This is a genomic window from Chryseobacterium sp. W4I1 (genome assembly GCF_030816115.1).
In the GTDB taxonomy this organism is placed as follows: Bacteria; Bacteroidota; Bacteroidia; order Flavobacteriales; family Weeksellaceae; genus Chryseobacterium.
Genome location: NZ_JAUSXQ010000001.1, coordinates 1 through 115,343, shown reverse-complemented (window position 1 = coordinate 115,343; position 115,343 = coordinate 1). Strand labels below are relative to the sequence as shown.

General features: G+C 37.4%; 97 protein-coding genes, 5 tRNA genes, 6 rRNA genes and 3 pseudogenes (1 of these 111 running past the window's edge). 57 read left to right on the top strand and 54 right to left on the bottom strand.

Annotated elements, in window-relative coordinates; translation table 11 throughout:
* A protein-coding gene (gene map / locus QF044_RS00555) for a type I methionyl aminopeptidase (protein WP_307262432.1) crosses the window boundary here: on the bottom strand, positions 1-412 show its 5' portion. Its footprint begins 353 nt before the window's first position; 412 of the gene's 765 nt are visible here — the first part of the coding sequence; it begins with the start codon at positions 410-412; the stop codon falls past the left edge of the window.
* A gap of 338 nt (positions 413-750) precedes the next feature.
* Between map and QF044_RS00550 the strand changes: the two genes are divergently transcribed.
* Positions 751-2,328 carry a Na+/H+ antiporter gene (locus QF044_RS00550; RefSeq protein WP_307262429.1) on the top strand — a complete coding sequence of 526 codons (1,578 nt, stop codon included), beginning with the start codon at positions 751-753 and terminating at the stop codon, positions 2,326-2,328.
* 376 nt (positions 2,329-2,704) lie between these two features.
* Here the strand turns inward: QF044_RS00550 and QF044_RS00545 are convergent, their stop codons facing one another.
* From QF044_RS00545 to mce, 8 genes and pseudogenes are all read right to left on the bottom strand, one after another.
* Positions 2,705-4,396, bottom strand: a complete 1,692-nt coding sequence (locus QF044_RS00545) for an RHS repeat domain-containing protein (protein ID WP_307262427.1) — start codon at positions 4,394-4,396, stop codon at positions 2,705-2,707.
* Positions 4,397-4,671: 275 nt separating this feature from the next.
* Positions 4,672-5,496 (bottom strand): annotated as a pseudogene (locus QF044_RS00540) (hypothetical protein); the annotation flags it as partial.
* A 12-nt stretch (positions 5,497-5,508) separates the two neighbouring features.
* Positions 5,509-5,949, bottom strand: a complete 441-nt coding sequence (locus tag QF044_RS00535; protein WP_307262426.1) for a hypothetical protein — start codon at positions 5,947-5,949, stop codon at positions 5,509-5,511.
* On the bottom strand, positions 5,949-9,440 hold the full coding sequence (locus QF044_RS00530; protein ID WP_307262423.1) for a DUF6443 domain-containing protein: 3,492 nt from the start codon (positions 9,438-9,440) through the stop codon (positions 5,949-5,951). Before QF044_RS00530 ends, QF044_RS00535 begins: the two co-directional genes overlap by 1 nt.
* 8 nt (positions 9,441-9,448) lie before the next feature.
* Positions 9,449-12,943: a hypothetical protein gene (locus QF044_RS00525; protein ID WP_307262420.1), complete on the bottom strand. Its 3,495-nt coding sequence runs from the start codon at positions 12,941-12,943 to the stop codon at positions 9,449-9,451.
* Between the two features lie 6 nt (positions 12,944-12,949).
* Positions 12,950-14,503 carry a T9SS type A sorting domain-containing protein gene (locus tag QF044_RS00520; RefSeq protein ID WP_307262417.1) on the bottom strand — a complete coding sequence of 518 codons (1,554 nt, stop codon included), beginning with the start codon at positions 14,501-14,503 and terminating at the stop codon, positions 12,950-12,952.
* A 291-nt stretch (positions 14,504-14,794) separates the two neighbouring features.
* Positions 14,795-14,868, bottom strand: a tRNA-Ile gene (locus tag QF044_RS00515).
* A gap of 62 nt (positions 14,869-14,930) precedes the next feature.
* A complete protein-coding gene (gene mce, locus QF044_RS00510; protein ID WP_307262413.1) occupies positions 14,931-15,329 on the bottom strand; it encodes a methylmalonyl-CoA epimerase in 399 nt (132 codons plus the stop codon).
* Positions 15,330-15,423: 94 nt separating this feature from the next.
* Between mce and rbfA the strand changes: the two genes are divergently transcribed.
* From rbfA to QF044_RS00470, 8 genes are all read left to right on the top strand, one after another.
* Positions 15,424-15,783, top strand: coding sequence for a 30S ribosome-binding factor RbfA (rbfA, locus tag QF044_RS00505; RefSeq protein ID WP_307262409.1), 360 nt, complete (start codon positions 15,424-15,426; stop codon positions 15,781-15,783).
* 3 nt (positions 15,784-15,786) lie between these two features.
* On the top strand, positions 15,787-16,992 hold the full coding sequence (locus QF044_RS00500; RefSeq protein WP_307262407.1) for an ABC transporter permease: 1,206 nt from the start codon (positions 15,787-15,789) through the stop codon (positions 16,990-16,992).
* 69 nt (positions 16,993-17,061) lie between these two features.
* Entirely contained in the window at positions 17,062-18,846 is a 1,785-nt protein-coding gene (locus tag QF044_RS00495; RefSeq protein WP_307262405.1) for an endonuclease, read from the top strand.
* Between the two features lie 62 nt (positions 18,847-18,908).
* Complete coding sequence (locus QF044_RS00490) at positions 18,909-19,646, top strand: shikimate dehydrogenase (protein ID WP_307262403.1); 738 nt, start codon at positions 18,909-18,911, stop codon at positions 19,644-19,646.
* 75 nt (positions 19,647-19,721) lie between these two features.
* Positions 19,722-21,527, top strand: a complete 1,806-nt coding sequence (locus tag QF044_RS00485; protein WP_307262400.1) for a DUF349 domain-containing protein — start codon at positions 19,722-19,724, stop codon at positions 21,525-21,527.
* A gap of 62 nt (positions 21,528-21,589) precedes the next feature.
* Positions 21,590-22,615, top strand: coding sequence for a bifunctional diaminohydroxyphosphoribosylaminopyrimidine deaminase/5-amino-6-(5-phosphoribosylamino)uracil reductase RibD (ribD, locus tag QF044_RS00480; RefSeq protein WP_307262398.1), 1,026 nt, complete (start codon positions 21,590-21,592; stop codon positions 22,613-22,615).
* A gap of 209 nt (positions 22,616-22,824) precedes the next feature.
* A complete protein-coding gene (locus tag QF044_RS00475; RefSeq protein ID WP_307262396.1) occupies positions 22,825-23,007 on the top strand; it encodes a hypothetical protein in 183 nt (60 codons plus the stop codon).
* A gap of 91 nt (positions 23,008-23,098) precedes the next feature.
* Complete coding sequence (locus tag QF044_RS00470) at positions 23,099-23,701, top strand: YigZ family protein (protein WP_307262393.1); 603 nt, start codon at positions 23,099-23,101, stop codon at positions 23,699-23,701.
* Here QF044_RS00470 and QF044_RS00465 read toward each other — a convergent pair.
* A complete protein-coding gene (locus QF044_RS00465) occupies positions 23,698-24,405 on the bottom strand; it encodes a zinc metallopeptidase (protein WP_373462672.1) in 708 nt (235 codons plus the stop codon). The genes QF044_RS00470 and QF044_RS00465 overlap by 4 nt on opposite strands.
* A 106-nt stretch (positions 24,406-24,511) precedes the next feature.
* Here QF044_RS00465 and QF044_RS00460 point away from each other — a divergent pair, with 106 nt between their 5' ends.
* The 20 genes and pseudogenes from QF044_RS00460 (at position 24,512) to QF044_RS00365 (ending at position 43,446) form a co-directional block, all read left to right on the top strand.
* Complete coding sequence (locus tag QF044_RS00460) at positions 24,512-25,645, top strand: GNAT family N-acetyltransferase (protein ID WP_307262388.1); 1,134 nt, start codon at positions 24,512-24,514, stop codon at positions 25,643-25,645.
* A gap of 112 nt (positions 25,646-25,757) precedes the next feature.
* Positions 25,758-25,934, top strand: coding sequence for a hypothetical protein (locus QF044_RS00455; protein ID WP_307262385.1), 177 nt, complete (start codon positions 25,758-25,760; stop codon positions 25,932-25,934).
* Between the two features lie 121 nt (positions 25,935-26,055).
* The gene (locus QF044_RS00450) at positions 26,056-26,427 is read left to right on the top strand and encodes an NADH-quinone oxidoreductase subunit A (RefSeq protein WP_307262383.1); all 372 of its coding nucleotides are present in this window, start codon (positions 26,056-26,058) and stop codon (positions 26,425-26,427) included.
* A gap of 100 nt (positions 26,428-26,527) precedes the next feature.
* Positions 26,528-27,088 (top strand): NADH-quinone oxidoreductase subunit B, encoded by a 561-nt coding sequence (locus QF044_RS00445; protein ID WP_259828315.1) that lies wholly within the window; start codon positions 26,528-26,530, stop codon positions 27,086-27,088.
* Between the two features lie 5 nt (positions 27,089-27,093).
* Positions 27,094-27,588, top strand: coding sequence for an NADH-quinone oxidoreductase subunit C (locus QF044_RS00440; RefSeq protein ID WP_307262378.1), 495 nt, complete (start codon positions 27,094-27,096; stop codon positions 27,586-27,588).
* A gap of 70 nt (positions 27,589-27,658) precedes the next feature.
* A complete protein-coding gene (gene nuoD, locus QF044_RS00435; protein WP_307262376.1) occupies positions 27,659-28,882 on the top strand; it encodes an NADH dehydrogenase (quinone) subunit D in 1,224 nt (407 codons plus the stop codon).
* A 137-nt stretch (positions 28,883-29,019) separates the two neighbouring features.
* Positions 29,020-29,529: an NAD(P)H-dependent oxidoreductase subunit E gene (gene nuoE / locus QF044_RS00430; protein WP_307262374.1), complete on the top strand. Its 510-nt coding sequence runs from the start codon at positions 29,020-29,022 to the stop codon at positions 29,527-29,529.
* 95 nt (positions 29,530-29,624) lie between these two features.
* Positions 29,625-30,983: an NADH-quinone oxidoreductase subunit NuoF gene (nuoF, locus tag QF044_RS00425; RefSeq protein ID WP_307262371.1), complete on the top strand. Its 1,359-nt coding sequence runs from the start codon at positions 29,625-29,627 to the stop codon at positions 30,981-30,983.
* Positions 30,984-30,994: 11 nt separating this feature from the next.
* On the top strand, positions 30,995-31,879 hold the full coding sequence (locus QF044_RS00420) for a hypothetical protein (RefSeq protein WP_307262369.1): 885 nt from the start codon (positions 30,995-30,997) through the stop codon (positions 31,877-31,879).
* Positions 31,880-31,922: 43 nt separating this feature from the next.
* Entirely contained in the window at positions 31,923-32,924 is a 1,002-nt protein-coding gene (locus QF044_RS00415) for a 2Fe-2S iron-sulfur cluster-binding protein (protein WP_307262366.1), read from the top strand.
* Between the two features lie 73 nt (positions 32,925-32,997).
* Positions 32,998-34,062 (top strand): NADH-quinone oxidoreductase subunit NuoH, encoded by a 1,065-nt coding sequence (nuoH, locus tag QF044_RS00410; protein ID WP_307262364.1) that lies wholly within the window; start codon positions 32,998-33,000, stop codon positions 34,060-34,062.
* A 74-nt stretch (positions 34,063-34,136) separates the two neighbouring features.
* Positions 34,137-34,694 (top strand): NADH-quinone oxidoreductase subunit I, encoded by a 558-nt coding sequence (locus QF044_RS00405; RefSeq protein ID WP_040996950.1) that lies wholly within the window; start codon positions 34,137-34,139, stop codon positions 34,692-34,694.
* Positions 34,694-35,191 carry an NADH-quinone oxidoreductase subunit J gene (locus QF044_RS00400; protein ID WP_307262321.1) on the top strand — a complete coding sequence of 166 codons (498 nt, stop codon included), beginning with the start codon at positions 34,694-34,696 and terminating at the stop codon, positions 35,189-35,191. Before QF044_RS00405 ends, QF044_RS00400 begins: the two co-directional genes overlap by 1 nt.
* Positions 35,192-35,195: 4 nt before the next feature.
* Positions 35,196-35,525: an NADH-quinone oxidoreductase subunit NuoK gene (gene nuoK / locus QF044_RS00395; RefSeq protein WP_034703571.1), complete on the top strand. Its 330-nt coding sequence runs from the start codon at positions 35,196-35,198 to the stop codon at positions 35,523-35,525.
* A 3-nt stretch (positions 35,526-35,528) separates the two neighbouring features.
* Positions 35,529-37,443 (top strand): annotated as a pseudogene (gene nuoL / locus QF044_RS00390) (NADH-quinone oxidoreductase subunit L).
* Positions 37,443-38,936, top strand: coding sequence for a NuoM family protein (locus QF044_RS00385; RefSeq protein WP_307262311.1), 1,494 nt, complete (start codon positions 37,443-37,445; stop codon positions 38,934-38,936). Before nuoL ends, QF044_RS00385 begins: the two are co-directional and overlap by 1 nt.
* Positions 38,937-39,039: 103 nt before the next feature.
* Positions 39,040-40,426, top strand: a pseudogene (locus QF044_RS00380) (NADH-quinone oxidoreductase subunit N).
* A 340-nt stretch (positions 40,427-40,766) separates the two neighbouring features.
* A complete protein-coding gene (locus tag QF044_RS00375; protein WP_307262309.1) occupies positions 40,767-41,018 on the top strand; it encodes a hypothetical protein in 252 nt (83 codons plus the stop codon).
* 126 nt (positions 41,019-41,144) lie between these two features.
* Entirely contained in the window at positions 41,145-42,851 is a 1,707-nt protein-coding gene (locus QF044_RS00370; RefSeq protein WP_307262306.1) for a GAF domain-containing protein, read from the top strand.
* The gene (locus QF044_RS00365; protein WP_307262305.1) at positions 42,826-43,446 is read left to right on the top strand and encodes a hypothetical protein; all 621 of its coding nucleotides are present in this window, start codon (positions 42,826-42,828) and stop codon (positions 43,444-43,446) included. Before QF044_RS00370 ends, QF044_RS00365 begins: the two co-directional genes overlap by 26 nt.
* A 194-nt stretch (positions 43,447-43,640) precedes the next feature.
* Here the strand turns inward: QF044_RS00365 and QF044_RS00360 are convergent, their stop codons facing one another.
* The 5 genes from QF044_RS00360 to QF044_RS00340 form a co-directional block, all read right to left on the bottom strand.
* The gene (locus QF044_RS00360; protein WP_307262302.1) at positions 43,641-44,075 is read right to left on the bottom strand and encodes a hypothetical protein; all 435 of its coding nucleotides are present in this window, start codon (positions 44,073-44,075) and stop codon (positions 43,641-43,643) included.
* Complete coding sequence (locus QF044_RS00355) at positions 44,027-44,338, bottom strand: hypothetical protein (protein ID WP_307262299.1); 312 nt, start codon at positions 44,336-44,338, stop codon at positions 44,027-44,029. The genes QF044_RS00360 and QF044_RS00355 overlap by 49 nt, the downstream gene beginning before the upstream one ends.
* A gap of 44 nt (positions 44,339-44,382) precedes the next feature.
* Positions 44,383-44,661, bottom strand: coding sequence for a hypothetical protein (locus tag QF044_RS00350; RefSeq protein WP_307262296.1), 279 nt, complete (start codon positions 44,659-44,661; stop codon positions 44,383-44,385).
* 236 nt (positions 44,662-44,897) lie between these two features.
* Positions 44,898-45,473, bottom strand: a complete 576-nt coding sequence (locus QF044_RS00345; RefSeq protein ID WP_307262293.1) for a DUF6705 family protein — start codon at positions 45,471-45,473, stop codon at positions 44,898-44,900.
* A gap of 14 nt (positions 45,474-45,487) precedes the next feature.
* Positions 45,488-46,831, bottom strand: coding sequence for a hypothetical protein (locus tag QF044_RS00340; RefSeq protein ID WP_307262290.1), 1,344 nt, complete (start codon positions 46,829-46,831; stop codon positions 45,488-45,490).
* Positions 46,832-46,947: 116 nt separating this feature from the next.
* Here QF044_RS00340 and QF044_RS00335 point away from each other — a divergent pair, with 116 nt between their 5' ends.
* Entirely contained in the window at positions 46,948-47,175 is a 228-nt protein-coding gene (locus QF044_RS00335; RefSeq protein WP_307262288.1) for a helix-turn-helix domain-containing protein, read from the top strand.
* Positions 47,176-47,178: 3 nt separating this feature from the next.
* Here the strand turns inward: QF044_RS00335 and QF044_RS00330 are convergent, their stop codons facing one another.
* Positions 47,179-48,102 (bottom strand): bestrophin family protein, encoded by a 924-nt coding sequence (locus QF044_RS00330; RefSeq protein WP_307262285.1) that lies wholly within the window; start codon positions 48,100-48,102, stop codon positions 47,179-47,181.
* 15 nt (positions 48,103-48,117) lie between these two features.
* Positions 48,118-49,287 carry a Pycsar system effector family protein gene (locus QF044_RS00325; protein ID WP_307262282.1) on the bottom strand — a complete coding sequence of 390 codons (1,170 nt, stop codon included), beginning with the start codon at positions 49,285-49,287 and terminating at the stop codon, positions 48,118-48,120.
* Positions 49,288-49,313: 26 nt separating this feature from the next.
* Between QF044_RS00325 and QF044_RS00320 the strand changes: the two genes are divergently transcribed.
* The gene (locus QF044_RS00320; protein WP_307262279.1) at positions 49,314-53,027 is read left to right on the top strand and encodes a metallophosphoesterase; all 3,714 of its coding nucleotides are present in this window, start codon (positions 49,314-49,316) and stop codon (positions 53,025-53,027) included.
* Positions 53,028-53,131: 104 nt separating this feature from the next.
* On the opposite strand, the gene QF044_RS00315 is transcribed toward QF044_RS00320, so the two are convergent.
* The 7 genes from QF044_RS00315 to ruvX form a co-directional block, all read right to left on the bottom strand.
* Positions 53,132-54,016: a hypothetical protein gene (locus QF044_RS00315; protein WP_307262276.1), complete on the bottom strand. Its 885-nt coding sequence runs from the start codon at positions 54,014-54,016 to the stop codon at positions 53,132-53,134.
* Between the two features lie 2 nt (positions 54,017-54,018).
* Positions 54,019-54,888 (bottom strand): FUSC family protein, encoded by an 870-nt coding sequence (locus QF044_RS00310; RefSeq protein WP_307262274.1) that lies wholly within the window; start codon positions 54,886-54,888, stop codon positions 54,019-54,021.
* Positions 54,885-55,100 carry a hypothetical protein gene (locus tag QF044_RS00305; protein ID WP_307262272.1) on the bottom strand — a complete coding sequence of 72 codons (216 nt, stop codon included), beginning with the start codon at positions 55,098-55,100 and terminating at the stop codon, positions 54,885-54,887. Before QF044_RS00305 ends, QF044_RS00310 begins: the two co-directional genes overlap by 4 nt.
* Before the next feature lies 1 nt (position 55,101).
* Entirely contained in the window at positions 55,102-55,869 is a 768-nt protein-coding gene (gene mazG, locus QF044_RS00300; protein WP_307262270.1) for a nucleoside triphosphate pyrophosphohydrolase, read from the bottom strand.
* 322 nt (positions 55,870-56,191) lie between these two features.
* Positions 56,192-56,743 carry a DUF5606 domain-containing protein gene (locus QF044_RS00295; RefSeq protein ID WP_307262268.1) on the bottom strand — a complete coding sequence of 184 codons (552 nt, stop codon included), beginning with the start codon at positions 56,741-56,743 and terminating at the stop codon, positions 56,192-56,194.
* A 74-nt stretch (positions 56,744-56,817) separates the two neighbouring features.
* Positions 56,818-57,390: a peptide deformylase gene (gene def, locus QF044_RS00290; protein ID WP_307262265.1), complete on the bottom strand. Its 573-nt coding sequence runs from the start codon at positions 57,388-57,390 to the stop codon at positions 56,818-56,820.
* The gene (ruvX, locus tag QF044_RS00285) at positions 57,387-57,803 is read right to left on the bottom strand and encodes a Holliday junction resolvase RuvX (protein ID WP_307262262.1); all 417 of its coding nucleotides are present in this window, start codon (positions 57,801-57,803) and stop codon (positions 57,387-57,389) included. Before ruvX ends, def begins: the two co-directional genes overlap by 4 nt.
* 115 nt (positions 57,804-57,918) lie before the next feature.
* Between ruvX and QF044_RS00280 the strand changes: the two genes are divergently transcribed.
* On the top strand, positions 57,919-58,395 hold the full coding sequence (locus QF044_RS00280) for a histidine phosphatase family protein (RefSeq protein ID WP_307262260.1): 477 nt from the start codon (positions 57,919-57,921) through the stop codon (positions 58,393-58,395).
* Positions 58,396-58,569: 174 nt separating this feature from the next.
* Here the strand turns inward: QF044_RS00280 and QF044_RS00275 are convergent, their stop codons facing one another.
* Positions 58,570-60,117 carry a serine hydrolase gene (locus QF044_RS00275; protein ID WP_307262258.1) on the bottom strand — a complete coding sequence of 516 codons (1,548 nt, stop codon included), beginning with the start codon at positions 60,115-60,117 and terminating at the stop codon, positions 58,570-58,572.
* A gap of 131 nt (positions 60,118-60,248) precedes the next feature.
* Between QF044_RS00275 and QF044_RS00270 the strand changes: the two genes are divergently transcribed.
* The 4 genes from QF044_RS00270 to QF044_RS00255 all read left to right on the top strand — a co-directional run bounded on the left by QF044_RS00270 (position 60,249) and on the right by QF044_RS00255 (position 62,646).
* A complete protein-coding gene (locus QF044_RS00270) occupies positions 60,249-60,746 on the top strand; it encodes a metallophosphoesterase (protein ID WP_307262255.1) in 498 nt (165 codons plus the stop codon).
* A gap of 87 nt (positions 60,747-60,833) precedes the next feature.
* Positions 60,834-61,256 carry a Smr/MutS family protein gene (locus QF044_RS00265; protein WP_307262252.1) on the top strand — a complete coding sequence of 141 codons (423 nt, stop codon included), beginning with the start codon at positions 60,834-60,836 and terminating at the stop codon, positions 61,254-61,256.
* 18 nt (positions 61,257-61,274) lie between these two features.
* Positions 61,275-61,991: a DUF3822 family protein gene (locus QF044_RS00260; RefSeq protein ID WP_307262250.1), complete on the top strand. Its 717-nt coding sequence runs from the start codon at positions 61,275-61,277 to the stop codon at positions 61,989-61,991.
* 82 nt (positions 61,992-62,073) lie between these two features.
* Positions 62,074-62,646 (top strand): RsmD family RNA methyltransferase, encoded by a 573-nt coding sequence (locus QF044_RS00255; protein WP_307262247.1) that lies wholly within the window; start codon positions 62,074-62,076, stop codon positions 62,644-62,646.
* Here QF044_RS00255 and QF044_RS00250 read toward each other — a convergent pair.
* Entirely contained in the window at positions 62,643-62,993 is a 351-nt protein-coding gene (locus tag QF044_RS00250; RefSeq protein ID WP_307262245.1) for a helix-turn-helix domain-containing protein, read from the bottom strand. The genes QF044_RS00255 and QF044_RS00250 overlap by 4 nt on opposite strands.
* 84 nt (positions 62,994-63,077) lie before the next feature.
* Between QF044_RS00250 and QF044_RS00245 the strand changes: the two genes are divergently transcribed.
* A complete protein-coding gene (locus tag QF044_RS00245; RefSeq protein ID WP_307262242.1) occupies positions 63,078-63,677 on the top strand; it encodes an NAD(P)H-dependent oxidoreductase in 600 nt (199 codons plus the stop codon).
* 57 nt (positions 63,678-63,734) lie between these two features.
* Here QF044_RS00245 and murI read toward each other — a convergent pair whose 3' ends face one another.
* From murI to QF044_RS00220, 5 genes are all read right to left on the bottom strand, one after another.
* Positions 63,735-64,565 (bottom strand): glutamate racemase, encoded by an 831-nt coding sequence (murI, locus tag QF044_RS00240; protein ID WP_307262240.1) that lies wholly within the window; start codon positions 64,563-64,565, stop codon positions 63,735-63,737.
* Between the two features lie 218 nt (positions 64,566-64,783).
* Positions 64,784-65,908 (bottom strand): radical SAM family heme chaperone HemW, encoded by a 1,125-nt coding sequence (gene hemW / locus QF044_RS00235; RefSeq protein ID WP_307262238.1) that lies wholly within the window; start codon positions 65,906-65,908, stop codon positions 64,784-64,786.
* Positions 65,909-65,959: 51 nt separating this feature from the next.
* The gene (locus tag QF044_RS00230; protein WP_307262234.1) at positions 65,960-66,910 is read right to left on the bottom strand and encodes a PorP/SprF family type IX secretion system membrane protein; all 951 of its coding nucleotides are present in this window, start codon (positions 66,908-66,910) and stop codon (positions 65,960-65,962) included.
* A 51-nt stretch (positions 66,911-66,961) separates the two neighbouring features.
* Positions 66,962-68,035 (bottom strand): RluA family pseudouridine synthase, encoded by a 1,074-nt coding sequence (locus tag QF044_RS00225; RefSeq protein ID WP_307262232.1) that lies wholly within the window; start codon positions 68,033-68,035, stop codon positions 66,962-66,964.
* A 73-nt stretch (positions 68,036-68,108) separates the two neighbouring features.
* Complete coding sequence (locus QF044_RS00220) at positions 68,109-69,191, bottom strand: PASTA domain-containing protein (RefSeq protein WP_307262230.1); 1,083 nt, start codon at positions 69,189-69,191, stop codon at positions 68,109-68,111.
* A gap of 154 nt (positions 69,192-69,345) precedes the next feature.
* Between QF044_RS00220 and QF044_RS00215 the strand changes: the two genes are divergently transcribed.
* The 5 genes from QF044_RS00215 (at position 69,346) to QF044_RS00195 (ending at position 72,330) form a co-directional block, all read left to right on the top strand.
* The gene (locus QF044_RS00215) at positions 69,346-70,329 is read left to right on the top strand and encodes a D-alanine--D-alanine ligase (protein ID WP_307262227.1); all 984 of its coding nucleotides are present in this window, start codon (positions 69,346-69,348) and stop codon (positions 70,327-70,329) included.
* A gap of 80 nt (positions 70,330-70,409) precedes the next feature.
* Complete coding sequence (locus QF044_RS00210) at positions 70,410-70,790, top strand: hypothetical protein (protein ID WP_307262225.1); 381 nt, start codon at positions 70,410-70,412, stop codon at positions 70,788-70,790.
* A 3-nt stretch (positions 70,791-70,793) separates the two neighbouring features.
* Positions 70,794-71,258: a pantetheine-phosphate adenylyltransferase gene (coaD, locus tag QF044_RS00205; RefSeq protein WP_307262223.1), complete on the top strand. Its 465-nt coding sequence runs from the start codon at positions 70,794-70,796 to the stop codon at positions 71,256-71,258.
* 166 nt (positions 71,259-71,424) lie between these two features.
* Entirely contained in the window at positions 71,425-71,646 is a 222-nt protein-coding gene (locus QF044_RS00200; RefSeq protein ID WP_307262221.1) for a four helix bundle protein, read from the top strand.
* Between the two features lie 51 nt (positions 71,647-71,697).
* Complete coding sequence (locus QF044_RS00195) at positions 71,698-72,330, top strand: trimeric intracellular cation channel family protein (RefSeq protein WP_307262218.1); 633 nt, start codon at positions 71,698-71,700, stop codon at positions 72,328-72,330.
* A gap of 65 nt (positions 72,331-72,395) precedes the next feature.
* Here the strand turns inward: QF044_RS00195 and QF044_RS00190 are convergent, their stop codons facing one another.
* Together QF044_RS00190 and QF044_RS00185 are read right to left on the bottom strand one after the other, a co-directional pair.
* Positions 72,396-72,965 (bottom strand): DUF2892 domain-containing protein, encoded by a 570-nt coding sequence (locus QF044_RS00190; protein ID WP_307262214.1) that lies wholly within the window; start codon positions 72,963-72,965, stop codon positions 72,396-72,398.
* 86 nt (positions 72,966-73,051) lie between these two features.
* Positions 73,052-73,534, bottom strand: coding sequence for a dihydrofolate reductase (locus tag QF044_RS00185; RefSeq protein WP_307262211.1), 483 nt, complete (start codon positions 73,532-73,534; stop codon positions 73,052-73,054).
* Between the two features lie 73 nt (positions 73,535-73,607).
* Between QF044_RS00185 and QF044_RS00180 the strand changes: the two genes are divergently transcribed.
* The 5 genes from QF044_RS00180 (at position 73,608) to QF044_RS00160 (ending at position 78,029) form a co-directional block, all read left to right on the top strand.
* On the top strand, positions 73,608-74,213 hold the full coding sequence (locus QF044_RS00180; protein WP_307262208.1) for a LemA family protein: 606 nt from the start codon (positions 73,608-73,610) through the stop codon (positions 74,211-74,213).
* The gene (locus QF044_RS00175) at positions 74,213-74,641 is read left to right on the top strand and encodes a TPM domain-containing protein (RefSeq protein WP_307262206.1); all 429 of its coding nucleotides are present in this window, start codon (positions 74,213-74,215) and stop codon (positions 74,639-74,641) included. Before QF044_RS00180 ends, QF044_RS00175 begins: the two co-directional genes overlap by 1 nt.
* Positions 74,622-75,431 (top strand): YgcG family protein, encoded by an 810-nt coding sequence (locus QF044_RS00170; protein WP_307262203.1) that lies wholly within the window; start codon positions 74,622-74,624, stop codon positions 75,429-75,431. Before QF044_RS00175 ends, QF044_RS00170 begins: the two co-directional genes overlap by 20 nt.
* Before the next feature lie 189 nt (positions 75,432-75,620).
* Positions 75,621-76,142, top strand: coding sequence for an NAD(P)H-dependent oxidoreductase (locus QF044_RS00165; protein WP_307262201.1), 522 nt, complete (start codon positions 75,621-75,623; stop codon positions 76,140-76,142).
* 3 nt (positions 76,143-76,145) lie between these two features.
* Entirely contained in the window at positions 76,146-78,029 is a 1,884-nt protein-coding gene (locus QF044_RS00160; protein WP_307262199.1) for a monovalent cation:proton antiporter-2 (CPA2) family protein, read from the top strand.
* A 1-nt stretch (position 78,030) separates the two neighbouring features.
* Here the strand turns inward: QF044_RS00160 and QF044_RS00155 are convergent, their stop codons facing one another.
* Entirely contained in the window at positions 78,031-78,840 is an 810-nt protein-coding gene (locus tag QF044_RS00155) for a head GIN domain-containing protein (protein ID WP_307262196.1), read from the bottom strand.
* A 68-nt stretch (positions 78,841-78,908) separates the two neighbouring features.
* On the opposite strand from QF044_RS00155, the gene QF044_RS00150 reads away from it, so the two are divergent.
* Together QF044_RS00150 and QF044_RS00145 are read left to right on the top strand one after the other, a co-directional pair.
* Positions 78,909-81,050: a M3 family metallopeptidase gene (locus QF044_RS00150; protein WP_307262194.1), complete on the top strand. Its 2,142-nt coding sequence runs from the start codon at positions 78,909-78,911 to the stop codon at positions 81,048-81,050.
* Positions 81,051-81,253: 203 nt separating this feature from the next.
* On the top strand, positions 81,254-81,631 hold the full coding sequence (locus tag QF044_RS00145) for a YchJ family protein (RefSeq protein ID WP_307262192.1): 378 nt from the start codon (positions 81,254-81,256) through the stop codon (positions 81,629-81,631).
* Between the two features lie 40 nt (positions 81,632-81,671).
* On the opposite strand, the gene QF044_RS00140 is transcribed toward QF044_RS00145, so the two are convergent.
* On the bottom strand, positions 81,672-82,172 hold the full coding sequence (locus tag QF044_RS00140) for a peptidylprolyl isomerase (RefSeq protein WP_307262188.1): 501 nt from the start codon (positions 82,170-82,172) through the stop codon (positions 81,672-81,674).
* Positions 82,173-82,285: 113 nt separating this feature from the next.
* A complete protein-coding gene (locus QF044_RS00135; protein ID WP_307262185.1) occupies positions 82,286-82,537 on the bottom strand; it encodes a VF530 family protein in 252 nt (83 codons plus the stop codon).
* Between the two features lie 119 nt (positions 82,538-82,656).
* Between QF044_RS00135 and QF044_RS00130 the strand changes: the two genes are divergently transcribed.
* A complete protein-coding gene (locus QF044_RS00130; RefSeq protein ID WP_307262183.1) occupies positions 82,657-82,815 on the top strand; it encodes a hypothetical protein in 159 nt (52 codons plus the stop codon).
* A gap of 53 nt (positions 82,816-82,868) precedes the next feature.
* Here the strand turns inward: QF044_RS00130 and QF044_RS00125 are convergent, their stop codons facing one another.
* Positions 82,869-83,894, bottom strand: coding sequence for an LLM class flavin-dependent oxidoreductase (locus QF044_RS00125; RefSeq protein ID WP_307262180.1), 1,026 nt, complete (start codon positions 83,892-83,894; stop codon positions 82,869-82,871).
* A gap of 107 nt (positions 83,895-84,001) precedes the next feature.
* On the opposite strand from QF044_RS00125, the gene QF044_RS00120 reads away from it, so the two are divergent.
* A complete protein-coding gene (locus QF044_RS00120; RefSeq protein ID WP_307262179.1) occupies positions 84,002-84,808 on the top strand; it encodes a hypothetical protein in 807 nt (268 codons plus the stop codon).
* A gap of 61 nt (positions 84,809-84,869) precedes the next feature.
* On the opposite strand, the gene QF044_RS00115 is transcribed toward QF044_RS00120, so the two are convergent.
* Positions 84,870-87,011, bottom strand: coding sequence for a S9 family peptidase (locus tag QF044_RS00115; RefSeq protein WP_307262177.1), 2,142 nt, complete (start codon positions 87,009-87,011; stop codon positions 84,870-84,872).
* A 410-nt stretch (positions 87,012-87,421) separates the two neighbouring features.
* Between QF044_RS00115 and QF044_RS00110 the strand changes: the two genes are divergently transcribed.
* Positions 87,422-87,934 carry a YceI family protein gene (locus tag QF044_RS00110; protein ID WP_307262175.1) on the top strand — a complete coding sequence of 171 codons (513 nt, stop codon included), beginning with the start codon at positions 87,422-87,424 and terminating at the stop codon, positions 87,932-87,934.
* A gap of 87 nt (positions 87,935-88,021) precedes the next feature.
* On the top strand, positions 88,022-88,849 hold the full coding sequence (gene ygiD / locus QF044_RS00105; RefSeq protein WP_307262172.1) for a 4,5-DOPA dioxygenase extradiol: 828 nt from the start codon (positions 88,022-88,024) through the stop codon (positions 88,847-88,849).
* A gap of 186 nt (positions 88,850-89,035) precedes the next feature.
* On the opposite strand, the gene QF044_RS00100 is transcribed toward ygiD, so the two are convergent.
* The 3 genes from QF044_RS00100 to hutH form a co-directional block, all read right to left on the bottom strand.
* Positions 89,036-90,529, bottom strand: coding sequence for a S8 family serine peptidase (locus tag QF044_RS00100; RefSeq protein WP_307262169.1), 1,494 nt, complete (start codon positions 90,527-90,529; stop codon positions 89,036-89,038).
* Positions 90,530-90,646: 117 nt separating this feature from the next.
* On the bottom strand, positions 90,647-91,093 hold the full coding sequence (locus tag QF044_RS00095) for a GNAT family N-acetyltransferase (protein WP_307262167.1): 447 nt from the start codon (positions 91,091-91,093) through the stop codon (positions 90,647-90,649).
* A gap of 145 nt (positions 91,094-91,238) precedes the next feature.
* A complete protein-coding gene (gene hutH / locus QF044_RS00090) occupies positions 91,239-92,729 on the bottom strand; it encodes a histidine ammonia-lyase (RefSeq protein WP_307262164.1) in 1,491 nt (496 codons plus the stop codon).
* Positions 92,730-92,865: 136 nt separating this feature from the next.
* On the opposite strand from hutH, the gene QF044_RS00085 reads away from it, so the two are divergent.
* Positions 92,866-93,627 carry a hypothetical protein gene (locus QF044_RS00085; protein ID WP_307262162.1) on the top strand — a complete coding sequence of 254 codons (762 nt, stop codon included), beginning with the start codon at positions 92,866-92,868 and terminating at the stop codon, positions 93,625-93,627.
* Between the two features lie 283 nt (positions 93,628-93,910).
* On the top strand, positions 93,911-95,704 hold the full coding sequence (uvrC, locus tag QF044_RS00080) for an excinuclease ABC subunit UvrC (RefSeq protein WP_307262160.1): 1,794 nt from the start codon (positions 93,911-93,913) through the stop codon (positions 95,702-95,704).
* 52 nt (positions 95,705-95,756) lie between these two features.
* Here the strand turns inward: uvrC and QF044_RS00075 are convergent, their stop codons facing one another.
* Genes QF044_RS00075 through QF044_RS00065 form a run of 3 tightly spaced genes read right to left on the bottom strand, consistent with a single transcriptional unit; the run spans position 95,757 to position 98,522 of the window.
* Positions 95,757-96,515, bottom strand: coding sequence for a hypothetical protein (locus QF044_RS00075; protein WP_307262158.1), 759 nt, complete (start codon positions 96,513-96,515; stop codon positions 95,757-95,759).
* Between the two features lie 23 nt (positions 96,516-96,538).
* Positions 96,539-97,621 carry a PorV/PorQ family protein gene (locus QF044_RS00070; RefSeq protein WP_307262156.1) on the bottom strand — a complete coding sequence of 361 codons (1,083 nt, stop codon included), beginning with the start codon at positions 97,619-97,621 and terminating at the stop codon, positions 96,539-96,541.
* A gap of 13 nt (positions 97,622-97,634) precedes the next feature.
* Positions 97,635-98,522 carry a DMT family transporter gene (locus tag QF044_RS00065; protein WP_307262154.1) on the bottom strand — a complete coding sequence of 296 codons (888 nt, stop codon included), beginning with the start codon at positions 98,520-98,522 and terminating at the stop codon, positions 97,635-97,637.
* A 163-nt stretch (positions 98,523-98,685) separates the two neighbouring features.
* On the opposite strand from QF044_RS00065, the gene QF044_RS00060 reads away from it, so the two are divergent.
* Both QF044_RS00060 and QF044_RS00055 read left to right on the top strand, forming a co-directional pair.
* Complete coding sequence (locus tag QF044_RS00060) at positions 98,686-99,210, top strand: GNAT family N-acetyltransferase (protein WP_307262151.1); 525 nt, start codon at positions 98,686-98,688, stop codon at positions 99,208-99,210.
* 299 nt (positions 99,211-99,509) lie between these two features.
* A complete protein-coding gene (locus QF044_RS00055; protein WP_307262148.1) occupies positions 99,510-101,138 on the top strand; it encodes an acyl-CoA carboxylase subunit beta in 1,629 nt (542 codons plus the stop codon).
* Between the two features lie 1,204 nt (positions 101,139-102,342).
* Here QF044_RS00055 and rrf (QF044_RS00050) read toward each other — a convergent pair.
* The 10 genes from rrf (QF044_RS00050) to QF044_RS00005 all read right to left on the bottom strand — a co-directional run bounded on the left by rrf (QF044_RS00050) (position 102,343) and on the right by QF044_RS00005 (position 114,916).
* Positions 102,343-102,450, bottom strand: a 5S ribosomal RNA gene (gene rrf / locus QF044_RS00050).
* A gap of 147 nt (positions 102,451-102,597) precedes the next feature.
* Positions 102,598-105,357 (bottom strand): 23S ribosomal RNA (locus QF044_RS00045).
* 204 nt (positions 105,358-105,561) lie between these two features.
* Positions 105,562-105,635: transfer RNA gene (locus QF044_RS00040), tRNA-Ala, on the bottom strand.
* Positions 105,636-105,721: 86 nt separating this feature from the next.
* Positions 105,722-105,795: transfer RNA gene (locus tag QF044_RS00035), tRNA-Ile, on the bottom strand.
* A gap of 223 nt (positions 105,796-106,018) precedes the next feature.
* Positions 106,019-107,536 (bottom strand): 16S ribosomal RNA (locus tag QF044_RS00030).
* The 16S, 23S and 5S rRNA genes sit together here with 2 tRNA genes alongside, the layout of an rRNA operon.
* A 2,185-nt stretch (positions 107,537-109,721) precedes the next feature.
* Positions 109,722-109,829: ribosomal RNA gene (gene rrf, locus QF044_RS00025) — 5S ribosomal RNA — on the bottom strand.
* Between the two features lie 147 nt (positions 109,830-109,976).
* Positions 109,977-112,736, bottom strand: a 23S ribosomal RNA gene (locus tag QF044_RS00020).
* A 204-nt stretch (positions 112,737-112,940) separates the two neighbouring features.
* Positions 112,941-113,014, bottom strand: a tRNA-Ala gene (locus tag QF044_RS00015).
* An 86-nt stretch (positions 113,015-113,100) separates the two neighbouring features.
* Positions 113,101-113,174, bottom strand: a tRNA-Ile gene (locus QF044_RS00010).
* Between the two features lie 224 nt (positions 113,175-113,398).
* Positions 113,399-114,916, bottom strand: a 16S ribosomal RNA gene (locus tag QF044_RS00005).
* Positions 114,917-115,343 lie beyond the last annotated feature (427 nt).

The following is a 115,343-nucleotide window of genomic DNA, read 5'->3' as shown; positions in this document are numbered from 1 at the left end:
TTATATTGTTGATGGCTTTTTGTAAAATATCTTTGGAAGCATCTACCAATTTCTGATGCTGGTTGATATCTTTTCCGATAATAAAGGAACCTCCGTTATCTGCCCAGAATCCATTAAGCTCTGCAGAAACATCGATATTGATAAGATCGCCTTCTTTTAAAATCCTTTTTTCTGTAGGAATACCGTGACAGAATTCATTATCCACACTTATACAGGTCCACCCCGGAAAACCATAGGTAAGATGAGGCGCAGATTTGGCCCCGAAGTCTGATAATATTTTAGCCCCATATTCATCAAGATCTTTTGTTGTCATGCCGGCCTGAGCATAATTAATCATCTCCTTTAAGGTATACGCAACAGCTTCACTTGCTTTTTGCATTCCTGCTAATTCCTGTTCATTTGTTATTGACATCTTATTTTTGTTTGATGGTAATCGTAAAACATTTTCAGTGATAATCACCCTGAGAGCTACAAAGTTAATAATTTTAATTACTTGTATCTGAGTTTATTTTATAGTAGTAATATTACCATTATCCCTAATTCCTGGGCCTTAACATAAATTTATATGGCTGCCGTCGACATCTCCACCGGATAAATCTATTTTTGATTTACGTTTTTTCAAAATAGAAACAATCCAAATTTATTGTCCCATTTTATATAAGCTTTATAACAACATTTAGAGTCTGCTTAAGTTTAAATTCGCTCAATATATTTCTAAAAATTTACTATATATTTATGTAAAATTTACACATGTTAGAAAATTTCGAATTCTATCTTTTTTTGGTTCTGCTCATCACCCTACTTATTATGCTGGCTAAGAAAATTCAGGTTGCCTATCCTGTTTTGCTTGTGTTGGCGGGTCTTTTAATAAGTTTTATTCCAGGCGTACCACCCATAAAAATAGAACCAGAATTAATATTTATCATTTTTCTACCACCCTTATTGTATGAAGCAGCCTGGTCAACCTCATGGAAAGAACTTTGGCGGTGGCGCAGGATAATCTTCAGTTTTGCTTTCGTCGTTGTATTTTTCACCGCATTATCGGTTGCCGTTTTCGCTAATTATTTTATCCCGGGGTTTTCTTTAGCGCTAGGTTTTTTATTGGGTGGAATTGTTTCTCCACCCGATGCGGTAAGTGCCGGAGCGATTCTGAAATTTGTAAAAGTACCCAAAAGACTGGCTTCCATTCTTGAAGGCGAAAGTTTGCTGAATGATGCTTCTTCCTTAATTATTTTCCGGTTTGCGATGATTGCTGCAGCAACCGGACAGTTTGTATGGCACGAAGCAGCCGGAAGTTTTGTATGGATGTGCATTGGTGGCGTAGGAATCGGACTTCTAATCGCGTATATTTTTCTGAAAATGCACAAGATTTTACCTACCGATTCAAACACAGACATTTTACTCACTTTTATTGCGCCCTTTTCGATGTATCTGGCAGCAGAGCAGCTTCATGCTTCCGGAGTTTTGGCAGTGGTAAGTGGCGGCTTATTTCTTTCTTATCGTAGCCACGATTTTTTGAGCAGCGCCTCCAGAATACGTACGGTAACAGTTTGGGAGAGTTTTTGTTTTTTACTCAATGGGATTGTTTTCATGCTCATTGGCTTAGATCTTCCCGAGATTGTTTCCGGTTTAGGTGACACCGATATTTATACAGCAATAGGTTATGGAGTTGCAGTTACTGCAGTTTTAGTGATTGTAAGAATTTTCGCAGGCTATGCAGCGGTGGTTACGACCTTAATTATGAGAAATTTCATCACCGTTGCAGATGCACAATCTCCTGGATGGAAAACGCCCATGATTATTGGCTGGACCGGAATGAGAGGTGTAGTCTCCTTAGCTGCAGCACTTTCTATTCCCCTGACTTTAGACGACGGAACTCCTTTCCCACAAAGAAATCTGGTTCTTTTTATCACATTTATCGTGATTCTTTTAACATTGCTTGTCCAAGGGCTTACGCTTCCTTTTTTATTAAAAAAATTCCCACCCATAGACCGTGATTTTGTGAGAAGCGAAAAGGAAATTGATTATGACATTCAGAACAGTCTTGCTCAAGTGGCAGTTGATAAAATTCGTAGCGATTATGCTCACAAAATAGAAAGCTTTCCTGCATTGAAAGATCAATTAGAGAAATACGAGAAACAATTGAGCAGTTCAGAGATCATTATTAATTACACGGAATACCGGAATATTTATATTGACATTCTCGAAACTCAAAGAATATGGCTTATTAATAAAAACCGCGAAGAACTTTTACTAGATGAAGAGATCATCAGAAAACACCTTCGTTTACTTGATCTTCAGGAGGAAAGACTGAATATGAAAAGTTAAAATATTACTTGATAGAAAATAAAAAACCGCAATACTTTATTGGAGTATTACGGTTTTTTGTGGTCCCACCTGGGCTCGAACCAGGGACCACCTGATTATGAGTAAGGGGTCTTCTTAAATCTGTCATATAAAGCTTGCTTCATAATTTCTCAAATGATCTTTGTGAATTGTAAATACAGTACCTGCCAACCTTTTTGAAGCATCTTGTATAACTGTCAATATTTTGAATTACCTATTTTCAATTTCTTTTATTCAACTTCCAAGATATCATTTTAAAACTTTAAATTCCATTTTGAATATTAAAATATAGCGTTGATTTTCAACGCTATATTTTATTGGTAACATGGTTGGTAGATAGCCAACATTGGAAAGTAAATTAATTATACAAAGCAAGAACTTTTTTAAGATACTCCTCAACAATATTCTTATTGTCTACAAATGTATAGGGTATATTTGAGCTACTTGATGGATCGTAAAGCGATATATTTGAAGACTCAACCGTAAACAAACACATCGGTTTTTTAACAATTAATTTCTGTTTTAAAAATAAAGACATCATCTGTGTGTTCTTATCAATATACAATGAATCTACCTGTACTGAATCTTGATCCATAAAAAATGCATTTTGTATTTCATAGTTATAGCGGATCGAATAATTGCCTATATGAGTAGGATGGTATTTGCCTTTCTCTTTTTTGAACCAACGTAAAAATATATTAAGATCACGCTCCCCAACAACATAGGTCATTAGTATGGTATCATTTTTCATTGCAGTCATCCCAAATGGCCAACTTGGGGCAATAGTAGCTTCTTCTTTAAGCCTTCCCTTTGTGTCAAAAAGCTGAATTGAAGGAGCTCCTTCATCAGTAGTAAATCTAAGACGTACTATATCTGTTTTACCAGCACTTATTTGATAAGAAAAACCAGTGCCTTCAAATTTATCGAAATCAGGATGTCCACATGCTATAATAGATAGCAATAATGGTAAAAGCAGACAGATATTTTTTATTTTTTTGTCTCCCCATATTATTTTGCTTTTTTTAATTATTCCTTGAGCTGTCGTTACATTTTCATAACCTAAACGCTGAAATAGATTGGAGTTAAAATGTTCTCCATATGCTGGAAAGCCTGCTTTTTGGGCTTCACTTTTCCAGTGTGAATTGTTAAATATAAGCCCTAGTTTACTATTCCCCGATATATTAAACCCTCCTGCATTCAGCATGAAATCCATTTTATCTTGTCCTGTTATTGCAGCTGCCCTACCTGCTGCAAAATTTCCAACATCTCTGGCTGAAACGTATACTCCTTCTGCTATTTGTGAACCAGCGTATAAACCGCCTCCATTTTGCGTCTTATAATCATATTTATCGCCTCCGCCACCATTAACAGCATAATTCATCCTTGCTACAAACCCTCCATTGGCTTCAGTATCTTTAGAGATTGCATCACTAAAATTATTAAGCCAATCTCTTGCTTGGAAAGACCCAAAATTTATTTTACCTGCTGGTTGAGTTTCTCCCTTTTTATCAAACTTTGTAAATGAGTTCCAAACAAGTGTTCTTCCCATTCTTTCTCCACCTCCCGAAGTATTTTCTTTAGAATAATTTTGATTAAGCTCCTGTTGGGTTTCTTTAGCATTACCATCATGACGGTAAACACCTAAATCACCATCATTATAAACCGCAACAACATTTCCAAATTTATCTGTATGCGTGCTTTCTGTACCACGACCATCAGGATCAATAAAATTAATTGGATTGTTCATTACATAATTATATGGTGACCATCTACGATATTGTTCTGCTAGAGGATCGATAACACCCCATCTCCCAATATCCGACATATACATCCTCGCTCCATAATCATACATTCCTGTTTCCTGCAATTCTTTTCCATTATACTTGTAGTTTTTATAAGTTCCCTGCCCAAAATAAGCATTCCCAGTTTTCAGATGATTCATTCCAAATGGATAGTAATCATTGTTATCAACTAATTCAAGAACTCCTGCGCTATTTTTGGTAAAAGTTAACCTTGTATTTCCTAAATGGTATTTTGAATTGTAAACCACCGAAGATTGCAGTGGTTTATTTTTTTAGCTCAAATTTTCATAGATTTTGCTTAGCGAGGACATTAGCCACATATTTAGCTTGATGTATCTGTTAGCATATAAAGTAGAATCATTGTAATTATCATTAATAGTGAAAATAAGATTGCAGTAATAAAAAAAAGATATTTAAAGACTTGGACTTAAATAATTTAAACTTAGATTTTATTATCAAAATCATTGATACTAAATTTAATACTATACAAATTGAGAATATCGTTTTCACTGCCATATTATATTCATAAGTAATAAAGAAAACAGCAGTTACCACAAGCGACAATATTTGTGAAAAATAAACTAACTTTTTGGGAAATAACTTTTTGGACATCTTTTATTATTTGATCGTTAACATTTTTATTATTGTCAATTGTTGTATGTGTAGTATTAGGAACCAGAGTGTTGTTAATCAGTGTATCATTATTTCCTTTTACCTTTTCTATTTTTGTACCACCAACTGAAAATATATTGTCTTGATAATAATTATCAGCTGAATTAACATTTTTAGATAGTTGATTATCAGCTTTTCCAAGAGGTTCTGAGATATCTATTGTTATAGTTTTATCTACTTTTATATTTTGATTATCATTGACAACGTTAACAATGTTATCAGCTCCTAAACTATGCCCTGCCAAAATCAACTTTCCATCAGGACTTGTTTCTCTAAAATCTTTAATAGATGTTGAAATATCATTAGGTGTTCTAGAATTCATTGATCCATCAAAAACTGCAACTTGAGTATCACTACGGCTACCAAATGCTTTTTGTAACGCTCCAACAAAACTAGTTTTATCATAATATTTTGTTTGTGTTTTTCCAGGATCTGGATTTCCTCCTTGCCATCCTTTAACTGTAATTATCAGATTTTTTGTTCCATCATTTATTTTTACAGCTTCAAGTCCCTCCAATTCTTTTGCATCAATAACTCTGTTTTCAGAGAAATTATAATGCGATTGGTAAGCATATTTTTCTGATAGAGGATCTATATTGAAGAACCTTCCAACATCTGGCATATAGTTTCTCCATTTGAAGCTATAAAATCCAATTTCTTGTAATTCCTGTCCTTGATACTTGTAATTTTATAAGCATTCCATAGTTGGAAAAAATTCTGAAAATGTAACACTCCATTTATTATCAAAATTTCCATTTATAATAATATAATCAATTCCCTTTTTCAGCTTAAAATCCATCTCATCTTTTTTCTTAGATGTAATTTTAATCTTTCCATCTCTTTTAGGAACTCTGATTTGTGTATATCCACAGGTATAGTTTTCAAAATTATAACTTTTACCATTGATAGTAATAACATCATCAATAAAAGCCGCATTATTAAAAGATAATAAGACTTCGTCATCTTTTCTAAGAAACTCTTTTGGAATATTCTCCAAATAAGATTTATAAGCGGCACTATCTGTTACTGTTGCTTTCGTTTTATCTTGATAATAAAAATCAATATTATTTTGTGCGGAGCAACTATTGTTGGTCAGTAAAACCATTATTAAAAAAAATACTGTTTTCATTATTTTTTATTTTGAGGTAATCTAAATGAGTTAGCTTTAACAGTTTCTTCCATTTTCTGTATCTGATTTTTATTAAATTCTGTACCTAATCCTTTCATTGAAGAAGTCGGGTTTTCATATGAATTCATCCTATTGTTAATATTGGCAGGAGTATTTTCAACCCCTGAGTTTGGCTCCCATATGTGATCTGAACCAAACGTATGACCAATTTCGTGTGTAATTGTATCCGTATTTCCATCCTTTGCCTTCACAGTTGCAGTAATAGGATCTCCAAGGGGTGCGTCTCCGAGAACAGTTCCTGTCCTAGTAGTACCATTATCATTTACTATTGTTACAGATTCTCCTGGATATGTCATATCAATTTTATATGTAGCACTATTGTCTTGAATAATTGTAAGATTAATTCCATCTTTTTTAAAATTATTTTCTACAGTTGAAAGTTTTTGTTCTACTTGTTCATTGGTAAAAGATCCTTGTACAACATTTGCAGTTAATTGAATTTTTGCAGGGGTGTTTACAGGATAACCAGATACATCATTAGACACAGGTGTATTCCTTGTCGATTTATTAATTACCTCAGCTTCTAATCCTTCAAGTTCTCTTGCATCAATAACTCTATTTTCAGAAAAAGCATAAGTACTATTATGAGTATATTTTTCAGCCAAAGGGTCTATGTTAAAAAACCTCCCAACATCCGGCATATAGTTTCGCCACTTAAATGAATAGAAACCAGTCTCTTGCAACTCTTGTTCCTGAAACTTGTAATTTCTATAACTACCTGCCCCAAAATAAGCATTCCCTGTCTTCAGGTGATTCATTCCAAATGGATAGTAGTCATTGGCATCTGTTATTTCAACACCTCCAGTAGTGTTATTCCTTGTATAACTTACCCTTACATTTCCTAAGTGATCTTTATATTGGTAAATATATTGATTTTTCTGATAATCATAAAATCCTTCAGAAGTTGAGAAAAATTGTAAATCAGAGCTTTTAAGAATGATTCCTCCGCCTCCAATTGGAGGATCAATAGTTGGGTCGATAGGCTGTATCAAGGAAAATGCCTGAGGTTCCATGGCTCTTGCTGTCATCATTTCAATTTCTCCACCAGGATCTCCACCTGAGGTAATAATTTCTTTTTTGTAATACTGAAAACCATCCAGATAATCCGTCTTTTCTGTAGTGGTCGTAACGGTATTATATCCTGCAACACTGTTTACAGCGGTTTTTTCCAGCTTTGTACCATCTGCACTATACATATTACTTATAACTTTACCAGCAGTACCAAAATCTATAGTCATTTCATGAGGAAGATTTAAATGGTTGTATCTAATCTCTGAGATCTGCTTATCCTGCATGGAGGTCATATTTCCATTGGCATCATATTCAATAGGATAACCTGCGGTGCCTTCATAGCCCGTTTTGTTATTACTGTTATCCTTGATCTTTATCGCTTGATTTCCCACATAGGTATAAGCCAGTTTGTCAATTACAGTAGCAGTAGTATTATTATTTTCAATGACAGAAGTTCTGTAAAGATTGGTAATGTTCCCATTTACATCATAATCCAATGATTCTGTATTTTCTTTGCTTCCTGGATTACTCGGGTTCTGATAATATCCTGCCGTCAATCTGTTTAGATTATCATAGGCATAACCATACCTTTTGGGATCTATGGGTGGGTTGGCTCCCAGAGATTCAACAGCTCTCCAATCTACTTCTGCAATATTTCCATTGTATTTTGGTTTTACGTCTTTTCCTGCAAATAAAATAGGATCAGGATTCGTGAGACCATTCTTTTGATTGTACTTGATTTTATATGAAAATAATTTCCCTCCCAAATTGGGAACAGTCATCTGATCTTTATTAACATCTGTCATCCAACCTCTGATGTTGTAAGCATAATCAATACTTTGAAGATTGTTTCCTACCTCCTTATTGACCAGTTGAGAGAGTTCATTATAGCTGTTTTTAGTCAGTAGTATTTCTGGATTGCTGTCTACCTGATGGTAATGCTCCTTCAGCCTGTTTCCATTATCATATACGAAACGTTCTTTTACCGTAATTCCTGTTTCACCTGCTTTTCGTAAATGTGAGGTTATGTTTTGTAAAGAAAGGCCTGCAAAGTCCAATTGGGTTTCTGACCTGGTGTATCCTCCCAAATGATTAATGGAATGAGTACCAATCACCCTTCCTTTTTTGTCATAATAGGTATAATTCCTTGTCCAGTTGTCATTTTCAATGTTTTTAACCAAACTCATTACAGGAAGGCTTTTTGTGCTTCTTCCATCAGTGGAGGGGTTATCACTCAAAGGAACTTCACCCCCTATGAGTGTGGTGGGAAAAGAAGGATTGAAGCTGTAATTTGGATAAGTGTCGTAATAATTGACACTCAACATAGATTGGATATCTGAAGGGAAGTAATTATTGGTATAATAAATCGCCATTCCACTTTTAGCGAAACCCGTTGCATGCCTAGATTCGGTAATGACCAGGTCTTTAATTAAATCTTGTAAATCTGCTCTTTCACCTCCTGTAATAGTTCCCGTAAGAATTACTCTTCCGAACTGATCATACTTAGTCAAGAGCCATTTATTCTGTGGATCCATTACAGCATCCTGGGTAAGGATCAGCCTGTCGGCTTTGTCATACACCATATATTCCCAGCCTTTGCCTGGAAGCTTCTTTTCTACTAAACGGCCTCTGCCATCATAGCGGTACTGGTAACATAAGTCGTTCAATACTGTGTCTGTAATAGGCCCCTGTAATGCTTTGGGAGGAATAACAAATGCGAGCTGGTTATACTCATTATAGACATAATAAGTATCTATATTCCCTCCATCATTAATCTTTCTTATCAGAATAACCTGCCCTTGCCCATTTTTGAATTCTATAGTGATATTACCATCTTCATCAGTTACTGTATTCTTGTATAATTGGTTTGGCGGAAAATATTCCAGAACTAAAGCAGATGATGTGGCATTATTTACCCAGGAGGTATTGGTTGTAAATTTATAGACTTCATATTGGGCATTGGTATCGTACTGAAAGGTTACGGGCTTATTTGCCCAGGCTGTTCCAACTTGAATCTGCTGCTGGATCCTGTCCAATGGAGAGTTTTCCAAAACCTTTTCCGCATAGATTTTTTCTCCCCCATAAATAGCTGGTGCATTACCTAGTGGTGTAGGAAAAATAGCTCCATTTTGTGTTGAAGATTGTGGGATAGGTAAAAAATCTTTAGTTTGTCTTCCGAATCCGTCATATTCGATATGATTTACAACATCTCTTCCTAATGGTGATGCTTTTACACCTACAATTTGTTTAGGTCTTCCTAAGCCATCAAAATACTGAACGGTTTCTGAGATCTTGGTAGGTGTTGTCCCATTGTAGTCCAAATAGGTTTTAGACTGGATATAGTTTTCTTCCTGGGTAAGCTGGGCATATGCTGAATGGGTGATCAGCAGAAGACCAATAGGAATGATTATTTTTTTCATGTTTGTGTTTAGTTTTTATAGTTGTATTTATATTCTTTAACTATTTTGTATACAGGATTTCCTGCAGCATCTTTACTCAGCTGTTTCACTTCCTTTAATCGATTAGCTGTGTCATAAACATACATTTCCCTGATGCCGGAAGGCGGGGTAATGCTTCTAACTCCGATTAATGGGTCGTAAGTATAGGTACTGATCTGATAGTTTGATAATGCAGAGTTATTTCTGAAAATATCCAAAGCTGAAATTAAAGACTGCTCTGAGGTATCAGTACCCAGCTGGGCATCATTAGTAGATGCGTTAACGATACTGTCTATCAACGTTTGTGAGATATCTGATAATTTTGCTCCTTCTATTTTAGCAATAGGCTGGGACTGATTGTAACCCCAAATAACTGTTGTTGAAATACCATCTTTTGTGGTGTATTGCTGAAGGTTACCTTTGGAATCATATTTGTCGTAAGTAACTTCGGTAGAAAGCATATTATTTTGAATATCATAGGAAAGTACAGACAATGGAAGGACCAGAGAGGAACTGTTGTTGGTAATTTCCGCAACCGTTTTTGGATAAATAGTCTCAGTTCTTGACAGTGTTTTTGTACTGGTTCCAAGTGTTTGGGTTGTAGAGGTTTCTAAAGGAATTTCTACCAAATTTTTACTGATCATCAATTGATTACTTTTTTCAGATGCATACGCGTAACTTATCTCGCTTAAAGAGTTATCTGGAAAAGTTGTTTTTTTATTGGATAGCTGGTAATGAGGGTTAGAATAAATATTATCTACAGATGTAATAAGTGTCTTATTTTCAAATAACTCCGTTACCTTTTTTTTGCTTTCAAAACTAAAGTCAGAGAATAATGGATAATACTCAAATTTATAATCAGTCTTGTAAATATAGTCATCTGGATTTGTAGCTCCAAATGTTGACAATAAAACTCTGTCTCTAGGCTCAATCCTTACTCCAAAATTTTCATTTAAGAACAAATTCCTTCGGTCATAAATAATAGTATCCTTTTGAATTAATATATAACTGCCATTATCATTTTGTTTGTAAGATAAAGCCTTTTTAAGATTTCCAAGTTTCCATCCCATATATGGTGTTCTTGTTCTATGTTCTATAGTAGCAATATCAATAGCTTCCAAAGGAACATTATTCTCAAAAAAATACTCTTTCTTTATTTTTTTATTGTTCTGCTGATCAACAGATGTCTCGGTAACCTGTCCATAAATTATATTACTGCTAGATGAGTTCCTAAACGGATAATCAATTACTCCATAAAACTTATTTATTCCTTCATAGAAGTTTTCTGTAACTAATAATGGATAGCCATATAATATCCCTGTAGAATACACTTTTTCACCAACCGTTTCATTGTAAGAATATTCAGTTTGTAAAAGTTCTACATTATTTTCTTTCTGGACAATAGATTTTATTCTTAATCCTCCTGCGTTTTGTATATTTTCAGGATTAGTGTTTGGTTGTTGATCATTCCTTATTGGACCTAGAAAAGACATCATTAACGTAAAGCCCCCTGCGCTATCAAACAGACCTCCTTCATTTACAGTAAGTACATCTCGATGAGCAGTCAAAAGATATTCTCCTTTAGGAAAAACAGCTGTTTTATCAATGGTATGGCTCATTAAAGTAAAGATTTGCCAATTTCCATTTACTTTTCTATATATGATAATATTATAAGAATTATTGGTTCCATGATTTTCATCAAAAACCTGCTCAATCTGCGTATTTAAATCGACAGAGGTGTCTTCTTCAAACTCCCAGTTCATCTCATAATTCATTTCTGGAGGAAGCTGTTCTCCTGTATTAGGATCTGCTGCTTGTTCGCTGGCGAAAAACACATATTTCGTCTCCATTGAAAATAAATTTCCGATCACAACTTCATTAATATCGTTAATTGCCTGGTAGGTGTGATTTTCATAATCAAATTCTGTAGAGCCCCCTGTAGGGTAGATAATTTTCTTCAGCATACCAATTTTTGAATAGTCCTCTCTTACGGCTCTGTTTGCTGTACCTGCCAATTTTACACTATTCGCATACTTAAAATTGATATTAGGAATAAGTTCAGTATTTTCAGTGTGACCATTGTAATAACCAAAGAAATCCTGTGCAAAACTAAGGCGACTTGGCAATTGTCCTGGAAAATATTCAAAATTATGTTTACTGATTAACTGGTTGTTTTTATCATATTCAGATACCCCGTTTAATTTTAATCTCGGAATAGCTCTATCAAAGTTGGGTGTGAAAATATAATTATTACTTCTTGAAAAATCATTCAGGGGAGTTGGGAATTCCGCATTGAAATATCCCTGATTAAGTTGATAAGTCTTTACTAAATTATTATTATCTTTAATTTTAATTTTATCTAATGAATAAGAATTAAAATCTTTTCTAGCTATTGTAGATTTAATAAATTCTATCTCTGTATTTTCATATACAATTCTTTTTATAATCTTATCTAATGTTGCTGGTGCACTGTAAACGTTATATACTTTTCCATCTTTAGTTTTAGCAATTTCGGATGATATTGGATATTTATTACCTATTACAACAGGATTTCCACTTGACCAGGAAACCACATCATATTTTCCATTAAAAAAATCAAAATTATTGACAAAATATTTATATTGAGAAGTTAGGTAAACATCCTGTTTCGTTAAATCTGGAGCTGAAATAGAATTGTCATCATAATAAAATCTCACTGTCTTATTATCATTTGTAGTAATTTTCACCAATAACCATGTATTAAATTGTGGATCTGTACCACTTGAAAATGCACTATCATTACTAATACTTGTACTTGAAACCTCTTCAATAACCTCAAATCTACTGTCATTATCATCTGATTTTCCAAAAAAATAAGTATTTCCAGACCCATCAATAATTTTGAAGTCAACTATATTCCCATAATTGTTCAGAGTTGGAATGATCTTAATATTATTTAAAGGTGTTGACACAAACTTATTTGATGAGAAATCATAGAAGAATTTAAAATTCATATTGAATAATGAAACATTAAATTCATCTGGTTCCAAATCAACATTTTCAGCATTTTGGTCTAGCCAAACATCAGTATTTACACCCGTTGAATTGTTCATTAAACTATTTTTGGCGGACGCAATAGACTGAAGGTAAAATGGTGAATCATTATAATTATCTCTTTTGCCTCTAGTGCTTCTGGTGACCGTTCCTATTGGTGACAAATTCCATCCTTGTCCCACGGAACTAGCTACTTCGCTTACTTTTATTCCTTGTGTATTATACTGTAAGTTAATAGGAATTGATATATTACTATTAATAGGTAAAGTATAAATAGGGACTGAAACATTTACCGAACCACTAGATAATGATATTGGTTTATCAATATATTTTCCTAGCGAACTTATATCAGGCGTTTTTGGTGTAAATCCTAAATAAGAATCTTTCATTTGATTTTGCGAGTATAGCCAATTACATAATAGCAAAAGACATATGATAATATTTTTTTTCATTTCAGATTATTTTTTAATCAACTTTGCGCTTGCTGTTTTGTTTATATCCGTTTTTATCGTAATTAGATAAGCTCCCTGAATCAAATTCTGGGTATTAATTTTCGTCACTTTATTCTTAGTCTTGAGACTCTGAAGCTGTCTTCCTCCCATATCATAAAGGATAATGTCTGCTTCTTTAAAATCAAACCCTATTTCTACATAAGCATAATCTGAGACCGGATTCGGATAGATTTTAATGTTTTGTTTCTCAATCAGCTGATCAAGCTGTTTATCTCCCAGCTTTACAATCTTCCAGTTCTCTTTGCCAAGTTCTTCGGCACTGGTTCCTGCCAGAATAATAGAACCATCCCTGTTCAGCTTGATATCTGAAAGCCTTTCCTCTCTCTTTCTGGATTCTCCTTTTACGTGTTTTCTCCATTGCTCATTGCCATTCTGATCCAGATACAGCATCCAGAAAGTTTCATCGTCTGTTTCTATACGACCTTCTGCTTGAGTATAACCACCTAACAAAATTCCTTTGGTCACGTCTTGGTTCTTGGATCTTGAATCCTGGCTCTGAATAACACTCGCTCCCATCAGAATGTCACGGTTTCCAAAATTGTAAGACTTCTGCCAGATTTCATCACCTCTTTCGTTCAATGAAATGAGCCACAAATCGGTTCCTTCTTCAATACCAACGGTTTTATTTCCTGATCTTTCTGAACGGCTTTCACCACCAATAACATAGCCAGTCGAAGTCAGTACTAATGTTCTCAAATGATCATCTTGTTTACCACCAAAATTCTTTTCCCATTCAACTTTTCCATCTTTGTTAAGTTTAATGATCCAGTAATCCCCTTCGCCAAAGTTTTCAGTTTTCTTTGAACCTCCCAAGTTGCTTCTGGAATAGATCCCTAACAATGCACCACCGTCTTTAGTAGGAATCATCGTCTCTACTTCATCTAATCCTTTTCCGCCTAAGATTAACTGAGAGAGTTCTTTTCCGTCTTTGTCAAGTTTTATAATCAAAACATCTTTTGAGCCGTAACCTTTATCCGAATTTTGAACATTTCCAGCTACAAAGAATCCCAGGTCTGTAGTTTGAATTACTGATCTTGCTTCTTCATCGGATGTTGATCCTAAAGTTTTTTGCCAAAGCTGGTCTCCGAATTCGTTTAATCTGATCAACCAAAAATCAGATCCACCTTTGGATTCTTCTTTTTTATCTAATGATTTACCAGAATAAGAAGTACCTACTACGGCAAATCCACCATCTTGTGTCCCAACAGTTGCAGATAAAAAATCATGGTTATTTCCAACAAAGAATTTTTCCCATACTTCCTGACCCTGTTGGTTCAGTTTGACCAAGTGCATGTCGTAGCCGTTGTTTTGTTTGTTTCCCGTAGAGAGTTTAGAAGCTTGAATACTACTTCCTGTAATAAGATACTGCTGATCAATGGTTGTGGTCACATGGCTTAAAAAATCCTGTGTACTGGATTTAATATCCTTTTGCCAAACCACATCCTGAGCATAGCTCAAGATTGTGCACATTGTAAATGCACTCATGTAGAGTTTTTTCATATTTGTGTTGTTTTTACGAATTTAATGTAATTTTCAATACATGTTGAATTATTTTTACTTTTTTTGTCATTATATATGTTTGGTTTATTGTTATAGCAAATCTACCACTGCAAAGCGACAAAACGTGTCGTGTTATAATAATGTTTGATTATTTTGAAAGTAATGGACATTATTTCCGCAGTTAAATAAAGATTATTTGTTTACTTGTGTTTACTCTTAAACTTGACCTATACCTTGACCCCATTACAAAACAAAAGCACCTACATTTCTGTAAGTGCTTGAATTTAAAAGTGGTCCCACCTGGGCTCGAACCAGGGACCACCTGATTATGAGTCAGGTGCTCTAACCAACTGAGCTATAGGACCTCAAAACTTGGTTAAATTTTGTGATTGCAAAAATAGCAAAATTTCTTTCACTACAAAACTTTTTATTGCTTTTCTTGACAAAGTTCTACCAGTACCCCATTTGTAGATTTTGGATGCAGGAAGACAACTAATTTGTTATCAGCACCTTCTTTCGGTTCTTCTGAGATAAACTGAAATCCTTCTTTTTTTAATCTTTCGATCTCTTCAAGGATATTTTCTACGCCAAATGCCAGATGATGGATGCCTTCACCCTTTTTATCGATAAATTTTGAGATGGGACTTTCGGGATTACTGGCTTCTAACAGCTCAATTTTGCTTTCTCCTGTTTGATAAAAAGAGGTCACAACCCCTTCCCTTTCCACACTTTCTTTTTTATAAGATTCTTCACCTAATAATTTAGTGAAAAGTTCATCAGAAATTCCTAAAGATTTTACGGCGATACCGATATGTTCTAGCTTCATATATACTAATAGAATATAATTAAATCGTAAATTTGATACCGGAGCTAATTTCGAAGGTATCAATTCAAACAAAAGTACTAAATTTGCACAACTTATGGAAAGTAACAGACAAAGAAAAGTAGCACAGATCATTCAGGAAGACTTCGCAGAGCTTTTCCGCAAACAGGCTTCAGAAAGCAAGCAAAGTGTATTAGTATCCGTTTCAGATGTAAAAATTTCTGCAGACCTTGGTATTGCTAAAATTTATTTAAGCATTTTCCCACAGGAATTTCGTACTGCAGTGATGAAAGAAATTGAAGAAAATAAAGCACAGTACAGAAATTTTATCGGCCAGAAAATGGCAAAACAGGTACGTATCATTCCTCAATTAAACTTTTACTTAGACACTGCTCTTGATGATGTTGAAAAACTGGAAAGAGAGCTAAGAGGCGAAGGTGACAATCCGGTTTTATAGATCTTGAAGAATATTGCATTTTACATAGCATCCAGATACCTTTTGGCTAAAAAAGGCAGTACCGCTGTTACGTTTATTACGTGGCTTTCGGTAGGTGCCATGATGGTTGCTGTGACTGCAATGTTCGTCATCATTTCAGTATTCTCCGGACTTGAGACCCTTAATAAGGATCTTATTTCCAATCTTCATGCAGATCTTACAATCAAAAGCACTTCAGGAAAAACAATTAAAGACCTCGATAAAGTTACTTCTGTTTTAAAAAACAACAAGGCGATCACCAGCTTTTCCCGTGTGATTGAGGAAAAATTATATGTCAATTATAAGGGCAAAGGTGATATTGCTTATTTAAGAGGCGTAGATTCTGCTTATATTAAGGTCAACCCTATTAATAAGGATGTATTCTACGGAACTTATCCAAGTTTCAAATATTCCAATGAGGTATTGATGGAAACCAATCTGCACAACAGGCTGTCCATTCCTATAGATTCCAGCAGCAGCTATGCTACGATGTTCATGCCAAAACCAGGAATAGGCATCATTAATAAAGAAGAAGATATTTATAATAAAAAAGATTTTTTGGTGACTGGAGTATTTCCCGGAAAAGAACAGTTAGACAGTTATATCATTGCTCCTATCGAACTTACAGAAGAATTGTTGAGCCTTCCAAAGAAATCAGCATATCAGATCGTAATCAAATTAAAAAATCCGGAAAATGCTGATGCTGTAAAACAGAATCTTTTGACTTCCCTGGGTAAAAATATTGAAATAAAAACCAAGGAAGAAGAAAATGCAGCTTTCTGGAAGATGATCAATACCGAAAAGATGTTTATTTATCTGATTTTTGCATTGGTAATCTTCATCACAACCTTTAACCTTGCCGGAGCTATTATTATTCTCCAGATAGACAAGAAAGAACAGGCAAAATCTCTTATTTCACTTGGATTCCCTCTGCGCCATCTGAGAATGACTTATTTTTATACCGGGATCCTTATTGTAATTTCAGGGGTTATCTCAGGATTAATATTGGGAACTGTACTTTGCTATTTCCAGCTTTATACAGAATTCTTCAGAGCTAATGAAATCCTGCCTTTCCCTGTGAAAATTGTAGGAAAAAACTACCTTATTGTAGCGCTTACCGCTTCAGTTTTCGGAATTGCCATTTCGTGGTTTTTCTCAAAAATCAGCAAAGACTATATTACCAAAAATTAATATAGCATATCTAAAATAAATCAGCTTCATTTTCAATTTTTTGTACCTTTACGGCCCAATTTTTTTGAAATGAAACAAATTTTATCCTTTTTTCTGCTGAGTTTTGCAATTTTCGCATCAGCACAGGCTCCTGCCGGATATTACACTCCAGCTGCAGGTTTAACGGGTGCTCCGCTTAAGACTGCACTTAAAACCATAATTACTCAAGGACACATTGACAATGGCTATGGTGGCCTTTGGACAGGGTACGCAACGACAGACCGCGATTATTTTTACGAAAATGACGGTAAAATCCTGGACATCTATTCTGAAAATCCCAACGGACCAGATCCATATACTTTTATATTAACAACCAACCAATGTGGCACATACTCTAATGAAGGAGATTGCTACAACAGAGAACATATCGTACCTCAAAGTTTATTCAATCAAGCTCACCCAATGGTGGCAGATATTCATTTTATCCGTCCTACAGATGGAAAAGTGAATGGTATGAGATCAAATTATCCTTTTGGAAAAGTAGGAGTTCCTTCTTATACTTCTGCGAACCAGTCTAAACTTGGAAATTCTGTGTCTGCAGGGTATTCGGGAACTGTATTTGAGCCGATTGACGCATTTAAAGGTGATGTAGCCAGAATGATTTTTTATTTCGTAACAAGATATGAAGCTGAACTTCCGGGATTCAGTTCTGGAAATATGCTTGGAGGGTCTACTTTCCCAGGTCTTCAGCCATGGGAACTTAACCAGCTTTTGGCATGGCATATGACAGACCCGGTATCTGCTGAAGAAATAGCTAGAAACAATGCCTCTTACACCTACCAGGGAAACAGAAATCCATTTATTGATAATCCAGCTTATGCAAACCAGATCTGGGGGACACCGGTTTTAGATACAGAAGCTCCAACAGCTGCAACTAACCTAATCACTCAGAACCCTACTTCTAATACAATATCTCTTAGCTGGACTGCTGCTACAGATAATATTGGTATTGCAGGCTATGATGTATATGTTAACGGAGTATTGAAAACTACGGTTGCAGGAACTACAGCAACTATTCCAGGACTATCTCCGTCTACAACCTATACTTTCTATGTGATTGCTAAAGATGCGTCAGGAAACGCTTCTCCTCCAAGTAACAATGCAAATGGAACTACATTGGCAGGACAGCCTGGAAACACCAGCTGTGGAACAGAAAATTTCACTAATATTCCTACATCCACTACTCCGGCTTATGCTACCAGAACATGGACAAATAATGGCATAACATGGATTGCAACAGATGCAAGAATAGACGAGACCATTAACGGAAAAGCAATTACAATCAGAAACGGAAACTTAACAAGTTCATCAATTTCAGGAGGAATTCAGAATTTAACCTTGACTACTCAGCTGAAATATTCAGGAACTGCCGGAAATCTTACGGTTCAGATCAACGATGTTACCGTAGGAACCATTCCTTTCAGTACAACACAGACCACTACCACCATTGAAAATATTAATGTCAGCGGAAACGTGGTGATTAAAATCATCAACCCATTACCACAAACTGGGAACAGAGTGGCATTAGATGACCTTACATGGACATGCTCCGGTTCATTAGGAACTTGGGAGGTAAAAAAAGACAAATCTGAATTCTCCGTTTATCCTAACCCGGTAAAAAATAATGAATTATTTGTAAAAGGTGAAAATTTAAGCAAAGTCTCAAAAGCTGAGATCTATGATCTTTCCGGTAAATTGATTGAAACTATTGCCAATCCTTTTAAAAATTCTAATAAAATCAACCTTAAAGGTCTTACTAAAGGAAATTATATCTTAAAGACTGACCGTTTCTCTACAAAATTCATTGTAGAATAAGTCATTAAAAATATTTGTTAACAAAGACCGATTTATTCGGTCTTTTTTTTATTTTTGACAGTATGGATTCCAATAAAAAATTAGGATTGATAGGCAAGAATATTTCCTATTCCTTTTCCAAAAAATTCTTTGAAGACAAGTTTCAGAAGCTCATGCTTAAAGACTTCACCTATACCATTTTTGACCTCAATGAAATTAATGAAGTAGAAAATCTCCTGGCAGACCCGGAACTTTTAGGGTTCAATGTGACCATTCCTTATAAAGAAAAGATCATTGATTATCTTGATGACTTAAGTGATGAAGCTGAAAAAATTGGTGCCGTCAACTGTGTTCTGATTCAGGATGGTAAAAAGACGGGCTATAACACAGATGCTTTCGGTTTTGAAAAAACATTTTTACTCCATAAAAAAACGCATCAGGACAAAGCCCTGATCTTAGGAAACGGAGGTGCAGCAAAAGCAGTGAAATATATTATGGATAAACATGGAATTCCGTCCATTACAGTTTCCAGGAATTCAGAGATTAATTTTAATAATCTTGACAGTGAAACGGTTCGTGATCATAAGATCATCATCCAGTGTACTCCTGTAGGTACATTCCCGAATATAGAAGACTGCCTTGAATTTCCTTTTGATGGGATCACTGCAGAACACCTGATTATTGACCTGATCTACAACCCAAACTATACTCAGTTCATTATCAGGGCATCACAAAAAGGAGCCAAAACCGTGAACGGATATTACATGCTTGAACAGCAAGCAGAAAAAGCTTGGGAAATTTGGAATTTTCAAAAAAAATAACCTAAATTAGTACCTTAATTGGCTTTACAGCTATATACAAAAGGATTTTAACGCCACTCACATAAAAGATTTGCTATGACTACAGAAAACAATCTTTCTGAAAACGAAGAAAATAAAAATTCTAATGAAGTATCTCAGGAGGAAACATCAGAAACGCCCACAGTTCACGATGAAATGCCTCATGATCATGAAGTAGAACACCTGGAAGAGGAACATGCTGATGACATTTCGCTGGCTGATGCTTTGAAAGAAATGGAAAAAATCATCAACACGGCCAATGCTGGTGAAAATTTCAAAAGATTCAATCAGCTAAAAGAAAAAGCAAGTCACTACATTCATGATGAAGTGGAAGACAAAAAACATGAGTATACAGAAGGTGGAAATGCTCCTGAAAATTTCAGCTATGAGCATCCTTCACAGTCAAAGCTATCTGCTCTTATCAATATTTTCAGAGAAAAACATGATACTTACCAGAAGTCTCAGGATGAAGAACAGAAGAAAAATCTTGACCACCGTCAGAATATTATAGAAAGACTTAAAAACCTGTACACTAATTCTGAACCAGGAACTAATCTTTTCAAATCCATTCGTGAGATTAAGGAAGAATGGTCAAATGCCGGACAGGTTGCAAAATCTGAGTTCAAGATTCTAAATAATAATTATTTTCACCATTTGAACCAGTTTTATCAGATGCTGGATCTGAATAAGGAATTTCTGGAGCAGGAATTCAGCCACAATTTAGAAAAAAGACAACATATTATTGCCCGTGCCAAAGAACTGGAAAGCGAGCCTGTAATTCAGAAAGCTTTAAATGAGCTTCAGTATCTTCATAAACTTTGGAAAGAAGAAGCTGAGCCGGTAGCTGAAGAATTCCGTGAAAAAACGTGGGAAGAGTTCAAAGAAATCTCAAACAAAATTCACGAAAGAAAGTCTGAACTTTCGGCAGCTATTGAAGGAGAGCAAAACGACAATCTGGAAAAGAAAAACCAGATCATCGCTGAGATCAAAAAATTATCCGAGCCTTCAGAAACCCCTAATCATGGGTACTGGCAGAATTCCATCAAAAGAGTGGAAGATCTCCGCACTGAATTCCTAAAAACAGGAAGCGTTCCAAGAAAACTTTCCAACCAGAACTGGAATGATTTTAAAATAACGCTAAGGGCTTTCAATACAACTAAAAATAATTATTATAAATCTCTGAAAGGCTCTCAGCAGACCAATCTGGAAGAAAAATTAAAACTAATCCACACTGCTCAGGACAATATGAATAACGAGGAATGGGATATTACCGTTCCGTTATTCAAAAAGCTTCAGGAAGACTGGAAAAAGATCGGACATGTTCCCAAAAGCATGACCAATAAAATCTGGGATGAATTCCGTGATGCATGTAATACGTTCTTTAATAATTACAGAGAGAAAAACAATACTTCCAACGACAACTGGAAAGAAAATTACAAGCACAAAAAAGAAATTCTTGAAGATCTAAAAACCGTTTCTAATGATGAAGGAAGTGTAGAAAGAATTGAAGCCATAAAAACAGCCTGGAATAATATTGGAAAGGTACCGAGAGATAAAATTTCGATCAATACCGAATTCAACAGAACTCTTAGAGAAAAGCTTAAATTGAATAAAATCAATGAGCTGGAGCTTAAAGAAGAAGGACTAACTGAAAACCAGTTGACAGATAAAGCAAGAAAGATTAAGAGCCAAATCTCCGACCTTGAAGCAGAAATTGTAAAACTTGAAAATAACCTGGCATTCTTTAATAAGCCTTCAAGAGAAAACCCTCTTCTGCGAGACACTTTCAATATGATTGATGATAAAAAGGCTCATTTGGAAACCTTGAAACAAAATCTCCACAGTATCATCGCTGGAGAATAAGAAATATTAAAAATACAAACAGGCGGAGCAAAGAAATTTGGCTTCGCTTTTTCTTTTACTTTATGAGCAACGACGAATTATATATCAAAAGATGCATTGAGCTCGCCCAAAAAGCCCTGGGTAAGACTTATCCCAACCCTCTTGTAGGAAGTGTGATCGTTCATAACGGGAACATCATCGGGGAAGGATATCACCACAAAGCCGGGCAGCCCCACGCAGAAATTAATGCAATCAATTCTGTAGAAAATAAAGATCTCATTCCGGAGTCTACGATCTATGTTTCTTTAGAGCCCTGTGCACATTATGGCAAAACACCGCCCTGTGCTTTAAAAATTAAAGAACTCGGCTTCAAAAAAGTAGTAATTGGTGCCATGGATTCTCATGACAAAGTGAATGGAAAAGGAAAGAAGATTATTCAGGATGCCGGTATTGAAGTCGTTTCCGGAATATTGGAACAAGAATGCATCGAATTGAATAAAAGGTTTTTCACCTATCACGAAAAGAAAAGACCCTATATCATTCTGAAATGGGCAGAATCAGGAGATGGGTTTATGGATAAAGACTTTAAACCAACAGCAATTTCCAACTCTTTAGTCAATCAGTTTGTACATCAGTTAAGAGCTGATGAACATGCCATTTTAGTAGGAACCCAGACTGCCATAAATGATAATCCGGGTTTAACGGTAAGAAATGCTGAAGGCGTAAATCCAATAAGAATTCTTATAGATTTCGAGTTAAAAGTTCCTGGAGATTTTAAAATTTACAATGATGAAGCCCAAACATTGGTCATCAATTCTGTCAAAGAAGAAACGGAAAATAATATCAAATTTATCAAAATAGAAAAAGAAAACTTCCTGCCTGATCTGATGGCCACACTTTATAAAGAACAAATACAATCCATTATTATCGAGGGAGGGAAATATACTCTACAACAGTTTATTGACAACGGACTTTGGGATGAAGCGATTGTCATTAAAAATGATGGACTGAAATTGGAAAATGGTACACAAGCTCCTGAATTTACTTATATTATAGACAAAATAGAAAAGTATTCTGATAATTTAATTTATTTTTTTAGATTTCAATAGCTGCCCTCATATTATTTTGATACTATATGGAAAAGGTATTACAAGCCCTGAAGAAGATTATTCAAAATAACCTGTATACATTTTTGAAATATGAGCCAAGCAAAAAAAGTGTAATAAAGACTTACTGTTTTTAAAAAATCAAAAATATTTTCTCTTTATCACAACTCAATGAAATAATTTATATATATTAGTCTTGCAAAAAAAATTCTATGAAAAACAAAAAAAGAATTACAAGACAAAATTTAAGAAGAATCGTTGGTGGTGGAGTTACTCCTGCCAAATGCTGTACATTCTATCCACCGCAACTACAGGCAGAATGCTGTCCAAAACCCTTCGACATGAGTTGTCCACCAGCTTGGCTTGAAGGAGATTTCAAATCAATTTGCGTTTAAAAAAAGGGGCACTGTATGTGCTCTTTTTTCTATCTTATTTTTCAATAATAAATACTAAAGCTTAAATTTGCAACATTAATTACAGAGAGGAATGTTCGAATTTAAAACCATAGAAAAACCCATAGAAAACACTTTATTAAAAGAAAAAGGGAGCAAGTTCATCGGATTTGCCTTTCCTGTCAATAATGAAAAAGAACTGAAGGAAGCATTGGAAAAAGTCAGGACAGAACATCCAAAGGCTACTCATCACTGCTATGCATTCAGAATGGGTATTGAAGGTGAAAATTACCGCGCAAATGATGATGGAGAACCATCAGGAAGTGCCGGGCTTCCGATCTACAACCAGCTTTTAGCCCATGAGATTACCAATGTTCTTGTTATTTCGGTCCGTTATTATGGCGGAACTAAACTCGGTGTTTCTGGTCTTGTAAAAGCGTATAAAGAATGTGCGAAAATCACTCTTGAAGAAGCTAAGATTATTACCAGAGAACTTGAAGCAGAAATGGAGATTCATTTCAATTTCAATCAGCAAAATATCATTTTTACATTGCTCTCTAAATTTGACGCCAAAGTTTTGAATTTTGATGCCAACGAAAATTGTATACTGACTGCTTCTTTGAAGTTAGCCCAAAAAGAAAGCATCTCAGATAAATTATCCGAGATGCAATATGTTTCATTTGAATTTAAAGATTAATTCCTTCTGCTGCCAAGTAATAAAGAAGCCCAGTAAAGTAGCTGTGCAAGAGATCCAATAGCCGCTACGACATATGTTCTTGCCGCCCATTTCAGGCTATCCTGTACACCTGCAAACTCTTCTTGCGTTACCGTTCCCGTATCTTTAAGCCATTTCATCGCTCTGTTACTCGCGTCATATTCTACCGGAAGCGTTACAAATGCAAAAAGAGTTGTCATTGCAAACATCGCTACCCCTATCGCCAGAACTGCAGTGTTTCCGTTGGGATTATCAATGGATCTTGTTGCTGCCATCACACCAATACCGGCAATGAGGACAAATTGCATCAGATTAGAACTTATATTAACAACAGGAACCAGTTTTGAACGCAGGTTCAACATTGAATAGCCTACAGCATGCTGTACTGCATGGCCGCATTCATGAGCTGCTACTGCTGCCGCTGCCGCATTTCTCTGCATATAAACTCCTTCAGAAAGATTAACTGTTTTGTCTGCCGGATTGTAATGGTCTGTCAACTGTCCCGGAACTGAAATAACCTGTACATCATTGATCCCGTTGTCTCTCAGCATTTTTTCTGCAACTTCCTTTCCCGAAAGTCCGTTTCTGAGATGTACATTGGAGTAGTATTCGAATTTCGATTTCAGCTTGGACGAAACCCACCAGCTGACGAGCATCGAGATACCGATAATGATATAATAACCCATCATTGTATTTAGATTTTTGTGTTTGAATTTACCCATATTGATGTAAAAACTGTGCCAAAGTATTACATTTTATTATTTATATTTGTTCTCTAATTACCCTTTAAATATGTCAGACGTTTCCGTTATTGAAGTGAAAAACGCAAACGAATTAAAACAATTCGTAAGGTTTCCGATGGATCTCTATAAAAACAATCCTTATTACGTTCCTTCTTTTATAAAAGATGAATTCAAAATTTGGGATGCCAAAGAAAATCCGGCCTTAAATTATTCAGAATCCAAACAGTTTCTGGCTTTAAAAGACAATAAAGTGGTGGGAAGGATCGCCGTGATCATCAATCATAAAGAAGAACAAGAACTGGGCATCAGAAAAGTACGATTTGGATGGATTGATTTCATTGATGATAAGGCAGTTTCAAAAGCACTCATCCAAAAAGTAATAGATTACGCCAAAGAACATAAAATAGATAAGATTGAAGGACCAATGGGCTTTACTAATCTTGATAAAGCAGGAATGCTAACAATGGGCTTTGATAAGCTGGCAACGATGATCGGAATCTACAATCATGAATATTATCCTAAACATCTGGAAGAACTTGGACTCACTAAGGAAAAAGAATGGGTAGAATATGAAATGAATTTTCCAAAAATTTTACCTGAAAAAGTGGAAAAGTTTAGCGGACTGATTGCCCAGAAATACAAGCTTAAAGTTCTCAATTTCAAATCTAAACAGGAGATCCTTCCATTTGTAGAACCTATGTTTAAGCTGCTTGATGAAACCTATAAACATCTTTCTACCTACACTCCTATTTCAGACGAACAGATCCAGACCTACAGAGAAAAATACTTTCCTTTTATAGACAAAAATTATGTGATCTGTGTAGTAGACGAAAATAACGAACTGGTTTCCTTTGCCATCACAATGCCTTCCTATTCAAAGGCTTTACAAAAATCAAAAGGAAAACTTTTTCCTTTCGGATGGTGGCACTTTTTACAGGCAGGAAAGAAAAATGACCGTGCGAATTTTTACCTGATCGGCATTCATCCTGAATATCAGAGACGTGGTGTAACAGCCATCATATTTAAAGAAATCTTTGTACGTTTTACCAGCATGGGAATTGATTTCGCCGAAACCAATCCTGAACTGGAAGAAAATAAAAGTGTTCAGGTTCTGTGGCAGGACTACAATCCGGTAAATCACAAAAGAAGAAGAACCTATTCGTTAATGATCAATGATCATTGATAAAATGATGAGTTATTAGTGACTTATTTTAAACCGGAAACTAATAACTCATACTTTACACCTCGAATTCCTACCCCGAAATTTTCAATCCGTAACATGTATCCAACAACTCATGAAACCACATCTTATAGTTTTCGCTGTTCTGATTACAGCATTTATTGCTTATAACTTCTTTTTCCAGATGGAAGATGACAGGACAAATACAGCAGTTAACATAATCTTAGCTAGTGTTCTTTTTGGATATATTGCCTTCATGGCCTACGCTCTCCTTAAAAAAATGAAGAAATAAGGACTATTTTTATTCATTCTAAATTACCACTTTTCCCTATTTTCATCCCACTTTTAAGCTTATTAATTTCATGCTTTCTTGTTTATTCGCTAAATTTGCAAATTGAGATAATAATGCAAAAATGAATTTACCTGAAAGTTATATTCCAATCCTATTACAGGCAGGTGTTGCGATAGCATTCGTAGCGGTTTCTCTGCTTGGAGCACATTTTTTAGGGCCAAAACAGAAAAAAGGAAATTCTGTAAAGAACCAAAGCTGGGAATGTGGAGTTCCAGTAGAAGGAAATGCGAGAACACCGTTTTCTATTAAATACTTCCTGACTGCGGTATTGTTCGTACTATTCGATATTGAAATCGTATTTTTTTACCCATATGCGGTTAATTTCAGAGAATTCGGAGTAGAAGGATTCCTGGCCGTACTTATGTTTGTCGCAATCTTTTTCATGGCGTTTTTCTATGTTTGGAAGCGTGGCGCATTAGATTGGGATAAATAAAGAATAGAAATTTTAAATGACAATTTTAGATCAAGAAAATTAGAGTTAAGTTAACATTAACACCAATTTAGAATCTAAATTAAAATCTTAAATCAATCAAATGTCAGATAACAAACCAGTAATAAGAACAGATGCACCAGCTCCCGAGGGATTTGAAGGAGAAGGTTTTTTCGCAACGAAACTGAGCAGTGTAATCGGGATGGCCAGAAAGTTTTCACTTTGGCCGTTACCATTTGCAACCTCTTGTTGTGGTATCGAGTTTATGGCGACCCTGAACCCTACATATGACGCTTCAAGATTTGGTATGGAAAGAAATTCTTTCTCACCAAGACAGGCAGATATGTTGATGGTTTGCGGAACGATATCTAAAAAATTAGGACCTGTCCTAAAAGAAGTTTACACTCAGATGGCAGAGCCAAAATGGGTGGTTGCTGTTGGAGCCTGTGCTTCCAGCGGTGGTATTTTTGACACGTACTCTGTTTTACAGGGAATTGATAAAATTATTCCGGTGGACGTGTATGTTCCCGGATGTCCTCCAAGACCGGAGCAGATCATTGAAGGCGTAATGCAGGTTCAGGCTCTTTCAGAAAGCGAAAGCATCAGAAGAAGAGATATGCCTGAATACCAGAAATTACTAGATTCTTACAATATAAGCAACTAAGGGAAATGACAAACGAATTTGTATTAGAAGCCATCACAAGAGAATTTCCGGAATCTGTCATTTCAAGTTCAGAACCTTATGGAATGCTGACAATTGAAGTGAAGAAAGATGATATCAAAAAAATCATTCACTATTTGAAAGATTCATCTTTGGAATTCAATTTCCTTACCGATATCTGCGGGATTCATTACCCTGAGTTTCCGGATAAGGAAATAGGTGTAATATATCACCTGCACAATATGATGGCCAATTTCAGATTGCGTCTAAAAATCTTTATGTCCAGAGAAAATATCGAAGTTGATTCCCTTGTGGAATTATATGCCGGAGCCAACTGGATGGAAAGAGAGACCTATGATTTCTACGGAATTAAATTTAAAGGACATCCTGATCTGAGACCTATCCTGAATATGGAAGATCTGGGATACCATCCTATGCTGAAAGAATATCGTCTTGAAGATGGTACCAGAACAGATAAGGACGATAATATGTTCGGAAGATAAAAAGAATATAAATGATTAATGATGATTGGTTCATGATCAATTATCGCTTATCGATTATCAATTATATATTATGAAAGATAACTCATTATCTAATATACTTAACCAATACGAAAGTAAGGAGCAGATTGACGGACAGTTGTATACCCTCAATTTAGGACCTACTCACCCTGCTACCCACGGGATCTTCCAGAATATCTTAACGATGGATGGAGAAAGAATCCTTCACGCAGAGCAAACCGTAGGATATATTCACAGAGCATTTGAAAAAATTTCTGAAAGAAGGAATTATTCTCAGATCACTACCCTTACTGACCGTATGAATTACTGTTCTGCACCTATCAATAACCTTGGTTGGCACATGACGGTTGAAAAACTGATTGGTATTAAAGTTCCAAAACGTGTTGATTATATGCGTGTTATTTTGATGGAATTAGCCAGAATCGGTGACCACCTGATCTGTAACGGGGTAACCGGAATGGATGCAGGAGCTATTACAGGTCTTACCTATATGTTCATCGAAAGAGAACGTATTTACGACATGTACGAGCAAATCTGTGGAGCAAGAATGACAACGAATATGGGAAGAATCGGAGGATTTGAAAGAGATTTCACTCCGAAATTCCATGAGTTATTAAAAGACTTCTTAAAAACTTTCCCTGCCAGATTTAAAGAATTCGGTACTTTACTGGAAAGAAACAGAATCTTTATGGACAGAACCATCGGAGCAGGAGCTATTTCTGCAGAGAGAGCATTAAGCTATGGTTTTACAGGTCCGAATCTACGTGCGTCAGGAGTAGATTATGATGTGAGAGTGGCACAGCCTTATTCTTCTTACGAAGATTTCGATTTCATTATTCCGGTAGGAACTGCAGGTGACACTTACGACCGTTTCATGGTCCGTCAGCAGGAAATCTGGGAATCTCTTAAAATTATCAACCAGGCATACGACAATCTTCCGGAAGGTCCATTCCATGCGGATGTTCCTGATTTCTATCTTCCTGAAAAGGCAGATGTTTACAAGAAGATGGAAGCGCTGATCTACCATTTCAAAATTGTAATGGGAGAAACAGAGGTACCTAAAGGAGAAGTATACCACGCTGTAGAAGGAGGAAACGGAGAATTAGGATTCTATCTGGTGAGTGACGGTGGAAGAAGCCCTTACAGACTTCACTTCAGAAGACCATGCTTCATCTACTATCAGGCATACCCTGAAATGATCACAGGTTCTGTAATTTCAGACGCGATCGTTACGATGTGTAGTATGAATATTATTGCGGGAGAATTAGACGCATAATTGAAATTATAAATTTTAGATTATAGATTTTAAATTAATCTAAAATAAGTGTTCAATATAAATAAAAAAAATGATAAGATTTTTAGACTATGATTTTTCATCTAAAATCTAGAATCTAAAATCTAAAATCTTTAAATATGAGCGAAACAATAGCTTTTAAACCGGAAAGTTTAGCACAGGTACACAAAATTATCGCAAGATATCCTGAGGGAAGACAAAAGTCTGCCCTTCTTCCTGTACTCCACTTGGCACAGAAAGAATTCGGAGGATGGTTAGACGTTCCTGTGATGGATTATGTTGCTGAATTATTAAGTATTAAGCCAATTGAAGTATATGAAGTAGCCACTTTTTATACCATGTTCAATATGAAGCCGGTTGGTAAATATGTTTTGGAAGTATGCAGAACCGGGCCTTGTATGGTTTGCGGAAGCGAGAAGATCCTTGACCATATCAGAACTAAACTGAACATTAAAGACGGGGAAACTACCGAAGACGGAATGTTTACCCTAAAGCCTGCCGAATGTCTTGGAGCTTGCGGATACGCACCCATGCTGCAGCTTGGAAAATTCTTTCACGAAAATTTAACGATAGAAAAAGTAGACGAAATCCTTGATCTTTGCAGACAAGGACAGGTTGCTGTAGATTAATAAAAATTTAAAATTTTACATTTTAGATTTTAAGTCAACTTAAGTTTTAATAATAAATGCAAAAAGCCAAAAGCCAATTGCAACAAGAAAATAACATGAGTAAAAAACTTTTACTTAAAGACGCACATATAGAAGGCATTCGTTACTTTGAAACCTACCGTAAACAGGGAGGTTACACCGCAGCTGAAAAAGCCTTGAAAATGACCCCTGACGAAATTCTTGAAGAAGTAAAAGCTTCAGGACTTCGTGGACGTGGTGGAGCAGGATTCCCGACAGGAATGAAATGGAGCTTTCTGGCAAAACCGGAAGGCGTGCCAAGACACCTTGTCGTAAATGCTGATGAATCTGAGCCGGGAACTTTCAAGGACAGATATCTGATGGAATTTCTTCCTCATTTACTGATCGAAGGAATGCTGATCTCATCTTTCTGCTTAGGTTCAAATGTTTCCTATATCTACATCCGTGGAGAATATTCATGGATTCCTGATATTTTAGAAGAAGCGATTGAAGAAGCCAAAGCAGCAGGATTTTTAGGCAAAAATATCATGGGAACGGGCTTCGACTGTGAAATTTACGTTCAGAGAGGTGGTGGAGCCTATATTTGTGGTGAAGAAACCGCATTGCTTGAATCCCTTGAAGGTAAAAGAGGAAACCCAAGATTAAAACCACCATTCCCGGCTGTAAAAGGACTTTGGGAAAGGCCAACAGTGGTAAATAACGTGGAATCTATCGCAGCCATCGTTCCAATTATTGATATTACAGGAGCTGAATACGCTAAAATCGGAGTAGGAAGATCTACAGGTACAAAATTAATTTCTGCCTGTGGAAACATCAACAAACCAGGAGTGTATGAAATCGATATGACCATTACGGTTGAAGAATTCATTTACTCTGATGAATATTGTGGTGGAATTAAAGACGGAAAAAAATTAAAAGCTTGTATTCCGGGAGGAAGCTCTGTTCCGATTGTTCCTGCTAATTTATTATTGAGAACTGTAAACGGAGAGCCAAGATACATGAACTATGAATCATTAGCTGATGGTGGTTTTGCTACCGGAACGATGATGGGCTCAGGAGGTTTTATCGTTTTAGATGAAGACCAGTGTATCGTGGAACATACTATGACTTTAGCGAGATTTTATCATCACGAGAGTTGTGGACAGTGTACACCTTGCCGTGAAGGAACGGGATGGATGTACAAAATCCTGAAGAAGATAGAAAAAGGGGAAGGAAAAATGGAAGACATCGACCTTCTTTGGGATATACAGAGAAAAATTGAAGGAAATACCATCTGTCCATTAGGAGATGCAGCGGCGTGGCCCGTTGCAGCAGCAATCCGTCACTTTAGAGACGAGTTCGAATGGCATGTAAAAAATCCTGAATTATCTCAGACACAAAATTATGGATTGGCACATTATGCAGATCCAATTCCTGCTGTTGAAAAAAATGCTTAGCTAAAAAAATAATGAAGAAGTTATTGGTTGTCGGCTTAATGATGTCGGGGTTTATTGCTTTTGGGCAAGTAAAAAAAGATACATTAAATAAAGAATATAAACTGGAGGTCACTCCATACAAAGCTGAAAAGAAAGAAAAACCATTACCATTAAGTAAAAAAGGTCAGGTCTTCGTTTTTTACGGATGGAACAGAGGAGCTTTCAGCAATTCTGACATTCATTTTACCGGAAACGGATATGATTTTCAGTTGAATAATGTACAGGCCAGAGATAAACCTACGAAGTTCGGAATCGTTTATATCGATCCAAGCTGGTTTACCGTAACGCAGTACAATTTCAGAATAGGATATTTTATAAAAGATAATTTAGCCTTGGTTTTAGGAATAGATCATATGAAATATGTGATGAAACAGGACCAGACGGTTGATTTTTCAGGAACAATTTCAGATCCTAAATATGCAGCGATGGTTCATAACGGACAGGTTAATTTAGCAGACACCGAGTTCCTTACTTTCGAGCATACAGACGGACTTAATTATGAGAATTTAGGTCTTGAGAAATATAAAAACCTTATTCATAGGAAAAATATAGATTTAGTATGGTCTTATGGAGCGGGAATCGGAGTAATGTTTCCTAAAAGTAATATCAAACTTTTCGGGAATGAAAGAAGCGACCGTTTCCACGTTGCTGGAATGGGAACCGATCTTAGATCCAGCCTTAACCTGGTTTTCTGGAAAAACTGGATGATCAGAGCAGAGGCAAAAGCAGGATATATCAATATGTGGGATATTAAAACCACATTAAATAACAAGCCGGATAAAGCCCGTCAGGATTTTGTTTTCGGACAAGTCCTTGCAGGAGTGGGATATACATTTAACACGAAGAAGTATAATTAAAATATAGCTTAACGCCTTAAAAGCATAAGCGAAAGCATAGAATATGAGCGAAGAGGTTAAAAAATTCAAAATAACTATAGACGGACAGACCACTGAAGTCTTGCCTGGGACTTCTATTTTGGAAGCTGCCAGACAAATCGGTGGAAAATCTGTACCTCCTGCAATGTGCTATTACAGCAAATTGGAAACCAGTGGAGGGAGATGTAGAACTTGCTTGGTTGAAGTTTCAAAAGGATCCGAAGCAGATCCGCGCCCTATGCCAAAATTAGTTGCGAGTTGCAGAACTAACGTGATGGACGGTATGGAGGTGAAGAATCTTTCTTCCGAAAAAGCTCAGGAAGGCAGAAAAGCCGTTACCGAATTCCTATTGGTAAACCACCCTCTGGACTGTCCTATTTGTGACCAGGCTGGTGAATGCCACCTTCAGGATCTTGGGTATGAACACGGAAACCTTGAAACCAGAACTGAATTTGAAAGAAACACTTACGAAGCAGACGATCTTGGTCCTAATATCAAGCTGAATATGAACCGTTGTATCCTTTGTGCAAGATGTGTATTGGCAGCAAACCAGTTAACAGGTGAAAGAGAACACGGAATTCTTTTCAGAGGAGATCACGCTGAAATTTCTACCTATTTAAATAAAGCTTTGGATAATGACTTCATCGGAAACATTATTGATGTTTGCCCGGTTGGAGCATTAACAGACAGAACTTCCCGTTTCGCAAGCAGAGTTTGGTTCACAAAACCAATGAATGCTTCTTGTAAATGTGATAAATGTTCAGGAAAAGCCGTAGTTTGGATGAAAGGTGACGAAATTGTAAGAGTTACTGCCAGAAAAGACCAGTGGGGTGAAGTGGAAGAATTCATCTGCGATACCTGCCGTTTTGAAAGAAAAGAACTTTCTGACTGGAATATTGAAGGTCCTAGACATATCGACAGACATTCGGTAATTTCATTGAACCACTACGAAAAACCTAAGGATGAGCTAAGAGTATTAGACAATCCTATGGCCAAAGAAATCAGTGAAAAAGACGAAAAATTATAACAAATTATAAATTTTAAATTATAGATTTTAAATTCACAATCTATAATCTAAAATCTAAAATCTAAAATTCAGAATGGATTTACTAACATTTAAACTTATACTTGTACTGGCACTTTTCCTGCTGTCTCTTACGATAGCCGCCTACTCTACCTGGGCAGAAAGAAAAGTTGCCTCTATCATGCAGGATAGAATTGGTCCCAACAGAGCTGGACCTTTCGGATTGCTGCAGCCACTGGCCGATGGTGGAAAGTTTTTCTTTAAGGAAGATTTTACCCCTGCCAATGCTGAAAAGTTTCTTTTCGTATTAGGGCCGGCTTTGGTCATGTTTATTTCATTGATCACGGGAGCAGTTATTCCTTGGGGTAAAACTTTGAATTTCGGTGGAGTTTCTTATGATTTACAAGTAGCAAATATTGATGTTGGAGTACTTTTCATCATCGGAATGGCTTCAATCGGTGTATACGGAATTATGATCGGAGGTTGGGCTTCCAATAACAAATATTCATTATTAGGAGCTATCCGTGCTTCTTCCCAGATGATCTCTTACGAATTGGCGATGGGATTGGCTTTACTTTCTATCATCATGATGACGGGAAGTTTAGATTTAAAAGAAATTACAGAAAGCCAGACTACAGGAAAGCTTTGGGGAGTTATTCCATGGGTTTCCGGACTGAACTGGAATATTTTCTACCAGCCGATTGCTTTCCTGGTATTCTTTGTTGCTGCTTTGGCAGAAACCAACAGACATCCTTTCGATTTACCTGAATGTGAATCTGAACTGGTAACAGGATATTCTACAGAATATTCATCCATGAAATTAGGTTTATACATGTTCGGTGAATATGTAAACATGTTTATCTCCAATGCTTTCATGGTCGTTCTTTTCTTTGGTGGGTACAACTATCCGGGAATTGAATGGGTAACTCAGCACTGGGGTGAAAACATTGCAGGAATCTTGAGTATCGTAGCATTTTTAACAAAAACGGTAATCGGAATTCTGATCTTTATGTGGATCAGATGGACGCTTCCAAGATTTAGATATGACCAATTGATGCACTTAGGATGGAAAACTCTGATCCCAATGGCATTGGTAAACCTGCTGATTACAGGAGCTGTAATTTTAGCATTTGGAAATTAAAAATTAAAATTAATTAAGATAACAGGCAAGATTAGTCTAAAATCTAATGTCTAACATCTAACATCCATAATTAAATGAAACTTACGAACAGATCAAAAGTTGTTTCCAACAAAGAAATGACCCTTGCTGAAAAGATCTACCTTCCTGCCATTTTTACAGGAATGGGGATTACGTTTAAGCATGCTGTAAGAACCGTTATAAAAGGTGCTCCCGCAGTATATTCATATCCGGAAGTACAGAAACCGAGAACTACCATCTGGAGAGGTCAGCACGTTCTGAAAAGAGACGAAGAAGGCAGAGAAAGATGTACGGCTTGCGGACTTTGTGCTGTGGCCTGTCCTGCAGAAGCCATTACCATGACGGCTGCAGAAAGAACAAAAGAGGAAAAAGGACTTTACAGAGAAGAAAAATATGCATCAGTATACGAAATCAATATGCTGAGATGTATTTTCTGCGGGATGTGTGAAGAGGCTTGTCCTAAATCTGCGATCTATCTTACAGACAGATTGGTAGATGTAGAAACCAACAGAGGATCTTTCATCTATGGAAAAGATAAATTGGTTGAAAAAATAAATGAAAGGATTGACATTACGACAAGACAATCCGAGAAACAAAAAAATGCGGTAAAATAATGGATCAGTTTTTATTTTTCTTGGTGGCGTTTTTAGCAGTGGCTAGTGCAGTTTATTTTGTATTTGCAAGAAATCCTCTCTATGCTATTTTGTCATTAATTGTTACGATGTTTTCAATTGCCGGGATGTACATTCTTCTGAATGCACAGTTCCTTGCGATCATTCAGATTATAGTGTATGCCGGAGCGATCATGGTATTGTTCTTATATATCCTGATGATGCTTAACCTTAATAAGGAAGACGAAAGTAAGAAGGGCAATACTTTAAAATTTGTCGGAGTTTTTACAGCAGGTCTTCTGTTAATTGGAGTTTTAGGCGTATTCAAAGGTGTTAAGGACAATCACATTGTTGTTGAAAATGTAGACAGAGGCGTTGGTCTTACGAAAAATCTGGGGAGACTTTTGTTTAACGAATATGTTTTACCGTTTGAGCTTGCCTCCATCCTTATTTTGGCTGGTATTGTAGGTGCGGTATTAATCGGTAAAAAAGATTTATAAAATTATGGGAGAAGTAAATACATTTATACAAAGCGTCCCTCTTAACTATTTTATCATCCTTTCTTCAGTATTATTCTGTTTGGGAGTATTGGGAGTATTGTTGAGAAAAAACGCTATTGTTATTTTGGGCTGTGTAGAGCTTATGCTGAATTCTGTAAACCTTTTATTGGCTGCTTTTTCAGCGTATAAAGGAAACGGAGACGGACAGCTTTTAGTTTTCTTCATTATGGTGGTAGCCGCCGCTGAAGTAGCGGTAGGTCTGGCAATTATTGCTATGCTGTATAGAAATACCCGTTCTGTAGATGTTAGTATATTTAATAAATTAAGAGGATAAGGAATGGAAAATTTAGTGTATGCAATAGTACTTTTACCACTTTTAGGGTTTCTTATTAACGGTTTATTCGGGAAAAATCTTCCAAAAATATTGGTAGGCTCTCTGGCTACAGCAATGGTTTTCGGATCATTCTGCATCGCTGTAAGCATTTTCATGAACATGGATTCTGAAAGTCAGCCTATCATCGTAAAAGCTTTTGAGTGGTTTACAGTAAACGGGATCCAGATTAATGTCGGATTCCAGATTGATCAGCTTTCATTAATGATGGTGATGATCATTACAGGTATCGGTTCTCTTATCCATTTATATTCTATCGGATATATGAGCCACGACAAAGGCTTCTATAAGTTTTTTACTTATTTGAATCTTTTCATCTTCTCTATGCTACTTTTAGTGATGGGAAGCAATTACCTGATCCTGTTCATCGGATGGGAAGGAGTTGGTCTTTGTTCTTATTTACTAATTGGATTCTGGTATACCAATGAAGAATATGGTAAAGCAGCAAGAAAAGCTTTCATCATGAACAGAATTGGTGACCTTGCCTTACTGATCGGGATCTTCATGATCGCTTCTCAGACCAATGCAGTAGATTACCTTACCGTAGCACAGAACGCTTCAAAATTTGAATTAGACGGAACAGTAATTATCTTTATTACAGCCAGTTTATTTATCGGAGCTACCGGTAAATCGGCTCAGGTTCCTTTATATACATGGTTACCGGATGCAATGGCCGGACCAACTCCTGTATCAGCGTTGATCCACGCAGCTACAATGGTAACAGCAGGGATCTATTTAGTGGTAAGATCAAACTTCTTATTCACTTTAGCACCTACCGTTCAGGGAGGAATTTTATTCATCGGATTCTTAACCGCTGCTTTGGCAGGATTCTATGCACTTCGTCAGAACGATATCAAAAAAGTATTGGCCTACTCTACCGTTTCACAGCTTGGATTTATGTTCATTGCTTTAGGATTGGGAGCTTATACAACAGCGATGTTCCACGTAATGACGCACGCATTCTTTAAGGCTTTATTATTCTTAGGTGCAGGTTCTGTGATCCACGCCATGAGTAACGAACAGGATATGCGTTTCATGGGGGGGCTGAAAAAATACATTCCAATAACTCATGCAACTTTCCTTATCGGAACGTTAGCAATATCAGGTTTCCCTTTATTATCAGGGATGATCTCTAAAGACGAAATTTTAGTAGCAGCTTTCGCTAAAAATCCAATCTATTGGGTATTTTTATTCATTTTAGCGGCTATTACAGCAACATATATGTTCAGACTGTACTATTTGACATTCCACGGAGAATTTCAGAGGGACAGAAGATCAGAAACACCATTTACATGAAAGTCCAAAAAGCATGACTTTACCATTGATCGTATTGGCTATCCTTTCTGTGCTTGGAGGTTTAATCAACCTTCCTCACTTCATCGGACATGGTCATTATGCAAAATTAATGGAATGGTTGAAGCCGGTTCTTACCGAAGAAAGCTTTAAACAGATGGAAGCTACTCTTTCGGGAGTGCCTTTCGGAACTGAAATGATATTATTAGCAGCCACAGTGCTGATGTTCTTCTCCGTATGGTTTATTGTAAAAAACACTTACGTGAAAAAGAAAAAGATGGCACTGGCAGAAGAGAGCTACACCGGATGGGAAAAGCTTTCTGCTAAAAAACTATATGTAGACGAACTTTACAATGCATTGATTGTAAAAACTGTTGAAGGATTAGGACGCGGAGGAAAGATGTTTGATAAAGGGATCTTAGACCGTTTTGTAGACTTCGTTGGCGAAGGCGCTGAAGACAGCGGAAAAGCCATGAAGCGTATCCAGAACGGAAATGTAGAGACTTATATTCTTATCATGTCTTTAGCAGTGGGAATTATACTGATTGTTAACTTTATATTACAATAATGTCGGGTTTATTATTAACATTATTACTATTACCTCTTGTAGGTTCGGGATTAGTTTTTGCATGGAAAAATAAATCCAGCAAATACTTGGCGCTAGGAATTGCATTGATCCAAATGCTTATTACTTTCTACATTGCAGCGGATTTTGATTTTAATCCGACGGTAGACAGTGTATTGCAGCACGAGATCAATTATCCCTGGTCACAGTTTATTAAAAGCTCACTTCATTTCGGAATTGACGGAATGAGTCTGCTTCTATTATTGTTGACCAATATCTTGACGCCAATCATTATTTTATCTTCTTTCAACGAAAATGTAAACTACAGAAATACATTCTATGGTCTGATCCTGCTGATGCAATTTGGTCTTGTAGGGGTGTTCACTTCTTTAGACGGATTATTATTCTACATTTTCTGGGAAGTAACCCTGATTCCGATCTGGTTTATTGCCGGACTTTGGGGCCAGGAAAATAAAAGATTTGAATTCACTACCAAATTCTTCGTTTATACATTCGTTGGGTCATTATTTATGTTAGCCGGATTGATCTATGTGTACAACCACTCTGCATCATTCGCTTTAACAGACTTATACAATGCTCAGCTTAACGAAGTACAGCAGACGGTGGTATTCTGGTTTATCTTCTTTGCATTTGCAGTGAAATTACCGGTATTTCCATTCCATACATGGCAGCCGGATACGTATACCTATTCTCCTACTCAGGGGTCCATGCTTTTATCAGGGATCATGCTGAAGATGGCAGTGTACGGTGTTATCCGTTATTTACTTCCGATCACTCCAATTCCAATTGCAGGAATTTCGGGGCAGATTGTCATTATCCTTGCCATTGTAGGAATTGTTCATGGTGCATTAATTGCCATCATCCAGACTGATATGAAAAGAATCATTGCGTATTCTTCTTTCTCTCACGTAGGATTAATGGTAGCGGGGATCTTCTCTTCTGCAGTAATTACCTTAAGAGGAACATTCAATATTGAAGGAGCTGAAGGTGCATTGGTGCAAACTTTTGCACACGGTATCAATGTAGTTGGATTATTCTATTGTTGTGATATTTTATACAAGAGATTTAAATCAAGAGACATCAGACAAATGGGAGGTTTAGCGAAAGTGGCTCCGAAATTTGCCGTGTTGTTCCTGATCATTATACTAGGTTCAATGGGAGTTCCATTGACTAATGGGTTCATTGGGGAATTTATTCTGTTGAAATCAGTCTATGACTTTAACGGATTGGCAGCCGTGATCGCTGGTCTTACCATCATTCTTTGTGCCGTTTACCTATTGAGATTCTACGGAAGAGCAATGTTTGGGGAAGGAGACGAAGCTGTTTTAAGTACCGCAAAAGACCTATCCGCTGTAGAATTCTCAGTATTGGCAAGTTTAGCCGTTTTTGTAATCGTCTTGGGTATTTTCCCACAGCCGATTATCGATATGGTGAATAGTTCGCTGACATTTATCTACACAGCGATGGGTAGCTAACCAGAAGATTAAAAGATTTAAAAATTAAAAAATTAAGAGATCCGGAAATGAGGAATCAGAAATTTAGTCTCGTCTCTCATGTCTCACCTCTCAAATCTATATTATGAGTGTTTTAATTATTGTTTTCCTAACAGCAGTTATTGCGTTATTTTCAGGAGTTTTCGAACAGGGAAAATTCGCAAGATACATTGGGATTTTAGGATTGATCATCGCATTATATGTAAGTTTCTTACCCGAATGTGCTTTCTTTGAAAAGTACAGACACATGTATGAATACACTGCAAATACTGCGTTATTCACCAAAATATCTATTGTAACCACCTTATTGTTATTCTTCCTGGGAGGTTTTGCATTCAGCAACCACAGAAGCCACCAGTCAGAATTATATGCACTGATGCTTTTTGGCGCTTTGCGGTGGAATTACCCTTTTCGGATACCAGAATATGGTAACGCTTTTCTTAGGGGTAGAAATTCTGTCCATCCCGTTATACGTAATGGCAGGAGCCAACAAAACTGATTTAAGATCAAACGAAGCTTCAATCAAATATTTTCTGATGGGCGCCTTCGCAACAGGTTTCTTACTGTTCGGAATTGCATTTATCTACGGAAGTACAGGAAGTTTCGATTTATATAAAATCCAGGATTTTGGAGTTAAAAATCCTAAAGACGTTATGTTCATTTTGGGAGTTCTGCTTATCCTTTGTGCACTGGCATTCAAAGTAGCATTAGCTCCTTTCCATATGTGGAGTCCTGATGTGTATGCAGGTTCCCCTTCACTGATTACAGCATTTATGGCGAGTGTAGTAAAGATCTCAGGATTCTTTGCCCTATTCAGATTAATGACCATCGGATTTGGAGGAGTGACTGAACAGTGGATCAATGTTTTCGGAGTATTCCTGATCATCACATTACTTTTAGCCAACGTTATGGGTCTTGCCCAAACCAATGCAAAAAGAATGTTAGCCTACTCTTCCGTTTCACATGCAGGATACATTGGATTGGTATTCTTTGGAATGACAAGCCTTTCTACCTATAACTTAGCCTTCTATTTATTTGCTTATGCACTATCAACGGTAGGTGTTTTCATGTGCCTGATTTACGTAGAAAAATTAAAGAGAGAAACTTCTTTCGGAGCTTTCAGAGGATTGGCAAAGTCTGAACCCCTATTAGCGACAGTGGCTGCAATCTCTATGCTTTCAATGGCAGGAGTTCCGTTAACCGCTGGTTTCATGGGGAAATTTGCTTTATTCTCCCAAGCGATGAATTCTACGCATGGAGTTTTCTTAGTATTGGTAGCTGTATTAGGTTCAGCAGTATCTATCGCTTACTACTTAAGACTAATTATTTCAATGTTCTTCTTTAAAGATTCTACATTTAAATCATCAGAAAAAGTAACCCTTACTTACAATATTGTAGCAGTATTTGTCATTGCATCAATTATCATATTAGGAGTTTTCCCTGATCTGTTTGCAAGACAGTTCGGATTATAAAAATCCCAATATAAAATATACAAGCACAACTATTTTGGTTGTGCTTTTTTATGGTTAATTTTATCAACGTATTGATGCTTATTTTTTATCACAAAGTCATAAATTAAAACCCTTTTACACTTAAAGGTTATGCAAGAATGATAAAGTCGCGGATTAAAGGTGCTGCATCAATCAAAGATTGATTTTTTCTTTGTATTCTTAGTCTAAACATTATCTATCATAAAGCTTTGCATCAAGACAAATATGTCCAATATTTAAACCATCACAAAATAAAAGCAAAAAACCAAATTCTTATTTAAATATGCTGGGAAACTGCTAAATTTGAATAACATTGACCACCATGAAGAAAATCTTTATCACTTTATTGACTTCATCAGTCATTGCTGCAATTGTTTTTTATGTAAGCAAAGACAAAACAGATGTGGGCAATTACCAAATGCTTGTCGCGGCTGTTGCTATCATATTTAGCGTACCGCTAATGAAATTTCTGTTTCCGGTAACCAAAGAATTAAAGATCGGAACATCAGAATTTTATCCTAATCTTTTTCACAAAACTGCAGAATATTTTAAAAAGAAAAGAAGTAACAGATAATGTTTTATCTTTTACCGGATTTTGTTTAAGAAAAGTAAGTAAAGGTATGTAAAATATAGTTTTCACCAATTTACAGCAGATTGGGAAGTGGCCTTTTTTTCATAACTTTACTTTAAAATTCAGCTCTTGGCCAATCTTTATAAAAAAGACGCTCCATTTCAGGTTCTCATATCATTCAAAAAGTATTTGGATGTACTGGAACATATCCGGTACAACGACCGTTTGGAGTATAGGGTTAATTATGCTGAATCTTTAATTGAAAGGACAAAAAAATTTCCTGAGCTACGAGACGGATTCCTGGATGAAACTCTTCTCGAAAAACATGAAGACCTCATCAGGCAGATTCTTGCAGACCTCTTCCCTACCGGTCTTACACACAATGAAATCAAAGCGGCCAGTGTTCCGCTTTCCAAAACTACTTTCAATTATACCGAAAGATTTAAAAGCATACTTAAAGATGCCGGAAAGGATTTTGAAATAGAGCTGAGAAATATCGGGGACGATGAATTTTATGTATTCTGCTGCTGCCTTATTCTTCAGACTTATTTCAAAAGAGATATCAAAAGCACCATGCCTCTCTATTATGATATCCCAAACAGGCTGGGAATCATGAAACATTATAAAATTACGGTCAATTCAGACTTTATAGAGGTTTACCCTACTGAAGAGGCAAAAATTCCGTCTGATGATGTGCTGGATATGCTGCTTGAAAATCTGGACGATTTTAAACTGTGGAAAAAATATTTTCCTTCAAAATCATGGATTTTAAAAGGTTTCACTATTGTTTCTCTTGTAGACTGTACTTCTGAAGTGGCGCTTTCTGATCTGAAATCGAGCATGATAGAAATTGATCCGGAGGATTTGAGCCCGGATGAAAATCTTGTTGAAATTTTCAAATCTTATTTCGATGTCCCGGAACTTAATTTCGGGCTTATGCTTTTCGATAAAAAAGATCAGAAACTCGGCAGACTTCCGATATACGAAAATGTTTTCACCCATCACGTTCTGGATTTCTGGATCAATGCATTTGATGAAGAAACCCGGAAAAATACTTTTACCAATTTAAATCACAACTCCAAACCGATTGTTATCTCCAATGTCAATAAACTGGAGGAAAATGTTAAAAGCCTACCTTCTTTTAGTATTTTAAGAGACAACAATATCAACAGCTTCATGGTGATTCCTATCATGAAAGACAATGAGCTTCTGGCTATTATGGAGTTTACATCTCCACAAGCCAACAGTTTCAATGGTTTAAAGCTGAAAAAAATGGAGTTTTTCACTGATATGATCCTTTTTTCCCTAAATAGGTTCAGCTTTGAAAAAAACTATCAGATAGAAGCCATTATCCAGCGTGAATACACCTCCATCCATGACAGTGTGGTATGGAAATTCAGAAATGAAGCCGAAAAATATTTCAATGCTTCGCTGGGAAAAAAAATGTACACACTGAAACAGATCTCCTTCAAAAACCTGACACCTCTGTTTGGGTTCTCAGATATCCGTTCCTCTTCAGATAAGCGTTTTAATCTGATGCTGGAAGATATTAACCAACAGCTCGATAGCCTTCATGACATTTTCACAATGATCAATTCAGATTCAGAGAAATATCTTCTGGCGCTGGATGTTTTTGAAAACGAGCTGAACAACGAGATCAAAGCAGACACGGAGCAACGCCTTCAAAGGCTGCTGAGAGAAGAAATACATCCTTACCTGCAGGGAAAACTGGAAATGAAAGCAGACAAGGAAATAAAAAATAAGATCAAAGATTACTTTTTACAGATTTTTACCCAGACCGATTTATTTTATGCCAACAGAAAAAGGCCTGGATGATTCTATAACCCTCGTCAACCGGAAGCTGGCTGATATGCTGGATGAAGGCCAGGTGAAAGCACAGGAGCTATTCCCGCATTATTATGAAAGGTTCAAATCCGATGGTGTAGAGCACAATTTATACATTGGGCACAATATTGCACCGGATCTTCCGTATACTTCAAAAGTGGTTCATAAATTAAGATACTGGCAGCTGAAAACAATGTGCAATATGGAGCGTGAATTCCAGAATTTCAAAAGAGATCTGCCCATCCGGCTGGATATTGCCTCCTTGATTTTTGTTTACAATGAAAAAATAGACATCCGCTTCAGAATGGATGAAAAACGTTTCGATGTAGACGGTGCTTACAATTCGTACTATGAAATTGTAAAAAAACGCCTGGATAAAGCACACGTTAAAGATTCATCAGAAAGGATTACCTGTCCCGGCAAGATCACCATCGTTTATTTCGGTATGGAAAACCAGAAAGAATACCTGGAATACATCAATAAGCTTCAGAAAAAAGGAATTCTGCAGAATGATATAGAATTTTTAAAAGTGGAAGACCTTCAGGGAATTACGGGATTGCTGGCATTGAGGGTTTCTTTGGTTTAATAACAACTATTCCGTAATCTTATAATTTTGTACTATTACAAATAAAAAACCGCCTTTCAGCGGTTTATCTCACTATTGCTTTATAAATACTAAGCTTTCAGTTTCTGGTATATAATGTTATAATCTAAGCTTACTATCTTCCATGAAATTTGAGTGGAATTTTATTTTTTTAACAATCTAAAATGTAATACGACCTATAATCCTTTTTCTCTATAAAAATTAACTGTGTTTTTTATAAGATTTAATTTAGCAATTCCACTCCGCATACCAATAAAAATATTTTCTTCATCGAATACAATTACAGAATTTGGATATAAATTTCGCCAAAACTGGTTTCTAAAAATGGTTACTGCTTTTTGATTCACTACTTTATAAAAACCATGATGAGAGACAAGATAAATAGTGTCATTAAATATAGTAAATGCTTCTAAGGCATCCCCAAAGGATTCAATTTTTTCATATGTGAAAACTGAATCTTTTTTTAATTCGTATAAACTTCCCCAAATCCCTGAACCTTCAGTGAAATAAATTTTGTTTTGGAATTTGAATATATCAATAACATTTCCAAATTTTATTTCTATCATTTTTTCTTTACCTTCTTTGGGCTGAAAGTATAATGCTCCTCCCATTCTCCTTTATTTTCTCCAATCAGTTTTCCCTCTTCGATTTCTAATTCAGAATTCTTTTTATAATAACTGGTCTTTTCCACTACCAATCTGTCATTATCTTTTTTCACAGCATAACTATCTTCAGAGTGGTTCAAAACAAACCATTCTTCAGACTCTACTTTTGGAATAGCATGCCCACTAAAATTATCAGGAATTTTTATTTCCTGTCCTGCACAATAAAAACAAAAATAGATTACGGATAAAAAAATCAACCTTTTTTCCATTGAGATATTGGACTATTTAATTACTGTTTTGTCAATACTAAGTTTTAAGTTTCTGGCAAATAAATATTATAATCTAAACTTAGAAGACAAGTAATATTATTTCGTCTAGTCGTTTCGGGATAATAATTCCAAGAAAATTGTATAGTAGTCATCTTTTTTAAAATAATTTCTCCAATACCAACACTACAATTTCCTCCTGCAAATATTAAATTCACTAAACTACCATTCATTTCAGTATTAGAACTTTCAATTAGAAGTTTGACATCATTATCAAAATTTTTACTCAAAGATGATTGCATTCCCATTTGCATTTTTAATTTCATATCTTACAATTAACTGATCTTGAAAATAATTTACCAAGCATTTCGAACGGCTTGTGCAATTTTTTTGTAATATTTATCTTGAAAATTTGCGATCCAAGCTCCCACATAACTCATTATTTAAATCTTTAAATATGAATTAGCAGGAGAGTTCATTACTGAACTATTTTGTGGTAATACTTGTTGAGATTTGCAAGACAACATAATTGATACTCCTAAAACTATATAAATATTTTTCACTATTGCTTTGTAAAGATTAAGTTCTCAGCTTCTGGCAGGTAAATTGTTTTGTCAGGATTTCCAGGACAATTTTTAGTTGTCAAAACACTACTGTTAGGGTGATAAGACCATGACAAGCTTAAAGGATTAATCTTTTTTAACAGAATTTCTCCCCAGCCAACACCACAATTTGTTCCATTATAATAAAGATATACAGTATTATCTTTTATAGATATACTGGTAATAAAATTTCGGTCAGATTCACCCTGGGCATTAGAATTATTTTGTAAAACTACCCCAGATGAGTCTTTAATGATATATTTTACGAGTAAAATATCCTGATAAAAAGTTGTTGTCAAATCACGCCTAAGGAGGTGATGTTCATCTTTCGTAATAGAAAGAATGGTGGTTCGTCCATTAAATGTCGATTGCCATGTGCCAACATAATAGTTCAATTCATTATTAAGGTCTTTCAAATATGAGCCTGCTTGAACATCATCAGGATAAGTGTTTAATGGGTAGACCTGCTGTGCTTTACAAGAGCTAAAGTTTATTGCTAAAAATATCAATAAACTTTTTATAGTAAGATTTTTCATAATAATTTTTTATTTTAAATACATGGAACTGGATTTAAAGTCCCATCAATATTCTGCTTTATTGTTTTTATTCCATCATCATCTATTCTTTGCAAGATAATTTTGTTTTCCAATCCCATCGCTTTTAACGTATTCATAAAAAGTTTTTCTAATCCTTTTGAATTCAGTTTTCCTGTTTGAGAATTACAATAAATTCCAGAAGTATCTGACAAAAGTTTAATTTGATTTCTGTATTGACTAATTTTTAATACTTCAAGATCAACTTCACTAAAAGCTCCAGATGCTGGCAAATCACTATGTCTTCCATTAAAGTGAATTACATAATGTATGCCATTGGGTGCAACCATACCTGAAAATGCATTTCCAGTGTTACCAATATTTTGATATCTGGCTATTTCAAGAAGAGTATCAACATCCGTAGCTGAAAATATATCTACTTTCGTTCCTGTGTGATTATGATAAGCCCCATTTAATAAAGAAGGATCTCCTATTACAACACTATGTGGTCCATTTTCAGTAGTTTGTGTCGGAGGACCATTTTTGTTTAATTTCCATCCTTTTTCTCCACCTATTCCACTGGCCATATGATTTTTCAGATCAGCAACTACATCATTTACTTCCTGATTTTCCAGTAGAGCTTTTGTTTTCTCACAAGGATTCTGTGGTGCCTCTGGCGTAGGGGTATTGCTTCCGCCTCCGCCACCGCTTCCTACACTTGGGTCAAAACAGTTATTATACCCTGTGCATCCTCCCTTGGGTCCGCCTCCTGTAGGCCTTGGTTTGGGAGGAGGAGAAATGATAATATCAGGAATGCCGCAGGCATCATCTTCCTCAAAGCCGCAGCCGTTTTTGCTGTTCAAACCATGCTTGAGTTTGTTTTTTGTATAGGCAATGCTGAATATTTTGTACACCTCATCATAATAGGCATGTCCAGAGTCCAGTTTCCTGAATTCTACTTCTGTTTCCTCATTTCTGAGAATACCAGCCATAAGGCCATCAACCTGGTTGCTTTTTATGATGGGATATATTACCCATCGCTCACCATCGTCCAGAAGCATCTCCTGAGAATGCAGGTTAAATTCTACATACTCTGATTCATTTTTATTAAAGCTTCCTTTTTTCAATAATGCAGCTCTCGAGTAGCCGGTCCCATTAATTTGGTCATAGTTTTCCAACAATGTTCTAAACCCTTGAGCGTAGTTTACAGATTCTTTATTGGCTACCGAAAACACCTGAAACTTGTTAGAGTAAGAAGGTTTTTCATTACCTGAAAGATAATCTTCGTTCGTCCTACATGACTGTAGACTGACAGCCATTGCTATCAACGGAAGGAACCGGAAGATAAAATTTTTTCTCATAGGTTTTGTGTTAATTAAGTTGTTAAAGATATATAATTTTCACAAACGTATGAATAATGTTTTAAATAGGCAAATTTGCCTATTTAAAATAGACCATAAACTCTAACCTTTGTTATGTGAAAGATTTGGATCAAATAAGGTTAAAGAAAATAGGAGAACGTCTACAAGAATTGCGTCTTCAGAAAAACCTCACGCAAAAGGAACTTGCTTTTATACTGGACATAGAAATTTCACAGATTACAAGAATAGAAAGAGGCGTTATCAATACTTCCGTTCTCAGCCTTATGAGAATTTCTGATGCTCTTGGAATGTCAATAAGTGAATTTTTAAAAGAAATAAACTAGCTCTTAATCTATAAAATAAGAATCCGGCTTTTTAAGCTCGCCCTGTGGCATTCCCGCCTGCTCAAAAATGGAATATTCAATTGTTCTGCATAGGCTATTCAGGGCAAGATCATTTTCCTCCTCCCCAAACGGTTCCCCGATCTCCTGGATAATAGCATCAAGGGCAATAAAAGTATAGCTGATTAAGAGAACGATCAGAGGCATCATCCAGTCCAGACTATCAACCAATCCAAACGGCAGCCAGAAACAGTACAGATAAACCGTGCGGTGAAGCAGAACACTGTAAGCAAAAGGTAAAGGCGTATTGTAAATTCTCTCACATCCTCCTGAAATATTGGAGAACTGGTTCAGCTGGTGATCCATAGAGGTCATCACGATTGTATCAATATTTCCTTTCTGCTGCTGTTCTTTCAGCCAGTCGGCAATAAAACCGAGAATGATGCTGGGAATAAATTTTTTATCTTTCAAATACTCCGCATGTTCCGGAGAAAGAAGTCTGGTTAAGTGCTCTGTCCCGGATTTATCTCTCAGCTGATCATTCAGTGACCAGCAGAATGCGGAAACCATTTTGATGATTTTTTCTTTTTCTTCTTTAGCACCGGGTGAGGAATCATTCACTAATGAAAGAATCTGTCTTGTCAAAGATCTTGTTTCGATGACCAATGATCCCCACAGCTTACGTCCTTCCCAGAAACGGTCGTAGCTTGCAGAATTGCAGAACCCCATGAAAATAGCCAGCGCAAGACCGATGAGCGTAAAAATAGTTGGATTAAGATGTACCTTATAGTCAAATATTTTTCCTTTAAAAAAATAGATGAGCAGGGAAAAAACTAAAATAACAACCAACTGGACAACAATTTTCTTCAATACAGAGCCTCTCCATATAAACAACATTTTCAGCCAGTTGGTCCGCTGTCTTACAATCATTAGTATGTATTTATATTAAAGCGAAAGAAAAGCATAGGCGAAAGAAAGCACAGAAATAATAATTCCTGCCATAAAGATCTTATACGTTATAGATAAAAGCTTGTATTTTCTGTCAAGCACTTTCCCCAGGAAATAAAGGTCTTTCACCATAGAATCGTAGATATAATCTCTGTCTTTGATCAGATCTTTCATAGCATTATGATAATCGTTGAACATCATCTGATGGAAGTTTCCGAAGAACAGAAGATTTACCTTTCTGTCTGTGATATCCTGAGCCGTAAAATTAGTTTTCGTTACATTGGGTTTTGTAGATAAAATCGCAAATATAATTGTCAAAACACTTGAAAGCAACAGGATAAAGCTTGGAATGATCAGGTGGGCATTTTTAGGTGTGTCCAGCTTAGGAACCAGCACGGAAAGACAGACTGAAATAATGATAGCGTTAACCGAAAGCAGAATATTCGCCTTACTGTCAGCAATATCGCTCAGTCTGGTGTGATTGTTCAGCGTTACCCTGAATAAGGTATCTACACTTCTGTCAGGCTTTGTCTCTTTAGGTTCTTTCTTATTGTCTGAATTTTCTTTTTTATCCTCTTCTTTTTCAAGCTTTTTTTCTATTTTCTTTATGTTTTTCTTTTTCAGAGGCTCCCAGTTTTCCTTTGCATAATCCGTGTAATAGTGATGCTTGTTTTTAAGCATTTCAAGATTTCCTGCATTCCATTCATCATTGGAGAAACATTTTACATTGGTAAGTTCCCATTCTTTTCTCAGTGCATCGGAAATTTCATTATAATCGTGACTGGCAAAATGACTGCAATCCGCATCTTTCACAATTTTTTCCAGAAGATTCTGTGGTTCATAAGTGATCTTTGTCGCCAGAATCAACTTAGAAACATCTTCAATATAAGTTTCAGAGTAATTTTCCTGCTTTAGAAAATCGGTAAGAATCTGCACACCTCTTTCCTCATGATTCTGGGCACATTCTACATAGCCTGTATCATGAAACCACAGCGCAAGCAGAACTTTTTCCTGATCTTCTTTAGATACAGGCGTATTTCGCAAGATCTCCTCTGCCTTATTAACGGTATAGGTCGTGTGAATAAAATTATGGTAAAAGTATACAGAAGATAACCTATCTTTGAATAAGATTTCGACATAATCTTTAGCTTTGTGTAAAATGCTCATTCCTGATTTTTTGTTAATGTAAATTTATGAATTTATCCTTTAAAACTCATTTAAAAAATACTTCTATTGCCTTTCGGGCAGTATTGTCTGCCGGAGTTCTCTATTCCTGCGCAACATATAACGTAAAAAAAGGTAAAAACTTATTTGAAGTTAAAAATTCCGACATCAAATCTGATAATGATTTTAAAATTTTCCTGATCGGGGATGCCGGAAATGCTGATGAGCCTCAGGCGCAGACCACTTTAAATTTACTTAAAAATAAACTGGATTCTGCAGATAGCAACTCTATGCTGATCTTTCTTGGCGATAATATCTATCCGAACGGAATGCCAAAGGAATCAGACAAAGACTATGCACTGGCAAAAGAAAAACTTGAGAATCAGCTTGCCATCACCAAAAATTTCAAGGGAAAAACATTGGTTATTCCCGGAAATCATGACTGGAAAAGCGGTCTGGATGGATTAAAGGCTCAGGAAGATCTTGTAAAGGCTTACTTCAATGACAAAAAAGCTTTTCTTCCTAAAAATTCCTGCGGTATTGATGATATTAATTTATCAAAAGATATCAAGCTTATTGTGATCGATACGAAATGGGCACTTACAAACTGGGATCAGTATCCGGGAGTGAATAAAAACTGTCCGATCAAGACCCGTGAAGATTTCTTCACAGAATTTAAAGATCTTGTCACTAAAAATCAGGATAAAAGAATTATTGTTGCCCTGCATCACCCTATTATCAGCAGTGGAACTCATGCAGGGTTCAATTCTGCAAAATCACATCTTTATCCGCTTAAAAGCAAAGTTCCGGTTCCTGTAGTTGCCAGTGTGATTAATGTACTGAGAAGTTCTTCCGGGGCAAGTCTTGAGGATATCAATAACCAGCATTATGCAGATCTGGCCAACAGGTTAAAAAGCATTGTTCAGGATAAAGAAAACATTATTTTTGTTTCGGGACATGATCACAATCTTCAGTATCATGAAGAGAGGAATATCAGGCAGATTATCAGCGGCGCAGGCTCTAAAACGGATCCTTCCACTATTGCAGAAAAAACCGATTTCTCTTATGGAGGCAGCGGCTTTGCCGTTTTGAATATAAGAAAAGACCAAAGTACTGATGTGGAGTATTTTTCTACAAAGGACAACAGTTTGAAAAAGCTGACGCATATCTCTGTGATTTCAAAACCTGATGCATTTATTAATAATTATCCAAAGGATTTCCCGGCTACAGCCACTTCAAGTATTTATCCGGTAAAGCTTACCCAAAAAGGACCTGTTTACCGTTGGCTGTGGGGTGAGCATTACAGGAAATATTACGGGATTCCAATTGAGGCACCAACGGCAGATCTTACTTCCCTGAATGGCGGATTTACCCCTTTCAGAGAAGGCGGAGGAAATCAGTCGAACAGCTTAAGACTAAAGGCAGCAGACGGACAGGAATTTGTGATGCGAGGCGTGAAGAAGAGTGCCGTTCGTTTTCTGAATAATATGGCTTTCAAAAAAAGCACTTTCGGGAATGAGCTGAACAATACCTTTCCTGAAAAGTTCCTGCTGGATTTCTATACCACCAATCATCCGTTTACCCCTTTTTCAGTAGGAAATATGGCTGATAAGCTCGGTATTTTTCACAGTAATCCGAAATTATATTATATTCCAAAGCAGTATGCTTTAGGAGAATATAATAAGAATTTCGGGGATGAAATGTACATGATCGAAGAACGCTTTTCTTCTGATCCTAAAACGCTGGCTTCACTGGACAATGCTAAAGATATTGTTTCTACAGATGATGTGCTGAAAAATTTCACCAAAAATTATAAGTATTCCGTAGACCGGGAATCGTACATAAGAGCAAGAATCTTTGATATGCTGATCGGTGACTGGGACAGACATTCCGACCAGTGGAAATGGGCAGAATACCAGGACGGTGATAAGGTTGTTTACAAACCGATCCCGAAAGACAGAGATCAGGCTTTCAGTAAATATGACGGGGCAACTTTCAAGATTATCATGAATGTTCCGGCCATCCGCCACATGAAAACATTTAAGGAAGAGATTAAAAATGTAAAGTGGATCAATATGGAGCCTTATCCTTTAGATCTTGTCTTTTTAAAGGGAGCAACACAGGAAGAGTGGACGGAACAGGCAAAATATATTCAGGAACATTTGACGGATGCTGATATTGACGAAGCTTTCTCTAATCTACCGAAGGAGGTAAAAGATGAAACGATTGCTGATATTCAGAGAAAATTAAAGATAAGAAAAACAAAACTGCAGGATTATGCTGCGCAGTATTATAATGTACTCCAGGAAAAGGTTTCGCTGGCAGGAACAGTAAATCCGGACAAGTTTGTCATTACAAAAAACGGTCATTCCGTGAATGTAAAACAATATAAATTAGACAAAAACAAGGAAAATCCTGAGCTGGTTTTTGAGAAAACCTATGAAGATTCAAAAACGAAAGAACTTTGGATCTACGGTCTTGAAGATGATGATATTTATGATGTTGCAGGAGAAGGTAGGCCAAAGACAAATATACGACTTATTGGGGGCTATAACCACGATGTTTATAATATTGCAGACGGAAAAAGTGTAAAGATTTATGATTTTAAATCCCAGAAAAATACGTACAACGGTTCAGGGACGAAAAATATTTCTGATGATTATGATATCAATACGTACAATTACAAACATCCGAAATATAATTTCTTTGCCGGCTATCCGAATGCAGATTACAACCCGGATGATGGTGTGATTTTGGGAGTTCTGGCTAATTATACAGTGAATAACTTTATCCGTGATCCTTATACACAAAAGCATAGCCTTAAAGTTAATTTCTATACGGCTACAGGCGGATTTAATGCGGCTTATAAAGGTATATTCAAAAAAGCAATATCGGGCTGGGATTTCAATCTCGATGCGGCGTACACTACTCCAAGATTCGCAGAAAATTTCTTCGGACTGTCTAATGAAAGTGTATACGATAAAGAAAATACGGAAAGAGAATACAACAGGGCAAGAATTTCCAAGTTCAATTTTGCACCGTCGATCTCTAAAAAAAGCTGGATGAACCTTCAGCATCAGTTCCAGCTGACGTTTGAGGATAATAAGGTGCAGAGAAATGGTGACCGCTTTGTGGATCAGTCTGCCGATGTAAGACCTGACGTTTTCAAAAGCCAGCAGTTTGCAGGGGCCAATTACACTTTCAGTTTCAAAAATCTGGATAATAAAGCTTTTCCTACTTTAGGACTTGAGTTTCTGGTCAATGCAGACTGGAAAACCAATCTTTCCAATACAGACAAGAACTTCTTTACTCTGAAAGGAAGACTGGCTATAGATCACAGAATTGATAAAAGAGGAAATTTTGTTTTTGCCAACTCCAGCAATGCAATGTGGATCAGCAATAATGACTTTGAATTCTACCAGGCAGCGAGTATTGGCGGAAATAACGGAATGAGGGCTTTCAGAAATGACAGGTTCTCAGGGAAATCTTATTTTACCAATAATTCTGAGATCCGGTGGGATTTCGGAAGGGTGAGAAATAACATTGTTCCGGCCAATATGGGAGTTCTGATCGGATATGATCTCGGACGTGTCTGGAACGACGGTGAGGATTCTAAAAAGTGGCATCAGTCTGTAGGAGCAGGATTCTGGCTGAGCGTTGTAGAAATGTTCTCTGCGAGACTGAATTACTTCTATGGTTCTGACGGAGGAAGAATCTCTGCAGGTGTTGGAATGACTTTCTAATTCTATCGCTTTTATATTTAATTCTATATTAATAAAACAAGAGGGACAATTTTTTTGTCCCTCTTGTTTTTATTTATGTCAGATTTAAGCTTTTGCAGCAGTCATTATTTAGTTTTGAAGTCAAATTCAAATCTATATACATTCCCTCCTTTTTCCTTATCTTTTTCATCTGCGATCAGCAGGGTTTTATCATCCAGGAAAACAATAGCTTCTTTCTGTGAATTATGATTCAACGGCACTTTTTCAATTTTTGCCGTATTGAAGTTATCTGCTGTGAATCCAGAAAGAACATGGATATTTCTATGGGTAAGCAGAACGATCTTATCATTGGTACTGTTGATGGCGGCAGAAGTGATGGCAGCATCGCTGTACTTCCCTGCAAGCTTAAGTTTCCCTATTAATTTGGCTTCAAACTCCCCTTCCCGATTAGGAAGCTGGAATACAAGGAAAGTTCCGTCAAAACCTTTGCTTCTGTTTTTGGTGAAGAGATAGAAGTTTCCGTTCATTTCTACGAAAGCTTCACAGTCATACAGCCAGTTTGATTTTTTTGGAGGGAATTCTGTCTGGCCTTCGTAATGAAATTTTGTCGTCTGGATCGCTTTTGTTGTTTTCTGGGAAGCATCTTGTAAATCTAACTTTAAAATAGCAAGATTCTGTCTGTTATTGTCATTATTTCCAAAATCCCCAATGTAAATATTTCCCTGAGCATCTTTTGTAATATCTTCCCAGTCATTGTTCTCAGCATTTTCTACCACAACATCAGCTACCTGCTTGCCCTGCCTGTTTAATCCGTAAACCATGTTTTTATTTCCCTGATCTTCTATAGCCCAGATAATATTTCCATCATGAGATAAAGCAATTCCTGAAACTTCTTTCAGCTTTTTAGGAAGGGGAAATTCAACTGTTAAATCATCCGTTTTTGGGGAGTCCTGAGCTTTTGGATTACAGCTCCACAACAGGAAAGCAGACAGGGTAAGGATACGCAACATAGCTATTTATTTAATTTTTTAAACTGAAAATACGAGTACCGTATATTTTTCTCTAAGTTATTAATAATCTGCTGATGGTGAAGAAAAAAACCGGCAGCAAGTCCGATTAAACTTCCAATAATGGTATCCAGAAGTCTCGCATGCATCAGGTTTTCTACGTTATGATGAACCATACTTCCGGTTTCTGTCAAAAGAATGGTCAGCGGGGTTATAAAGATAACGGCAAAACCATAATTTCTAACAATCAGCAGCTCTATAATGAACTGCAATATGGTGATGGTGATAATCATTTCTATTTTTGCAGGTTCAAAAAGCAGGATGAGCCATGCAAAACCTATTCCAATAAAGGTTCCAAGGATGCGGTGCATATTCCTTTGGCGGACATGCTCAAAATTCCTTCCCTGTATAATAGCTACTGCTGCAATGGAGATCCAATAGGTGTTTTCAAATTTTAAAAGATGACCAACAATCAGTGTCAGCATCATAAAGAAACCGATAATACTGCTTTCTACAAATTTGGTATATCTTCTCTTTTTAAAACTTCTCCTTCTCGGAACAGAAAAAACATCTCCTTTTTCTATAAAAACAGAATATAGAAAAGCAAGAGTACAAGACAGAATTGCTCCCATAGCCACAAGTCCTACCCTTGCCGGAATCATTTCAAGGTCAAATTGGTAGGTACTTGCCATTGCTGCCAGCATAATAAAGAAAAAATTTCCCGGCGGAGGAATTTTAAAATAGGATGTTATAAAATGGGCCAGAAAGGCCACAACTCCCAAAGATAAAGCGGCCGTATATCCATTAAAGCTAAAAAATAAACTTATGGTAAAAGAAAAAACCATCCCAAATGCACATACCGCCAGGTGAATCATCCGCTGGGTGATAGGCGCAGAGGTGAATATAAAATCGTAAGCGCTCCTAAACTTGACAGGCTTCCGTAATTGGGTTTTCCTAAAAAATAGCCTATGAAAAGACAGCTTCCGATACAGAGTGCTGCAAGAAACGGAAAATGCCACTTCCTTTCTGTCTTTTTGAATTCCAGGAGATAGTGAAACCTATGATTTTCAGACCGCTCAGCTTCCATATTATGACATCAGTTTCGCTTTTTCCCACAGTACATCCATCTCTTCCAGAGACAGATCAGCCAGCTTCAGATCAGATTTCTCAGCAAGATTTTCCATCTTCTGGAATCTTGAAATGAATTTTAAATTTGTTCTTTCCAGCGCAGAATCCGGATTAAGTCCTGAAATCCGTGCATAATTGATGAGTGAAAAAAATACATCGCCAAGTTCCAGCTCTTTTTTATGCGGATCAGTTTCCTCATAGAACTCCCGGATCTCTTCATCTACTTTTTTCCAGGCATCTTCTGCATCATGAAATTCAAAACCGATTCCCTTTACTTTATCCTGAATCCTGTAGGCTTTTACCAAACTGGGAAGACTTTTCGGAACGCCGCCCAAAATAGATGTATTGCCTTCCTTCAGCTTTAACTTTTCCCAGTTCTGTTTTACTTCTTCCTCATCCTTCACTTCTACATCACCGTAAATATGGGGATGACGGAAGATCAGTTTTTCGTTTAGAGAATTGATGACATCCGCAATATCGAAGCTCTCTTTTTCTGAACCTATTTTAGAATAAAAAACAAGATGAAGCAGCACGTCGCCAAGCTCCTTTTTGATTTCCTGTAAATCTTCCTGAAGTATAGCATCAGAAAGTTCATAGGTTTCTTCTAAAGTTAAATGACGAAGAGACTGCAGCGTCTGCTTTTGATCCCACGGACATTTTTCACGCAGATCATCCATGATGTCTAACAATCTTCCGAAGGCTTCTAGTTTTTCTTGTCTGGTATTCATAAGTTAAGAATTGAAAGTAGTGCAAATTTAGGGTAAATCTTTATTAATAAAGTTCTTTTGTCTTTAAACAAAAATGAAACATCCAAGACTTGAAATCTTTCACTAAAAATAATTTCTGTTCTCTAAAATTCCGAAATTGTACAGATTTAATATTGTTGATTCAGTTTTAAATTTATCCCGTACTTCAAACAGTAGTTTTTTTAGCGTTCACAGAATTTATTTTTTTACGCTACAGTCTCCTAAGTTGCCTTAAATCGGGTATAGAAAAACTCCCTGTCAGGAACTTTCTGACAGGGAGTTATATTTTACAATCCGGGATAAATTATCCTTTCTTGGTATGTGTACTTTTTGGAGCTGCTTTCGCGGCAGAAGTCGCTTTTACTTTTGGAGCGGCAGGTTTTTCAGCTTTTGGAGCTGCTTTTTTAGGAGCATCAATGCTTACTTCTTCTTTTGCTCCCTCTAATGTTTCAGGTTCTGCTTTTACGAAGCTTTCAGGAGTAATGTATCCTGCTTTGTGAAGAATATTATACCATTGAGCCAGCTTCTTAATATCTGAAGCATATACCCTATCTGTATCATAATTAGGAAGAGAAGCCGTCATGAAATCCTTCAGAACATCATCCGAAGATTTGTGAGAAATAGCTTCTTTATAATCGTAATTCTTAGCAATATTTTCAAAAACTTCGAACAAAGGAACTTCTTTATCAAATGTAAACATAGCAATATTGTCTAATAAACTCACTTGACTAGAGTTTCCAATACTTACTTTTTTCTTGGAACTAACATCTTCAATAATGAAACCGTTTCTTAATTGAGAAACTAATTTGAAAAGTCCTGGCTTTCCGGAAATTGAAATTATTTTTTCTAACAGCATAATTTTATTTTTTGTAAATTCTGCAATCGGCTCAAGGCTTTTTGCTGTGTATTATTTTTTTAATCCTTGTTTAATTACTTTGGAAATCTCATTTTGTAGCTAATGCTTACCTCACCCTGAGAGATCTTCGTCAGTTTACCTTTCACCAGTTTTTTCTTCAAAGTGCTTAAATGGTCGGTGAAAAGAACTCCTTCAATGTGATCATACTCATGCTGAATTACGCGGGCTCTAATATCGGAAAAAGTTTCTGTATGTTTTACAAAATTTTCGTCATAATATTCAATAACGATTGTTCCTTTTCTCTTTACATCTTCTCTTACATCAGGAATAGAAAGACATCCTTCATTGAATTTCCATTCTTCGCCGGATTCTTCAAGAATCGTTGCATTAATGAAAACTTTCTTGAAATCAGCCAGTTCGTCTTTGATATCTTCGTAATCTTCGTCGTCTGCAAGAGGAGTCACATCTATGACAAACAGGCGCAGATCCAGCCCGATTTGCGGCGCAGCCAATCCTATGCCGTTGGCACTGTACATGGTTTCGAACATATTATCTATAAGTTCCTGTAAACCTGGATAATCTTGGTCTATATCTTTTCCTACTTTTCTCAAAACAGGATCTCCAAAAGCTCTTATCGGTAAAATCATCTTGTTCTTTGTTCTAAAAAATTCTGCAATATAATCGTTGCGCTTACTTTATCTATCAACCCCTTTTCCTGTCTCTTCTTTTTACTTTTTCCACTTTGGGAAATAAAAAATGAAGCCATTTTGGAGGTAAATCTTTCATCAAAACGGTGAACCGTAATTCCTGGAAATTCTTTCTGAAATTCTCCAATGAATTTTAAAATATCGGTCTCCACTTCGGAAACGTTTCCTTTCAGATCTATGGGAAGCCCTACCACCACTTCATCCACTTTATTTTCGATGAAATATTTCTTTAAAAAATCTATCAAAACCGGAGTCTGGATGGTGTCCAGACCGCTGGCAATGATCTGCATATCATCTGTTGCAGCGATGCCGCAGCGTGCCTTTCCATAGTCTATTGCAAGGATCTGTCCCATAAGTGTGCAAATTTAGTAAAATTTAATGATTTTATTCATAACGCAGCTTTTTTATGGAAATGATGTTTTATTCCATTATTTTTTTTATAATTTTAATCTTCCAAAAAACGAAAATATGAAGAAACTCATCCTCGTAAGACATGCGAAAAGCGACTGGCCGGAAGAAACAGAGGACTTCGACAGACCCTTGGCAGACAAGGGATTGGAAGACGCCATGAACATGTCCAGATTCATGAAAAGCAATAACATTTCTATTGACCGGTTTGTTTCCAGTCCGGCAGTACGTGCATTAAATACATGTAAAATATTCAACCAAACCTATCAGCTGAATGTCTCTACAGAAGAGAAGCTTTACAATCCTTCAGAAAGGAATTTTGAATCTGTAATCTACGATCTGGATGACAGCGTAAGCTCTGTGGCTCTCTTTTCACATAACAACGGAATTTCCAATTTTGCAAATTCAATTTCTGAAGATATTTTTCATTTCCCCACCTGCGGAGTAGCCGGTTTTGAAATCGACTGCAATTCGTGGTCTGAATTTGACGGTGCCGGTAAAAAACTTCTGTTTTTTTATGAGCCAGGGAAAATATAGTTTCATCTTTTTTACCTGATTATTTACCTGCTCCTTTTTCCATGTCAGAAAAAGGAGAAGACTTATTCAAAGCAATTGCTTTCAATAGTGTTCCTCTTCAAAAGCTAAAATCTACACATCCTGCATAAAAAAAACGGGCTAAAGCCCGTTTCTATTGAATATTTTTTATTTCCCTTATTTTACTTTTTTCAGATCGAGATCATCGAAATCGAAGCTAAAGTCCGTAACATCTGAGATAGGCTTTAATCTTGCAGATGCTGCTTTTCCGGTTTCATCATAATCGAAAATGATGTAGGCATCGGCATCATAGCTTCTGTCGTCCCATTTGATGATGAATGAATTATTGGAATAAGGAAGCAGTTCCCCTTTCAGTCTTGGAGAATTTTTGCATGCAATTCTGTAGGTATTTCCCTGCTGTACAATTTCAACATCTCCAAACCATTGGTCATTATATTTTCCGGTGAACTGTTCTGCTTTTGGCTGAAGGTTTTTATCTTTTTTAAAGGCATCAGATTTAGCGAAAGCTTCTTTTTTCTGCTTGTCATATTCTAGGTTTACTTTTGACATTCTCTCACCGTAGGTTTTCAGCCAGTTTCTGTCTGCCATGCCTAGATAAGAATCTTTTACAGTGTTTGTAATCGTGTTGAAAGCGGCACCGGACTGCTGGTTGGTAAGTACAACAATTCCTAATTTCATATCAGGAATCAGGGTAAACTGGGTAACCGTCCCAATCAAACCGCCGGTATGCTGAATTTGTTTGTGACCTTTCACATCGCTTAGGAACCATCCCAATCCGTAGCCGTAAAAGCTCGTGTCATAAGGATTTTTCATGGCAACTTTATCAGGAATCTGCAGACTCCATAACTGCTGAACATTCTTATCTGAAACGAGTTTCTTACCGTCTTTGGTCGTGAAATTATTTAAAAGACATTCTGCCCAAGTGGTCATATCTTTAATATTACTCATGATTCCGCCTGCTGCATTTCCGGTTTCATTCCAATCATGGGGAACTGCAATGGCTTTTCCGTCTACCGGAGCATGAGCATCAATCTTATTGGATACGGCCTTAGCTCTGCTGTAGCTTCCAAAACTTGAAGTCATTCCTACAGGTTTCATAATTCTTTGCTCTATAAATTCGGCCCAACTGAGTCCGGAAATCCTGTGGATCACTTCTCCAGCTATGATGAACATGATATTGTTATAGTCTAATGTTGTTCTGAAAGGGTTTTCAGGCTTCAGGTATCTTACATTGTGAACAATATCATTCACAGTCAGATTTCCGCCTTCCGGAAAAAACATCAGATCGCCTTGTCCTAGTCCCAGTCCAGCTCGATGGGTAATCAGATCTTTAATGGTTATATTTTGCGAAACGTATGGATCATACATCTGAAATTCAGGGATGTATTTTGAAACTTTATCATCCCAGTTCAGCTTTCCTTCATCGGCTAAAATAGCAAGCGCAGTACAGGTAAACCCTTTGGAATTGGATGCAATACCTACCAAAGTATTATCATCCATTGGCTGTTTGGTGGTAAGAGAACGCTGCCCGAAACCTTTGGAATAGATCACTTTTCCGTCTTTTATTATGCCTACAGACATTCCCGGCACATCGAAAGTCTTTAAAGTATTCTGGATGAGCTCATCCAATTTTTTTTCTTCAACCTGGGCATTAAACAGGCCCACTGCCGCTAGAAAAAGTAGAAAAGAAAATTTCTGCTTCATTTTTTTAATTTTTTCAAATTTAATAAATATTCAATGATGCCTGTTTTATTACCTAAGTTTTATTTATTTAAGATTTACAAGATTCAATAAAATTTAAATCTTTCATAACTTTGCAGAAATATCAGATCTTCATGACCAAAATTCTCCTCCTTTCCGATTCTCATTCTTATATAGATGACCGTATTTTAGAATATGCTTCTCAGGCTGATGAAATATGGCATTGTGGTGATTTCGGAAGTATAGAAGTTATAGAAGAACTGGAAAAAATAAAGCCTTTAAAAGGTGTTTACGGCAATATAGATAATACGAAGATCCGAGCTGAGTTTCCTGAGGTGAACCGTTTTTTCTGTGAGAATCTTGAGGTTCTGATGATCCATATCGGAGGTTATCCAGGAAAATATACGCCTTTAACCCATAAAGAGATTTCTGCAAAGGCTCCTAAACTATTTATTTCAGGGCATTCTCATATCCTGAAGGCTATGTTTGACCAGAAAAACAATTTGCTTCACCTAAATCCCGGTGCATGTGGTAAACAGGGATGGCACAAGATGAGAACAATGATACGCTTCGTTGTGGAAGGTGATGAGATTAAGGATCTGGAGATCATTGAACTGGGGCCGAAAATTTAATTTTAAGAATAGATATGAAGATCGGAGACCAAGTTTCTGTAGTAGATGAAGATTTAAGCGGGATTATTACTTCCGTGAACGGAAATATTGTTGTTTTTTAAGGACGAATATGGATTTACCTATCAATATCCGAAAGAGAAACTGGTTCCCAAAAATGCTGATCTTTATGAAAATATCAGGATTGTGAAAAAAGCAGAACCAAAGAAAATTATTTCCAAAAAACATCAGAAAAATCACATGGTTCTTGATCTTCACTTTGAAAACCTTGTAAAAAACCCCAGTGATTATGACAGTTTTGAAAGACTGTTCATTCAAAAAGCAAAACTAACTGAAGTTCTGGATTTCTGCAGAAAGCATCATCTTAAGAGGCTTGAGATCGTTCACGGAATTGGCGACGGTACGCTTCAGAGAATGGTCATGGATGTTTTACAAAGCCAGACAGATATCGATTTTTACAATAAGGAAATACTTCACCATCAATCGGGTGCGGTTATGATAGAATTTCACTAAATTTGCATCAATTGAAATATGAACGTACTTAATTTACTTTTTACCAAAGACGGATTAATCTGCCAGATTGCAAAGAACAAAAGCATCCTGGAGGAAAAGTCTTATTTCGTTACGGAAGAAACACCGGAAAATCTTATAGAAGATAAATTGGATGAAATTCTTCTGAAGCAGAGGTTTGAAGAGATCCACGTGATTTCTGCACTGAATCATTTTACGCTGATGCCGGAGGGGTTTTCGGAACATGAAGCAGGATTTGAACTGATTGCTTTCAATGCCCCGGCTAATAAGGAAAAAGAAGAGCTGATGCTTTCTGTCAACAAAAAGTTTGGTGTACAGTTTTATTATACGTTCCCAAAAAACTTTTACAGGAAAATAAAAGAGCTGGCGGTTCCGGTTCATTTTAATTTTTCGGGAGAGAAGTTTTTAAACTCTATTAATAATAAGAATAATAAGGAAATTCATATCAATCTCTATCACAATCAGTGTGAATTTTTTGCCATTGATAGCAAGAAGGTGATTTTATACAATAATCTGGACGTGAATTCTGAGGTAGATTTTCTTTATTTCGTAATGTTTACACTAAGCAAAATAGGTTTTGGAATCAATGAAACTAATTTTTACGCTTATGGTGAAACTACGGAAAATGAAACTTTTATTTCCGAATTACAGAAATTCGTCAAGAATATGAGAATTGTTTTTGACAACGTTCCCAATAAGAATTTTATACTTAATTAGGTTGCAGGCTGCAGGTCAGAGGACTTATTCCCGAATATACTGACCTGTCGCCTGTAATCTGCGACCTAACAACTAAATAAATATGTTCAGAATAATCTCAGGTAAATGGAAAGCCAAGAAAATAGCCGCTCCCAAAAATTTTGATGTAAGACCTACAACGGATTTTGCGAAGGAAGCGCTTTTCAGCATCCTGGAAAATAAATATGATATGCAGTCGATATCCGTTCTCGATCTTTTTGCAGGCATCGGTTCCATTACTTTTGAATTCGGTTCAAGAGGATGCCAGGATATCACTTCAGTGGAAATGAATCCGAAACATACCAGTTTTATCAATTCTACGGCTTCAGAACTGGATATGTCAAAGCAGATCAATGTTCAGAGAGGCGATGTCTTCGACTGGCTTAAAAAATTCAGAAATAATAAGAGTTTCGAGATTGTATTTTCTGACGCTCCCTTTGAAATGGAAGAGAAGAAATACTATGAACTGCTGTCTTTGGTTCTGAACAATAAATATGTTAAACAGAATGGCATCCTGATCGTAGAACATCAAAGCAGAATGAAGCTGGAACACCCGAATTTAATAGACACCCGAAAGTACGGAAATGTAAGTTTCAGTTTTTTCGAAGCGAATAAAGAAGTTAATCAGGAAATTTAATTCCTGATTATTTTTTTTACGGAATAATCAGGTGCTGAAATACCCCAGTTGGTAATAGCTTCAAGTACCGGAAGTAAAGTCTTTCCGAAGTCCGTTAATGCATATTCAACTACCAAAGGTGGCTTTTCCGTAAAAACCTTTCTACTTATAATTCCATCCTCCTCCATTTGTTTAAGCTGCAAGCTCAACGTCCTTTCCGTAATGGTAGGAATGGATTTTCTTAATTCATTATATCTTTTGGCACCATCAATTAAGTGGTGTAAAATGACTGCTTTCCATTTCCCGCCGATAAACCTCATGGTTACACTGGTACAACAAGGATAAGATTTGTTATCTACTGTATACATTTATACTATCATTTTTAACCGTTATTGCAAAGGTAGTAAACTTAAATTACTTTTGTAACTATAAAAATGATAGTACAATAATTTATGAATTTTTTAGACCAAATGAAAAAGAGGTATACGGTAAAAAAGTATAATCCTCAAGCCAAGATCAGTGCAGAACAGATTACAGAATTGAAAGAGATCCTTAATTTAAGCCCTTCTTCTATCAACAGCCAGCCATGGAATTTTATTTTTGTGAATAAGCCTGAACTAAAGGGGCAATTGGCAGAAGCATCTTATTTTAATAAGGAGAAAGTACTGGAAAGCAGTCATGTGATCGTATTCCAGGTATTGAAAGATCCCGCAGATTTTGAAAAACAGATTGAAGAAAATCTTCCCGAAGTTTCAGTTAGCTATTACAGAACCATGGTAAAGCCCAATGGAGAAGCTGCAATCAAATCATGGTTGGGACATCAGGTTTATCTGTCTTTGGGAATCCTCTTGTCGGCTTGTGCTGCCATGGGAATTGATTCTACCCCTATGGAAGGTATTGAAACAGATAAGTATAGTGAAATCTTGAAAAATGATTCTTATGAAACGCTTTTCGCCGTTGCTATAGGAAAGAGAGCTGATAACGACAGTAACCACCCGGAAACTACTCCGAAAAGGAGACTGAAAAGAGAAATGGTTATTTTAGAATCCTAATAATCCTGAAATTTCCAATAAAAATAAAAGCTGTTTCTCAGGAAACAGCTTTCTGTATTATAATACTTTTAGTTCTAAATCTATGGTCTTTCCGAAGAATTTCTTGGAAATCTTTTCAAAGTTTTTCGTGAGATCGGAAAGGTAAAAGTGATAATTCGGTTTTGGATTATTATCATTCAGAAGGTGGTATTTATCCAAAATGATCTTTAGATGATTGGCTACAATATTGGGAGAATCTATGACACGCACTCTGTTTCCATAATACTGTTTGATCTCATCGATCAGTAATGGATAATGGGTACAGCCAAGAATCAGCGTTTCGATATTTTTCAGCTTGCTATTGCTTAAATAATTATAAATGATGGCATGGGTAATCGGATGATTCTTAAAACCTTCCTCAATAGCAGGAACCAGCAAAGGTGTAGCCAGTTCATCCACTTTGATCCATTTATTCTGTTTCCTAATGCTTTTTTTATACAGTCCTGAATTCACCGTAGCTTTTGTTGCAATTACCCCAACATTATTATGAATTTCATACGCTACTTTTTCAGCTACCGGATTAATAACGTCTATAACAGGTACTTTTCCACTCACTGCCTGCATTACTTCGTTTAAAGCATTTGCTGTGGCCGTATTACATGCTATTACAATGGCTTTACAGTTCTGCTGAAGCAGAAAATTGGTGATCTTGGTAGAATATTCTATAATTGCTTCTTTCGATTTCTCACCGTACGGAAGGTGTTTGGTATCTCCAAAATAAATCAGATCTTCATGAGGCAGAAGTCTTTTGATCTCTTTGGCTACAGTAAGCCCTCCCACCCCGCTGTCGAAAATACCGATCGGCTGGCTTGGCGAAAGATGTGAATAATCTTGTTTTTTAGTTTTCAAGTGAGCTGATATTTTATACAAAAATACGAAGATTTTTAGATTCTATATTCCTGATTTTACACTTTATTTGATAAACGGAATGTATCACAAATTAGACTTTATTTTTAACAATATCACGTTTTGACTTCGCTCAGCATGACATCGAGAAACCATATCTAAACTTAATGTATAATTTAAAATTATGTTGAACAAGTTGAAGCATCCCGATTAGGGCTTACTTAAACAATAAACAGGTCCGAAGCAATTCCATCAGCCATAAACCAGTGTTTTTCGGGTATTGTGAGATGATTATTTTCGATCACTAAAATATTTTCCTCTATTTTTGACTTTATTTCATGTTGAAAATGGTCAAGAATTCTTTCGGAAAATTTTTGATTAAGACTTTCAAGATCTGCACCCCAAATCGTTCTAAGGCCAATCATAATCATTTCATTGAACTGATCTTCCTGTGAAAGGATCTCTTCTTCTTTGGCAAGAATTCCCGCACTCAGTTTTTTTATGTACTGCTGATTGTTGGCCACATTCCAGCTTCTGACATCAAAACCGTTGTATGAATGAGCGGAAGGACCTATTCCCAGGTATTCCCTGTATTTCCAATAGGACGAATTATGCCTGGAATAAAAGCCTGGTTTTGCAAAATTGGAGACTTCATAATGATCAAATCCGTTATCTTTTAAGAAATCTGAAAGATAATAGAACTCTTTATTCTGTTCTTCTTCTTTAGGGCTTAATACTTTTCCTTTTGAGATCCAGTTTTCCAAAGCCGTTTTGGGTTCTACGGTAAGTGCATACGATGAAATATGGGGTACTTCAAGGGCGATGGTTTTATTTAAATTTTCTTTCCAGATTTCCAGATTGGATGTCGGTGAACCATAGATCAGGTCGATGCTTAAATTTTCAAAGCCGAAATCCTGTGCTCTTTTGATGGAACTTTCTGCTTCAGAAGCATTATGGGCCCGGTTCATCAGCTTAAGATCTTCTTCAAAAAAACTCTGGGTACCGATAGAAAGCCTGTTAACAGGTGTATTGGAAAGCTGTTTCAAAAATTGCTTATCCAGATCATCAGGATTTGCTTCTAAAGTGATCTCAATATCTTTATCAAAACTGAAAGATTTTAAAACCTCATCAATCAGAGAACTGATCTCATCCACTGAAAGAATAGACGGTGTTCCACCTCCAAAATACAATGACTTTAAATTTTTGTTCTGCAGCTCATTCTTTCTGAGCATGATCTCGGTTTTCATGGCACGGATCATTTCATCCTTAAAATTAAGGGACGTAGAAAAGTGAAAATTGCAGTAGCTGCATTTTTGTTTGCAGAATGGGATGTGAATGTATATCATAAAAAAAGCTCTGAAAATTTCAGAGCTCAAATTTATTTAAATTAAATCAGATTAATATCTATATCCTCTATGATTAATAAAGTTATCGAAATTATACCCCAAACCGATCATGAAGCTGTTTCCTCCATAAGTTTGAATATCAGACATTCCGATATTATAGGTCGCTCCGATCATGAATTTATTGAATCTTACTTTAATAACAGGTGCTACCTGAAGCTGTTGGCTGTCGAATCTGTTCTGTACCGTTCTATAGCTTACTCCGGCAGAGAATGAATTGATATCATTAAAGAAAGTCGCCATTAAGTTATAGTCGATCATTCTTGTTGAATTCGTGTTCAGGTTAATTAATGCTGAAGGTGTTACATACATATTATCAGCAAAATGCCAGTCGTATCCTAAGTTTAAGAAAAATTTAATTGGTGAAGGCTCAATTCCGTTTACAATAGCCTTATCATTGCTTAGTGCGATATCGTTTACAGATACTCCTGCAAAGATATTTCTATAGGTAGCCGCAGCTCCGAAGTTGGCATAAGCCATGAAAATATTCCCTTCCTTTCCGATCAATAATGGATCGTAACCATCTTCAACATTCACTGAAGTATAGTCGAAGTTCATATTGTAAAATGAAACACTAGTACCAAAAGAGAATTGATCTTTTCTTTCTCCCTCGCTGCTTAGTGGAATAAAGTATGAAGCACCCGCCGTGATTCCGCCTGCAGAAATAGGTCCGTTACTATCTCTGAAAATAGAGAGCCCTGCTCCCACTCTGTCGAAGATATTCCCGTTGATTCCTATAGACTGCGTATTTGGAGAATCGCTGAACTTGTCAAATTGTTTGTGATAATTAGCATTTAGCTGCACGTAGTCGGTCTTTCCGTACTGAGCTGGGTTGAACAGGAATTCACCATCCAAAAGGTACTGCTGATAGTATGGTAGTGATTCTTGTGCTTTGTATGCATTTGACAAAAGAGCTAAACATACGATAGCATATAGTTTTCTCATAACAAATCTTGATTTCAATTCAACAAATATAAAAAAATTCTCAATATATTTTTAGTTTTCTAAATAATTTCTCCATTTTTTTACAGCATCCGCCATATCTTTGGGCATTGGGCTCTCAAAATATAATTCCTTCTTAGTCGTTGGATGTACAAACCCTAAAGTATGGGCGTGAAGTGCATGCCTAGGGAGAATTTCAAAAACATTTTTGATAAACTGCTTATACTTAGGAAGATTCACTCCTCTTAGCGGAACATTTCCCTCATATCTCTCGTCATTAAATAAAGTATGACCAATATGTTTGAAATGTGCCCGGATCTGATGAGTCCTTCCGGTCTCAAGTTTACATTCTACCCAGGTCATATATTTAAAGCGTTCCAAAACTTTGTAATGGGTTACCGCATGCTTTCCATGGCTTCCATCTTCATATACTGACATCTGCATCCGGTTTTTAGGATGCCTGCCGATATGCCCTTTAATGGTGCCCTCATCTTCCTTAGGATTTCCCCATACAAAAGCCCAGTACAGCCTTTTCGTAGTTCTGTTAAAAAACTGTTTTGCCAAAAAGCTCAGTGCATATTCATTTTTAGCGATTACCAGCAATCCGGAAGTATCTTTATCAATTCTGTGAACAAGTCCTACCCTGTCCAGATCAGATTTCAATCCGTTCTTTTCAAAATGGAAAGCCAAAGCATTCACCAGCGTTTTATCATAGTTCCCATGACCAGGATGCACAACCATTCCGGCATCTTTATCTACCACCAGCAGATCATCATCTTCGTAAACGATATGAACAGGGATATCCTGTGGGATAATAATATTCTCTCTCGGGGGATGGGCAAGCAATACTGAGATCTGATCACCAGGCTTTATACGGTAGTTCTGCTTCACCACATTTCCGTTAACGACCACATTTCCAGCTCTGCAGCTTTGCGAAATCTTATTCCTTGAAGAGTTTTGCCTGAATGCTACTAAGAACTTATCAATCCTTGTTGACTCTTGGTTTTTGTCAACTGTGATATTAAGATGTTCGTACAATCCTTTATTTTCCTCATCAATATCAATAGTATCAATACTGTCGGAATTCAGTAATTCATCATCTAAAAAATCTTCGTTATCTTCTGCCATTGTTTTATCTTTTTTACGCAAAAGGCCCCAACATTTTGCAGTTGAAGCCTATATTTTATATAATAAACCGTTATTATTCCACTACTACTTTTTTAGCCTTTGGCTTTTGGACCGGCTGTTGAGCCGTATTTCCGGAAGCTGCAGGTTTAGTGCTTGCTGCAGTGATTTTAGGTTTTTCTATTCCTGATACGGCAGGTTTGGCTCCGGTGGCAGCACTTGTTTTAGGCTGCTCTGTTTTTACAGGTTCAGATTTCGGAACTTCTTTTTTAGGTACCGGTGGTGCCACAGGCGGTGCATAGCTTGGCTCAGTATAGGTGGGAACCTCTTCATAATGTACCGGAGGCAGTGAAGTATCTACTTTCATACGGTAGATAGAGTTCAGCTGTTCTACTTTAGCTCTAAGCTCAGCAGGCGTTCTCTTACTTGCCCAAAGATCGATCTGCATACCCTGGTCTCTCACATCTCCTGAAGCGGGGTCCTGATAATAGATAATATCAGATTCGTCCTTGCTGCCATCCTCATGCTCTACCAGCCCTACTTCAAACATACTTTTTGCAATAACCACTCTGGCTTCTTTTACCGAAAGTCCTACCACACTAGGAATAGAAATATTTCTCATAGGTCCGGAGCCTAATACAACGTCGATTACAGAGAATCGAGGAAGACGTGCTCCAGGATTTACAGCGTTACCTTTATATAATACTCTTAAAAGAGCATCTTTCTGAATACTCGGCTCATAGATCGTATCACCGATCTTAAGACCCACCTGATCCAATCTCTGGAAGGCTAATCCCGAATATCTGTTGATTACGTCAGGAACGGTAATAGGTGCCCATGTTCTTGGGTTGACAACAATTCTTACCAATGATCCCGGTTTTACACGAGAACTGGAGATAGGATGCATCTTTAAAACCTGGAAAGGCTTATATTTAGGATTATATTCAGCACTGTCTACTTCATACTCAAGCCCGGTATCTTCCAATATTTTCACAGCATCGTAAACAGATTTATTGATAACATTGGGCACAGGAATTTCCTGACCGTGATTGGTATGATATTCCAGCCAGCGGAAAGTAAGCCACACCAACCCCACAAAAACACCGATGGCGACTACTAAATTCAGTAAAACTTTCCAATTGAAAAGTGATTTAAGCATACTTAAAAATACTTTAATTATAACGGCAAATATAGCTAATAATTTTAAATGTACTTTTATTTAACACAATTCATTTCAATTTTAAAATTTATGAATTTCCCTTATTGCATTACATAAAATGATTAAATTTGCCTTAATTGATACTATAATGGTTATGAGCAAAAAAAGTGTTGCCGTTGTCATGGGAGGCTATTCAGACGAATATGTGGTTTCCTTAAAAAGCGGTCAGTTGATCTATGATTCGCTGGACAGAAATCTATATGATGTATATAAAGTAGTCATCCTGAAAGATGAATGGTATTTTTTAGGAGAAAATGATAAAAAATATGAAATCAGCCGTGGGGATTTTTCGGTGACATTAGACAATAATGAAAAACTGCAATTCGATGTCTGTTTCAACATCATCCACGGAACTCCTGGAGAAAATGGGATTCTTCAGGCCTACTGGGATGCTATCGGACAAAAATATACTGGTTGTGGCTTTTATCAGAGTGCTTTGACCTTTAATAAAAAAGACACCTTGGCAGTATTGTCAAAATATGGTATTCCTTCTGCTAAAAGTATTTATTTACGAAAAGGAGAAGCTATCAATACGGATGAGATCATTGAAAGTCTTGGCCTGCCGGTTTTCGTTAAACCCAATCAGTCAGGATCTTCTCTTGGCATTTCCAAAGTAAAGGATAAGTCAGAATTAATCGCAGCTACAGAAATTGCCTTCAAAGAAGATGATGAAATTCTGATCGAAAGTTTTCTGGACGGAATGGAAGTTTCTGTAGGGGTAGTAGATTTCAAAGATGAAGCTATCGTTTTAGGAATCACTGAAATTGTTCCTACCAATGAATTCTTTGATTACGAGGCTAAATATGAAGGAGCATCAGAGGAAATTACTCCTGCAAGAATTGATGATGCTACCAGAATCAGGGTGGAAGAAATTTCAAAAAGAGCCTACAAATCACTTGGTATGAGCGGGTTTTCAAGAAGTGAATTTATACTGATGGATGGCATTCCTTATATGCTTGAAATAAATACCAATCCCGGATTCTCCCCTGCCAGTATTTTGCCACAGCAGGCAAGACATTACGGAATCTCTATCACAGACTTGTGTGGAAACGAAGTAGAAAAAGCTCTTAATAAGTAAAAGCATGAAAAGGGGTATTTTCTGCTTTATTATTAATTCCTTTTCTTGCATTCACTCAGAATTATACAAGAACTCTTGAATTGGGTATTCCTAAAAGTGGTCTGGAACCGAAAAACATCAATTTTTCAACCGATGCCATTTATGTAGGCGAAAAAAAATGTTTTAACTATATTAAGAAGAGTAATGTAATCATTAATAATGAAACAGTACCCAATTATTTTGAGATGATTTCTCTGGATGATACTGTATTATTTTCCGGAATTATTAAAAAAAACGAAAGTGGAAATTTTGAAAGTACAATTAATTTTCATCCTATCAAGAAGCTTTATAAAAATTCAAAAATAATAGGAAGAAATGATTTGATTTTAAATCTTTCTTCCAATCAGGTTCTAAATAATAACTGCAGTCTAGATATAAAAAATTTAGAGCTGTTTTACCAAAAATCAAACGAAAACAACTAGGATATGAAAATTGCTGTTTTCCCCGGATCTTTTGATCCTATTACTCTGGGACATTATGATATTATCGAAAGAGCGGCTCCGCTTTTTGACAAACTGATCATTGCAATCGGGCAGAATTCCCAGAAAAAATACATGTTTCCTCTGGAAAAAAGAATGGAATTCATTCAAAATTCCGTGGCCGAATTTCCCAATGTGGAAGTAGACTTTTTTGAAGGATTAACGGTAGATTACTGCTTTGAAAAGGATGCACAATACATTCTAAGAGGCTTAAGAAATCCTGCCGATTTTGAATTTGAAAAAGCTATCGCCCACACCAACAGAACTTTAGCCCACAAAAAACTGGAAACCGTATTCCTATTGACCTCATCCGGAAAATCTTTCATCAGCAGCAGTATCGTAAGAGAGATCATCAACCACGACGGTGAATATGAATTGCTGGTTCCGGAGGCCGTCAGGGTACAACGATAAGTAGTGAGTAATAGGTAATGAGTAATTTGAGAAATATGGATTACAATCAAGTTTTTCGGGAAAGAACTAAAAATTTTTCCATTCTTGTGATTAAATCTCTTTCATCATTACCTTATTCAGAGGATGTTTCGGTCATAAGAAAGCAATTATAAGATCTTCTACTTCAGTGGCAGCAAACTACAGAGCTGTTTCAAGAGCAAGATCTGAAAAGGAAAAATTTGCTAAACTCTGCATTGTTGTAGAAGAAATTGATGAGACTCAACTTTGGCTTGAGATTATTGAGGAACTTGAATATCTAAGTCCTGAAAAAATTATTTATTTAAAATCAGAATGTGAAGAACTTGTAAAGGTTATGACTAAGTATAAGTTTAGATTATCTCAGCTTTAAATGGCATAATTTTTATTACTCATTGCCCATTACCTATTACTCATAAATATTATGCACGAACAGTTCAATTTTGCCATAGAGGTGCTCGGAACCATTTCCTTTGCGATGTCGGGGAGTTTTGCTGCGATGCAGAAACGCCTTGATCCGTTCGGGGTGCTGATTATTGCATTTGTCACTTCTGTAGGCGGAGGAACTGTAAGGGATCTCCTTCTGGACATTCCTGTTTTCTGGATGCATGATCTTTTAACCTGCGCATTGATTCTGGGAACAAGCATATTTGCAATGATCTTCAAATCTATTGAAAAGAACTTCAAGGTAACCTTATTTATTTTTGACAGCTTCGGGTTGGGATTATTTACCATTATCGGAGTTCAGAAAGGGCTTAATGCTGACATCCATCCATTTATATGTATTGCGCTGGGAACCATCACCGGCTGTTTCGGAGGTATTATCAGGGATATTCTCCTCAACAGGATTCCGCTGATCTTCAGGAAGGAGATTTATGCTACGGCCTGTATCGTCGGCGGATCTGCATTTCTTCTGATGACTAAATTTATCCCGCTGTCCTATACATTCATACAGATATTTACCATCATACTCATTGTTGCGATCAGAACTCTTGCTGTAAAATATCAATGGCAGATCCCTAAATTTTATGGTTATGATCATAATTCTGAGATGTAGAAGTAATGTAAATGACATAAAAAAAGCATCTGAATCAGATGCTTTTTTAGTTTGGTATGTTCTTATTAGAAGAATTTTCCTCTCTGTCTCATATTCGGGTTGTGCATATGCTTCTGCATAGAAGGCATTTTCAACTGCTCTTTCATCATTTTGATCTGATCTGTCATCATTCCGGCAGTATCTAATCTTTTTGCTTCTTCAAGAAGTTTTTGTCCTTCCTGCTTTCTTCCTTTGGAAATAGCTGCCGCAGCAAGATTCAATGTTGCCATTGCTCTGTCGTGCTTCATATTCAGTCCGTATTCCAAAGCTTTTTTCATTAAAGGCTCTACTTTTGTAGGATGTTCCTGCGCCTGTGTCAAACCTTGTAAATAATGGAAATATCCATACTGAGATTTATGAAGCTGTGCTTTGTAATCTGTAATACCGTTCAGCCATTTTGCCGCTTTTTCCATATTTTGTTTTCTCAGCTGCCAGAAAGCAAGCAGGATGTATTCATTTTTGATGAAAAGTATAATAGGCAGTGCTGCCAGAAGGAAAACTACGATTCCCCAGCCCAGACTTCTTGTGAAAATCATCATATAAAGTCCTAAAAGGATAAGAACTGCTGCAATTACAATTTTTATGTACTTATTCATTATTCAATTTTAGAAGTGCAAAGATAGAAAATTTAGAGGTTAGAAGCTAGAGGTTAGATTATAGAATTCCAATAACTATTCGCTCTTTATTTTTCAAACGTCTGAAAACAGAAATCGTACTGATTCTTTTCATCTTTTTCATGGCAGATCTCAGCTGTTTTTTTCCAGATTTTCATATCAATCTTCGGAAAGAAAGTATCGGCTTCAAGGTCGGCTTTCACCAAAGTAACTTCCAGTTTATCTGCGATCTCCATAGTCTGCTCATAAATATTGCCGCCCCCGATGATGAATACATTTTCATCGATTTTTTTTGCAAACTTTACCGCTTCTTTTATACTTCCTACGATCAGAATTCCTTCCTCAAACCAGTTTTTCTTTCTTGAAATTACAATATTGGTGCGGTTAGGCAATGGTTTCCCAATGCTTTCATAGGTTTTTCTTCCCATGATGATAGGATGTCCGGAAGTAATATCTTTGAAGTGTTTCAGGTCTTTAGGAAGATGCCAGAGCAGTTTATTTTCAAAACCGATCTCGTTTTTCTCTCCCATTGCCACCACTATTGTTGTCATTCTAATAATTTTCTACAAAATTAGCACATAATTTGTATATTTGATTAGCACAAAAAATTAAAAAAAATAAACTATGAAAAATAAAGGCTGCCTGAGCGCAGGAACTATTGGTATTGCACTGCTAATCATTGTAGGCGTAATATTCTTCTGGGGGAAAAACGGTTATAATAATTTCGTTTCCAAAGAACAGAATGTAAATTCTAAATGGTCTAATGTAGAAACAGTCTATCAGAAAAGGGCCAATCTTATTCCTAATCTGGAAAGAACCGTTAAATCTTATTCAAAATTTGAACAGGAAACATTGACTAAAGTTGTGGAAGCCCGTTCTAAAGCTACTTCCATTAATATTGATCCTACAAATATGACGGAAGCTGATATGGCAAAATTCCAGGCAGCGCAGGGAGAATTATCCGGATCATTAAGCAGATTAATGGCTGTGGTAGAATCCTATCCTAATTTAAAAGCAGATCAGCAGTATATCAATTTCCAGAGAGAATATACGGCAATAGAAAACAGCATCAGAACCGAAACAGTTTACTATAACGACGCTGCCAAAGATTACAATACCTCTATTAAAACGTTCCCGAATAATATTCTGGCGAATTTTACCAACTTTAAAGAAAAACCGTTCTTCAAGGCTGAAGCCGGTGCAGAAAAAGCACCTGAAGCATTTAAATAATGAACCGATTTCTGACAAATCAGCAGGTCAATTCCCTTGTGGAAGCGATACAATCGGCAGAAGATCATTCTACAGGCGAGATCAGGGTACATATTGACTCGAACACGGAAAACGATAATGCACAGACTGCATTTGAGGTTTTCAAAGAACTCTGTATGAATAAAACTGCCGATAGAAATGCTGTGCTTTTCCATGTGAATTTTGAACGGAAATACCTCACCATCATTGGTGATATCGGAATTCATGACAAAGTGCAGCAGTCGTATTGGGATCACCTTCACGATTATATCAGTGCTGAATTTGCCAAAGGAAACTATTATAAGGCTTTAAAAAGCGGCATTCTGGAAACCGGTCTCGAATTGAAAAAACATTTTCCCGTAAAGGGAGAAAATCCCAATCAGCTTCCTAATGAGATTACGTTCTCTTAAAATAGTATTTTCTTTCCTACTCATCTGCTTTTACACTTTTGTATCAGCACAATACACGATTCCTCAAAAGCCAGCCGTTTTGTATCCGGTATTTGATGAAGCCGGACTGCTCACGCAACAGCAAAAAGATGAGCTGAACAATAAGCTTATTAAGTTTGCAGATTCTACCTCCACAGAGATTGAAGTGGTCATTATTCCTTCTACCAAAGGTGAAGACGTCAACTTTCTGGCAACCATGTTCGGTGAGAAATGGGGAATCGGAAAAAAGGGGGTGGACAACGGTGTTGTTTTCCTGATTGCGACAGAAGACAGAACTATGTCTATCCAGCAGGGAAGAGCCGTGGAACAGTATCTTACGGCTTCTGTAGCCGGACAAATCCTTGATTATATTGTCACACCTAATTTCAGGCAGGGACAATGGTATGAAGGTATCAACCGTGGTACTTCAGCCATTATGGAGGCCGTCCAGGGAAAATTCAAACCTATAGAAACCTCAGCTCCTTCCGGCAATGGAAGCGCATTTAAGATCCTTATTATTGCATTTGTTATTTTCATCATCATTGCTATCCTTTTTGGCGGCAGAGGCGGCGGACGTGGCGGAAATAATGATGACGATGATGTGATCATTACCAGAAGAGGACGCAGAAATTATCCCGGAGGATTCTTTCCATTCCCAGGTAGCTTCGGCGGTGGTGGTTTTGGTGGTGGAAGTTCCGGAGGAGGCGGTGGATTCGGCGGCTTTGGTGGCGGAGGCAGCTTCGGAGGAGGCGGCGCTTCCGGCGGATGGTAATTTAAAATATAAAAAAATCAATATAACCGGGCCAACAGCCCGGTTTTTTATTTAATATGCTAAAATCGAGTCACTTCTTTGTTTTATTTAAACATTAAATTCAAATTTACTTATTGAAAAATTAACAAAACCACTTAAAAACTACCTTTTATCCAATTTTTTTTCGCTATATTTACTGAAAACAGGTTTATGAAGAAGACGCTGGTAGTTTTTGCACATCCCTATTTAGAGCACTCTAATTCAAATGTGGAGCTCATCAATTTCTACGTCCGTCACCAGCATTTTACCCTTAGAGATCTTTATGAAGAGTATCCGGATTTCCATATTGCAGCATTCAGGGAGAGAAAGAGATTAAGAAATTATGACCGTTTTATTTTCCAGTTTCCGCTCATCTGGTTTGGAATGCCTCCACTATTAAGATTATGGATTGATGAAGTTTTTGACAGGGACTGGCTCCGGGAAGGCGAAACCAATCCGCTGGAAGGTAAAGAGGTCTATATTCTGATTACAACCGGAGGCAAAGAAAGATCTTTCACTAAAAATGGAACTTATCAGTATACCATTGAAGAATTGGTCAGTGGACTGATTGTTTCTTTAAAGGTTTTCAAAGCAAATATCAAACATATCAAGATCGTTTACGAAGCCAATAAACTGAGCAAAAAAGATATTATTTTACACAAAAAAGAATTTACAGAATTACTCAATCAATAGCGTATGGAGTCCAGCTTAGCAATGAATACATTAATTTTTCTAGGGGTGGCCATTATTATGGTTCCGCTGGCTAGAAAATTCGGACTGAGCTCTGTAATCGGGTATATTTTGGGAGGAATCATCATTGGACCTTATGTCCTTAAACTTACCGGGAATGATGTAAATGATATTATGCATGCGAGTGAGTTTGGGGTAATTATGCTGCTTTTTTTGGTGGGATTGGAACTGGAACCCCGGAAATTCTGGGAGATGCGGAAAAAAATTATGGGTCTGGGACTCACCCAGATGCTTCTCACCATTTCACTGTTGTTTCTGGTTTTTATCAGTGCCGGCTGGAGAATAGATAAAGCTGTTGCCATTGCAATGTGTTTTGCGCTTTCTTCTACTGCAATTGTTCTGCAGACGCTTCAGGAAAAAAATAACTTTAATACCATGGCCGGGGAAGCTTCCTTCTCTACCCTTCTGTTTCAGGACATTGCCGTGATCCCTATTCTTGCTATCCTACCGATTATTGCCAACTATAAGGCAAGTCATCACAATAACGAAATTCAAATTATTATCCAGAAGCTTCCGGAATGGTTACAGGCCGGAACAGTAATTTTAGGAGTTGCTATTCTGATATTATTAGGAAGATATGTCTTTGTCCCGTTTTTAAGATATGTTTCAAAATCTGGAATGACAGAGCTTCTTACCGCCTCATCCTTATTCCTGGTGATAGGCGTTTCGGAACTGATGGTAGCCATCGGACTGTCACCTGCACTGGGCGCTTTCCTTGCGGGAGTAATGCTTGCCAACAGTGAGTTCCGGCATGAACTGGAAGCACAGATCAATCCTTTTAAAGGACTGTTATTAGCTGTATTCTTTGTGAGTGTAGGTTCTACGATAAATTTTAATATCATCCAGGAGGATCCACTGTTTATCTTTTCTACCGTTTTTGCGGTACTGGCTGTAAAATTTGCTGTTTTATATGCCATCGGAAAGTTTTTTAAGATTGATACACCGCAGACTTTGTTTTATGCATTTGCACTTTCGCAGGTAGGAGAATTTGCATTTGTTCTGATCAATTATGCTTCGGATCTTTATCTTTTAAGTCCTGAACTCAATGCACAGATGATGGCCGTTACTGCAATCACAATGTGTATCACGCCTATTCTTCTGATCATTAACGACAAGTTTATCACTCCTAAATTCATAAAGGAAATTCCTGATGCAGATAATGACTTTAATATTCTGGACAATAATGTCAGCCAAAAGAAGATCATTATTGTAGGTTTTGGGCATTTTGGAAGTACGGTAGGCCGTCTTTTAAAAGCTAATAAAATATCAGCTACAGTTCTGGATAGGGACTCTGACCGGGTAAAACTTCTGAGAAGCTATGGTTTTAAAGTGTATTATGGCGATGCCACAAGAATTCCCATTTTAAGGGCTGCAGGAATTGAGGATGCTGAAATTCTGGTTTTATGCCTCGATGATCCGGATGATAATAAATTCATTGCAGAACTGGTGCGGGAACATTATCCAAAGGTGAGAATTTTTGTAAGAGCAAAGAACAGGATTGATGCCTACAATTACCTCAACAACGGCATTGAAAATATTTATCGGGAAACTTTAGGAACTGCCGTAGATATGGCAGTAGATGTTCTCCATGAGACCGGAATGAGAAAATATGCGGCCAGACGTCTCGGCCAGAGATTCATGGCTATAGACAAAGCATCGATCAGGAGATTGGCCAAAGCGAAGGAAGATGATGAGATCCTACTGTTTACTACAAAAGAATTCCTCCAACGAGAGGAGGAATTATTAGCTTATGATAATCTTAATTTTGATAATAGAGATTGGGAAGGATCCTCAGTAGATGAAGAAAATAACGAAGAAACTCCAAATTAATCTATTGAATATTGACGCTTCCGCCACTGCTTTCATTTTTGGTTACATTTTTAAGCTCTCCTTTTTTGGAAATATCTACACTTCCACCTGACGAAGCTTCCGCATCTACAGAAGAAACAGCACTGATGTGAATACTGGCTCCACTGGATGCGTCAGCTTTCACATGATCTGCAATGATTCCTTTCGCAGAAATACTGCTTCCCGATGAGGAAGTGATGTCTGCATTTTTAGTTTTTCCGGAAATATCAAGACTTGCCGCCGAAGAAGCTTCGATATCAAGATCTACCGCCCATACTTTTCCACTAAAACTGCTGCTGCTTCCAGCCGAAATATCAAAATCATTGGCTTCCAAATCCCCTGAAACGCTTGCTGCACTGGATATATCGACACTTACTTTATCCTGTGTGAATTTATCTTTTATACTGATACTTGCTGCAGAATTGGCAACGAGTTTTGAGAAATCTTTCGTATAAATCTTAGCCTTTACGTTATGGCTGTTCATTACTCTGATTCCTTTCTTGTAATGGATATGCAGTTTACCACCGCTGTTATCTACAAGAATTTCATTGATAATATTTTCCGGCGCAGAAATAACTACTTTCTCTGTTTCAGACTTGATGACCTCAGCACCGATAGCCTGGGAAACTTCTATTTCATCAAAATCTCCGTTAAATACTTTTTCTTTGACTGGACCGCTTTCTTTGTCGATCACATTGTTTACCCAGCCACCATTATTGTCGCCGTTATTTTTATCATGCTTTTCATTACATGAGTTCATCAGCGCAACTGCTGAAAATATAAAAAGGGTCATTGATTTCATGTTTACTGCTTTTATAAATTAAGTTTTTAATATCTTTATACTTTAATAACAACTAATTTATGAAAAATATTACATCGGTATTATTAATTTCTGCATTAGCACTTAATCAATCTTGTACTACTATGAAGAAAACCGATACTCAACAGGAAATTCCTGTTCCTGATCCATCTTTATCTTCAAATCCTTTAATGAAGAAAAGCAAGCTTCAGTACGAAGCTCCGGAATTCGATAAAATAAAAAACGAACATTTCAAACCGGCCTTTGATTTTGGTCTGAAGCAGCACGATGCCGAGATCCTGAAAATTGCCAATAATCCTGAAGCGCCTACTTTTGAAAACACTATTGTTGCTTTGGAAAAAAGCGGCGAAGTTTTAAGAAGAGCTACTATTGTATTTTCTAATCTTACCAGTGCTAATACAAACCCTACCCTTCAGGCTTTAGATGAAGAATATGCTCCGATTTTTGCAGCACATTCTGACAAAATGTACCTGAATGAAAATTTATATAAAAGAATCAAGGCTATTAAAGAAGATGGCTTAGATCCTGAAAGTAAAAAACTGGTTCAGTATTACAAACAAAACTTTGAAATTGCAGGCGCTAATCTTTCTGCAGCAGATAAAGAAAAATTAAAGCAGATCAACCAGGAACTGGCTTCGCTTTCTACTCAATATTCCAATAAATTATTGGAGGCAAGAAAGCAGGGAGGCGTCTATTTCTCTGATGCAAAAGAGCTGGATGGACTTTCTGCGGATGAAATAGAAGCTGCAGCTACAGATGCTAAAACGGCAGGACAGCCTGGAAAATATCTTCTCGCACTTCAAAATACAACCCAGCAGCCTCTACTTCAAAACCTGAAAAACAGAGCTACAAGAGAAAAGCTTTTCAAAGCATCATGGCTGAGAGCTGAAAAGGGTGACGGAAATGACACGAGAGAAACCATTGAAAAACTGGCTAAGCTGAGGCTTAAAAAAGCGCAGATCTTAGGTAAAACAAGCTTCGCTGAATGGAAACTTCAAGATCAGATGGCTAAAACACCGGAAGCCGCTACAAAACTGATGAATCAAATTGCTACTCCTGCAGTGGAAACAGCAAAACGTGAAGCAAAAGATATCCAGGACCTTATTGATCAGCAGAAAGGAGGTTTCAAGGTAGAGCCTTGGGACTGGAATTTCTATGCCGAGCAGGTAAGAAAAGCAAAATATGACCTTGATGAAAACCAGATTAAACCTTATTTCGAAGTAACTACTGTTTTGGAAAAAGGAGTTTTCTATGCTGCTGAAAAGTTTTACGGATTGACTTTCAAAAAGAGAACGGATCTTCCTGTTTATCACCCTGACGTGGTAACTTATGAGGTTTTTGACCACGACGGAAAATCTATTGCCATCTATTATCTTGATTTCTATACCAGAGATTCTAAAAACGGAGGTGCCTGGATGAGTAATTTCGTTGAGCAGTCTTATCTTTTAGGAACAAAACCAGTTATTGTTAATTGTTATAATTACCAGAAGCCGGCGCCGGGAAAACCATCTCTAATCAGCTATGATGATGTTTCTACTATGTTCCATGAGTTTGGACACTCTATCCATGGAATGTTTGCAAGCCAGAAATATCCATCGCTTTCAGGAACAAGTGTTCCTAGGGATTTCGTAGAATTCCCATCGCAAATTAATGAGCACTGGGCTTTAGATCCTGTAGTTCTTAAAAATTATGCGCTTCACTATGAAACAAAACAACCGATTCCTCAGGCATTGGTAGACAAAATTAAAAAAGCTTCCACTTTCAACCAGGGATATATGACGACAGAATTGGTTTCTGCGGCAGCTCTGGATATGGACTGGCATACGGTAACCAATGAAAGCCAGCTAATTCCTGTTCTGGATTTTGAAAAACAGTCATTAGCCAGCCACGGATTTACTTTAGCTACAGTACCACCAAGATATCATACGCCTTATTTTGCGCACATCTGGGGTGGAGGATATTCTGCAGGGTACTATGCTTATCTATGGTCTGAAACCCTTGATAATGATGCTTGGGAATGGATAAAAGGTAATGGTGGCTTAACGAGGGAAAACGGTGACCGTTTCAGAAAATATATTCTTTCTGTAGGAAATTCTGTAGATCTTAATCAGGCATTCAGGGATTTCACGGGACATGATCCGGATATCAAGCCTTTATTGAGAAACAGAGGTTTTATAAAATAAATTATATTAGAAGCATCCAATTGGGTGCTTCTTTCTTTATACGTTTGGCTAAAGCCGATGGATGATTTGTTTGTTAAATGGGGCTAAAGCCCATTTCTATTGATTAAAGATATGGTTTTTGATGCGTTCCTTATGTCACGGGCTGAAGCCGTTCCTATTATTAAAATCTTTATTTTTGTTGATTGAAAATAAATATTAAAAATATGAACTGTCCCTGCTGTTCAGGAAAATCTTATGAAGACTGCTGTAAACCTTACCACACCGGAGAAAAGCATGCTCCTACTGCAGAAGCGCTGATGCGTTCCCGGTTTTCTGCATTTGTCATTCCCAATGGTGAATATTTGATGGAAACAACGTTTCCTTCAAAAAGAAAATTTCATAACAAAGAGGATCTTCAGGAATGGGGAGAAATCAATGAGTGGACTAAACTGGAAATTGTAAATAAACCTTCGGCCAGCAAAGTTGAATTTAAAGCTTTTTATACTGATGAGGAAGGGTATAAGCAGCTCCATCACGAATTGTCAAAATTCAAAATGATTCAAAACCGTTGGTTTTATGTGAGTGGAGAATTTTTGGAATAAAGAAAAAAAATGTCCGAAAAAATCGGACATTTATTATAGTTTAGTGAGCATCTGTGCCATCTACGCCATGAGCGTGACCATGTGCTAATTCTTCTTCTGTTGCAGGACGTGTATTTAAAATTTCCACCTGGAAATCTAAAACTTTCCCAGCCATTGGGTGGTTAAGGTCTGCAATTACTGCTTCAGGAGTTACCTCAATTACAAATGCCTGGAAATTATTTCCCTGACCATCAGATAAAGGCAAAATAGCTCCTACCGGCGGAATTCCTGATTCCTGAAACATATCGATCGGCAATTGCGTAATTGAATTCGGATCTTTTTCTCCGTAAGCTTCTTCCGGCTGAATTACAAAAGCAGCTTTATCACCAGCTTTTAAACCTGCAATATTTTGTTCAAACTTAGGAATCATTCTTCCCAAGCCAAATAAAAATGTAAGTGGATTTTCCTCTGTTGTTTCTTCTACAAGAATCTTAGTTCCATCCTCTTCGATTGTATGAAGTATATACTTTACAGCTACAACGTGATTGTTTTCGATTGTCATATTCTTTTCTTTTTTCCGTGATGTCTTCACGATTAACGGCACAAATATACTATTTTTGAAATGATTGTTTAGGGAAACCCATTTAAACAAAAATCTCAGAACAGTATTATTTTTTACTTTCTATTCTTTATTTCGTTCTTTTTTTTCTGTCTTAATACATAAAGATACAGGCTTTCCACCTTGGTTCTGGCCCAATCTGTTTTTCGCAAAAATTTCAAAGAGGATTTGATGCTTGGATTGTCTGTAAAACATTTTATATTAATCTGCTCGCCAAGTTTCTCAAAGCCTTCATAGTATTCTACAAGTTCTTCAAGAATGGCATCGAGCCTTTTTCCGTGTAAAGGATCTTTTGATTTTTCTTCCATAACGCAGTAAAATTAAAATATTTTATCAGACTTAGCGACTAAAATTGTTCAAACTCCCAATCTTTAGTATTTTTGATGAGTGTATTTTTATCTAAAAACGATTCACTCCGAAAATAAATATGAGCAAAAATAACGAGGAAAACCGGAAAAAACATAAAAAGAAAATTGATCAGAAAAAGCGTAAAATACAAAATGCTGAAATAGAAAGAAAAGCACGTTTAAAACAAATTCGGGAAGATTTTAAAGCGAGAGAGGCTGATAAACTTAATAATCATTAAATTTTAGGAAGAACAGTAAAAAACCTCTGCCATTATTCAGCAGAGGTTTCACTTTATAGATCCTGAATTGCAGGTTTCACTTTGTCACCAAATAATTCAATAGATTTCATCATCACATCATGAGCCGGATCTCCAACATCCATATGTCCTATAAACCTTGTGATTCCAAAGATTTCTTTCATGTAAGCAATTTTATCCGCTACTTCTGCGGGATTCCCGATGAATAATGCTCCTTCTTTAGCTCTTCCTCCATCATACTGCATTTTGGTGTAAGGAGCCCAACCTCTGGACGCTCCAATCCTGTCCATCTGGGATTTGTAGTTATTAAAATATCCGTCTACGACTGCCTGATCATCGCTTACAAAAGTGTGAGAGTGAATAGCGATCTGCATTTTTGATACATCATGCCCAGCCTTTTGATATTCCTGTTTGTAAAATTCTACTAAATTTTTAAACTGTACAGGCATTCCTCCTATAATCGCTACTACTAAAGGCATTCCTAATTTAGCAGCACTTAACACGGATTGTGGAGTTCCTCCCACTGCTCTCCAGATTGACAGTTTACCATCATTTTTTGCTCTCGGATAGACTGTCTGATTCTGCATCGGTGCCCGGAGCTTTCCGGACCAGGTGACATTTTCTTCTGAATTGATTTTCAGCAGCAATTCCAGTTTTTCATCAAATAATTCTTCATAATCATTCAACGAATATCCGTAAAGTGGAAATGATTCAATAAAGCTTCCCCTTCCTACGAATATTTCAGCTCTTCCATCTGATATCAGATCTAAAGTTGAAAAGTCCTCGTATACTTTTACGGGCTCTGAAGAGCTTAAAACCGTAACACCGCTTGCCAGTTTTATATTTTTAGTGATACTTGCAGCCGCCGCCAATACCATTTCCGGTGACGAAACTGCATAATCCGGACGGTGGTGTTCTCCCATTGCAAAAACATCAATTCCTACCTCATCCATTAATTTTACCTGATCCAATATTTCACGGATCTTTACTCTCGCATCTTTATATTTTCCGGTAGCCTGATCAAAGCCCAGATCACCAAACATTCCTATTCCTAATTCCATATTTTTAGATTTTAGATTCACAAAATTACGGATGATAATGATCAAAAACATTGATGTTTGTTAAGAACTGATTTTTCCTATATTTGGGACTTCCTCTAATTTACGACATGAAAAATATCTTAAACCTATTTTTACTTCTATTGGCCAGCTTCTGTTTTTCACAAAGCAAAACTGAGATCTGCATCATTGGCAACATTCATGACAGTGTGCCCAACTATCATCCTAAAATACTGTTCAGCATACTTGATAAAGTAAAGCCGGACATTATCCTTCATGAAGTAGATTCTAAAGGAATGAAAGAATATGAAAGCGGCATTGGTATTACAGAAAACGAGATTAAGGCAAGTAATTCATATCTAAAAAAATATCCGGGAACTTTAAGATTTCCCTTTGATTTTGAAGGCAGAAATCAATACAGAAAAGACAGAGGAATGGTTCCTACGGATAATTTAACGGTGAAACTGATTGACAGTTTGTATAAGGCAAAGCAATTAGCTCCTTCAGAAATGAAGATCTATGAAAGTTTTACCAATACAACTAAAGACCTGATGAAGATTGCAGAATTATCTCCGGAGAATTTTAATAATACAGCCACAGATCAGCTCTCTGAAAAAAGACAGAATGCCCAATATTCTGAACTTTTAAAGATCGTGGAAGCAAGACCTGAATTTGCCAACAGATTTGTTGTAAAGCCAAATGGTGAAAAGATAAGTTATAGAAATGGTTTTAAATTAATGTCCGGTTTCTGGGACCTTCGAAACCATACCATGGCTCAAAATATTTATAAAATTGCAGAAAAATATCCTGGAAAAAAGATTGTCGTTTTGACCGGTTTCTTACACAGGTATTATATATTAAAAGAACTGAAAAGAATCAATAACGGCACTTATGTGATCAAAGAATTTTATGATTAATAGATGATACAAACAACTTCTATGAAAAATAAAAATCCAGCCTTTCGGCTGGATTTTTTTATTATTTCTTCAGATACTCATCAAAGTAGTCCGTTATTTTCTGCATCAGGTGAACTCTGTCTTTCCCAATCACATTGTGCGGATGTCCGGGATAAACAAAATAATCCAGCTGAACTCCATTGTCTACGGCAGACTTGATAAATTTAATAGAGTGCTGCCATACCACGACGTCATCCTGAGCACCATGGATCATCAGCAGTTTTCCTTTTAAATTCTGAACTTTATCCAAAAGATTGGCTGCAGCATATCCCTGAGGATTTTCCTGAGGCGTATCCATATATCTTTCGCCATACATGATCTCATACATGCTCCAGTCGATCACCGGACCTCCTGCAACACCCACTTTGAATACATCAGGCTTACGAAGCATAAAGCTTGTTGTCATAAATCCGCCGAAGCTCCAGCCGTGAATCCCCATTTTCTGAGCATCTACATAAGGAAGAGATTTTAAATACTCTACCCCTTTCATCTGATCGTTCATTTCGGTTGTTCCCAGGTTTCTGAAAACAGCCTGCTCAAACTTCATTCCACGGTTGGCAGAACCTCGTCCGTCCATTGTGAAAATAATGTATCCGTTTTGAGCCATATATTCGTACCAAAGGTTTCCTGATGCCGGGAATGTATTGGTCACCAGCTGAAGATGCGGTCCGTTATAAAGGTAAACGATTACCGGATATTTTTTGCTGGCATCAAAATCTGTCGGAAGAATGATTTTTCCATAAAGTGGAGTTCCATCATCTGCTTTTAATTCCACATTTTTAATTTCAGGCCTCTGATAATTTTTCAATGTATTTTCGGAAGTAAGGATATTGGTAGATTTTACCGTATTGGTATTGATGATATTAGCAGATCTTGGAGTTCCTGCATTGCTGTAGCTGTCAAAAAGATAATTTCCATCACTGCTTAAAACTCCTGTATGTACTCCCGCGGCATCGTCTAAACGCTGCATCTTGAAATTGGTCCAGTTGATCTTATATAAATGTTTTTCCAAAGGTGTTTCTTTCGTAGAAGTGAAGTAAATTTCCTTTTTCTTATCATTAAAGCCTAAAATATCGGTAACCAGCCAGTCTCCTTTTGTGATCTGGGCAATCAGCCCTTTTTCAAGGCTGTAGTGGAACAGGTGATTATATCCTGTTCTCTGACTCTGCCAGATAAAGTCTGTATTGGAATTCGGAAAGAAGGTAAGCGGATGCTGAGGCTCAACATATTTGTCGCTGGTTTCTTCAAATAAAGTTTTCACTAAATTTCCTGTCACAGCATCATACTGATTCATTTTTACGTGATTCTGTCCGCGGTTCAGAACGCCTACAAAAATATATTTTGAATCCGGGCTCCAGGTAACAGCTGTTAAATACTGATCTTTTTCACCTTCAATTTTCAGGAATGTTGTTGACTGATTTTTAATATTATAAACACCCAGAGTGACTTCATGAGATTTCTGTCCAGCCATCGGATATTTGATATTATGGTTTACAGCTGGAGTTACAGACCAGTCGATCACCGGATAATCTGCCACCATACTCTGATCCATTCTGTAAAATGCTACAGCTTCTGAATTGGGAGCCGGGAAAATTCCTGTATCAATTCCGAATTCATTTCTGTGAACTGCTGCTCCACCGTTGATTATATTTTCATTAGAGTCGTTGGTAACAGCAACTGTTTTTCCATTTTTGCTTACAAATAAATTATTCTTTACCGTAAAAGCAAACGTCTGGTTATCCCCAAACATTTTCAGATTGGAAGCATTTTCATCTACTGAAGCTGTTGTTTTCACTTTCCAGTCGGTTCCTGATTTTTCTATCCAGAACATTTTATCATTCGCATTGAAATAACCGTTTGAACCGCTGAGAAATTTTATCTGCGGAACAGCTTTCAGCTTTGCATCAGAAAATGACTTGTTCAATTGAGTTAAAGATACAAGCGTATCCTGTTTACTAGTTTTAAGATCAGTGATCAGATACCCTCCTTTTACAGCCTGGATATAAGACTTACCATCATTAGCCCATGAAAATTGGGAAATATTTTTTACAGCAAGATTCGTTCTGAGTCCGTTAACTGCCTCCGCCATTGTAAATTTTTGGGTCTGTGCGAATGCAGAACTGCCCAAAACCATCATCAATAAAGAAAATCTATGTAATTTCATTGTATAAAATTGAATCCCTCAAAAATAAGAAATAAAAATCATCCGTTAATAAATGTTAAATAAAACATTGATAAAATAGGATTAATGCAGGGATAAAAAATAATTCTTAACTTAATGGTAGTTTTTTTGACCGGTTTAAACCATGAATTGTGAACTGTCAATTGTGAGTTTTACAGCGGCCACAATTGAAATTTCACTTGCGAAGCAAAATTGACCATTCATATAAATCAGGAGTGAATTGCGAATTTTACCTGACTAATAATTCACGATTAACTTGCGAAGCAAAATTGACCATTCACATAAAAAAATAGGAGTTATTTCATTTCTTATCCTAAATCAATGACTGGTATATGTTCTCTACCCTACATTTGCAATATAAATAACAAATAACAAACAAAAATACAAGAACAATGGCAACAAAATGGAACCTAGACCCAACGCATAGTGAAATTACTTTCAAAGTAAAACACATGATGATCTCTAACATTAAAGGTAACTTCACAACATTCAATGCTGAAATTGAATCTGAAGACGATACTTTTGCGAATGCTAAAACAACCGCTACAATCCAGACGGATTCTGTATTCACCAATAACACAGACAGAGACAATCACTTAAAGTCCGGTGAATTCTTCAATGCTGAAGAGCATCCTTCTATTACCTTTGAATCTCAGGCTTTAAATGATAAAGTAACAGGAAACCTTACAATCAATGGTATTACCAAACCTGTCACTTTGGATGTAGACTTTGGTGGGATCAATATTGATCCTTGGGGAAATACAAAAGCAGGGTTTTCTTTTGAAGGAAAAATCAACAGAAAAGATTTCGGATTGAACTGGAACGCAGCTCTTGAAGCAGGAGGTGTAATGGTAAGCGATGAAGTAAAAATTGCAGGAGAATTACAGTTTGTAAAACAAGCATAAAATTCAAAGAAACAACAAGGATCAAAGAGCAAAGAATAAAGAGACTTATCTTTTTTCTTTGCTCTTTATTCTTTTAACACAAATATTATGAACCTCAACGATCTGCAAAACATCAGCAACAATTTTGGAAATACCCAAAGAATGCCCGTTTTATTTCTCGGGCACGGCTCACCGATGAATGCTATTGAAGAAAACCAGTTTGTACAGGGATTCAGAAAAGCAGCGCAGGAAATTCCGAAACCCAATGCTATTCTGTGTATTTCCGCACACTGGTATACGCAGGGAACTTTTGTCACTGCGATGGATATGCCGAGAACGATCCATGATTTTGGCGGTTTTCCAAAAGCTTTGTTTGATGTACAGTATCCTGCTCCGGGAAGTCCGGAACTTGCGAAAGAAACAGTTGAGCTTCTATCTCCTGTTCTGGTGGAAGAAGACCACAACTGGGGACTTGACCACGGTGCATGGTCAGTGATCAGACATATGTATCCTGAAGCTGATATTCCTGTGATCCAGATGAGCATTGATTATACAAAACCTCCACAATATCATTTTGATCTTGCCAAAAGACTAAATAGGCTCCGTGAAAAAGGTATTCTGATTATCGGAAGCGGGAATATTGTTCATAATCTTCGTCTCATCGACTGGAAAAATATAGATACAGTGGGTGCTGGCTGGGACTGGGCTATAGAAGCAAGAGAAAAGACAAATAACTGGCTGGTAGACGGAAATTTTCAAAATATCATAGATTATCAGAAACAGGGAATATTCCTCCAATATGCAGTTCCTACACCAGACCATTATTTACCGTTAATTTATACATTAGGCTTAAAAGATCAGGCGGACAGCCTTTCTTTATTCAATGATGAACTTATTGGCGGATCTTTAAGCATGACAAGTGTGAGGATAGGATAAGTACATTTACAGTTGCAGGATCACAAAAAAGGAATATCTCCAATCCCGATCAATCATCAACAAAAGTAATTTTCAAAAAATAAATTGAAAATATACCTCCTCTGATGATCAGTTGGTAGACTGTGATATTCCCTTTATTGAGAATGGGAGCCGGATATCCTTCCCCTTACAGTTTCTAATTAAATCTTACTGTAATGCCTGCAAGACATTGATATTTCCATAACCGTAGCTTGAATTTACAGTAGGATAATAGGTAGCAGACTGTCTCATTTTATTCAGCACCTGATCTCTCGTCCAGGATGGATTTTTAGACCAGACAAGAGCTGCGATACCCGCCGTAGCAGCCGTAGCCACTGATGAACCACCTACATAATCTGCCTGATTGTTGTAATAGCTTAGAACCGGAACTGTATTTCCGTTTGCTCTTTCCATCTGGAAAGTAAAATCAATCTGACTTCCGGAATGGCAGACATCACATTTCTGATTAGAGGTTCCTTCTTTTACACCCGTTACAGCCTGTGTTTCAGACATACTCGCAGGGAAAATCACGCCTACGAAATTAGTAAAGCTTGTAGAAGTTCCTCCTGCACAGAAAATTAATTTTCCTTTAGAATACGCATATTTTACCCCATCTTCAATTTTACCGACAGAGAAAATATGCCCCATCGACATTGAAATGATCTTTACACTGGTATTATTAGCAAGATCTGTAAATGCTGTTTTTACTCCGTTCTGTTCGCTGGAAGTTTCCAATACAACATTGGAAGCCGCACGGTAAGTGATAAGATTAGCATTGTAGGCAACACCTACTGGAAGCCCCGCATTATTTTTCGGAGCTGTCATTACGGAAGCCATTTTTGTCCCATGTCCGCACTGGTCGGCCGGACCGTCTGTAGCAGATCCGTTGACATAAGAACCAAATTTGCTGATCGTTCTTCCGGAAGATGCTCCGGAATTAAAACTGCTCCCCAACAGGGTTTGTTCCGGCGAAACTCCTGTATCAATAAGTCCGATGGTCACTCCAGCTCCTGTGCTGTAGTTCCATGCATTGGGAATGTTATGTTTTGAAAAAGCCCATGGTATTCTGGCATTAGGCGTTGTGGTGGTATAGTCTGCTGCATTTAAAGCAGTTGTTTCAAACCCACAGCCTGATGAGGAACCGCTGGATTTTGAATTTGGGTTAGACCTGTTTTCTATTTCAAAATAATGATAATCTCCAGGTTCTACATACCGGATGGTTTTCATCTTTCTCAGCGCAGTAATGGTTTCTTCTTTTTCTACAATAATGTCGATCTGGTTTAAATATTGGTCTGAAGAGATCAGAAATCGGTCTTGCTCAATTCCTTCATGTTCTTTAATCAGATCTAAAACGGCAGCTTGCATTGATTTGCTGTCAGTTGAAAGACTTCTGTCAAAATCATCTTGTGAAGATCCGAAGCCAACGGATACCATTCGGTTTCCTCTGAATATTGCACTCCAGAGCAGATGATCGGAAGCATTTTTCCAGTTGAAGGATCCGGTGTTTTTGATGGTGCTGTTAATTTCTGCGTTGATCTGTTTACCGGTCAAAGGATCGCTCTGAACATTTTCAATTTTGGAATTTTCATTTTGAAATTCATCTCTGGTACATGAATTCAAAACAAAAAAGAGCGCTAATACGTAAAGTGCACTTTTTTTCATAGTTATTATTTTATGGTTTGGAACCACAATATAACACTTTGCAGTGAACTAAAAGCTTAGAAAAAATGAATATACTATTACAAGAATATGAATTGTCCTCACTGTATTGTAAAGAGTCTATATGCTTTTCTCAAAACAAACACTATTATCAATACCGATATACTGTCCATAATTAGGAATTCTTCTATAGCCACATTTTTCGTACAGTGCAATAGCCTCGGGTTGCTTGATTCCGGTTTCCAAAACACATTTTTTATACCCTTCTTCTTTAGCCCAAGCTTCTAATTCACCCAATACTTTAGAAGCCAATCCTTTTCCTCTGTTTAGTGTATCCGTATACATTCTTTTTATTTCTACGGTATCTTCAGACAAAGCCTTGAAAGCACCACAGGCAACTGCTGCGTTTTCCCAGTAAGCAATCACACAATTTCTAAGTGTAGCAATTGAATTAAACTGATGATAAAATTCATGATCTTCCCCATCACGTATAGCGAGATCGGCATCAAGAAGTCTTACTAACTCTTGGAAATCTATGTCTGAGGAGTCGGTTCTTTTTAGGATCATTGTATTATTAATTTAAGATATTTTAAAGGTTTAAAGATAAAAGCTTCCCCATTAAGAGGAAGCTTGAAATTATTTGTTTTGAAAACTTCTGTACATGTAGTTTTTGGAATATTTTTATTAATGCTTCAAAACTGAAACAACATCATTAGGCATCTACATTAAACCTTCTTTCATTGATCAGTTCAGCAATTGCAAGCATATCTTTTCCGATCAGCCTGTCATCTTCCAGTTTTTTCACCTTAGAACGGATAATGGCAAAGTTTTCTTCTATGATCTTGGAACATTTGGAGGGCCTTCTGAATTCCAGTCCCTGTGCTGCAAACATTAGTTCTACTGATAAAATATTTACCAGATTTCCTAAAACCTGATTGAATTTTCTACCGGAAATACTTCCCATAGAAACGTGATCTTCCTGTCCTAGACTTGTAGGAATGGAGTCTGCTGATGCCGGGAAGCATAATGTCTTATTTTCCGTAACCAATGCTGCAGAAGTATATTGTGGGATCATGAATCCTGAATTCAGTCCTGAGCTTTCTGTCAATAATCTTGGAAGTCCGTATTTCCCTTCTAATAGTAAATAACTTCTTCTATCTGAAATATTTCCCAATTCAGCAACAGCCAGTGTCGCATAATCTAAAGGAAGTGCCATCAGCTGTCCGTGGAAATTCCCTCCGGAAATAGACTCTTCAGCACTTAGAACGATCGGGTTGTCTGTCACTGAATTCAGTTCTGTTTCAGCCATCATTTTAAGGTGTTCAAAAGCATTTCTGCTGGCACCATGCACCTGTGGTACACATCTCATGGAATAAGGATCCTGAACTCTCTCGCAGTCTTCATGAGCTTTCATATTTTCAGAACCTTTTAAAAACTTCACCATTCTGGCCGCTACTTTTTTGCTTCCTTCAAAAGGTCTGATGTCATGAAGCTCTTTTTTAAACGGACTTTCGGAACCTCTGTAAGCTTCAATACTCATTGCTGCTGTCATATCTGCAAGGTTTAATAAGTATTCAAACTTTTCTAAACCTTTTATGGCATGAGCCAGAATAAACTGTGTCCCGTTGATCAGTCCAAGACCTTCTTTTGGACCTAGTACCAATGGATCAAGATCGTGTCTTTCTAAAACTTCCATCGTTTCAAAGATCTGATCTCCTTCCCAGACCTGTCCCAGTCCTAGTAACGGAAGCACAAGATGGGCAAGAGGAGCTAAATCTCCGGATGCTCCAACAGAACCCTGCTCCGGCACTACGGGAATGATATCTTTTTCAAGCATCAGGATCAGTCTTTCAATTACTTCCAGAGAAACGCCTGAAAAACCTTTAGATAAGGCATGAACTTTAGCAATGATCATGATTTTGGAAAATTCCTTGTCGATAGGCTTTCCTACCCCTACCGCGTGAGAAATGATAAGGTTATACTGCAGCTGAGCCGTTTCGTCAGCCGATATCTTAGTATCACAAAGCGGCCCGAATCCCGTATTGATCCCATAAACACATCTATCGGACTCTACTATTTTCTGAACATTTTTCTGGGATTTCAGGATCTGTTCTTTAGCTGCTTTATTAAGTTTAGCTTTATTTGGCTTTTTACAGATTTCCAGAACATCATGGAAAGTAAAAACATCTACACCGTATATCATTTCTAAAAATTTCCTTAAAATTACACATTTAACCATAATTGGAAAAGCTAAATTTCACAGTCCTATGTTTTTCTGATTATGCGTAGATTATTTTGCTATTTTTACCTCCTAAATTAAAAACAATTATCAATAACCTATGAAACTTAAAACTCTACTGCTTACATTATGTATTGCAGGCACTGCAACTTTTGCCCAGAAGGTAAAATATTCCAAGGAAGAGATTAAAAAAATGGAAACTTATCTCTTCAACGAGGGGTTTAATTCACCTTCTCCGAAAAAAACATCAACTATTATTTTAAAAGACGGAACAACCCATAAAGGTTTCTGCGGCAAGATTGAAACTAAAAAAGGACAAATCTATGAAGTTGTTTTGAAAGACAGCATCACTAAAAAAAATGAAGTATTCAATGCTGAACAGATCAACGAAATGTATGTATACCCCAGCAATGCAGAAAAAATTGCAAAAGTCGGGAAATATATGAGCAACATCAGAAACTTCGGCACCAAAAAACTTACCAAGAATACAGCTGGCGGCAGAATACATTTTGTCAACCAAACCGTTTCTTTAAAAAATAAAAAAGATGACAAGGAATTCCTGATGCAGCTGATCAATCCTGAATTCAGTGATATTATTTCAGTATATCATGATCCGAGAGCTAAGGAAACTAATGGTTTTTCTATGATGGGTTCTCCTCAGCTTGGCGGCGGTGTTATCAAATCTTATTATGTAAAGAAAGGGGACAAGGTAATGTGGCTTCACAAAGATGACTTTGAAGATAACTATGAATTTCTGTTCGGTGACAATACAGAATTTATGAAAAAGTATCCTAAGAACTCTGTTGAATGGGATTATTTCAGCTTCCTGGTGAGTGAATACACTTCAATGAATAACGGATAGAACTTAATTTCAATCTGAGTTCGGGATAAGCGTCAGGAAAAGGAAATCAAGAGTTCAGATTCCGGATTAATTACTAGAATCAATCGTGAATTTTGCTTTGCAAGTGAATGGTGAATTTTTGAGTAGATATAGGATTCAAATATTAGACATCAGATAAAACTCTCAAGCCTTAAAACGCCCCGACTCTCGAACCCGGATCTAATTTAAACATACATGTTAAAACTGCAGAAAACTCTGCAGTTTTGTTCTTTTAAATCCCGGATGGATTCCGTAATTTTGTTATATGAATCCTTCTTTAGAATTACAGCTCAAAACTTTACCATCAGAACCGGGCGTTTATCGTTATTATGATAAAAACGATCAATTGCTGTATGTAGGAAAAGCGAAACATTTAAAGAAGAGGGTTCTCTCCTACTTCAACAAAAATCTTCCAGGTTACCGTATCAAGATTATGGTAGGCAAGATTGTCCGTTTAGAAACAACTATCGTTAACAGTGAATACGACGCACTTTTACTGGAAAACAACCTGATCAAAGAACACCGCCCATTTTACAACGTATTACTGAAGGATGATAAAACGTATCCGTGGATCTGCATAAAAAATGAAAGTTTTCCGAGGATATTTCTGACCAGAAATGTGGTAAAAGACGGATCTGAATATTACGGACCTTATGCCAAAGTGCGTCCTGCAAAGATTTTATTGGATACCATTAAGCATATTTATAAGCTCAGGACCTGTAATCTTAATCTTTCCCCTTCTAAAATAGCAGAAGGGAAATATAAAGTATGCCTGGAATATCACATTAAAAACTGTGAAGGCCCATGTGAAGATCTGGAAAGTAAGGAAGATTATGATGAAAAGATTGATGCTATCCGTGGAATTATCAAAGGGGATTTCCGGAAAGCAAAAGAATATCTGGTGAATCAAATGATGAAGCATGCCGAAAATCTTAAGTTTGAAGAGGCCCAGATCATCAAGGAAAGACTGGATATCTTAGAAGATTATCAGGCTAAAAATACAGTGGTCAACCCAAATATTGATGATGTGGATGTTTTTGGAATGACCAGCGACGAAACAGCTGCTTATGTGAATTTCTTTAAGATCAGAAACGGAAATATCATTCAGAGTTTTACTACAGAGATCAAAAAGATCCTTGAAGAAAGTGATGAAGATATTATGGAAGAAGCCCTGATTGAAATCCGACAAAAGTTTAGTTCTGATTCTAAAGAAGTACTGCTTCCGTTTCACCTTTCTGTAGAAATTCCTAATGTAAAGCTGATCGTTCCAAAGGTTGGTGACAAAAAAAGAATCGTGGAGCTGTCAGAAAAAAATGCAAAGGAATACCGTTTGGAAAAATTGAAACAGGTACAGATCGTAGATCCGGAAAGACATACGAACAGAATTATGGCTGAAATGCAGAAACTGTTGAGAATGCCGGTAGAACCCAGACACATTGAAGGCTTTGATAACTCGAATATCCAGGGAACGAATCCTGTTTCTGCATGTGTCGTTTTTAAAGACGGACGACCAAGCAAAGCAGATTATAGAATTTTTCACCCGAAAACTGTAGTTGGCGCCAATGACTTTGCTACGATGGAAGAAGTAATTTACCGTCGTTATAAAAGAATGCTTGATGAAGGGGAAGATCTGCCCCAGCTGATTCTTATCGATGGTGGAAAAGGCCAGCTTTCTTCTGCTGTAAAAAGTTTAAGATTATTAGGCTTATACGGTAAAATCACCATTGTCGGAATTGCGAAAAGACTTGAAGAAATTTTCTTTCCCGAAGATTCTATTCCTTTATATCTCGATAAAAAATCAGAGACATTAAAGATCCTGCAAAGAGTACGTGATGAGGCGCACCGTTTTGGGGTAAAGCATCACAGAACAAGAAGAAAAAATTCTACTATAAAATCTGAACTCGAGGAGATTCCAGGGGTTGGCGAAAAAACAATTGAACTGTTGCTTTCAAAACTGAAATCAGTTAAAAGAATTAAAGAATCCAATCTGGAAACACTGGAAGAAATTCTTGGGAAGAGTAAGGCCAAGGTGATTTGGGAATTTTTTAACGGACAGTAAAAAAATAAGCTCTTTGATTAAGAGCTTATTTCTATATTTTGTAAAGTAATTATTACTTACTTGTGCTAAATATTTCCTTAGTATATCCGTTTTCACCCTGTGGAACATCAATAACGATATTTCCATTTTCAAAATATCCGATGGTATAACTTCCGTCTGAAAGTTTTACTCTAAAAACATCTTTTTTCGATGATGTTTTAAAAACAGCGAAAGGTATAGAACTTCCACTATCTGCTAAAATAAACTGATTCGCGTCAACCTGAATTTTTTGAAGATTCAGCTTACCGTTTGAATATTTTCCGGATTTATTTTCTGAAACAGGTGATGATGAAGAAACATCATTTTTAGTAACAGGTTCTGTGGTTACAGGTGTAGCTTTTACTGTTTCTACAATCGCTATAGGATTTGAAGCCGGAAGAGAAATCAAAGATTGTTTAAGAGCATCCTGATATCCTTCTTTGTATTCTTTTATACTTGAGGCTCCTTTTGATGAAAATACAACTTTATCATTGCAATCTTTGAACTCAAGTACAGTTTTATTTTTAAGAAAACTGCTGCTGTTTATTACATTTGCTTTTGCAATGCTGCATGAGTTTTGCCCAATTTCTGCTGGCCAGGCATCTTTTCCTTCCTGAATAACAGTATATCCTTTTGATTTTAAAGCTTTAGCTAAGGACGCCTCTAAGTCATAAGAATCTTTCTCAAAGTCTTTAAATGTCTTCGGAATAGAAATATATTTATAGTCTGATACTTTCTGACCAAAAACAGCAGTTACTGCGAGCATTAAAGTGAATACTGAAATCTTTTTCATTGTTTTTAAATTACATTTCAAAATTAATCATTTCTGAATTGCCCCATATCTAATTTAAGAGAGAAAAAATTAGAATAGAAATTAGATCCCCCGATTCCTGAATTGGTAATCGCATAATCCAGTGTAAGGCCTCTGTACTTAATTCCTATACCGGCACTCGGTTGGAAAGAAACTTTTCTTTTAAGGTCTTCTATATCCGTGATAGACTGGAATCTGTTTACCCCAAGTCTTACAAAAATCATTTTCTGATAGCCCAATTCAGCACCTGCATAGGGTGTAATACTTGCAAAATCTGTAGATATTAAAGCCGCTGTTTTAGCAAAATCTACATTGATCCCGGCTTCCGGTAAAACATACAGGCTACTGTTGATATTGAATACTTTACTTGCTCCTGCATTCAGTTTGGGCATGGTAAGTTCCATTTTATCTTTCGGTGCCGGGTTAAATTCTTCCCCATTTACCACTGTTGAAAGTTCTTTTTGGTTGATGCTCCAAAAGTTGACGGTAGTTGTTGCATCACGCAACATACCCCCGAATTTCCAGCCGTTATCAGCTTTATAGATCGCTCCGATATCAAAACCAAAACCATAGCCACTGGCAAATTTACCTACATTTCTGTACACAATTTTAGCATTTACCCCTACGTCAAGTTTAGGATTTCCTGCAGGGTGAAAAGCGTAAGAAAGAATGGCTGCATAGTCAGACTGGGAAAACTTTGTAATTTTATCGTAGTCAATATTTCCTTCAGCATCAATCATTTGTGTTGTATTAAGGATGTTATCTACCCCTAATCTTACGACAGACACTCCAAATACCCCTTCTTCCAAAACTTTTGCATAGGCCAGGTAATCATATTTCGCAATAGATTCAAAATATTCTGCGTGCATGGCTGCTCCCTGCCAGTCCCGTTCTATGGCCATTAAACCGGCTGGGTTCCACATAGGAGAATAAACATCATCCTGGTTGGAAATTACAGCTCCTCCCATAGCGAGTCCTCTGGCTCCAGCTCCTATATTCAAAAATTCATTGGAATATTTTCTGATAATCTGAGATTGAGACATCCCAAACAGCAGTAAAAATGCAAGTAAAAAATATTTTTTCATCATATAAAATTGATGCTTAGTTAAAAGTTTTTTGTTTTTTTATTTTTCTGGATTTCAATAATCCGTTCACAATGATTGCCAGTATCATAACGCCTGAAGCTATATAAAATATCGGGCTCATCTCTTCTGAATCCCCAAAGATAAAAAAAGCTAGTACAATTCCGTAAACAGGTTCTAAATTAACTGTTAAAATTAATGTAAAAGGCGAAATATATTTCATTAGTTTCACCGACTCCAGCATCGGAAAGGCGGTAAAAACACTTGCTAACAAGCATATTAACGCCAAATCTCTATAGTTTATTTCATTCATTTCAAAAATATGCCCTGTTCCTACATAAAATAGCATCAAAATGAACCATCCACAGAAAATTTCATAAAAAATAATGTTTCCAGAGCTTGTTTTTCCAAACATTTTCCCATTAAAAACAGAAAAAACAGTTCCGAACACTGCACAGAGAACGCCATAGATAATACCTTCTTTAAAATGAAATTCTGTTTTAAAGATCAGTAGTATACATGCAACAATGACTGCACCCATAACGACTTCTGATACATCAATCTTTCTTTTAAATATAATTGGCTCTAATATTGAAGCAAATAAAGTGGAAAGTGACAGACAGCTTAGCGCAATTGAAACATTTGAGACTTTAATGGAATAAAAAAAACAGTACCAATGGAGGGCCATCGCAAAACCTATTCCTGCCAGCTGAAAAAAGATCTTCTTAGAGACTTTTATACTCTCCTTTTTATAAATCCTGATGAATACAAACAGAAATATGGCAGCAAATAGCATTCTGTAAAAAACAAGAATCTGGGCATTGGCCTGAATCAGCTTTCCCAAAATTGCAGTGAACCCCCACAAAAAAACAATCAAATGCAACCTGAAAAGTGCTAATTTTTGCATAACTTATCTACTGTAAATTTTTAAATGCAAATCTACAAATAGGCTTTATAAATATCATACAAAAACAAATAATTGTTTAACAAAAAATTATGGAAAGTAATTATTTAGAAGAATATCTTTGAAACGATAAAAGGAAATTAAAATATTAATCATTAAACCCATAATGAAACTGAACAGTAATATTACAATTAAAACTGACCGGCTGATATTAAAACCGATTGTAGAGGATTATGCCGATGACATTAATACCTATTTTACAGCAGAAATTACAAGATATATGCCTTTCAATCCGGAGGGTAATATGAATGATGTTCTCAGTTTTGTAGACCATTCAAAAAAATCACTGTTAAATAATACTGATTTGGTAATGGTAGCAGTTGATTCAGATGAAAATTTTATGGGTTGCTGTGGTATTCATCATATAACCTCTGAATCTATAGAAGTAGGTTTGTGGCTGAAAAAAAGTGTGCAGGGTGTGGGTTTGGGTACAGAAATAATTATAAACCTTATTCAGTTTATAGAGAATCATTTTACTTTTAAGTATATTTTATATCCTGTAGATGAAGAAAATATTGCCAGTAAAAAGATACCGGAAAAATTAGGTTTTATCCCTTATAAAAAATACAAAAAAAATAAAGGATCATCTTTTCTTAATATAGTAGAATACAGAAAATATTATTCGGAGTAACCCCCATTAATGTAATTATTGTGATCCATAGAACAATAAAAACCCTGAAAATTTGGTCAACTTTCAGGGCCTTCAAATAATAAACTATTAAAAAAATAAACTAGGAACTTAGAGTATTTATCAGGGATAATTATCCCTTTTACTCTGAAGTAAAGTTAGAAAAAATATCATTGATTTAAAAATATTTTTCTGTTAAAAATATCACAATTTTCTGAGAACCAACATATTAAACAAGTGTTTTACTTTTCTACACATTCATTATAAAAATAGTATCTTTAGACGTAAAAAATTGAAATTTTATGGACCTTGAATTCAACAAACGGGAAGATCAGAATAGATTAAAATTATCCGATATTAATCAATTGCTGGCTGAAATAAAAAAAGGAGGCGGAGAGAAGAGATTACAAAAGCTTCGTGACGAAGGAAAAATGACAGCCAGAGAAAGAGTTGAATATCTTCTCGACAAAGGTTCAGATTCTATAGAAATTGGTGCATTTGCTGGCTATGAAATGTATCCGGAACATGGTGGGTGTCCAGCCGGAGGTGTTGTCGTTGTAATGGGATATGTTTCCGGAAGACAATGCCTTGTTGTTGCTAATGATGCTTCCGTAAAAGCGGGTGCATGGTTTCCTATTACCGGAAAGAAAAACCTTAGAGCCCAGGAGATCGCCATGGAAAATAAGCTTCCAATCATTTATCTGGTAGACTCTGCAGGCGTTTATCTTCCAATGCAGGATGAGATCTTTCCTGATAAAGAACATTTCGGACGTATTTTTAGAAATAATGCCAAAATGAGCTCCATGGGAATAATTCAAATCTCGGCTGTTATGGGTAGCTGTGTTGCCGGTGGTGCTTACCTTCCTATTATGAGTGATGAAGCAATGATTGTTGATAAAACCGGATCTATTTTCCTTGCAGGAAGCTATCTTGTAAAAGCTGCCATTGGGGAAAGTATCGATAATGAAACTCTTGGAGGAGCTACAACACACTGTTCAATTTCAGGTGTTACTGATTATAAGGCAAAGGATGATAAAGACGCTTTAAATAGGATCAAAACAATCATGAAATCTCTTGGAAGCACTGAAAAGGCAGGCTTTGACAGAATAGAAAGTTTCCCTCCAAAGGAAAATCCCGATAATATTTTTGGAATTGTTCCTGTATCTAGAACAGAGCAGTATGATACTTATGAGATCATTAAATGTTTAGTTGATAATTCAGAATATGAAGAATATAAGCCAGATTACGGGAAAAGTATCATTTGTGCAACAGCAAGAATCGATGGATGGTCTGTAGGTATCGTAGCTAACCAGAGAAAGCTTGTAAAAAGCGGTAAAGGAGAAATGCAGTTTGGTGGAGTGATTTACTCAGATTCTGCTGATAAATCAACAAGGTTTATCGCTAACTGTAATCAGAGAAAAATCCCATTGGTTTTCCTTCAGGATGTTACAGGATTTATGGTAGGTTCAAAATCTGAGCATGGCGGTATCATCAAAGACGGTGCGAAAATGGTGAATGCAGTATCCAATTCCGTTGTTCCGAAATTCACTATTATTACAGGAAATTCTTACGGTGCAGGAAACTATGCCATGTGTGGTAAAGCTTATGATCCCAGATTAATTGTAGCATGGCCTTGGGCAGATCTTGCCGTAATGGGTGGGTCTCAAGCCGCAAAAGTTCTGGCACAAATTCAAGAGTCTACCTTAAAAAAACAAGGTAAAGAAATTACTGAAGAAGAACATAACGATATTTTAGATACGATTTCTAAAAAGTATAAAAAACAAACTGAGTCTACCTATGCAGCTGCAAGACTTTGGACTGATGCTATTATCAATCCTACAGATACCAGAAAATGGATTTCTATGGGAATTGAAGCTGCAAATCATTCTCCTATTACAGAGAAGTTCAATTTGGGGGTTATTCAAGTCTGATAAATTATATTATAAAATATGAAAACGGCTATCTTAATGAGGTAACCGTTTTTTTTATAATCTAAAGTCCATAACGTTCTTTACAGATTTCTTCGCTAAAACCAATTTTAATACAACATTGATATCTCGTCATACACAATCCATTTGGCCAACCAGTAGGATAACAAATACCAAATGACGGATCATCCGGACATAAAGGAACCCCACTTCCTTTAAGTGATTTTAAATTCTCTCTTGAAATTTTCACTAAATTTTTCATTTATTAATATAGTTTTTGATATTTCCTACTCTATTTTAAGCTTTTCGGATTACGCTTTTTCTAATATACTATTTTTTCAACACTTGGTGAAATTTAAATTAAAAATTTTCATCTTCATTAAAACTTGACTTAATTATGAATTCAAGGTGCTTTAAAATTTCAATAAATAGTAATGACCAAGTTTGGTTATTTACTAGGAATTATTTTCTGCTATCCGCTCTTATTACTCCTCTCACTGAAACGCTAAAAGCCAATCCATATTGCAGGGTAACCTCTTCTTTCATGGCTAAGGTACTCGCCATCTTTATAAAAATATTAGCGTCTATCCAAGCTAAATCTTTGAACTAATATGACCTCACACTAATATAGCATGAGATCATATCATTTCCGTAGGCTTAATTTTAGATTTCTTTACTTCGGCAGGCTCAGCACAAGATATCTTCGCTCCTCGCAATGACAGGGCAACACATTTAGGATTTAGGAAAAATAAAAGAGCAGAAGGTAATGAACAGGATTTTTTTGTATTTGGATTTTTTTAACGCAAAGCAAAACAAAGAATAATTTAATTTTAAATATAAAAGTAAATAAAGACATAAATTTAATCAGGAAATACAAGCTTATAATATATAAATGGTAATTAATAGCGAATGATCTCTCCCAGATTTGGCGGATTAAGCAGATTCTAAATAAATTAAAAAAGTTGATTAGTAAATGTAACTATAAAATAGTATTTAGCGAGAGTAGTTAGCCCCTTCCAGGATGACAAAGAGAGCGGGAGAAGTAAAGGGTTGGAGATTGCTTCGGAGCTTCGCTCCTCGCAATGACAAAGCAACGCATCTAGCATCTAGTATCTAGTATCTAGTATCTAGTATTTAGCAAAAAAAAACTTTGTGCATATATCAAAAAAAAAGTCTCATACAATATGTATGAGACTTTTAAATAAAAAACTGGCGGCGGCCTACTCTCCCGCTTTCGCAGTACCATCGGCGCTGGTGGGCTTAACTTCTGTGTTCGGAATGGGAACAGGTGAGCCCCACCGCTATAACCACCCTAAATATGGTTTAATGTAACAATGTAGTGAATATAACAGTGTAACAATTGACATTGGTACATTGATAAACTTTTACATTGGTAAATTATTTTTATCGATAAAAACATTCACAAAGAGCTAACCTTTCTGCACTTCCAAGTACCTTATTAGGCTATAAATCTACGGGTAATTAGTACTACTCGGCTATGACATTACTGCCTTTACACCTATAGCCTATCAACGTGGTCATCTCCCACGACCCTTAAAAGATGTCTCATCTTGAGGCGAGTTTCGCACTTATATGCTTTCAGTGCTTATCTCTTCCAAACGTAGCTACTCAGCGGTGCTCCTGGCGGAACAACTGATACACCAGAGGTTTGTTCAATTCGGTCCTCTCGTACTAGAATCAAGCCCTCTCAAACATCTAACGCCCGCAATAGATAGAGACCGAACTGTCTCACGACGTTCTGAACCCAGCTCGCGTGCCACTTTAATGGGCGAACAGCCCAACCCTTGGGACCTTCTCCAGCCCCAGGATGTGACGAGCCGACATCGAGGTGCCGAACCTCCCCGTCGATGTGAGCTCTTGGGGGAGACTAGCCTGTTATCCCCGGAGTACCTTTTATCCTATGAGCGATGGCCCTTCCATACGGAACCACCGGATCACTATGTCCTGCTTTCGCACCTGATCGACTTGTAGGTCTCACAGTCAAGCACCCTTATGCCATTACACTCTACGCACGGTTACCAAGCGTGCTGAGGGTACCTTTGAAAGCCTCCGTTACTCTTTTGGAGGCGACCACCCCAGTCAAACTACCCACCACGCAATGTCCTTCTAAAAGAAGTTAGGCTCCAAGTAAGTAAAGGGTGGTATTTCAACAGTGGCTCCACAAACACTAGCGTGCCTGCTTCAAAGCCTCCCACCTATCCTACACATTACTTACTCAAAGTCAATACGAAGTTATAGTAAAGGTTCACAGGGTCTTTTCGTCCCATTGCGGGTACTCGGCATCTTCACCGAGACTACAATTTCACAGAGCTCATGGTTGAGACAGTGCCCAGATCGTTACACCATTCGTGCAGGTCGGAACTTACCCGACAAGGAATTTCGCTACCTTAGGACCGTTATAGTTACGGCCGCCGTTTACTGGGGCTTCAGTCAAACGCTTCGCATTGCTGCTAACGCCCTTCCTTAACCTTCCAGCACCGGGCAGGTGTCAGACCCTATACTGCATCTTTCGATTTTGCAGAGTCCTGTGTTTTTGATAAACAGTCGCCTGGGCCTTTTTACTGCGGCCACCATTGCTGATGGCGTCTCTTCTCCCGAAGTTACGAGACTATTTTGCCTAGTTCCTTAACCATGATTCACTCTAGCACCTTAGGATTCTCTCCTCGACTACCTGTGTCGGTTTTGGTACGGGTTGCTTCACTTCGGCTTTTCTTGGAAGCACTTTCCCTACAACAACTTCGCCCGAAGGCTAGGTCTTGACTATTCCGTCAGTCTCCAGTAAGTACGGCACTCCGTCCCCTTTTTAGTGTGAGCAAGTATGGGAATATTAACCCATTGTCCATCCACTACCCCTTTCGGGTTCGCGTTAGGTCCCGACTAACCCTCAGCTGATTAGCATGGCTGAGGAAACCTTAGTCTTTCGGTGAGGGGGTTTCTCGCCCCCTTTATCGTTACTTATGCCTACATTTTCTTTTCTGTCCGCTCCACAATACCTCACGATACTGCTTCAGCGCAAACAGAATGCTCTCCTACCAGATATACCCCTAAGGTATAAATCCATAGCTTCGGTACTCTATTTATGCCCGATTATTATCCATGCCGGACCGCTCGACTAGTGAGCTGTTACGCACTCTTTAAATGAATGGCTGCTTCCAAGCCAACATCCTAGCTGTCAATGCAGTCCAACCGCGTTGCTTCAACTTAATAGAGATTTGGGGACCTTAGCTGTTGGTCTGGGTTCTTTCCCTCTCGGACATGGACCTTAGCACCCATGCCCTCACTGCCGCAGAACATTTATTAGCATTCGGAGTTTGTCAGGAATTGGTAGGTGGTGAAACCCCCGCATCCAATCAGTAGCTCTACCTCTAATAAACTTTATTGCGACGCTGCACCTAAATGCATTTCGGAGAGTACGAGCTATCTCCCAGTTTGATTGGCCTTTCACCCCTACCCACAGGTCATCCGAAGACTTTTCAACGTCAACCGGTTCGGTCCTCCACTCTGTGTTACCAGAGCTTCAACCTGCCCATGGGTAGATCACAAGGTTTCGCGTCTAATCCTACTAACTAACCGCCCTATTCAGACTCGCTTTCGCTCCGGCTCCGGACCTGAAGTCCTTAACCTCGCTAGTAAAATTAACTCGTAGGCTCATTATGCAAAAGGCACGCCGTCACCCAACTTGTGGGCTCCGACCGCTTGTAGGCGTACGGTTTCAGGTTCTATTTCACCCTTCTATTCGAAGTGCTTTTCACCTTTCCTTCACAGTACTTGTTCACTATCGGTCTTTCAGGAGTATTTAGCCTTGGAGGATGGTCCCCCCATATTCAGACAGGATTTCACGTGTCCCGCCCTACTCATTTATCATCTAAATATACCTTTCATATACGGGGCTATCACCCTCTATGGCTGTTCTTTCCAGAACATTCTATTAAATATATAAAGACTTTTGGGCTAATCCGCTTTCGCTCGCCGCTACTTACGGAATCTCTTCGATTTCTTTTCCTCCGGGTACTTAGATGTTTCAGTTCTCCGGGTTTGCTCTCCTTGCGGAGTGACATGTCTTCAACATGCCGGGTTGCCCCATTCGGACATCTGCGGATCAATTCGTGTGTGCCAATCCCCGCAGCTTTTCGCAGCTTACCGCGTCCTTCTTCGCCTCTGAAAGCCTAGGCATCCGCCATACGCCCTTAACGATTTCTTTCCTAATAATTATATTAGTTCAGTATTTTTTGATAAATTTTCATTTATCGATATTTTTATAAACTCGGCACTCGAAAGTGCTCGGTTATCTCTTTGTGATATCTTTACCGTTAATGTCAATGATCTTAATGTCTTCTTGTCAGTCTGATGAACAGATGTTGTTATTGGCTCCATCCGTAACTTTTAAATCAAACCTCCAAAACTGTGGAGAATAAGGGAGTCGAACCCTTGACCTCCTGCGTGCAAGGCAGGCGCTCTAGCCAGCTGAGCTAATTCCCCCTCTAGTTAGACTTGGAGACTAAAGAATAAAGAACAAAGACGTATCTTTTTTCTTTTCTCTTTCTTCTTCCCGTCTTTTTAATTAGTAGTCTCGGGCAGGCTCGAACTGCCGACCTCTACATTATCAGTGTAGCGCTCTAACCAGCTGAGCTACGAGACTTCATTAGACTTAAAGATAAAAGAACCAAGAACCAAGACGTAAACGTCTGTATCTCCCTTCTTTTCTCTATCCTCTTGTCTCTCTCTCCCTCTGATACTAATTTCTAGTGGGTTTTGTATTTTTATAATATATAGCAACCAAATAAAAAACTAAAGCCTAAACTTTAAGCAGAATCAATGTACAGTTAAGTACTTAATTTTGTTTAACGTCAATAGACGCTCTAAAATGAGATGTTCCAGCCGCACCTTCCGGTACGGCTACCTTGTTACGACTTAGCCCTAGTTACCTGTTTTACCCTAGGCAGCTCCTGTTACGGTCACCGACTTCAGGTACCCCAGACTTCCATGGCTTGACGGGCGGTGTGTACAAGGCCCGGGAACGTATTCACCGCGCCATGGCTGATGCGCGATTACTAGCGATTCCAGCTTCATAGAGTCGAGTTGCAGACTCCAATCCGAACTGAGACCGGCTTTCGAGATTTGCATCACATCGCTGTGTAGCTGCCCTCTGTACCGGCCATTGTATTACGTGTGTGGCCCAAGGCGTAAGGGCCGTGATGATTTGACGTCATCCCCACCTTCCTCTCTACTTGCGTAGGCAGTCTCACTAGAGTCCCCAACTGAATGATGGCAACTAGTGACAGGGGTTGCGCTCGTTGCAGGACTTAACCTAACACCTCACGGCACGAGCTGACGACAACCATGCAGCACCTTGAAAAATGTCCGAAGAAAAGTCTATTTCTAAACCTGTCATTTCCCATTTAAGCCTTGGTAAGGTTCCTCGCGTATCATCGAATTAAACCACATAATCCACCGCTTGTGCGGGCCCCCGTCAATTCCTTTGAGTTTCATTCTTGCGAACGTACTCCCCAGGTGGCTAACTTATCACTTTCGCTTAGTCTCTGAAGCTTAAAGCCCCAAAAACGAGTTAGCATCGTTTACGGCGTGGACTACCAGGGTATCTAATCCTGTTCGCTCCCCACGCTTTCGTCCATCAGCGTCAGTTGTTGCTTAGTAACCTGCCTTCGCAATTGGTGTTCTAAGTAATATCTATGCATTTCACCGCTACACTACTTATTCCAGCTACTTCAACAACACTCAAGACTTGCAGTATCAATGGCAGTTTCACAGTTAAGCTGTGAGATTTCACCACTGACTTACAAATCAGCCTACGGACCCTTTAAACCCAATAAATCCGGATAACGCTTGCACCCTCCGTATTACCGCGGCTGCTGGCACGGAGTTAGCCGGTGCTTATTCGTATAGTACCTTCAGCTACTCTCACGAGAGTAGGTTTATCCCTATACAAAAGAAGTTTACAACCCATAGGGCCGTCGTCCTTCACGCGGGATGGCTGGATCAGGCTCTCACCCATTGTCCAATATTCCTCACTGCTGCCTCCCGTAGGAGTCTGGTCCGTGTCTCAGTACCAGTGTGGGGGATCACCCTCTCAGGCCCCCTAAGGATCGTTGACTTGGTAGGCCGTTACCCTACCAACTATCTAATCCTGCGCGTGCCCATCTCTATCCACCGGAGTTTTCAATATCAAGTGATGCCACTTAATATATTATGGGGTATTAATCTTCCTTTCGAAAGGCTATCCCCCTGATAAAGGTAGGTTGCACACGTGTTCCGCACCCGTGCGCCGCTCTCTAGATTCCGAAGAATCTATACCGCTCGGCTTGCATGTGTTAGGCCTCCCGCTAGCGTTCATCCTGAGCCAGGATCAAACTCTCCATTGTATGTTTTTCCTGACCCACTCAAAGTATTATTTTACGCTTTAGTTTTTTCTTACTTGGTTGTATATTGTATGTCAATGATCTTTTTTCTTTCCGCAAGTTATAAGGAAGCTTTTCTGTCGTTCTGTTCCTTATTTGCGGTTGCAAAAGTAAATATTTATTTCTAATCGACCAAATGTTTTCTGAGAAATTTTAAAGTTTTTTAAGTAACCTTAAATCCCCATCCAAACCCTTAATCTTACCTGCTTCTGCGCTCCGTTTAACCGGACTGCAAAGATACAAAAAATTTTAACTCACACAACTCTTTTTTTAAAAAGTTTTGTTCATCTTTTAGCTCCCATATCTATAAGCTGGTTCTAAATCTTTATGCTTATCTAAAAGCTCTTCTGCGCTACCGAATACTCTCGTTTTTCAGTGGGGCAAAGATAACAACTTAATACACCACAAAACAAACTTATTTAACATAAAATTCATATAGCATGAAGCTTGGGGATAAATATCATCGTAATAACCTAATTGGCAATGGATTGTAAACATAACGAACTTATCCACAAGAAACGATTGGAATTTATATAAGGGAAGAATGTAGTGGAGTTATGCTCAAATATATGATGGATGAGAATGACAGAGCGAAAAGAGGAGGATGAAGTGCGGGAAAATATCGCCCTATGGAAAGGAGACTCAAAAGTAATGCTGGGAAGAAAAGAGTTTTATCCAACTATATTCTATATTCTATATTCTATATTCTATATTCTATATTCTATATTCTATATTCTATATTCTATATTCTATATTCTATATTCTATATTCTATATTCTATATTCTATATTCTATATTCTATATTCTATATTCTATATTCTATATTCTATATTCTATATTCTATATTCTATATTCTATATTCTATATTCTATATTCTATATTTAGATATAAAAATACCTCTCGCAGATCTGGAAGATTGAACAGATAATAAGTATAAGGACTGTATATAGCATGAGTATGAGCTGAGTTTTTATATTTCCCATTATAGACACTAGAGTTGGATCCTATTGGATATAATATTTTATTTTAACGCAAAGTTTCTTTCTTTACAGTGTATAGTTTTAAGGGAAGCAAAGGAAGGATCAATTTCATTGATCTTTTGAAGCAGACGCTGATATTTAAGTTTTGGCTAAAGCCTTTGGTATAAATTTATATATAAAGTGGGCTAAAGCCCACCTCTATTGAATAAAATTACAAGTCATAATCCATCAAAAGATTTGTTATAATGAGTCCCAATTTTTGCTAATGATTTTAACTCATATCCAGAACTATTAAAATATAGCTCCATAAAAATGTTCAGTTTAAATAGAGAATATAATTTCCAAAGTAAATGATTAGGTAATGTAAACTTTTATAAAGTAAAGTTCAGAAAGTGATTATCTTCAAAATGATATAAAAAAATATCTCACGCAAATCTGGCGGATTAGACAGATTTTAAAATTACATCCATAATAATTTTGATAGATCTAAGTTTTGGCTAAAACCTTTGATGTAAATTCATATACAAGTGGGCTAAAGCCCCTCTATTGAATAAAACTAAGAGTCATAGTTTATCAAAGGATTCATCATAATGAGTCCCAATTTTTGATAATGATCTTAATTCATATCCAGAACTATTAAAATATAGGCTCCATATTATAAAATGTTCAGTTTAATAGGAGATACAATTTCCAAAGTAAATGTTTAGGTACCGTAAGCTTTTATAAAGTAAGGCTCAGGAGTAATTTATGTGTAAAATATACTAGAAAAATATCTCTCGCAGATCTGGCGGATTAGACAAATTTAATAAAGGAGAGACTTCCCTTATGTTGGTTTGGTTAAAGCTATTCATAGGTGAATACCGAGAAGCTGGTTAAAAATGAGTAAAGATATATTTTAGGCGAGTTGCCCACCTCTATTGAATAATAAATTCAGAACTTTAATAAACAATATGATAGAATATGGAGTGGTAAGTGAATGATAGATAAAACAGATTTGAAAACCAGCCAGAAATAAATTCTAAGAGCACAATAAAATGAATGAATATGATCGGAATAAGTAATTGAAAATAAATAATAAGATTGATTAAGGACAGCCTTATTACCTATTAACTATGTATCTGTACAAAACAAAAAAGTCTCATACAATATGTATGAGACTTTTAAATAAAAACTGGCGGCGGCCTACTCTCCCGCTTTCGCAGTACCATCGGCGCTGGTGGGCTTAACTTCTGTGTTCGGAATGGGAACAGGTGAGCCCCACCGCTATAACCACCCTAAATATGGTTTAATGTAACAATGTAGTGAATATAACAGTGTAACAATTGACATTGGTACATTGATAAACTTTTACATTGGTAAATTATTTTTATCGATAAAAACATTCACAAAGAGCTAACCTTTCTGCACTTCCAAGTACCTTATTAGGCTATAAATCTACGGGTAATTAGTACTACTCGGCTATGACATTACTGCCTTTACACCTATAGCCTATCAACGTGGTCATCTCCCACGACCCTTAAAAGATGTCTCATCTTGAGGCGAGTTTCGCACTTATATGCTTTCAGTGCTTATCTCTTCCAAACGTAGCTACTCAGCGGTGCTCCTGGCGGAACAACTGATACACCAGAGGTTTGTTCAATTCGGTCCTCTCGTACTAGAATCAAGCCCTCTCAAACATCTAACGCCCGCAATAGATAGAGACCGAACTGTCTCACGACGTTCTGAACCCAGCTCGCGTGCCACTTTAATGGGCGAACAGCCCAACCCTTGGGACCTTCTCCAGCCCCAGGATGTGACGAGCCGACATCGAGGTGCCGAACCTCCCCGTCGATGTGAGCTCTTGGGGGAGACTAGCCTGTTATCCCCGGAGTACCTTTTATCCTATGAGCGATGGCCCTTCCATACGGAACCACCGGATCACTATGTCCTGCTTTCGCACCTGATCGACTTGTAGGTCTCACAGTCAAGCACCCTTATGCCATTACACTCTACGCACGGTTACCAAGCGTGCTGAGGGTACCTTTGAAAGCCTCCGTTACTCTTTTGGAGGCGACCACCCCAGTCAAACTACCCACCACGCAATGTCCTTCTAAAAGAAGTTAGGCTCCAAGTAAGTAAAGGGTGGTATTTCAACAGTGGCTCCACAAACACTAGCGTGCCTGCTTCAAAGCCTCCCACCTATCCTACACATTACTTACTCAAAGTCAATACGAAGTTATAGTAAAGGTTCACAGGGTCTTTTCGTCCCATTGCGGGTACTCGGCATCTTCACCGAGACTACAATTTCACAGAGCTCATGGTTGAGACAGTGCCCAGATCGTTACACCATTCGTGCAGGTCGGAACTTACCCGACAAGGAATTTCGCTACCTTAGGACCGTTATAGTTACGGCCGCCGTTTACTGGGGCTTCAGTCAAACGCTTCGCATTGCTGCTAACGCCCTTCCTTAACCTTCCAGCACCGGGCAGGTGTCAGACCCTATACTGCATCTTTCGATTTTGCAGAGTCCTGTGTTTTTGATAAACAGTCGCCTGGGCCTTTTTACTGCGGCCACCATTGCTGATGGCGTCTCTTCTCCCGAAGTTACGAGACTATTTTGCCTAGTTCCTTAACCATGATTCACTCTAGCACCTTAGGATTCTCTCCTCGACTACCTGTGTCGGTTTTGGTACGGGTTGCTTCACTTCGGCTTTTCTTGGAAGCACTTTCCCTACAACAACTTCGCCCGAAGGCTAGGTCTTGACTATTCCGTCAGTCTCCAGTAAGTACGGCACTCCGTCCCCTTTTTAGTGTGAGCAAGTATGGGAATATTAACCCATTGTCCATCCACTACCCCTTTCGGGTTCGCGTTAGGTCCCGACTAACCCTCAGCTGATTAGCATGGCTGAGGAAACCTTAGTCTTTCGGTGAGGGGGTTTCTCGCCCCCTTTATCGTTACTTATGCCTACATTTTCTTTTCTGTCCGCTCCACAATACCTCACGATACTGCTTCAGCGCAAACAGAATGCTCTCCTACCAGATATACCCCTAAGGTATAAATCCATAGCTTCGGTACTCTATTTATGCCCGATTATTATCCATGCCGGACCGCTCGACTAGTGAGCTGTTACGCACTCTTTAAATGAATGGCTGCTTCCAAGCCAACATCCTAGCTGTCAATGCAGTCCAACCGCGTTGCTTCAACTTAATAGAGATTTGGGGACCTTAGCTGTTGGTCTGGGTTCTTTCCCTCTCGGACATGGACCTTAGCACCCATGCCCTCACTGCCGCAGAACATTTATTAGCATTCGGAGTTTGTCAGGAATTGGTAGGTGGTGAAACCCCCGCATCCAATCAGTAGCTCTACCTCTAATAAACTTTATTGCGACGCTGCACCTAAATGCATTTCGGAGAGTACGAGCTATCTCCCAGTTTGATTGGCCTTTCACCCCTACCCACAGGTCATCCGAAGACTTTTCAACGTCAACCGGTTCGGTCCTCCACTCTGTGTTACCAGAGCTTCAACCTGCCCATGGGTAGATCACAAGGTTTCGCGTCTAATCCTACTAACTAACCGCCCTATTCAGACTCGCTTTCGCTCCGGCTCCGGACCTGAAGTCCTTAACCTCGCTAGTAAAATTAACTCGTAGGCTCATTATGCAAAAGGCACGCCGTCACCCAACTTGTGGGCTCCGACCGCTTGTAGGCGTACGGTTTCAGGTTCTATTTCACCCTTCTATTCGAAGTGCTTTTCACCTTTCCTTCACAGTACTTGTTCACTATCGGTCTTTCAGGAGTATTTAGCCTTGGAGGATGGTCCCCCCATATTCAGACAGGATTTCACGTGTCCCGCCCTACTCATTTATCATCTAAATATACCTTTCATATACGGGGCTATCACCCTCTATGGCTGTTCTTTCCAGAACATTCTATTAAATATATAAAGACTTTTGGGCTAATCCGCTTTCGCTCGCCGCTACTTACGGAATCTCTTCGATTTCTTTTCCTCCGGGTACTTAGATGTTTCAGTTCTCCGGGTTTGCTCTCCTTGCGGAGTGACATGTCTTCAACATGCCGGGTTGCCCCATTCGGACATCTGCGGATCAATTCGTGTGTGCCAATCCCCGCAGCTTTTCGCAGCTTACCGCGTCCTTCTTCGCCTCTGAAAGCCTAGGCATCCGCCATACGCCCTTAACGATTTCTTTCCTAATAATTATATTAGTTCAGTATTTTTTGATAAATTTTCATTTATCGATATTTTTATAAACTCGGCACTCGAAAGTGCTCGGTTATCTCTTTGTGATATCTTTACCGTTAATGTCAATGATCTTAATGTCTTCTTGTCAGTCTGATGAACAGATGTTGTTATTGGCTCCATCCGTAACTTTTAAATCAAACCTCCAAAACTGTGGAGAATAAGGGAGTCGAACCCTTGACCTCCTGCGTGCAAGGCAGGCGCTCTAGCCAGCTGAGCTAATTCCCCCTCTAGTTAGACTTGGAGACTAAAGAATAAAGAACAAAGACGTATCTTTTTTCTTTTCTCTTTCTTCTTCCCGTCTTTTTAATTAGTAGTCTCGGGCAGGCTCGAACTGCCGACCTCTACATTATCAGTGTAGCGCTCTAACCAGCTGAGCTACGAGACTTCATTAGACTTAAAGATAAAAGAACCAAGAACCAAGACTTTAAACGTCTTTATCTCTCTTCTTTTCTCTATCCTCTTGTCTCTCTCTCCCTCTGATACTAATTTCTAGTGGGTTTTGTATTTTTATAATATATAGCAACCAAATAAAAAACTAAAGCCTAAACTTTAAGCAGAATCAATGTACAGTTAAGTACTTAATTTTGTTTAACGTCAATAGACGCTCTAAAATGAGATGTTCCAGCCGCACCTTCCGGTACGGCTACCTTGTTACGACTTAGCCCTAGTTACCTGTTTTACCCTAGGCAGCTCCTGTTACGGTCACCGACTTCAGGTACCCCAGACTTCCATGGCTTGACGGGCGGTGTGTACAAGGCCCGGGAACGTATTCACCGCGCCATGGCTGATGCGCGATTACTAGCGATTCCAGCTTCATAGAGTCGAGTTGCAGACTCCAATCCGAACTGAGACCGGCTTTCGAGATTTGCATCACATCGCTGTGTAGCTGCCCTCTGTACCGGCCATTGTATTACGTGTGTGGCCCAAGGCGTAAGGGCCGTGATGATTTGACGTCATCCCCACCTTCCTCTCTACTTGCGTAGGCAGTCTCACTAGAGTCCCCAACTGAATGATGGCAACTAGTGACAGGGGTTGCGCTCGTTGCAGGACTTAACCTAACACCTCACGGCACGAGCTGACGACAACCATGCAGCACCTTGAAAAATGTCCGAAGAAAAGTCTATTTCTAAACCTGTCATTTCCCATTTAAGCCTTGGTAAGGTTCCTCGCGTATCATCGAATTAAACCACATAATCCACCGCTTGTGCGGGCCCCCGTCAATTCCTTTGAGTTTCATTCTTGCGAACGTACTCCCCAGGTGGCTAACTTATCACTTTCGCTTAGTCTCTGAAGCTTAAAGCCCCAAAAACGAGTTAGCATCGTTTACGGCGTGGACTACCAGGGTATCTAATCCTGTTCGCTCCCCACGCTTTCGTCCATCAGCGTCAGTTGTTGCTTAGTAACCTGCCTTCGCAATTGGTGTTCTAAGTAATATCTATGCATTTCACCGCTACACTACTTATTCCAGCTACTTCAACAACACTCAAGACTTGCAGTATCAATGGCAGTTTCACAGTTAAGCTGTGAGATTTCACCACTGACTTACAAATCAGCCTACGGACCCTTTAAACCCAATAAATCCGGATAACGCTTGCACCCTCCGTATTACCGCGGCTGCTGGCACGGAGTTAGCCGGTGCTTATTCGTATAGTACCTTCAGCTACTCTCACGAGAGTAGGTTTATCCCTATACAAAAGAAGTTTACAACCCATAGGGCCGTCGTCCTTCACGCGGGATGGCTGGATCAGGCTCTCACCCATTGTCCAATATTCCTCACTGCTGCCTCCCGTAGGAGTCTGGTCCGTGTCTCAGTACCAGTGTGGGGGATCACCCTCTCAGGCCCCCTAAGGATCGTTGACTTGGTAGGCCGTTACCCTACCAACTATCTAATCCTGCGCGTGCCCATCTCTATCCACCGGAGTTTTCAATATCAAGTGATGCCACTTAATATATTATGGGGTATTAATCTTCCTTTCGAAAGGCTATCCCCCTGATAAAGGTAGGTTGCACACGTGTTCCGCACCCGTGCGCCGCTCTCTAGATTCCGAAGAATCTATACCGCTCGGCTTGCATGTGTTAGGCCTCCCGCTAGCGTTCATCCTGAGCCAGGATCAAACTCTCCATTGTATGTTTTTCCTGACCCACTCAAAGTATTATTTTACGCTTTAGTTTTTTCTTACTTGGTTGTATATTGTATGTCAATGATCTTTTTTCTTTCCGCAAGTTATAAGGAAGCTTTTCTGTCGTTCTGTTCCTTATTTGCGGTTGCAAAAGTAAATATTTATTTCTAATCGACCAAATGTTTTCTGAGAAATTTTAAAGTTTTTTAAGTAACCTTAAATCCCCATCCAAACCCTTAATCTTACCTGCTTCTGCGCTCCGTTTAACCGGACTGCAAAGATACAAAAAATTTTAACTCACACAACTCTTTTTTTAAAAAGTTTTGTTCATCTTTTAGCTCCCATATCTATAAGCTGGTTCTAAATCTTTATGCTTATCTAAAAGCTCTTCTGCGCTACTGTAGTACTCTCGTTTTTCAGTGGGGCAAAGATAA

Bases quoted from the DNA above. Each gene is read 5' to 3' on its own strand.
- QF044_RS00305 (WP_307262272.1), bottom strand. From the start codon at position 55,100: ATGGAAGCTGAGCGGTCTGAAAATCATAGGTTTCACTATCTCCTGGAA.
- QF044_RS00325 (WP_307262282.1), bottom strand. From the start codon at position 49,287: ATGAGCATTTTACACAAAGCTAAAGATTATGTCGAAATCTTATTCAAA.
- QF044_RS00400 (WP_307262321.1), top strand. From the start codon at position 34,694: ATGGATCAGTTTTTATTTTTCTTGGTGGCGTTTTTAGCAGTGGCTAGT.
- QF044_RS00150 (WP_307262194.1), top strand. From the start codon at position 78,909: ATGAAAAATATTACATCGGTATTATTAATTTCTGCATTAGCACTTAAT.
- hutH (WP_307262164.1), bottom strand. From the start codon at position 92,729: ATGATATACGGTGTAGATGTTTTTACTTTCCATGATGTTCTGGAAATC.
- mazG (WP_307262270.1), bottom strand. From the start codon at position 55,869: ATGAATACCAGACAAGAAAAACTAGAAGCCTTCGGAAGATTGTTAGAC.
- QF044_RS00260 (WP_307262250.1), top strand. From the start codon at position 61,275: ATGAACGTACTTAATTTACTTTTTACCAAAGACGGATTAATCTGCCAG.
- QF044_RS00350 (WP_307262296.1), bottom strand. From the start codon at position 44,661: ATGAAATTAAAAATGCAAATGGGAATGCAATCATCTTTGAGTAAAAAT.
- QF044_RS00070 (WP_307262156.1), bottom strand. From the start codon at position 97,621: ATGATGAAAAAATATTTTTTACTTGCATTTTTACTGCTGTTTGGGATG.
- rbfA (WP_307262409.1), top strand. From the start codon at position 15,424: ATGGAAAGTAACAGACAAAGAAAAGTAGCACAGATCATTCAGGAAGAC.
- QF044_RS00130 (WP_307262183.1), top strand. From the start codon at position 82,657: ATGAGCAAAAATAACGAGGAAAACCGGAAAAAACATAAAAAGAAAATT.
- ygiD (WP_307262172.1), top strand. From the start codon at position 88,022: ATGAACCTCAACGATCTGCAAAACATCAGCAACAATTTTGGAAATACC.
- QF044_RS00450 (WP_307262383.1), top strand. From the start codon at position 26,056: ATGAATTTACCTGAAAGTTATATTCCAATCCTATTACAGGCAGGTGTT.
- QF044_RS00140 (WP_307262188.1), bottom strand. From the start codon at position 82,172: ATGACAATCGAAAACAATCACGTTGTAGCTGTAAAGTATATACTTCAT.
- QF044_RS00475 (WP_307262396.1), top strand. From the start codon at position 22,825: ATGAAAAACAAAAAAAGAATTACAAGACAAAATTTAAGAAGAATCGTT.
- QF044_RS00495 (WP_307262405.1), top strand. From the start codon at position 17,062: ATGAAACAAATTTTATCCTTTTTTCTGCTGAGTTTTGCAATTTTCGCA.
- QF044_RS00175 (WP_307262206.1), top strand. From the start codon at position 74,213: ATGAACCGATTTCTGACAAATCAGCAGGTCAATTCCCTTGTGGAAGCG.
- QF044_RS00250 (WP_307262245.1), bottom strand. From the start codon at position 62,993: ATGTATACAGTAGATAACAAATCTTATCCTTGTTGTACCAGTGTAACC.
- QF044_RS00355 (WP_307262299.1), bottom strand. From the start codon at position 44,338: ATGGAAAAAAGGTTGATTTTTTTATCCGTAATCTATTTTTGTTTTTAT.
- QF044_RS00550 (WP_307262429.1), top strand. From the start codon at position 751: ATGTTAGAAAATTTCGAATTCTATCTTTTTTTGGTTCTGCTCATCACC.
- QF044_RS00095 (WP_307262167.1), bottom strand. From the start codon at position 91,093: ATGATCCTAAAAAGAACCGACTCCTCAGACATAGATTTCCAAGAGTTA.
- QF044_RS00445 (WP_259828315.1), top strand. From the start codon at position 26,528: ATGTCAGATAACAAACCAGTAATAAGAACAGATGCACCAGCTCCCGAG.
- nuoE (WP_307262374.1), top strand. From the start codon at position 29,020: ATGAGCGAAACAATAGCTTTTAAACCGGAAAGTTTAGCACAGGTACAC.
- QF044_RS00120 (WP_307262179.1), top strand. From the start codon at position 84,002: ATGAAAAATATCTTAAACCTATTTTTACTTCTATTGGCCAGCTTCTGT.
- QF044_RS00520 (WP_307262417.1), bottom strand. From the start codon at position 14,503: ATGAAAAAACTCTACATGAGTGCATTTACAATGTGCACAATCTTGAGC.
- QF044_RS00185 (WP_307262211.1), bottom strand. From the start codon at position 73,534: ATGACAACAATAGTGGTGGCAATGGGAGAGAAAAACGAGATCGGTTTT.
- QF044_RS00365 (WP_307262305.1), top strand. From the start codon at position 42,826: ATGCCAACAGAAAAAGGCCTGGATGATTCTATAACCCTCGTCAACCGG.
- QF044_RS00530 (WP_307262423.1), bottom strand. From the start codon at position 9,440: ATGAAAAAAATAATCATTCCTATTGGTCTTCTGCTGATCACCCATTCA.
- uvrC (WP_307262160.1), top strand. From the start codon at position 93,911: ATGAATCCTTCTTTAGAATTACAGCTCAAAACTTTACCATCAGAACCG.
- nuoD (WP_307262376.1), top strand. From the start codon at position 27,659: ATGAAAGATAACTCATTATCTAATATACTTAACCAATACGAAAGTAAG.
- QF044_RS00255 (WP_307262247.1), top strand. From the start codon at position 62,074: ATGTTCAGAATAATCTCAGGTAAATGGAAAGCCAAGAAAATAGCCGCT.
- ribD (WP_307262398.1), top strand. From the start codon at position 21,590: ATGAGCAACGACGAATTATATATCAAAAGATGCATTGAGCTCGCCCAA.
- QF044_RS00375 (WP_307262309.1), top strand. From the start codon at position 40,767: ATGAAGAAAATCTTTATCACTTTATTGACTTCATCAGTCATTGCTGCA.
- QF044_RS00160 (WP_307262199.1), top strand. From the start codon at position 76,146: ATGGAGTCCAGCTTAGCAATGAATACATTAATTTTTCTAGGGGTGGCC.
- QF044_RS00145 (WP_307262192.1), top strand. From the start codon at position 81,254: ATGAACTGTCCCTGCTGTTCAGGAAAATCTTATGAAGACTGCTGTAAA.
- ruvX (WP_307262262.1), bottom strand. From the start codon at position 57,803: ATGGGACAGATCCTTGCAATAGACTATGGAAAGGCACGCTGCGGCATC.
- QF044_RS00215 (WP_307262227.1), top strand. From the start codon at position 69,346: ATGAGCAAAAAAAGTGTTGCCGTTGTCATGGGAGGCTATTCAGACGAA.
- QF044_RS00190 (WP_307262214.1), bottom strand. From the start codon at position 72,965: ATGAATAAGTACATAAAAATTGTAATTGCAGCAGTTCTTATCCTTTTA.
- QF044_RS00525 (WP_307262420.1), bottom strand. From the start codon at position 12,943: ATGAAAAAAAATATTATCATATGTCTTTTGCTATTATGTAATTGGCTA.
- coaD (WP_307262223.1), top strand. From the start codon at position 70,794: ATGAAAATTGCTGTTTTCCCCGGATCTTTTGATCCTATTACTCTGGGA.
- QF044_RS00280 (WP_307262260.1), top strand. From the start codon at position 57,919: ATGAAGAAACTCATCCTCGTAAGACATGCGAAAAGCGACTGGCCGGAA.
- QF044_RS00460 (WP_307262388.1), top strand. From the start codon at position 24,512: ATGTCAGACGTTTCCGTTATTGAAGTGAAAAACGCAAACGAATTAAAA.
- QF044_RS00115 (WP_307262177.1), bottom strand. From the start codon at position 87,011: ATGAAATTACATAGATTTTCTTTATTGATGATGGTTTTGGGCAGTTCT.
- QF044_RS00125 (WP_307262180.1), bottom strand. From the start codon at position 83,894: ATGGAATTAGGAATAGGAATGTTTGGTGATCTGGGCTTTGATCAGGCT.
- QF044_RS00415 (WP_307262366.1), top strand. From the start codon at position 31,923: ATGAGCGAAGAGGTTAAAAAATTCAAAATAACTATAGACGGACAGACC.
- QF044_RS00100 (WP_307262169.1), bottom strand. From the start codon at position 90,529: ATGAAAAAAAGTGCACTTTACGTATTAGCGCTCTTTTTTGTTTTGAAT.
- hemW (WP_307262238.1), bottom strand. From the start codon at position 65,908: ATGATATACATTCACATCCCATTCTGCAAACAAAAATGCAGCTACTGC.
- QF044_RS00195 (WP_307262218.1), top strand. From the start codon at position 71,698: ATGCACGAACAGTTCAATTTTGCCATAGAGGTGCTCGGAACCATTTCC.
- def (WP_307262265.1), bottom strand. From the start codon at position 57,390: ATGATTTTACCGATAAGAGCTTTTGGAGATCCTGTTTTGAGAAAAGTA.
- QF044_RS00135 (WP_307262185.1), bottom strand. From the start codon at position 82,537: ATGGAAGAAAAATCAAAAGATCCTTTACACGGAAAAAGGCTCGATGCC.
- QF044_RS00220 (WP_307262230.1), bottom strand. From the start codon at position 69,191: ATGCTTAAATCACTTTTCAATTGGAAAGTTTTACTGAATTTAGTAGTC.
- QF044_RS00315 (WP_307262276.1), bottom strand. From the start codon at position 54,016: ATGTTGCGTATCCTTACCCTGTCTGCTTTCCTGTTGTGGAGCTGTAAT.
- QF044_RS00470 (WP_307262393.1), top strand. From the start codon at position 23,099: ATGTTCGAATTTAAAACCATAGAAAAACCCATAGAAAACACTTTATTA.
- QF044_RS00405 (WP_040996950.1), top strand. From the start codon at position 34,137: ATGAAACTTACGAACAGATCAAAAGTTGTTTCCAACAAAGAAATGACC.
- QF044_RS00225 (WP_307262232.1), bottom strand. From the start codon at position 68,035: ATGGCAGAAGATAACGAAGATTTTTTAGATGATGAATTACTGAATTCC.
- mce (WP_307262413.1), bottom strand. From the start codon at position 15,329: ATGAAGCTAGAACATATCGGTATCGCCGTAAAATCTTTAGGAATTTCT.
- QF044_RS00170 (WP_307262203.1), top strand. From the start codon at position 74,622: ATGAGATTACGTTCTCTTAAAATAGTATTTTCTTTCCTACTCATCTGC.
- QF044_RS00535 (WP_307262426.1), bottom strand. From the start codon at position 5,949: ATGAAAACAGTATTTTTTTTAATAATGGTTTTACTGACCAACAATAGT.
- QF044_RS00110 (WP_307262175.1), top strand. From the start codon at position 87,422: ATGGCAACAAAATGGAACCTAGACCCAACGCATAGTGAAATTACTTTC.
- QF044_RS00245 (WP_307262242.1), top strand. From the start codon at position 63,078: ATGAATTTTTTAGACCAAATGAAAAAGAGGTATACGGTAAAAAAGTAT.
- QF044_RS00440 (WP_307262378.1), top strand. From the start codon at position 27,094: ATGACAAACGAATTTGTATTAGAAGCCATCACAAGAGAATTTCCGGAA.
- nuoK (WP_034703571.1), top strand. From the start codon at position 35,196: ATGGGAGAAGTAAATACATTTATACAAAGCGTCCCTCTTAACTATTTT.
- QF044_RS00310 (WP_307262274.1), bottom strand. From the start codon at position 54,888: ATGATTCACCTGGCGGTATGTGCATTTGGGATGGTTTTTTCTTTTACC.
- QF044_RS00385 (WP_307262311.1), top strand. From the start codon at position 37,443: ATGTCGGGTTTATTATTAACATTATTACTATTACCTCTTGTAGGTTCG.
- QF044_RS00465 (WP_373462672.1), bottom strand. From the start codon at position 24,405: ATGGGTTATTATATCATTATCGGTATCTCGATGCTCGTCAGCTGGTGG.
- QF044_RS00420 (WP_307262369.1), top strand. From the start codon at position 30,995: ATGAAGAAGTTATTGGTTGTCGGCTTAATGATGTCGGGGTTTATTGCT.
- QF044_RS00085 (WP_307262162.1), top strand. From the start codon at position 92,866: ATGAAACTTAAAACTCTACTGCTTACATTATGTATTGCAGGCACTGCA.
- QF044_RS00295 (WP_307262268.1), bottom strand. From the start codon at position 56,743: ATGCTGTTAGAAAAAATAATTTCAATTTCCGGAAAGCCAGGACTTTTC.
- QF044_RS00165 (WP_307262201.1), top strand. From the start codon at position 75,621: ATGAAGAAGACGCTGGTAGTTTTTGCACATCCCTATTTAGAGCACTCT.
- QF044_RS00180 (WP_307262208.1), top strand. From the start codon at position 73,608: ATGAAAAATAAAGGCTGCCTGAGCGCAGGAACTATTGGTATTGCACTG.
- QF044_RS00055 (WP_307262148.1), top strand. From the start codon at position 99,510: ATGGACCTTGAATTCAACAAACGGGAAGATCAGAATAGATTAAAATTA.
- nuoH (WP_307262364.1), top strand. From the start codon at position 32,998: ATGGATTTACTAACATTTAAACTTATACTTGTACTGGCACTTTTCCTG.
- QF044_RS00060 (WP_307262151.1), top strand. From the start codon at position 98,686: ATGAAACTGAACAGTAATATTACAATTAAAACTGACCGGCTGATATTA.
- QF044_RS00320 (WP_307262279.1), top strand. From the start codon at position 49,314: ATGAATTTATCCTTTAAAACTCATTTAAAAAATACTTCTATTGCCTTT.
- QF044_RS00270 (WP_307262255.1), top strand. From the start codon at position 60,249: ATGACCAAAATTCTCCTCCTTTCCGATTCTCATTCTTATATAGATGAC.
- QF044_RS00275 (WP_307262258.1), bottom strand. From the start codon at position 60,117: ATGAAGCAGAAATTTTCTTTTCTACTTTTTCTAGCGGCAGTGGGCCTG.
- nuoF (WP_307262371.1), top strand. From the start codon at position 29,625: ATGAGTAAAAAACTTTTACTTAAAGACGCACATATAGAAGGCATTCGT.
- QF044_RS00230 (WP_307262234.1), bottom strand. From the start codon at position 66,910: ATGAGAAAACTATATGCTATCGTATGTTTAGCTCTTTTGTCAAATGCA.
- QF044_RS00490 (WP_307262403.1), top strand. From the start codon at position 18,909: ATGGATTCCAATAAAAAATTAGGATTGATAGGCAAGAATATTTCCTAT.
- QF044_RS00065 (WP_307262154.1), bottom strand. From the start codon at position 98,522: ATGCAAAAATTAGCACTTTTCAGGTTGCATTTGATTGTTTTTTTGTGG.
- QF044_RS00485 (WP_307262400.1), top strand. From the start codon at position 19,722: ATGACTACAGAAAACAATCTTTCTGAAAACGAAGAAAATAAAAATTCT.
- QF044_RS00340 (WP_307262290.1), bottom strand. From the start codon at position 46,831: ATGAGAAAAAATTTTATCTTCCGGTTCCTTCCGTTGATAGCAATGGCT.
- QF044_RS00075 (WP_307262158.1), bottom strand. From the start codon at position 96,515: ATGAAAAAGATTTCAGTATTCACTTTAATGCTCGCAGTAACTGCTGTT.
- QF044_RS00345 (WP_307262293.1), bottom strand. From the start codon at position 45,473: ATGAAAAATCTTACTATAAAAAGTTTATTGATATTTTTAGCAATAAAC.
- QF044_RS00330 (WP_307262285.1), bottom strand. From the start codon at position 48,102: ATGATTGTAAGACAGCGGACCAACTGGCTGAAAATGTTGTTTATATGG.
- QF044_RS00360 (WP_307262302.1), bottom strand. From the start codon at position 44,075: ATGGGAGGAGCATTATACTTTCAGCCCAAAGAAGGTAAAGAAAAAATG.
- QF044_RS00455 (WP_307262385.1), top strand. From the start codon at position 25,758: ATGAAACCACATCTTATAGTTTTCGCTGTTCTGATTACAGCATTTATT.
- QF044_RS00155 (WP_307262196.1), bottom strand. From the start codon at position 78,840: ATGACCCTTTTTATATTTTCAGCAGTTGCGCTGATGAACTCATGTAAT.